At 66.6% G+C, this 111,516-nt stretch carries 107 protein-coding genes and 4 tRNA genes; 56 read left to right on the top strand and 55 right to left on the bottom strand.

The genetic code is table 11. The features are described 5' to 3' along the window. Nucleotides 1-1,108 precede the first annotated feature (1,108 nt). Nucleotides 1,109-1,999, top strand: a complete 891-nt coding sequence (locus SOM39_RS02200; protein ID WP_320457336.1) for a hypothetical protein — start codon at nt 1,109-1,111, stop codon at nt 1,997-1,999. A gap of 178 nt (nt 2,000-2,177) precedes the next feature. Next, nucleotides 2,178-2,474 (top strand): hypothetical protein, encoded by a 297-nt coding sequence (locus tag SOM39_RS02195; RefSeq protein ID WP_307106671.1) that lies wholly within the window; start codon nt 2,178-2,180, stop codon nt 2,472-2,474. A gap of 303 nt (nt 2,475-2,777) precedes the next feature. Here the strand turns inward: SOM39_RS02195 and SOM39_RS02190 are convergent, their stop codons facing one another. Next, nucleotides 2,778-3,251 (bottom strand): hypothetical protein, encoded by a 474-nt coding sequence (locus tag SOM39_RS02190; protein WP_320457335.1) that lies wholly within the window; start codon nt 3,249-3,251, stop codon nt 2,778-2,780. 236 nt (nt 3,252-3,487) lie between these two features. On the opposite strand from SOM39_RS02190, the gene SOM39_RS02185 reads away from it, so the two are divergent. From SOM39_RS02185 to SOM39_RS02175, 3 genes are all read left to right on the top strand, one after another. Continuing rightward, entirely contained in the window at nt 3,488-4,030 is a 543-nt protein-coding gene (locus SOM39_RS02185) for a GNAT family N-acetyltransferase (RefSeq protein ID WP_320457334.1), read from the top strand. A 127-nt stretch (nt 4,031-4,157) separates the two neighbouring features. Further along, nucleotides 4,158-5,162 (top strand): HWE histidine kinase domain-containing protein, encoded by a 1,005-nt coding sequence (locus tag SOM39_RS02180; RefSeq protein WP_320457655.1) that lies wholly within the window; start codon nt 4,158-4,160, stop codon nt 5,160-5,162. After that, nucleotides 5,159-5,554 carry a response regulator gene (locus SOM39_RS02175; protein ID WP_068853346.1) on the top strand — a complete coding sequence of 132 codons (396 nt, stop codon included), beginning with the start codon at nt 5,159-5,161 and terminating at the stop codon, nt 5,552-5,554. The genes SOM39_RS02180 and SOM39_RS02175 overlap by 4 nt, the downstream gene beginning before the upstream one ends. A 16-nt stretch (nt 5,555-5,570) precedes the next feature. On the opposite strand, the gene SOM39_RS02170 is transcribed toward SOM39_RS02175, so the two are convergent. After that, nucleotides 5,571-5,702, bottom strand: a complete 132-nt coding sequence (locus SOM39_RS02170; protein WP_255220457.1) for a hypothetical protein — start codon at nt 5,700-5,702, stop codon at nt 5,571-5,573. 283 nt (nt 5,703-5,985) lie between these two features. On the opposite strand from SOM39_RS02170, the gene SOM39_RS02165 reads away from it, so the two are divergent. Next, nucleotides 5,986-6,159, top strand: a complete 174-nt coding sequence (locus SOM39_RS02165) for a DUF1328 domain-containing protein (protein WP_068853344.1) — start codon at nt 5,986-5,988, stop codon at nt 6,157-6,159. Nucleotides 6,160-6,225: 66 nt separating this feature from the next. Here the strand turns inward: SOM39_RS02165 and SOM39_RS02160 are convergent, their stop codons facing one another. The 5 genes from SOM39_RS02160 to SOM39_RS02140 all read right to left on the bottom strand — a co-directional run bounded on the left by SOM39_RS02160 (nt 6,226) and on the right by SOM39_RS02140 (nt 9,076). Further along, nucleotides 6,226-6,996, bottom strand: coding sequence for a transporter (locus SOM39_RS02160; protein WP_320457333.1), 771 nt, complete (start codon nt 6,994-6,996; stop codon nt 6,226-6,228). Between the two features lie 74 nt (nt 6,997-7,070). Further along, on the bottom strand, nt 7,071-7,553 hold the full coding sequence (locus tag SOM39_RS02155) for a hypothetical protein (protein ID WP_320457332.1): 483 nt from the start codon (nt 7,551-7,553) through the stop codon (nt 7,071-7,073). A gap of 97 nt (nt 7,554-7,650) precedes the next feature. Next, nucleotides 7,651-8,073, bottom strand: coding sequence for a hypothetical protein (locus tag SOM39_RS02150; RefSeq protein WP_141236189.1), 423 nt, complete (start codon nt 8,071-8,073; stop codon nt 7,651-7,653). Beyond that, complete coding sequence (locus tag SOM39_RS02145) at nt 8,070-8,297, bottom strand: hypothetical protein (RefSeq protein WP_320457331.1); 228 nt, start codon at nt 8,295-8,297, stop codon at nt 8,070-8,072. The genes SOM39_RS02150 and SOM39_RS02145 overlap by 4 nt, the downstream gene beginning before the upstream one ends. A 2-nt stretch (nt 8,298-8,299) precedes the next feature. Next, nucleotides 8,300-9,076: a MipA/OmpV family protein gene (locus SOM39_RS02140; RefSeq protein ID WP_320457330.1), complete on the bottom strand. Its 777-nt coding sequence runs from the start codon at nt 9,074-9,076 to the stop codon at nt 8,300-8,302. A gap of 116 nt (nt 9,077-9,192) precedes the next feature. Between SOM39_RS02140 and SOM39_RS02135 the strand changes: the two genes are divergently transcribed. From SOM39_RS02135 to SOM39_RS02120, 4 genes are all read left to right on the top strand, one after another. Further along, on the top strand, nt 9,193-9,867 hold the full coding sequence (locus SOM39_RS02135; protein WP_068853332.1) for a response regulator transcription factor: 675 nt from the start codon (nt 9,193-9,195) through the stop codon (nt 9,865-9,867). Then, entirely contained in the window at nt 9,864-11,198 is a 1,335-nt protein-coding gene (locus SOM39_RS02130; protein ID WP_320457329.1) for a HAMP domain-containing sensor histidine kinase, read from the top strand. The genes SOM39_RS02135 and SOM39_RS02130 overlap by 4 nt, the downstream gene beginning before the upstream one ends. A gap of 110 nt (nt 11,199-11,308) precedes the next feature. Beyond that, a complete protein-coding gene (locus tag SOM39_RS02125) occupies nt 11,309-11,512 on the top strand; it encodes a hypothetical protein (RefSeq protein WP_068853328.1) in 204 nt (67 codons plus the stop codon). Nucleotides 11,513-11,641: 129 nt separating this feature from the next. Continuing rightward, a complete protein-coding gene (locus SOM39_RS02120; protein ID WP_320457328.1) occupies nt 11,642-12,202 on the top strand; it encodes a DUF3011 domain-containing protein in 561 nt (186 codons plus the stop codon). Nucleotides 12,203-12,232: 30 nt separating this feature from the next. Here the strand turns inward: SOM39_RS02120 and dxs are convergent, their stop codons facing one another. From dxs to SOM39_RS02080, 8 genes are all read right to left on the bottom strand, one after another. Further along, nucleotides 12,233-14,131 (bottom strand): 1-deoxy-D-xylulose-5-phosphate synthase, encoded by a 1,899-nt coding sequence (gene dxs / locus SOM39_RS02115; RefSeq protein ID WP_068853324.1) that lies wholly within the window; start codon nt 14,129-14,131, stop codon nt 12,233-12,235. Nucleotides 14,132-14,246: 115 nt separating this feature from the next. Continuing rightward, nucleotides 14,247-14,906, bottom strand: coding sequence for an HNH endonuclease (locus SOM39_RS02110; RefSeq protein ID WP_068853322.1), 660 nt, complete (start codon nt 14,904-14,906; stop codon nt 14,247-14,249). A gap of 211 nt (nt 14,907-15,117) precedes the next feature. After that, on the bottom strand, nt 15,118-16,908 hold the full coding sequence (locus SOM39_RS02105; protein WP_320457327.1) for an acyl-CoA dehydrogenase C-terminal domain-containing protein: 1,791 nt from the start codon (nt 16,906-16,908) through the stop codon (nt 15,118-15,120). A gap of 49 nt (nt 16,909-16,957) precedes the next feature. Next, nucleotides 16,958-17,443: an LEA type 2 family protein gene (locus SOM39_RS02100; protein WP_320457326.1), complete on the bottom strand. Its 486-nt coding sequence runs from the start codon at nt 17,441-17,443 to the stop codon at nt 16,958-16,960. Between the two features lie 182 nt (nt 17,444-17,625). After that, nucleotides 17,626-18,165 carry a lipocalin family protein gene (locus SOM39_RS02095; RefSeq protein WP_320457325.1) on the bottom strand — a complete coding sequence of 180 codons (540 nt, stop codon included), beginning with the start codon at nt 18,163-18,165 and terminating at the stop codon, nt 17,626-17,628. Between the two features lie 77 nt (nt 18,166-18,242). Continuing rightward, on the bottom strand, nt 18,243-18,710 hold the full coding sequence (locus tag SOM39_RS02090) for a hypothetical protein (protein ID WP_320457324.1): 468 nt from the start codon (nt 18,708-18,710) through the stop codon (nt 18,243-18,245). 110 nt (nt 18,711-18,820) lie between these two features. Next, nucleotides 18,821-18,896, bottom strand: a tRNA-Phe gene (locus tag SOM39_RS02085). A 162-nt stretch (nt 18,897-19,058) separates the two neighbouring features. Further along, nucleotides 19,059-20,246, bottom strand: a complete 1,188-nt coding sequence (locus SOM39_RS02080; protein WP_320457323.1) for a YbfB/YjiJ family MFS transporter — start codon at nt 20,244-20,246, stop codon at nt 19,059-19,061. A 134-nt stretch (nt 20,247-20,380) separates the two neighbouring features. On the opposite strand from SOM39_RS02080, the gene SOM39_RS02075 reads away from it, so the two are divergent. Continuing rightward, entirely contained in the window at nt 20,381-21,142 is a 762-nt protein-coding gene (locus SOM39_RS02075; protein ID WP_320457322.1) for a helix-turn-helix transcriptional regulator, read from the top strand. A gap of 78 nt (nt 21,143-21,220) precedes the next feature. Here the strand turns inward: SOM39_RS02075 and SOM39_RS02070 are convergent, their stop codons facing one another. The 3 genes from SOM39_RS02070 to SOM39_RS02060 are packed head-to-tail and all read right to left on the bottom strand — an operon-like array spanning nt 21,221 to nt 22,786. Next, complete coding sequence (locus SOM39_RS02070; RefSeq protein WP_068853308.1) at nt 21,221-21,739, bottom strand: DsbA family protein; 519 nt, start codon at nt 21,737-21,739, stop codon at nt 21,221-21,223. Further along, nucleotides 21,736-22,233, bottom strand: coding sequence for a peroxiredoxin (locus SOM39_RS02065; RefSeq protein WP_320457321.1), 498 nt, complete (start codon nt 22,231-22,233; stop codon nt 21,736-21,738). Before SOM39_RS02065 ends, SOM39_RS02070 begins: the two co-directional genes overlap by 4 nt. 34 nt (nt 22,234-22,267) lie before the next feature. After that, nucleotides 22,268-22,786, bottom strand: coding sequence for a Dps family protein (locus SOM39_RS02060; protein WP_068853304.1), 519 nt, complete (start codon nt 22,784-22,786; stop codon nt 22,268-22,270). Nucleotides 22,787-23,028: 242 nt separating this feature from the next. Here SOM39_RS02060 and SOM39_RS02055 point away from each other — a divergent pair, with 242 nt between their 5' ends. The 6 genes from SOM39_RS02055 to SOM39_RS02030 all read left to right on the top strand — a co-directional run bounded on the left by SOM39_RS02055 (nt 23,029) and on the right by SOM39_RS02030 (nt 27,350). Further along, nucleotides 23,029-24,486, top strand: a complete 1,458-nt coding sequence (locus tag SOM39_RS02055) for a sensor histidine kinase (protein ID WP_320457320.1) — start codon at nt 23,029-23,031, stop codon at nt 24,484-24,486. Next, on the top strand, nt 24,486-25,115 hold the full coding sequence (locus SOM39_RS02050) for a response regulator transcription factor (protein WP_320457319.1): 630 nt from the start codon (nt 24,486-24,488) through the stop codon (nt 25,113-25,115). The genes SOM39_RS02055 and SOM39_RS02050 overlap by 1 nt, the downstream gene beginning before the upstream one ends. Nucleotides 25,116-25,176: 61 nt before the next feature. Beyond that, the gene (locus tag SOM39_RS02045) at nt 25,177-25,542 is read left to right on the top strand and encodes a response regulator transcription factor (protein WP_093536337.1); all 366 of its coding nucleotides are present in this window, start codon (nt 25,177-25,179) and stop codon (nt 25,540-25,542) included. Nucleotides 25,543-25,611: 69 nt separating this feature from the next. Beyond that, on the top strand, nt 25,612-25,773 hold the full coding sequence (locus tag SOM39_RS02040; protein WP_167693303.1) for a hypothetical protein: 162 nt from the start codon (nt 25,612-25,614) through the stop codon (nt 25,771-25,773). A gap of 39 nt (nt 25,774-25,812) precedes the next feature. Then, nucleotides 25,813-26,952 (top strand): alpha/beta hydrolase, encoded by a 1,140-nt coding sequence (locus SOM39_RS02035; RefSeq protein ID WP_320457318.1) that lies wholly within the window; start codon nt 25,813-25,815, stop codon nt 26,950-26,952. A gap of 86 nt (nt 26,953-27,038) precedes the next feature. Beyond that, on the top strand, nt 27,039-27,350 hold the full coding sequence (locus SOM39_RS02030) for a helix-turn-helix domain-containing protein (RefSeq protein WP_320457317.1): 312 nt from the start codon (nt 27,039-27,041) through the stop codon (nt 27,348-27,350). A 272-nt stretch (nt 27,351-27,622) separates the two neighbouring features. Here SOM39_RS02030 and SOM39_RS02025 read toward each other — a convergent pair whose 3' ends face one another. Then, a complete protein-coding gene (locus SOM39_RS02025; protein WP_320457654.1) occupies nt 27,623-27,745 on the bottom strand; it encodes a helix-turn-helix transcriptional regulator in 123 nt (40 codons plus the stop codon). 346 nt (nt 27,746-28,091) lie between these two features. Between SOM39_RS02025 and SOM39_RS02020 the strand changes: the two genes are divergently transcribed. Further along, nucleotides 28,092-28,742: a hypothetical protein gene (locus SOM39_RS02020; protein ID WP_320457316.1), complete on the top strand. Its 651-nt coding sequence runs from the start codon at nt 28,092-28,094 to the stop codon at nt 28,740-28,742. A gap of 17 nt (nt 28,743-28,759) precedes the next feature. Here the strand turns inward: SOM39_RS02020 and SOM39_RS02015 are convergent, their stop codons facing one another. Next, nucleotides 28,760-28,897, bottom strand: a complete 138-nt coding sequence (locus SOM39_RS02015; RefSeq protein WP_320457315.1) for a hypothetical protein — start codon at nt 28,895-28,897, stop codon at nt 28,760-28,762. Then, nucleotides 28,897-29,037, bottom strand: a complete 141-nt coding sequence (locus SOM39_RS02010; protein ID WP_320457314.1) for a hypothetical protein — start codon at nt 29,035-29,037, stop codon at nt 28,897-28,899. Before SOM39_RS02010 ends, SOM39_RS02015 begins: the two co-directional genes overlap by 1 nt. Nucleotides 29,038-29,232: 195 nt before the next feature. Here SOM39_RS02010 and SOM39_RS02005 point away from each other — a divergent pair, with 195 nt between their 5' ends. Further along, entirely contained in the window at nt 29,233-29,733 is a 501-nt protein-coding gene (locus SOM39_RS02005; RefSeq protein ID WP_320457313.1) for a hypothetical protein, read from the top strand. Nucleotides 29,734-30,107: 374 nt separating this feature from the next. Here the strand turns inward: SOM39_RS02005 and SOM39_RS02000 are convergent. Continuing rightward, a tRNA-Ala gene (locus SOM39_RS02000) sits at nt 30,108-30,183 on the bottom strand. A 412-nt stretch (nt 30,184-30,595) separates the two neighbouring features. On the opposite strand from SOM39_RS02000, the gene SOM39_RS01995 reads away from it, so the two are divergent. Continuing rightward, the gene (locus tag SOM39_RS01995) at nt 30,596-33,148 is read left to right on the top strand and encodes a Cache 3/Cache 2 fusion domain-containing protein (RefSeq protein WP_320457312.1); all 2,553 of its coding nucleotides are present in this window, start codon (nt 30,596-30,598) and stop codon (nt 33,146-33,148) included. Between the two features lie 288 nt (nt 33,149-33,436). Next, nucleotides 33,437-35,764: a TonB-dependent receptor gene (locus tag SOM39_RS01990; protein ID WP_320457311.1), complete on the top strand. Its 2,328-nt coding sequence runs from the start codon at nt 33,437-33,439 to the stop codon at nt 35,762-35,764. 47 nt (nt 35,765-35,811) lie between these two features. Here the strand turns inward: SOM39_RS01990 and rnd are convergent, their stop codons facing one another. After that, the gene (gene rnd / locus SOM39_RS01985; protein ID WP_217536420.1) at nt 35,812-36,894 is read right to left on the bottom strand and encodes a ribonuclease D; all 1,083 of its coding nucleotides are present in this window, start codon (nt 36,892-36,894) and stop codon (nt 35,812-35,814) included. 112 nt (nt 36,895-37,006) lie between these two features. Between rnd and SOM39_RS01980 the strand changes: the two genes are divergently transcribed. Continuing rightward, a complete protein-coding gene (locus SOM39_RS01980) occupies nt 37,007-38,845 on the top strand; it encodes a formylglycine-generating enzyme family protein (RefSeq protein WP_414715853.1) in 1,839 nt (612 codons plus the stop codon). A gap of 71 nt (nt 38,846-38,916) precedes the next feature. After that, nucleotides 38,917-39,828, top strand: a complete 912-nt coding sequence (locus SOM39_RS01975) for a M48 family metallopeptidase (protein ID WP_068853288.1) — start codon at nt 38,917-38,919, stop codon at nt 39,826-39,828. A gap of 57 nt (nt 39,829-39,885) precedes the next feature. On the opposite strand, the gene xseA is transcribed toward SOM39_RS01975, so the two are convergent. Together xseA and queG are read right to left on the bottom strand one after the other, a co-directional pair. Continuing rightward, nucleotides 39,886-41,226, bottom strand: coding sequence for an exodeoxyribonuclease VII large subunit (gene xseA / locus SOM39_RS01970; RefSeq protein WP_320457310.1), 1,341 nt, complete (start codon nt 41,224-41,226; stop codon nt 39,886-39,888). A 67-nt stretch (nt 41,227-41,293) separates the two neighbouring features. After that, entirely contained in the window at nt 41,294-42,382 is a 1,089-nt protein-coding gene (queG, locus tag SOM39_RS01965; protein WP_320457309.1) for a tRNA epoxyqueuosine(34) reductase QueG, read from the bottom strand. 22 nt (nt 42,383-42,404) lie between these two features. Between queG and SOM39_RS01960 the strand changes: the two genes are divergently transcribed. The 6 genes from SOM39_RS01960 to SOM39_RS01935 all read left to right on the top strand — a co-directional run bounded on the left by SOM39_RS01960 (nt 42,405) and on the right by SOM39_RS01935 (nt 50,277). Next, a complete protein-coding gene (locus SOM39_RS01960) occupies nt 42,405-43,883 on the top strand; it encodes an NAD(P)H-hydrate dehydratase (RefSeq protein ID WP_320457308.1) in 1,479 nt (492 codons plus the stop codon). Between the two features lie 5 nt (nt 43,884-43,888). Continuing rightward, nucleotides 43,889-44,371, top strand: coding sequence for a tRNA (adenosine(37)-N6)-threonylcarbamoyltransferase complex ATPase subunit type 1 TsaE (gene tsaE / locus SOM39_RS01955; RefSeq protein ID WP_093536353.1), 483 nt, complete (start codon nt 43,889-43,891; stop codon nt 44,369-44,371). A gap of 82 nt (nt 44,372-44,453) precedes the next feature. Continuing rightward, a complete protein-coding gene (locus SOM39_RS01950; protein ID WP_414715836.1) occupies nt 44,454-46,076 on the top strand; it encodes an N-acetylmuramoyl-L-alanine amidase in 1,623 nt (540 codons plus the stop codon). Between the two features lie 450 nt (nt 46,077-46,526). Then, nucleotides 46,527-48,383 carry a DNA mismatch repair endonuclease MutL gene (mutL, locus tag SOM39_RS01945; RefSeq protein WP_093536357.1) on the top strand — a complete coding sequence of 619 codons (1,857 nt, stop codon included), beginning with the start codon at nt 46,527-46,529 and terminating at the stop codon, nt 48,381-48,383. Between the two features lie 11 nt (nt 48,384-48,394). Continuing rightward, nucleotides 48,395-49,330: a DUF1684 domain-containing protein gene (locus tag SOM39_RS01940; protein ID WP_068853274.1), complete on the top strand. Its 936-nt coding sequence runs from the start codon at nt 48,395-48,397 to the stop codon at nt 49,328-49,330. 2 nt (nt 49,331-49,332) lie between these two features. Then, nucleotides 49,333-50,277, top strand: a complete 945-nt coding sequence (locus SOM39_RS01935; RefSeq protein WP_414715835.1) for a TraB/GumN family protein — start codon at nt 49,333-49,335, stop codon at nt 50,275-50,277. A gap of 82 nt (nt 50,278-50,359) precedes the next feature. On the opposite strand, the gene phaR is transcribed toward SOM39_RS01935, so the two are convergent. From phaR to gluQRS, 3 genes are all read right to left on the bottom strand, one after another. Then, a complete protein-coding gene (phaR, locus tag SOM39_RS01930) occupies nt 50,360-50,884 on the bottom strand; it encodes a polyhydroxyalkanoate synthesis repressor PhaR (RefSeq protein ID WP_068853272.1) in 525 nt (174 codons plus the stop codon). 348 nt (nt 50,885-51,232) lie between these two features. Further along, complete coding sequence (locus SOM39_RS01925; protein ID WP_068853270.1) at nt 51,233-51,973, bottom strand: beta-ketoacyl-ACP reductase; 741 nt, start codon at nt 51,971-51,973, stop codon at nt 51,233-51,235. Between the two features lie 70 nt (nt 51,974-52,043). Beyond that, on the bottom strand, nt 52,044-52,928 hold the full coding sequence (gene gluQRS / locus SOM39_RS01920) for a tRNA glutamyl-Q(34) synthetase GluQRS (RefSeq protein WP_320457306.1): 885 nt from the start codon (nt 52,926-52,928) through the stop codon (nt 52,044-52,046). Between the two features lie 92 nt (nt 52,929-53,020). Between gluQRS and htpX the strand changes: the two genes are divergently transcribed. Beyond that, a complete protein-coding gene (gene htpX, locus SOM39_RS01915) occupies nt 53,021-53,893 on the top strand; it encodes a protease HtpX (RefSeq protein ID WP_068853266.1) in 873 nt (290 codons plus the stop codon). A gap of 607 nt (nt 53,894-54,500) precedes the next feature. On the opposite strand, the gene SOM39_RS01910 is transcribed toward htpX, so the two are convergent. Then, complete coding sequence (locus SOM39_RS01910; RefSeq protein WP_068853263.1) at nt 54,501-55,328, bottom strand: inositol monophosphatase family protein; 828 nt, start codon at nt 55,326-55,328, stop codon at nt 54,501-54,503. A 122-nt stretch (nt 55,329-55,450) separates the two neighbouring features. Between SOM39_RS01910 and SOM39_RS01905 the strand changes: the two genes are divergently transcribed. From SOM39_RS01905 to SOM39_RS01895, 3 genes are read left to right on the top strand one after another with little or no spacing between them, the layout of a single operon-like run. Then, nucleotides 55,451-56,221: an RNA methyltransferase gene (locus tag SOM39_RS01905; RefSeq protein WP_217536386.1), complete on the top strand. Its 771-nt coding sequence runs from the start codon at nt 55,451-55,453 to the stop codon at nt 56,219-56,221. Nucleotides 56,222-56,277: 56 nt separating this feature from the next. Further along, nucleotides 56,278-57,237 (top strand): phosphate/phosphite/phosphonate ABC transporter substrate-binding protein, encoded by a 960-nt coding sequence (locus SOM39_RS01900; RefSeq protein ID WP_320457305.1) that lies wholly within the window; start codon nt 56,278-56,280, stop codon nt 57,235-57,237. Continuing rightward, nucleotides 57,234-59,360: a putative bifunctional diguanylate cyclase/phosphodiesterase gene (locus SOM39_RS01895; RefSeq protein WP_217536380.1), complete on the top strand. Its 2,127-nt coding sequence runs from the start codon at nt 57,234-57,236 to the stop codon at nt 59,358-59,360. The genes SOM39_RS01900 and SOM39_RS01895 overlap by 4 nt, the downstream gene beginning before the upstream one ends. A gap of 272 nt (nt 59,361-59,632) precedes the next feature. Here SOM39_RS01895 and epmB read toward each other — a convergent pair whose 3' ends face one another. Next, on the bottom strand, nt 59,633-60,637 hold the full coding sequence (epmB, locus tag SOM39_RS01890) for an EF-P beta-lysylation protein EpmB (RefSeq protein ID WP_184126582.1): 1,005 nt from the start codon (nt 60,635-60,637) through the stop codon (nt 59,633-59,635). 93 nt (nt 60,638-60,730) lie between these two features. On the opposite strand from epmB, the gene efp reads away from it, so the two are divergent. From efp to SOM39_RS01865, 5 genes are all read left to right on the top strand, one after another. Next, nucleotides 60,731-61,300, top strand: coding sequence for an elongation factor P (efp, locus tag SOM39_RS01885; protein WP_068853252.1), 570 nt, complete (start codon nt 60,731-60,733; stop codon nt 61,298-61,300). 174 nt (nt 61,301-61,474) lie between these two features. Then, the gene (locus SOM39_RS01880) at nt 61,475-62,818 is read left to right on the top strand and encodes a TRZ/ATZ family hydrolase (protein ID WP_320457304.1); all 1,344 of its coding nucleotides are present in this window, start codon (nt 61,475-61,477) and stop codon (nt 62,816-62,818) included. A 33-nt stretch (nt 62,819-62,851) separates the two neighbouring features. After that, the gene (gene ubiG / locus SOM39_RS01875; protein ID WP_068853241.1) at nt 62,852-63,583 is read left to right on the top strand and encodes a bifunctional 2-polyprenyl-6-hydroxyphenol methylase/3-demethylubiquinol 3-O-methyltransferase UbiG; all 732 of its coding nucleotides are present in this window, start codon (nt 62,852-62,854) and stop codon (nt 63,581-63,583) included. Then, nucleotides 63,567-64,256: a phosphoglycolate phosphatase gene (locus SOM39_RS01870; protein WP_414715852.1), complete on the top strand. Its 690-nt coding sequence runs from the start codon at nt 63,567-63,569 to the stop codon at nt 64,254-64,256. The genes ubiG and SOM39_RS01870 overlap by 17 nt, the downstream gene beginning before the upstream one ends. A gap of 150 nt (nt 64,257-64,406) precedes the next feature. Further along, entirely contained in the window at nt 64,407-65,114 is a 708-nt protein-coding gene (locus SOM39_RS01865; RefSeq protein WP_093532454.1) for a squalene/phytoene synthase family protein, read from the top strand. Nucleotides 65,115-65,316: 202 nt separating this feature from the next. Here the strand turns inward: SOM39_RS01865 and SOM39_RS01860 are convergent, their stop codons facing one another. Genes SOM39_RS01860 through yidD form a run of 3 tightly spaced genes read right to left on the bottom strand, consistent with a single transcriptional unit; the run spans nt 65,317 to nt 67,764 of the window. After that, complete coding sequence (locus tag SOM39_RS01860) at nt 65,317-66,162, bottom strand: M23 family metallopeptidase (protein ID WP_176472583.1); 846 nt, start codon at nt 66,160-66,162, stop codon at nt 65,317-65,319. Then, entirely contained in the window at nt 66,162-67,508 is a 1,347-nt protein-coding gene (locus SOM39_RS01855; RefSeq protein ID WP_184126587.1) for a dihydroorotase, read from the bottom strand. The genes SOM39_RS01860 and SOM39_RS01855 overlap by 1 nt, the downstream gene beginning before the upstream one ends. 1 nt (nt 67,509) lies before the next feature. Then, entirely contained in the window at nt 67,510-67,764 is a 255-nt protein-coding gene (gene yidD / locus SOM39_RS01850) for a membrane protein insertion efficiency factor YidD (RefSeq protein WP_184126588.1), read from the bottom strand. A 271-nt stretch (nt 67,765-68,035) separates the two neighbouring features. Here yidD and dksA point away from each other — a divergent pair, with 271 nt between their 5' ends. Then, entirely contained in the window at nt 68,036-69,271 is a 1,236-nt protein-coding gene (dksA, locus tag SOM39_RS01845; RefSeq protein WP_320457302.1) for an RNA polymerase-binding protein DksA, read from the top strand. A 63-nt stretch (nt 69,272-69,334) separates the two neighbouring features. On the opposite strand, the gene SOM39_RS01840 is transcribed toward dksA, so the two are convergent. From SOM39_RS01840 to cysS, 3 genes are all read right to left on the bottom strand, one after another. Continuing rightward, nucleotides 69,335-70,588: an MFS transporter gene (locus SOM39_RS01840; RefSeq protein ID WP_320457301.1), complete on the bottom strand. Its 1,254-nt coding sequence runs from the start codon at nt 70,586-70,588 to the stop codon at nt 69,335-69,337. Next, nucleotides 70,585-71,028 (bottom strand): SufE family protein, encoded by a 444-nt coding sequence (locus tag SOM39_RS01835; RefSeq protein WP_093532579.1) that lies wholly within the window; start codon nt 71,026-71,028, stop codon nt 70,585-70,587. Before SOM39_RS01835 ends, SOM39_RS01840 begins: the two co-directional genes overlap by 4 nt. 73 nt (nt 71,029-71,101) lie before the next feature. After that, nucleotides 71,102-72,472: a cysteine--tRNA ligase gene (cysS, locus tag SOM39_RS01830; protein ID WP_249832814.1), complete on the bottom strand. Its 1,371-nt coding sequence runs from the start codon at nt 72,470-72,472 to the stop codon at nt 71,102-71,104. Between the two features lie 208 nt (nt 72,473-72,680). Between cysS and SOM39_RS01825 the strand changes: the two genes are divergently transcribed. The 11 genes from SOM39_RS01825 (at nt 72,681) to SOM39_RS01775 (ending at nt 84,031) form a co-directional block, all read left to right on the top strand. Further along, nucleotides 72,681-73,241, top strand: a complete 561-nt coding sequence (locus SOM39_RS01825) for a hypothetical protein (RefSeq protein WP_184126593.1) — start codon at nt 72,681-72,683, stop codon at nt 73,239-73,241. Between the two features lie 278 nt (nt 73,242-73,519). Further along, a complete protein-coding gene (locus tag SOM39_RS01820; protein ID WP_093532459.1) occupies nt 73,520-74,530 on the top strand; it encodes an N-acetylornithine carbamoyltransferase in 1,011 nt (336 codons plus the stop codon). A gap of 52 nt (nt 74,531-74,582) precedes the next feature. After that, complete coding sequence (locus tag SOM39_RS01815; RefSeq protein ID WP_093532460.1) at nt 74,583-75,776, top strand: argininosuccinate synthase; 1,194 nt, start codon at nt 74,583-74,585, stop codon at nt 75,774-75,776. Between the two features lie 9 nt (nt 75,777-75,785). Continuing rightward, nucleotides 75,786-76,874: an acetylornithine deacetylase gene (locus SOM39_RS01810; protein ID WP_320457300.1), complete on the top strand. Its 1,089-nt coding sequence runs from the start codon at nt 75,786-75,788 to the stop codon at nt 76,872-76,874. A 73-nt stretch (nt 76,875-76,947) separates the two neighbouring features. Beyond that, the gene (locus SOM39_RS01805) at nt 76,948-78,276 is read left to right on the top strand and encodes an acetylglutamate kinase (protein ID WP_093532462.1); all 1,329 of its coding nucleotides are present in this window, start codon (nt 76,948-76,950) and stop codon (nt 78,274-78,276) included. 5 nt (nt 78,277-78,281) lie between these two features. Then, nucleotides 78,282-78,881 carry a GNAT family protein gene (locus SOM39_RS01800; protein WP_320457299.1) on the top strand — a complete coding sequence of 200 codons (600 nt, stop codon included), beginning with the start codon at nt 78,282-78,284 and terminating at the stop codon, nt 78,879-78,881. Continuing rightward, on the top strand, nt 78,878-79,837 hold the full coding sequence (argC, locus tag SOM39_RS01795) for an N-acetyl-gamma-glutamyl-phosphate reductase (protein ID WP_320457298.1): 960 nt from the start codon (nt 78,878-78,880) through the stop codon (nt 79,835-79,837). Before SOM39_RS01800 ends, argC begins: the two co-directional genes overlap by 4 nt. A gap of 12 nt (nt 79,838-79,849) precedes the next feature. Then, nucleotides 79,850-81,145 carry an argininosuccinate lyase gene (gene argH, locus SOM39_RS01790; protein ID WP_068853201.1) on the top strand — a complete coding sequence of 432 codons (1,296 nt, stop codon included), beginning with the start codon at nt 79,850-79,852 and terminating at the stop codon, nt 81,143-81,145. Between the two features lie 59 nt (nt 81,146-81,204). Further along, nucleotides 81,205-81,465 carry a YciI family protein gene (locus SOM39_RS01785; RefSeq protein WP_068853199.1) on the top strand — a complete coding sequence of 87 codons (261 nt, stop codon included), beginning with the start codon at nt 81,205-81,207 and terminating at the stop codon, nt 81,463-81,465. A 13-nt stretch (nt 81,466-81,478) separates the two neighbouring features. Next, the gene (gene proB, locus SOM39_RS01780; protein ID WP_320457297.1) at nt 81,479-82,630 is read left to right on the top strand and encodes a glutamate 5-kinase; all 1,152 of its coding nucleotides are present in this window, start codon (nt 81,479-81,481) and stop codon (nt 82,628-82,630) included. Between the two features lie 153 nt (nt 82,631-82,783). Beyond that, nucleotides 82,784-84,031: a glutamate-5-semialdehyde dehydrogenase gene (locus SOM39_RS01775; protein ID WP_320457296.1), complete on the top strand. Its 1,248-nt coding sequence runs from the start codon at nt 82,784-82,786 to the stop codon at nt 84,029-84,031. 37 nt (nt 84,032-84,068) lie between these two features. Here the strand turns inward: SOM39_RS01775 and SOM39_RS01770 are convergent, their stop codons facing one another. From SOM39_RS01770 to SOM39_RS01720, 11 genes are all read right to left on the bottom strand, one after another. After that, on the bottom strand, nt 84,069-85,352 hold the full coding sequence (locus SOM39_RS01770) for an OmpA family protein (protein ID WP_320457295.1): 1,284 nt from the start codon (nt 85,350-85,352) through the stop codon (nt 84,069-84,071). Nucleotides 85,353-85,473: 121 nt separating this feature from the next. Next, the gene (gene pgaD, locus SOM39_RS01765) at nt 85,474-85,953 is read right to left on the bottom strand and encodes a poly-beta-1,6-N-acetyl-D-glucosamine biosynthesis protein PgaD (protein WP_320457294.1); all 480 of its coding nucleotides are present in this window, start codon (nt 85,951-85,953) and stop codon (nt 85,474-85,476) included. Then, nucleotides 85,950-87,197, bottom strand: a complete 1,248-nt coding sequence (gene pgaC / locus SOM39_RS01760) for a poly-beta-1,6-N-acetyl-D-glucosamine synthase (RefSeq protein ID WP_320457293.1) — start codon at nt 87,195-87,197, stop codon at nt 85,950-85,952. The genes pgaD and pgaC overlap by 4 nt, the downstream gene beginning before the upstream one ends. Nucleotides 87,198-87,204: 7 nt before the next feature. Continuing rightward, on the bottom strand, nt 87,205-89,088 hold the full coding sequence (pgaB, locus tag SOM39_RS01755) for a poly-beta-1,6-N-acetyl-D-glucosamine N-deacetylase PgaB (RefSeq protein WP_414715851.1): 1,884 nt from the start codon (nt 89,086-89,088) through the stop codon (nt 87,205-87,207). A gap of 16 nt (nt 89,089-89,104) precedes the next feature. Next, nucleotides 89,105-91,141, bottom strand: coding sequence for a poly-beta-1,6 N-acetyl-D-glucosamine export porin PgaA (pgaA, locus tag SOM39_RS01750; protein ID WP_068853179.1), 2,037 nt, complete (start codon nt 91,139-91,141; stop codon nt 89,105-89,107). Between the two features lie 381 nt (nt 91,142-91,522). Beyond that, entirely contained in the window at nt 91,523-92,734 is a 1,212-nt protein-coding gene (locus SOM39_RS01745) for an MFS transporter (protein WP_320457291.1), read from the bottom strand. 194 nt (nt 92,735-92,928) lie between these two features. Further along, a tRNA-Pro gene (locus SOM39_RS01740) sits at nt 92,929-93,005 on the bottom strand. Nucleotides 93,006-93,143: 138 nt separating this feature from the next. Continuing rightward, nucleotides 93,144-93,220: transfer RNA gene (locus SOM39_RS01735), tRNA-Pro, on the bottom strand. Between the two features lie 78 nt (nt 93,221-93,298). Beyond that, complete coding sequence (gene cydX / locus SOM39_RS01730) at nt 93,299-93,412, bottom strand: cytochrome bd-I oxidase subunit CydX (RefSeq protein ID WP_093532473.1); 114 nt, start codon at nt 93,410-93,412, stop codon at nt 93,299-93,301. A 92-nt stretch (nt 93,413-93,504) separates the two neighbouring features. Next, the gene (gene cydB / locus SOM39_RS01725; RefSeq protein ID WP_320457290.1) at nt 93,505-94,659 is read right to left on the bottom strand and encodes a cytochrome d ubiquinol oxidase subunit II; all 1,155 of its coding nucleotides are present in this window, start codon (nt 94,657-94,659) and stop codon (nt 93,505-93,507) included. A gap of 15 nt (nt 94,660-94,674) precedes the next feature. Then, nucleotides 94,675-96,264 carry a cytochrome ubiquinol oxidase subunit I gene (locus SOM39_RS01720; RefSeq protein WP_068853169.1) on the bottom strand — a complete coding sequence of 530 codons (1,590 nt, stop codon included), beginning with the start codon at nt 96,262-96,264 and terminating at the stop codon, nt 94,675-94,677. Nucleotides 96,265-96,489: 225 nt separating this feature from the next. Between SOM39_RS01720 and cydD the strand changes: the two genes are divergently transcribed. From cydD to SOM39_RS01705, 3 genes are all read left to right on the top strand, one after another. Beyond that, nucleotides 96,490-98,217, top strand: coding sequence for a thiol reductant ABC exporter subunit CydD (cydD, locus tag SOM39_RS01715; RefSeq protein ID WP_320457289.1), 1,728 nt, complete (start codon nt 96,490-96,492; stop codon nt 98,215-98,217). Further along, nucleotides 98,214-99,884, top strand: a complete 1,671-nt coding sequence (cydC, locus tag SOM39_RS01710; protein WP_320457288.1) for a thiol reductant ABC exporter subunit CydC — start codon at nt 98,214-98,216, stop codon at nt 99,882-99,884. Before cydD ends, cydC begins: the two co-directional genes overlap by 4 nt. Nucleotides 99,885-100,503: 619 nt before the next feature. Next, nucleotides 100,504-100,836 carry a hypothetical protein gene (locus SOM39_RS01705; RefSeq protein ID WP_320457287.1) on the top strand — a complete coding sequence of 111 codons (333 nt, stop codon included), beginning with the start codon at nt 100,504-100,506 and terminating at the stop codon, nt 100,834-100,836. Nucleotides 100,837-101,248: 412 nt separating this feature from the next. Here the strand turns inward: SOM39_RS01705 and SOM39_RS01700 are convergent, their stop codons facing one another. The 3 genes from SOM39_RS01700 to SOM39_RS01690 all read right to left on the bottom strand — a co-directional run bounded on the left by SOM39_RS01700 (nt 101,249) and on the right by SOM39_RS01690 (nt 103,035). Then, nucleotides 101,249-101,527 carry a hypothetical protein gene (locus SOM39_RS01700; RefSeq protein WP_093532477.1) on the bottom strand — a complete coding sequence of 93 codons (279 nt, stop codon included), beginning with the start codon at nt 101,525-101,527 and terminating at the stop codon, nt 101,249-101,251. A gap of 262 nt (nt 101,528-101,789) precedes the next feature. Next, the gene (locus SOM39_RS01695; RefSeq protein ID WP_093532478.1) at nt 101,790-102,428 is read right to left on the bottom strand and encodes a DUF6766 family protein; all 639 of its coding nucleotides are present in this window, start codon (nt 102,426-102,428) and stop codon (nt 101,790-101,792) included. 109 nt (nt 102,429-102,537) lie between these two features. Next, nucleotides 102,538-103,035: a ferritin-like domain-containing protein gene (locus tag SOM39_RS01690; protein ID WP_320457286.1), complete on the bottom strand. Its 498-nt coding sequence runs from the start codon at nt 103,033-103,035 to the stop codon at nt 102,538-102,540. A 191-nt stretch (nt 103,036-103,226) separates the two neighbouring features. Between SOM39_RS01690 and SOM39_RS01685 the strand changes: the two genes are divergently transcribed. From SOM39_RS01685 to SOM39_RS01675, 3 genes are all read left to right on the top strand, one after another. Continuing rightward, on the top strand, nt 103,227-104,015 hold the full coding sequence (locus tag SOM39_RS01685; RefSeq protein WP_320457285.1) for an OBAP family protein: 789 nt from the start codon (nt 103,227-103,229) through the stop codon (nt 104,013-104,015). A 194-nt stretch (nt 104,016-104,209) separates the two neighbouring features. Beyond that, complete coding sequence (locus SOM39_RS01680; protein ID WP_256947639.1) at nt 104,210-105,382, top strand: outer membrane protein assembly factor; 1,173 nt, start codon at nt 104,210-104,212, stop codon at nt 105,380-105,382. Nucleotides 105,383-105,657: 275 nt separating this feature from the next. Next, nucleotides 105,658-107,208: an arylsulfatase gene (locus SOM39_RS01675; protein WP_320457284.1), complete on the top strand. Its 1,551-nt coding sequence runs from the start codon at nt 105,658-105,660 to the stop codon at nt 107,206-107,208. A gap of 58 nt (nt 107,209-107,266) precedes the next feature. Here the strand turns inward: SOM39_RS01675 and SOM39_RS01670 are convergent, their stop codons facing one another. The 5 genes from SOM39_RS01670 to SOM39_RS01650 form a co-directional block, all read right to left on the bottom strand. Beyond that, nucleotides 107,267-107,881 (bottom strand): DUF1294 domain-containing protein, encoded by a 615-nt coding sequence (locus tag SOM39_RS01670; protein WP_320457283.1) that lies wholly within the window; start codon nt 107,879-107,881, stop codon nt 107,267-107,269. A gap of 3 nt (nt 107,882-107,884) precedes the next feature. Continuing rightward, nucleotides 107,885-108,997, bottom strand: a complete 1,113-nt coding sequence (gene metX, locus SOM39_RS01665; RefSeq protein WP_320457282.1) for a homoserine O-acetyltransferase MetX — start codon at nt 108,995-108,997, stop codon at nt 107,885-107,887. A 125-nt stretch (nt 108,998-109,122) separates the two neighbouring features. Further along, entirely contained in the window at nt 109,123-110,115 is a 993-nt protein-coding gene (locus SOM39_RS01660; protein ID WP_320457651.1) for a c-type cytochrome biogenesis protein CcmI/CycH, read from the bottom strand. Beyond that, the gene (locus tag SOM39_RS01655; RefSeq protein ID WP_414715834.1) at nt 110,109-110,516 is read right to left on the bottom strand and encodes a cytochrome c-type biogenesis protein; all 408 of its coding nucleotides are present in this window, start codon (nt 110,514-110,516) and stop codon (nt 110,109-110,111) included. Before SOM39_RS01655 ends, SOM39_RS01660 begins: the two co-directional genes overlap by 7 nt. A gap of 388 nt (nt 110,517-110,904) precedes the next feature. Continuing rightward, nucleotides 110,905-111,486, bottom strand: a complete 582-nt coding sequence (locus SOM39_RS01650) for a DsbE family thiol:disulfide interchange protein (RefSeq protein ID WP_281066577.1) — start codon at nt 111,484-111,486, stop codon at nt 110,905-110,907. Nucleotides 111,487-111,516: the final 30 nt, after the last annotated feature.

The following is a 111,516-nucleotide window of genomic DNA, read 5'->3' as shown; positions in this document are numbered from 1 at the left end:
CGAAACGCGCATTGCTGATGGCCTGGCGAGCCCCGCAACCTGCACAGGCCAAGATGGTGCCGCCCTCGATACTCTCCAGCTCCGGCGGGCTTGTTGCATGCATGGTCCTCCTGCATTTCTGGCAGGTAGCGCGAACGGCAGTGATGGACGTGAAATGCTCGGGGGTCCCCTCCGTGGTCCCCAGAACCTCGTGCAGATGGAAGGAGCCGGTGTTAGGCATGGCATGGAAAAGCTTCTGACGACCCTGAACACTAGCAAGCGCGGCCGTCAAACATCTGTGAGTGCACCGTAGCGGGTCTGCGATGGCTACTGGGTGCTGCGCGTATCCGAGAGGCGAACGCTGAAACGTTCTCATCCCCTGAGCCGACCCCGTCATACCGTAGGCGTATGGACATTCCCAACACCCTACCGCCCGCCGAACGCCCGGACCCCACGCAGCTTCAGCCCGCTCTCGGGCACCTACTGTTGCACGACACCCGCAGCCCGGAAGAGCAACAGGCTGCCTCTCTTAAGGAATCGGCTAGGCGGAAGGGCAGGGGGCGCAGCAAGTGGTGGGAGGCGGTCAAGTGACGCCCGTTCTTCGTCACCCTATCGCCAGCTAAGCTATTGATCTGTATGTGCACGTTTTGCCGTGTTTCGTCGGCGCCGGACGGGGGCGGAACCTTTCCGGATCAGAGACATAGGTCAGTGTTGGTCGCTGCCTGGGGGGCAGAGGGTCGTCGGTTCAAATCCGGCCGTCCCGACCATTGTTGGTGACACGATCAAGGGTTCGCACTTCTGGTGCGAACCCTTTTTTGTTTTGGCGGTGTCAACGACCAGAACTAGCAAGCGGTTGGGTCTTAGGAAAGGTTGGATTCCGACAAGTTGGTCGCTGGCGTGAGGTGGGCAGGGTAGACCCTATCTACTAACTCGTCTGAAATATGCCGGCTGAGCTGCTGGAGATGTCAGTTTGGGCACGTTCTTCGCGCTTGGTTTTGATAACGCGATCAAGGTTTGAAGTTTCCGTGCCCGGTGCACTAGTTCCAAGTAAAACACTGGGACAGGGCGCACCTTTCTGACTATTGCGCGGTGGTACGGTTGCGCCCCCCTGATTTCCAGACGCGCTTTCATGTCTAACAGCGCCACTCCCGACACCATATTCAACAACACATTAGGCGAGGCGTTTGAGGCACTCAAGTTGGGTGCCAATGACCTGGTTACGGTACGCAGAGTTCAAAGGCGCGCGGACGAGCTTGCGTCGATAGATGCAGCTGGGGCTTGGGAGCTGCGTGCGTACGCATCGGCCATCAAGAATGCCTTTGATGCTGCGGACGAAATGTTCGCCTGTGCACTTCGCCTTCAGCCGGGAAATCTAAATATCCGGGTTCGTTGGCTGGCGATGCTCTGTGTCACAGGACAGGTTGGGAAGGTAAAGGAGAAATTCATCGCGTTTCGGCCTGGCTTGGATGGCAACTTCGCTGCCATGGGCGCGGTGATCAGCCTGCTTGGATATGTCGGCCTGCTGCATGATGCCTTCCAACTTCGACAGCGCGTAGCCGCTTTAGGTGGAAATCCGGGCGGACATGCTTTCGACGGCGATTTCGGCATTGCCTCCGCTCCTGAGATGGTCCGCGAAAAAATGCTTGCCACGGAGGACTTCCCGGAGCCATTGCCTTCCAGCGTATATACGTTCTCGGCGGAGGATGCGGAGCAGGTGCTTGCAGACCAAGGCTTGAGTGTCGACGCGTGGTCGGAGCCGATTGGCTGTGCCATCCGGTTCCTCCGCCAGAAGAGGCTGAAGGTCGTCGCGGTGAAGTCGTCCTTCATTCCCCACGATGATCGCGCGACCGCAATGCACTTCCAGCTGCTGATCGTCGCCACACCCGATATCTGCTGGGAGGCAGAGTGGGAGTTCTGTGGGGTCCTCGTGGATCGTGATTTCCCAATCATCAACTCCGGCACTGCAACCATTGCCTTCATCCCCACGTTGAGGGAGGCGCCCCGTGCCAATCACTCCTGAGCACCTTCGTGATTTTGGGAAGCGGCATGCATGCGACCATTCCGACGAAGTTACGCTTCGCGCTGCATCGAGCAGATCGTACTACGCAGCCTTCCATGCTCTTCACCCTATTGTCGACAGGCTTCCAGCGTCCAGGCGCTGCGTCGCGGCAAGGGTTGGACGACTTTCCCACACAGAGATGGTCGAGCGTCTTAAGGAGTGGCGTACGGATCGGCTTGGTGTCGATCTTAGTAGCCTCGTTCCGCTGAAGAAGCGGATGGTGCAGTCGTTGGAAGTGGCGAGGGCCGCTCGAGTCCAGGCGGACTACAGACTCAATGAGCATGTGAGTCTTCCAGAACTTGAAGAGCAGATTCGTCGCGTCCGCTGCATCATCGATGCGGCGCTGAAAATCTCCAACGAAATATCCAGGCGGAGCAAGCCCACATTGCGACCCGATGAAATGCGCGATCAGTTGCCTCAGGAGCGCCATCCGTGACGGGGGTAGAAGTCGAGGCGTGTTGAGTGGGGTGAAGCGTGTTCGCGCGGGCGTAGTAACTTCACATGGTTGTAGAAGGCAAAGAGCTGGCGGTGAATGCATGGTCGATGTTTCAGGCTACATCCGCTGAGGGCCTGGCTGCTAAACGACAAGCAGCTTTTGCAATGATTTCCCAGCATGGCTGGGGATGCTCCGAACCCCCTTCCGTGGTGACATGGAGGGCCTGCTAAGGAGATTGCTGCGTCATTGCGCTGTGGTAACAAAAAAGGCCCGGTTCGGGCCTTTTTCGTTGGTGTGTTGGCTTCAGTGCGTGGTTGAAGGCGGACGGCTGTCTTCTTCTAGTGGAGCAGGGGGTTCTTCGTCAATGTCGACGATGGCGATCAGTGCGAGGAGGTTCTTGATCGGCATGTCCTCAACCGTGCCAGGGCAGCGTTCGAGCACATCGATCAGCTCCAGCAGTTCGATGATTCGCAGATCGTAGATACGAAACAGCTTGCGTATGACGCGAAACAGGTCGTGTCGAGAGAGGTCGTGCTGGCCGATCATGCGTTTGACGAAGTTGCCCGCAGCAGGGGAGCTTCCGCAGCGGGTCTCCGCGAGGGCCTGCATGATCTCGCCGATGGTCAGCGAATCGAGCGGTCGCGCGGTGGCAGCCAGGCGCTTCTCGAGGTCGACCCATGCCGAACTGTTCCATTCCAGCGAGTCGGAAATATCACCGAAGTAGTGAGCGAGGTGGACGGCGACGCGGGTCGGGGCTGCGAGGGAGTCATTGGACATTGCGGAATTCCTCAGTAGAAGTGAGATCCACCGCCCTGCGGAATGCCGATGGGCGCTGGTGCGCCTTTGGCTTCGGAACGCCAATTCCGGCCGCCGGATGTGCGGCGACGGACGGATGCTGCGCGTGATCAGGCAGGCCGTCAATGGCTGGGGCGACGAACTGTGCGGTAGGAACCCTTTCCTTGATCAAACTGTGTCTCAGGACGCGCTTGGGTTGTGCGCCGGGTGCATTCTGTGTGGGCGCGCTGCACTGGCTGCGTCGCGCCAGCTACCATCCAGATGTCAGTTTGAAACCGGTTTTCATGGAGGGCACCCCAATGGCGGTACGGCGACTAAGGGCCACAGATCTGGAGCAGGCCAGTGCGGTGTGCATGGCGTCCTTCATGGAGGCGGTGGCGCCGTCGCTGTCTCCGCTGGGGATTGAGACCTTTACCGGCATCGTGTCGATGAACGGGTTCGCCGACCGCATGTCCGACGACAACGACATGTTTGTCTTTGAGACCGCCGGGCGGGTTGTCGGGGTGGCCGAGCTGATGGGCGGCCAGCACGCGGCGACGCTGTTCGTGGCGCCGGGGTGGCAGGGGCAGGGCGTTGGGCGGGCGCTGATGGCGGCGCTGCTGGAGTGCGCGCGGGGCGAGGTTGTTACAGTGCGGGCCTCGTTGAGCTCGGTGCCGGCTTATGAGCGGTTTGGGTTCCGGATTGCGGGGGAGGTGGGGGAGTATCTGGGGCTGGTGTATCAGCCGATGGAATGTGTGCTTGCTGAGGGGCTAGCGGACTAACAGTCCGCTCTACCAGTCCGCTCTGCCAGGGCGGGTCTGCAGCCTCCGCTCACAAAGCGCTAACGTGATCCCACTTTCACGCTGCCGCCCCTATGCTTCCCCTAAATGAACAGGGCTCTATCCCGTGCTGCAGGAACAGGAAGACAACAGCGCCAAGTGGCGGATCTACGAAGCCCTTCTGCAGGCAACTCCGGATCTGTCCTACGTCTTTGACCTGGAGCACCGCTTCATCTACGCCAACAAGGCGCTGCTGAACATGTGGGGCATGACCTGGGATGAGGCGATGGGCAAGACCTGCCTGGAGATCGGCTACGAGCCCTGGCATGCGGCGATGCACGATGCGGAGATCGATCGGGTGATCGCCACCAAGCAGCCCATCCGCGGTGATGTGCCGTTTCCGCACGCCACCGAGGGCGTGCGCATCTATGACTACATCTTTACCCCGGTCATTGGTCCCGATGGCGAAGTGGAGGCCATTGCCGGCAGCACCCGCGATGTGACCGAGCGCAAGCGCCACGAGCAGCACCTGCAGCTGCTCATCAACGAGCTCAACCACCGGGTAAAGAACTCGCTGGCCATGGTGCAGTCCATCACCCGCCAGACCTTCCGCAACGCACAGAACATCATCGACGCTGGCGAGAAGATCGAAGAGCGCCTGCTGGCCCTGGCCGGAGCGCACGATGTGCTGACCCGGGAAAACTGGCACAGCGCCGATATCCACGATCTGGTCCAGGCCACGGCCGACCTGCACGGCGAAGGCGGGCAGCGCTTCGATATCAAGGGCGAACCCTGCCGGCTCGATCCCCGCCGTGCCCTGGCGCTGGCCATGGCGCTGCATGAGCTGGGCACCAACGCGGTCAAGCACGGTGCGCTGTCCGGGCCCGATGGCCGTGTGCGGGTGGAGTGGGGGCAGCGTCAGGTCGATGGGGAGGACGTGATCGAACTGGAGTGGCAGGAGCGCGATGGCCCCCCGGTGCAGCCGCCGGCGCAGCGCGGGTTCGGCTCGCGGTTGCTCGAGCGCGGCCTCAAGCATGATCTGGGCGGTGATGTGGAGCTCACGTTCGAGCCCGAAGGCCTGCGTTATCGGGTATCGATACCGCACGGCGATGACGCGGTCCAGGTGCACCTGTGAGCCCGCGCGTCCTGGTAGTCGAAGACGAATCGCTCATCGCGATGCTTGTCGAGGACGGGCTGGAGACGCTGGGCTACGAAGTGGTGGGCCCGGTGGGTACCGTCGATGCGGCGCTGCGGATCGTGGAGCAGACGCCCTTTGACCTGGCGCTGCTGGACATCAATCTGGGCGGGAAGCAGTCGTTCCCGATCGCCGAGGCGCTGGAGTCGCGCGGCATTCCGTACGTGTTCCTGACCGGCTATGACAGGTCCAGCCTTCCGCTGGCATTCCAACATCGGTTCGGGTTGCAGAAGCCGTTCCGGATGTCAGCCTTGCAGCAGGCGCTGGAAAAACTGCAGGGAAGCAAGCGTGGCGGCAACGCGCCTGCCCATCGCCCCACACTGGGCCAGTGATGACGGCGCGGCGCAATCAGCCGACGGCGCGAATCACTTCTTCAATCAGCACGACGTAGCAGGCCACGAAGTAGACCTTGAGCAGGGCGGGATGCTGCTTGGTGACGAATGCGCGCATGGCATTGATGACGTAGTGGGACGTCAGCATTGTGACCAGCCGGTGAAATTGAGGCAACGGTCACACATTCAGTGCGGTGATGAGAGGCTGCGTGAGCGAGCTTAAAAATCAATAACTTGCGATGGCAGGGTCCGAAAAGCTCTTTACCGTTCGTCGGAAAATTCCTACAAGTGCAGCTGAATACGTAGCGGGCGTCTTCACCTGCGAGGTAGCGATTTCACGCCGTTCACGCGCCCCATTCACTATCGCGGCACGCGCCAATCGCTAGCGTGGAGTCCTGTCAGTCAACCCGCATTCCGGGCAAAGGAACAACATGATCAAGTGGGCCATCATCTTCGCCATCATCGGCCTCATCGCCGGCGCACTCGGCTTTGCCGGCATCGGCGGCGCCGCCATTGGCGTGGCCAAGTTCCTGTTCTGGGCCGGCATCATCATCGCCGTCATCCTGTTCCTGCTGGGCATGACGGTCGCCAAGAAGGTGACCTGACCCCCAGGGTCGTAACGTGTAACACCGCCGAAGAAGCCTGCGCAGCGATGCGCAGGCTTTTTTGGTTCACTCGAAATAGAACGAAACGCCCAGCTCCGCCTGTACATCGGGGCTGTTGCTGTCCAGACCGAGGTCGAAGGACGCGTCCAGCTGCACGCGTCGGGCCGCCATCCACGTCACGCCTGCACCGGCCACCGAGGTCGAGGATTCGCCCTGGGTGTGTGTGAAACCGGCCTCGATGTAGGTGCTCACGGTGTCGCTTATGGCCAGGCTGAGGCTGGGCGACCAGGTGAACTCGTCCTCGCCCGCGCCGCGCGTGGCATTGGCATACAGCGCGCCGCTCCACTGGTCGTTGAAGGTGTATTCGTAGCTCGCGCCGAGGTTGTACTGGGTGCCGCCTTCGCTGAAGTCGCGTGAGCCGGTATCGAAGCTGGTGCTGGCCAGCAGTGCGACAGCGTGGGTGTCCGAATCGAGGGGAAGGGCGAACTTCAGCGCCAGGCCGCTGTCGCCTGCGCCACGCGTCGTGGTGGAGGGCGCATTGCGCGGGGCTTCGCGCAGGCGGTTCCAGGGGCTCCCGAACGCCTGCAGTTCCAGGTTGGCGCCCAGGCCCGCGCGCAGCAGCAGGTCGGTGCCGTATTGCGTGGTGCGCGTGCCGTCGTCATCGCGGTCGCGTTCGTAGCTGGGCAGCCCCAGTTCCAGTGCGGCGCCGCCGCGCGGGAGCACCGAGGCGGAGAATCCCAACCCCGGGCGGTCGAACGCTGGTGTTTCCGCCTCGTCCTGCTGCGCCCACGCGGGCGCGGCCAGCGCCAGCAACATCACCGCCATCACACCACGCATCGCCACACCTGCGGTTGGGAAACAGCTGCAGCCTAGCGAGGCGCCGGCAACGCGCCGTGAGGATGTCGCGGCGGTCAGTCGGTAGCGCGGCCGTCATCCTGGCCTGCGTCTTTCTCACGGCGAGCATCGTCATCGCTGTCATCCAGGCCTTGCCGCATGTGGCGCTGGCCGGGCAGGTCCGCCGACAGGACGCGTGAGGGTTCGGCGACCAATGGGCTGCGGCTCTGTGCATGCACGCGCGGCAGGAGCGTGCGCGGATCGGGCAGCACCCAGAAACCATTGCTCAGTTCCGGCCGGCGTGCCACCTCGTGGTCCAACGGCGGGGTGGTCTCTTCCTCTTCCGGATCAAACCACTGCAGGTCCTGTCGCCTGCCGCCTTCTTCATGCTCATGGTCGTGCGCGCTGTCGCGGTCGTCCGCGGACGAGGGCGTCATCGCATCCAACGCGTCGGCCGCTTCCTGCCAGCCCGGCGCATCGGCGCAGACCGCCTCGGCGAGCGGGGTGGGCGATTCAATGCGCGGTGGGAGGGGCGGTGGGATATCGGAAGGAACTCGCATGGGCAGTGCGTCCGCTGCGCTGGAAGGGAAACCGGACAGTGATCCCGCCCACGCCGGTTTTCAACGCAACAAGTCGCAAACTGCCCCACCGTGCGGACTACGCCGGGCGGGTCAGTGCCAGCAGGCCTTCCAGCAACCTGGCGGCACGCGGCTGCCCGTCATCGTCGATCGGGCAGGCCATGGACTGCAGCCAGAAGCCGTGCGCGGCGCGACGCGCGGCGGTGAGGCGGTGGTCGTCGCCTTCGCCGGGGTGGCGCAGCAACTGCTCCTGGATCCACCGCTTCAGGGCCTGGGCGATTTCCGGATCCGGCCGTCCGCGCGGCACACCCGCACCCGGTTCGGGCGGCAGCAGGCACGCACGGAAAATGGCGGTGACATAGGCGCGGGAAAAGCGTCCATGGCGATCCGGATCCTGTTCGATCAGCGCCTGTACGGCCTGGTCGAACGAGACCAGCGCGGCAACCAGCGCCGGTGCATCTGCAGGGTCTTCAGTGCTCAGCATCGGGAAAGGTCGGCTCATGTGGGTGCCTGCGGTAGTTGCGGCGGCGTGGTGCCCGCCCGCGCGAGCACCCCATGCAGCAGTTCAATCACCCGTTCGCCCTGGCCGTTGCAGGCCAGTTCGAAGGTGGTGTGGCCGCCCAGGGCGGCCAGTGGGGCATGCAGGATCCATTGCAGTACCTGGGTGCGGTCCGGCTCGATCTGCAGCGCTACGTTGGCGACACGGCGTACGATGCCTTCGCGCATGGTCAGAATCCGTAAGTGAGCGCCAGCAGCGCGGTATCCATGTGGTCGCCCCGGGTCATCGGGCTGTCCTTCACCGCGCTGGAAAGCAGGGTGCGGCGCAAAGATGCGGTGGCGGTCCAGTGCGCGCCCAGCGGCATCAGCGCGGTGACATCCATGTACGGCGCCACGCCGCTGCCGGCCCTGTAACGCGCCAGGCCGCTGCGCTGCGCTTCCTCGGCACTGATGCCGAAGTAGTAATCGTTGAGCGCGCTGCTGGCGTAGTTCACGCCCACGCCGGGAATCAGCACGACCTTGCCGGTTGGAATCGGGTAGGCGTACTTTGCATCGGCCGCGATGCCGCCGCCGTGGCCGCTCACTTCGGCCAGCACGTTGGCCTGCAGCACGCCCCACGGTGCGGTATGGCGCACGGCGACACCGGCCATCGCCGAGAGGTTGCGGTTGTCGAGCTGGCGCAGCTGCAGGTCATCGGTGTCCTTGCGCTTGAAGCGCATCACGTGCGGCTGGGCCAGCAGCGAGACTTCGGTTTTCTCGTTGTCGAACAGGGTGTAGCCGATGCTGCCGCCACGGAAATGGAACTTCCTGCCTTCGTAATTGATGACCGGTACGGGCAGCACGTCGGTGTCATAGCCGGCGTAGGGAGATTTCTGCGCTACCACGGCCAATCCCAGGCTGCTGCGGGGTCTTTCGCCGGGGGCGGCCTGGGCCAGCACGCTGCCGCTGGCCAGCAGGCCCAGCAGGGTGATGCCTGCCGTTGCTGCCTTCCGTGAACCGATCTGCATGGGTACTGCTCCTGGGGGACGATCAAACCCCCATGATGTCCCCCGGACATTGTGGGAACGTTGCGCCGGCCAGCGCGGTACCATCGGCGCCCATCACCCCTGTTGCCCGTATTGCCATGCGCATCCTGCTGCTCGAAGACGACCCCGAACTGGCAGGCGCCATCCAGGCCAGCCTGGGCCGGCATGGCATGGTGGTGGACCTGGTGGTGTCGATGGCGCAGGCCGCCGAAGCGCTGAAATCGGGCGTGCACCAGGTGCTGCTGCTGGACCGGCAGCTGCCCGATGGCGATGGCGCCAATTTCGTGCGGGTGGCACGCAGCCACATTCCCAACCTGCCGGTGATCATGCTCACCGCGCGCGATTCGGTGGCCGACCGCGTGGTCGGGCTGGATGTGGGCGCCGACGACTACCTGACCAAACCGTTCGCGGTGGAAGAGCTGCTGGCGCGGATCCGCGCGATTTCGCGGCGGCCGGCGCAGATCACCCTGCCGGTGCTGGCGCTGGGGCGGCTGCAGTTTGATTTCGTGGCACGCCAGGCCAGCGTGGCCGGTGCGCTGCTGGCACTGCCGCGCCGCCAGTTGCTGGTGCTGGAAGCACTTGCGCTGCGCCAGGGCCGCACGGTGGCGCGCGCGGCGCTGCAGGAAGCGGTGTATGGCTTCGATGATGAGATCCAGTCCAACGCGCTCGATGCACACGTTTCCAAGCTGCGCCGCGCGCTGGCCGATGCCGATGCGCAGGTGGAGATCCACGTGATGCGCGGCATTGGCTACCTGCTCAAGGAAACGGCATGAAATTCCTCAAACCCGGCTCGCTGTCCTTCAGCCTGGCCTGGAAGATCTGCCTGATCCAGATGACCATGGTGGCGGTGGGCCTGACCGGCATGGTGTTGATGTACGGCGACCGTGGCGCGGCGTATATCGACTGGAAAACCAGCCAATCGGTGGCCGAGGCGATCCATGTGGAGGGCGATGCGCTGCGCGTGGATTGGGATGCGGTCAACGAAGCGGTACCTGACCGCCCGGCCACGTTCTGGTTCGCCGCCGCCGATGAGCAGGGCCGGACGCTGGAGCAGGGCACCGTACCGGCCGCGTTCCGCCCACTCGTGCAGCAGCTGCAGCACGTGGAGCCCACCGATGTGCGCACGCGCACGCACGGGGTGGAGCTGGCGATGCGGGTATGGGTGACCGAGCCCGATGGCGGCCGCATCCACGTGATGCTGGGCGGCATTCCGCATCGCGGCCTGTGGCGGCAGATGCTGGTGGTGATCGGCTACCTGGGCGGCTGGATCACCCTGCCGCTGATCGTGATCACGCTGGTGGTGGCGCCGTGGGCAATTCATCGCTCGCTGCGCGGGGTGAACCGGGTCGCGGCGCAGGCCGCGGCGATCCAGATCACCGAACGCGGGCGCGGCCTGGATACCCACGCCGTACCGCGCGAGATCGTGCCGCTGGTGGATGCATTCAATGCAGCCGTGCGGCGCATTGGCGAGAGCTACGATGCGCAGGATCGCTTCCTGGTGGGCGCGGCGCATGAGCTGCGCATGCCCATTGCGATCTTGGCCACGCGCATTGCCGACCTGCCGCCGGGGCAGGTGCGTTCGCGCCTGCAGCGAGACCTGGGCCGGCTGAGCAACATCGCCGAACAGCTGCTGGACCTGCAGCGGCTGGATCACCACCGCAGCCAGCACCAGCGCATCGACCTGACCGCGTTGACCGGGGAGGTGGCCGCCGATGTGGCGCCACTTCTGATCGATGCCGGCTACGAATTCGCGGTGGAGGCACCGGAGGCGTCGGTGTGGGTGCTGGGCGATCCCGATGCGCTGCACCGGGTGATCAGCGGGCTGCTGCAGAACGCCATCGCCCACGGCGGCGGGCGTGGCCTGGTGGTGGTGGAGCTGCAGGCCGGCGGGGTGCTGTCGGTGAGTGACGAGGGCGATGGCGTGCCCGAGCAGGCCCGGCAATCGATCTTCGAACCGTTCCACCGGCTGCGCCCCAGTGGCAGCGGCAGCGGGCTGGGGCTGTACCTGGCGCGCGAGATCATGCTGCGCCACGGCGGCAGCATCGTGGCCGAAGAGGCGGCCAGCGGCGGTGCACGGTTTGTGATGACCTTGCCGGTGGTATAGGGAAAGTGCGGTGCCGGGTATAGGGCGGATACCAATATCAGACTAATCCGATAGTTCGGTATCGGCTTCAGCCGTATGGTGCGGGTCAGGGACAACCCCCGGAGTGCACCATGAACATTACCGTGAAGCACGCTGACCACCGCTGGTGCGTTCTTGACCCCAGCCGCAATGAAGCTGCCGCCTTCGCCGAAGGCGCGGTGGCCTTCGATTTCGCCGACAACCTGGCCCGTGAGCAACACGCGGAAACCGGGCGCAGCGTTGGCGTGCGGGTGGAAGTGGAAGACGCGTTTGTCGATGTGGTCCGCTACGGCTGAGCCCGCCGGAACCGGTCAGCTGCGCGTTGGCTAGTTGAATCGACCCTGAAATGAGCGACCTTCGGCCTATAGGCGGAGGGCCTCGCTTGCCTGATCCTGTGCCTATTCACAAAACGGATCGAGGCAGGCATGAGGAACAACGCGATGGCCAATGGAACGCACAAGTGGGTGTGGGCGCTGCTGCCGGCGCTGCTGGCTGCAGGCGCTGCTGCCCAAGCGCAGCAGTACGACCGTTACCGTGACGATGGCTACAACGATGGCCCGGTGCGCTGCGAATCGATCAAGGGCCGCACCCAGCAGTGCCCGATCGAGGGCCGCGCGCGGCTGGTGCGCCAGCTGTCGGGAACCCAGTGCATCGAGGGCGACAACTGGGGCCAGGCACGCAACGGCGTGTGGGTCACCCGGGGGTGCCGCGCGGAGTTCGTGGCCGAAGGCCGGCGGCCCTCGCATGGCAATGGCAACGGCTGGGGCAACAACGGCGGTGGCTGGGGCAATGGTGGGCGCGGGCAGGTGATCAGCTGCGATTCCAACGACAACCGCATGCGCCGTTGCAACGTCAACATCCGCCGCGAGGCCCGGCTGATCCGCCAGACCTCACGCAGTGCCTGCGTGGAAGGCCGCACCTGGGGCTGGAACCGCGATGGCGTCTGGGTCAACGGCGGTTGCCGCGCGGAATTCGAAATCCGGTAAGGGCGTAACGCTTCCGCGCGGGATTCGGGGTCAGGCGCTCAGCGCCTGACTGCCGAGATTCGGCCAACGCTTCAACACGGCGGCACGGATACCCGCAGCATCAATCCCCGCTTCGGCCAGCAGGTCTTCGCGGCTGGCATGGTGCTGGAAGCTGTCGGGCAGGCCCAGGTGCAGGAACGGGCGCAGCACGTCTTCTGCATTGAGCAGCTCGGCCACGCCGGACCCGGCGCCACCGGCCACCACGTTGTCTTCGATGGTCACGAAGCCCTGATGGGTCTTGGCCAGCTCCAGCAGCAGCGCACGGTCCAGCGGCTTGATGAAGCGCATGTTGACCACGCTCAGGCCCAGCTCGCGGCCCACCGCTTCGGCCGCCGGCACGGTGCTGCCAAACGCCAGCAGCGCGATGCGGCTGCCCTGCACGCGCAGGTCGGCCTTGCCGATCTCCAGCGTGGACAGGTCGTTGCCGGCGTCCACGCCGGTGCCGCTGCCACGCGGGTAGCGCACGGCGGCCGGGCCGTCGTACTGCAGCCCGGTGCTGAGCATCTGCCGGCATTCGGCCTCGTCGGCCGGGGCCATGACCACCATGTGGGGCACGCAGCGCAGGAAGCTCAGGTCCAGGTTGCCCGCATGTGTGGCGCCGTCCGGGCCAACCACGCCGGCGCGGTCGATGGCGAACAGCACATCCAGCTTCTGAACAGCCACGTCATGCACGAGCTGATCGTAGGCGCGCTGCAGGAACGTGGAGTAGATCGCCACCACCGGCTTGGCGCCCTGGGTGGCCATGCCCGCGGCCAGCGTGACTGCGTGCTGCTCGGCAATGGCCACGTCGTGGTAGCGCTCCGGGTATTCCTTGCTGAAACGCACCAGGCCAGAGCCTTCGCGCATGGCCGGGGTGATGCCCAGCAGGCGCGGTTCGGCGGCGGCGGCATCGCACAGCCAGTCGCTGAACACATCGGTGTAGGTGGGCTTCTTGGCGCCGCCCTTGGCGATCAGGCCCTTGTCCGGGTCGAACGGGCCCACCGCGTGGTAACCGATCTGGTCGCCCTCGGCGCGCTCGTAGCCCTTGCCCTTGGTGGTCATCACGTGCAGCAGCTTCAGGCCCTTCAGGCCCTTGAGCGTCTTCAGCGTGGCCACCAGCGCAGGCACGTCGTGGCCATCGATGGGGCCGGTGTAATGGAAGCCCATTTCCTCGAAGAAGGTGGACGGCACGAACATGCCCTTCCAGTGTTCTTCCCAGCGCTTGACGAAGCGCGCCGACGGGGATTTTTTCTTGTCGCCCAGGATCCGCTTGCCGCCTTCGCGCAGCGCATTGAGCGTGCGGCTGCCGGTGGCCCGGCCGAGCATCTTGGTCAGCCCGCCCACGGCTTCGGAGATCGACATGTTGTTGTCGTTGAGGATCACCAGCAGGTTCGGTTCCTGCTCCATGCCACCGGCATGGTTGAGTGCCTCATAGGCCATGCCGGCGGTCATCGCGCCATCGCCGATCACCGCCACCACCTTGCGGTCGTCGCCTTCAAGCTGGCGCGCGATCGCCATGCCCAGCGCGGCCGAGATGGAGGTGGAGGAATGGCCGACCCCGAAGGTGTCGTACTCGCTTTCCTCGCGCTTGGGGAACGGCGCCACGCCGTCCTTCTGCTTGACGGTGTGGATCTCGTCGCGGCGGCCGGTCAGGATCTTGTGCGGGTAGGTCTGGTGGCCCACGTCCCACACCAGCTGGTCGACCGGGGTCTGGTACAGGTAGTGCAGGGCCACGGTGAGTTCGATCACGCCCAGGCCGGCGCCGAAATGGCCGCCACTCTTGCCTACCGATTCGATCAGGTAGGCACGCAGTTCATCCGCGATGGCGGGCAGTTCGGATTCTTCGAACCTGCGCAGGTCATCCGGGTTCTGGATGCGCGACAGGCGGGGATAGCGTGCGGAATCGATCATGTTTATCGCGCTTCTTCTCAAGCGCCTATTTTCGCCCCCAAACCGGGGTGGGGCAAGCAAACCGCTCCGCCGGTGAGCAAAGGGTGAGGGTTTCCTGCGACAACGTGTCGCAGGTTCAGGCGGCGAGCTTGGAGCGTTTGGGCAGCTGCGCCTTCAGGAACGCCATCTGGTCGGCCAGGATGTTGCGGTTGGAGAGGATCATGTGTTCGATCCAGCTGGGCCGGTAAGGCACGGCCAGCAAGGGCATGCCGGCCTGCTGCGGGGTGCGGTCGCTCTTGCGCGAGTTGCAGTGGAAGCAGGCGCTGACCACGTTTTCCCACACGTCCAGGCCGCCCTTGGACAGCGGCATGACGTGGTCGCGGGTCAGCTGCGGGCGGTGGAACTGTTGGCCGCAGTACAGGCACAGGTGCGCATCGCGCGCGAACAGCGCCTGGTTGGACAGGTTCGGGGTGGGATCGATGGCACGGGAACGGGCGTGGCCGCGCGCGGCGATGATCGGGTGCAGGTCAACCCCGCTCTGCAGGCCGGTCAGGCGGTTGATGCCACCGTGGATGTGCAGGCAGGGATCGCCCAGGGTCCAGGCAACGGCATCGCGCGAGTAGAGGCAGGCGGCGTCCTGCCAGTTGATCCAGTCCAGTACGCGTCCATGGGCGTCCAGGGACAATAACCGGACGCTGCCGGGCCGATGCAGGGAAACGATCGGCGATACCTCGGCGACCGGGGCGGACGAGGCTCCGGTATCGATCAGACCTAAGCTCGTAGTGTCTGTCTCCATCGGGAAAACAGCTTATACCGGATTGGTTACGGTTTGGGTATAGGCGCGGGCGCCTACACCCAAACCGTAACCAATCCGGGACCCGGGGCATACCTCCTATACCCCGCGCCTGTCGGCGCGCCCCCTTTAACAAAAGGGGGCTCCTGGTCTGTGGGATGCAGCGCCGGCCGCGCGTGATGCGGTAGGTACCGACCGTTGGTCGGTACGGCTCTTAGTCGCCGAAACGGGCGTCTTCCATGGCCATGAGCGATTCCGCGCCGGCCTGGATTGCTGCTGCATGGCTGAGCGTGCGCGGCAGCATGCGGGCGAAGTAGAAGCGGGCGGTTTCGCGCTTGGCCTGCTTGAAGGCCTCGCTCTGCGCGGACGCATCAGCGGCGGCCACGCTGCGGGCCCACCAGTACGCCAGCACCACGTAGCCGGAATAGAACAGGTAATCGAAGCTGGCCGCGCCCAGTTCGTCCGGGTTGGTGGTCGCGCGCTGCAGCGTCGCCATGGTCAACTGGCCCCATTCCTGGGCCTTGGCGCGCAGCGGGGCGATGAACTCGGCCAGCGCTTCGTTGCCTTCGTTGGCCTTGGCGAAGGCCTCGATCTCGGCCAGCATCAGCTTCAGCCCGGCGCCCTGGCTGGCGGCGGTCTTGCGGCCGATCAGGTCCAGCGCCTGGATGCCGGTGGTGCCTTCATACAGCGTGGTGATGCGTGCATCGCGGGCCAGCTGCTCCATGCCGTGCTCGTGGATGTAGCCGTGGCCACCGAAACACTGCAGGGCGTTGTAGGTGTTCTCGATGCCCCATTCGGTCTGGCAGGCCTTGGAGATCGGGGTGAGGAAGCTCACCAGGGTCTCGGCGCGCTCGCGTTCGCCGGCATCGTCGGCGTGGTGGGCCACGTCGATCAGGGTGGCCGCGTGCAGCGCGAGCAGGCGGCTGCCTTCGACCAGCGACTTGATCGAGAGCAGCATGCGGCGCACGTCCGGGTGGACCAGGATCGGGTCGGCCGGCTTGTCCGGGTTCTTCGGGCCGCTCAGCGAACGCGACTGCAGGCGTTCACGCGCGTACTTCAGTGCATTCTGGTAGGCGCGCTCGGACAGGCCGATGCCCTGCAGGCCCACGCCCAGGCGCGCGGTGTTCATCATGGTAAACATCGCCTGCAGGCCCTTGTGCGGCTGGCCGACCAGGTAGCCTTCGGCGCCATCGAAGTTCATCACGCAGGTGACCGAACCCTTGATGCCCATCTTGTGTTCGATCGAGCCGCAGCGCAGCGCGTTGCGCTCGCCGACGTTGCCGTCACGGTCGACCTTGAACTTCGGGGTGACGAACAGCGAAATGCCCTTGGCACCGGCCGGCGCGTCGGGCAGCTTGGCCAGCACCAGGTGCACGATGTTGTCGGTCAGGTCGTGCTCGCCGGCGGTGATGAAGATCTTGGTGCCGGTGATGGCATAGCTGCCATCGGCATTGGGTTCGGCCTTGGTCTTGAGCAGGCCCAGGTCGGTGCCGCAATGCGGTTCGGTCAGGCACATGGTGCCGGTCCAGCGGCCTTCGATCAGCGGCTTGAGGAACGCATCCTGCTGCCAGGCTTCGCCGTGCTGCTTGAGCGCTTCAATGGCGCCATGCGAGAGCAGCGGGAAGTTGCCCCACGCCAGGTTGGCGGCGTTGATCATTTCGTTGAGCGGCACGCCCAGCGTGTGCGGCAGGCCCTGGCCGCCCAGTTCGGGGGCAGCGGTGAGGCCGGTCCAGCCGCCATCGACGAACTGCGCGTAAGCCTGCTTGAAGCCGGGCGGGGTGGTTACTTCGCCGCTGGCCTGGTCGAGCACGCAGCCGATTTCATCGCCCACGCTGTTGAGCGGCGCCAGCACGCTGGTGCTGAAGCGGCCGGCTTCCTCCAGCACCGCATCGACCACGTCGGTGGTGGCATCGGCGAAACCCAGGCGGGCAAACAGCGGCTCCACCTTCAACACGTCATGCAGGGCGAAGCGGATATCGGAAAGCGGGGCGGTGTAGCTGCTCATCGTCAGGTCTCGATCAGATGCGGGGATCAGGTAGGAGCGGTGTTGGGGGTCAGCGCAGCACGCCGGGCAGGCCGGGGGCCTGGTTGAGGGTGCTGCGGTTGTCGATCTCGAAGCTGCGCTGCTTCTTTTCCTGCGGGGTGGCGGCCACGGTGCCCTTGAGCGAATAACCCAGGGTGCGGTTGCCGGCCAGGGCGTCGGCCACCACGATGCGCGCGGCCGAGGAGGGCTGCAGTTCCACGTTGATGACATCGGCCGAGACGCCGCCGATGGAGATGGCCGGGCGTACGCTCACCTTGCCGGCATCCTGGTCGCCCACCTGCATCTGCAGCTCCACGCTGTCGAAGGTCATGGGCATGGAGCTGAAGTTCTGCAGGCGCAGGGCCAGGGTCCAGTTGCCGTTGGCGCCCACGGTCAGCTGCTGCACGCTGGCAGCCGGCGGCGAGACGCGCTTGACGTTGGTGTTGCAGGCGGTCAGCGCAACGGCGGTGCCGGTCAGCAGGGCAACGGTAAGAACAGTACGGAGGCGGTGGAACATGGGCGCAAATCCTCGTGCAGGTGCCGCGTAGGTAAGAGCATACTACGGCGTATGGTAGTTGTGCGGGTGTAGGGGGTGCGGCGGCTGCCGGCCGTGGGACACAGGCCGGTAGGCATCGACCGTTGGTCGATACGCATCCTAAGACAAGCGAAGGTGCATTCAGGTTTCAGGCGCGCCGGCGATCAATCCACCGGGGCCATCACCTTCAGGGGCGCCAGGTCATACCCCATCGCTTCGGCTTTGGCCTTCAGGCTGGCGAACAGCGCGGCATCCATCGTCGGCGAGCGCGACAGGATCCACAGGTACTTGCGGTCCGGGTCGCCCACCACCGCCCACTGGTAGTCCGGGTCCAGCGCGATCACCCAGTAGTCGGCCCATACCAGCGGCACCCAGGCCAGCCAGTCCGGCACGAAGCGCACCTGCAGCTGGCCCGGTTCGCCTTCCACCGGCCGCGCCACGCCCTCGGCTGCGATGCGCTCGCCATCGCCGGTGCGGCAGGCGTTGTGCACGCTGATGCGACCATCGGCGCGCAGCGCGTAGGTAGCGGTGATGTCGCCCACGCATTTCTTCTGGAACGACACCGGCAGGTGCGCGATTTCATGCCACTGGCCCGCGTAGCGGCCCATATCCAACGCAGGCACTGAACGCACCGGTTCCACCGCGTGGGTGGTGACGGAGGTCAACAACAGTGCAGCAGCAAACAGGGCAGGGCGAAGGCGCATGGGTGTCTCCCGGCAGGAGGCCCGAGCTTAGGGGGGAGGACGTTGGCGGGTGTAAAGGTTTTGTCAGCCGGTGCTGATCAGGGGGCGAAACGAACGTGGCGCGGGTCGCTTACCTGGAGCTGGGTCTGGAAGTAGTACTTGCCGGAGGGCTTGCCGTCGTGGGTGAACGCGATGGTGGTGCGGCGGGCCGTGCCCTGTACCAGCAGGCGACGGTTGACCAGGTATTCCAGCGGCATGCCCAGCTGCTTCTGCAGTGCTTCGCGCTGCGCGGCATCCAGCGACACGTTCAACGCGAGCTGATGACGGTAGTCGCGTTCGCTGTTGAGGTAGATGCGGTCTTCGGTGACGTCGGTGTTCTTGACGGTGAACACGAAGGTGCCACTGATGCCGCGCTGCGGATCTTCGTTGGCGGCAAACACGGCTTCGGCGGGAGTGATCCAGCCTGGCGTGACCGTCGGCATCGGCGCGTTGGGTGCGGTCATCGCACTCTGGTGCGCACAACCAGCACTGAGCAGCAGGAACGGCAGAAGCAAAGCGACACGCATGGGACATCCTTGTTCAATGACGGTGTCCGCATTGTGCATGTGCCTGCCTGCAATGCCACTACAGCAATGCAAAAAAAAAGACCTGCATTTCTGCAGGTCTTTTAGATTTGTGGTGGCCGAGGACGGAATCGAACCGCCGACACGGGGATTTTCAATCCCCTGCTCTACCAACTGAGCTACTCGGCCACTTCATCGCTGCGTTGCCGCTGGCGAGGACGCGAATAATACGGAGGTCTACGGGGTTCGGCAAGCGTTTCGACAAAAAAATTTCACATTCGTTGCTGCGGCCTTGGTGTGGCGCGTTAAGTGCTTGATCGCAGGTGTGGGCCGCGCATGAATTGCTGTTCATCAGCGCGCGTGGTCGTGCGCGTCACCGGGCATGGCGGCCAGCAGCACGATGCCCACGGCCATGAAGATGGCCGCCAGCAGCAACGACGCCTGGTAGCTGCCGCTGCTGCGGGCCAGGGTGCCGGCAAGCGCCGGTGCCAGGATCTGCGCTACCCCATAGCTGAGGGTGAGGTTGGCCATGGCCTTGGCCGGGTTGTGCGGGTAGTGGCGGCCGACCACGGTGAGGGTGAGGCTGACGATGCCGGCGAAGGTGAGCCCGAACAGCAGCGCGCTGCCGAGTCCGGCGACCAGGCCGCTGTCCAGCAGCGGAAGTAAGAATGAGGCGGCCTGCAGGGCGAAGGCCAGCATCAGGGCGCGGATCAGGCCGATGCGCGCGGCGATGCGGTCCCAGGCGAACGTGGATGGCACCGCCGCCAGTCCCACCAGCACCCACACCGCGCTGCCGTGGCCACGGAAGGCGGGGGTCTGTTCGAGAATGGCCACGATGAAGGTGGCGCTGACCACGAAGCCGACGCCGGCGCAGAAATAGGCCGCCACCAGCAGTTGGCGCCAGCGCCGGCTGGGCGGGGGCGGCGCTTGTGCGGCCTGTGCGGCGGAGGTCGGGGTGGGTGCCGGCATCCAGCACCAGGCGGGAAACAGGAAGAGCAGGCCAAGCAGGCCCAGCCAGCGCCATTGCGCACTGGAGTCGGCGTGCCCGGCGAGCAGGCCGGTGGCCAGCCCGGAGACCACGATGCCCAGGCCCAGCCCCGCGAAGTGCAGGCCCAGGCGCGGGCGTTGCCGGTTGCCCAGCAGCCAGTTCAGCACCAGCCCGGAGGCCAGCAGCAGGCCGGCGGTGCTGGACAGACCCGCCACGAAGCGCAGCAGGCTCCACAGCCAGGGCTGCGTAGTGGTCCCCATCAGCGTTGTGGCGGCAACCGCCAGCACCAGCCCAATCCGGTAGAAGCGGAATTTCTGCTGCATGTCGCCCACGCGCGCCGCCAGCAGGGTGCCGAGCAGGTAGCCCAGGTAGTTGAAGGTGGCCAGCCAGCCGCCCTGCGCCGCGCTGAGGCCGGCATCGACCCGCATCAGGGGCAGCAGCGGGGTGTAGGCGAAGCGGGCCAGCCCGACGGTGAGCACCAGCGCGCAGATGCCGGCGGCGATGACCTGCCAGGGCTTCCGTGCAGTGGAGGGGGCGAGGGAAGTGGACATGCGTGGAACCGGAAAGGGACGCGTCCATGGTCGATCAGGTGCGCGGCGGCTGTCTTTCGATAGAATGTCGAATCATGTCGATAAACCGCCAAGAAGGGCCCTCCACGCTTTCCGGGCCCTGGAAGGAAGTCCCGGTGCCGCCGCTGCGCGCGCTGCCTTGGCCGGTGATGGCGCGCAGCCAGGAGCTGGCCGCCGGCGAGCGTTTCCCGCCGCATGCGCATGACTGGAACCAGGTGGTGTTCGCCACCCACGGTGTGCTGCAGGTGACTGCGCGCAATGCGCGGCACGTGATCACCCCGCAGCAGGCGCTGTGGGTGCCTACCGGCATGGTCCATCACACCGGTGCTTTGAGTGCGGCTGCGTTCCGCAACCTCTACGTGGCCGATGATCCGGCGCTGGGCATGCCCGACCGGTGCGCGGTGCTGGATGTGTCGCCGCTGCTGCGCGAATTGATCGTGGAACTGGGGCAGGTGCGGCCGGAAGACGATGCGGGTTACTACGCGCATCTGAGCGCGCTGGTCACCACGCAGCTGCGCCGCCAGCGCCAGCATGTGCGCCACCTGCCGTGGCCGCAGGATGCGCGGCTGCAGCGCTGGTGCCAGGCACTGCACGACCAGCCCGGTGATGCGCGCGGCGTGGACGAGTGGGCACGGCTGTTGGGCGCGTCGCCGCGCACGCTGGCGCGGCATTTCGAGCGCGAGACCGGCATGAGCCTGCGCACGTGGCGCACGCGGCTGCGCCTGCTGCGCGCGATCGAGTGGCTGGCGCAGGGGCGTTCGCCGACGGCGATCGCGCATGAGCTGGGCTATGCCTCGGCATCCGCGTTCAACTACATGTTCCGCGTCGAGACGGGCATGAGCCCGTTGCAATGGCGAAGGGCACGGCAACCGGGCTGAGCGCAGCGGTCGGTCCCCGGCAGGTGCCGGCGCGCCCGGGGTGGGGGAGGGGAGACCCCGGCGCGCCGGCGGAACGGATCACGCGCGTTCGGTCAATACGTCAACCAGGCTGTCCACATCGCGGGCGCCGTCGTAGCGCACCCCATTGATGAAAAGGCACGGGGTGCCGTTGACGCCGCTGCGCACGCCGCCCATGAAGTCGCGTTCGATGCGGTCATCGAACGCGCCGTTGTCGGCGGCCTGCAGCAACGCGGGGTCCACTCCAAGCTGCTTGGCGTAGGCCTGCAGGTCGCGCGCGCTCAATGCATCCTGGCGCTGGTAGAGCAGGTCATGCGCTTCCCAGAACAACCCCGCGTCTGCGGCCGCTTCGGCAAAACGCGCAGCCGGCAGCGCGTTCGGGTGGATTTCGGAAATGGGGAAGTTGCGGAACACAAAGCGCATCCGGTCGCCCAATGCCTGCTGCACCGCTTTGAGCATGGGATACGCCTCGCCGCAGTACGGGCATTGATAGTCGCCGTACTCGACCAGGGTGATGGGCGCATCGGCCGGACCCTGGCTGTGGTCCTGCGCGCTGACGGGAATCGACAGACCTTTCATGACGCTGCTCCTGCGGTGGAGGGAAGTTGCGCCAGCGCTTCCAGGATGCCGTCGGCGCCGGGATTGATGCCCAGGGGGGAGATGTAGCTCCAGCGCACCATGCCCTCGGCATCGATCACGAACAACGCGCGCTCGCAGACGCCGTCCTGTTCGCGGTACACGCCGTAGCGGCGGGCCACTTCGCCTTTTGGCTCGAAATCGGCCAGCAAGGGAAAGTGCAGGTGGCGTTGTTCGGCGAACGCGGCGTGGCACCACACCCCATCCACGGAGATGCCCACCAGCTGCGCGCCGCTGCGGTGGAACTCGGGCAGCAGCTGGTTGTACAGCGCCAGCTGGTCGCCGCAGACCGGGCTCCAGTCGGCGGGGTAGAACGCCAGGATCACCGGGTGGCCGCGCAGCTCGTCCAGGCTGACGCGCTGGTCCGGGGTGGCGGGCAACTGGAACGCGGGCGCGGGCGCGCCCAGGGGCAACGAAACGCGGGGTGCAGCGGACATGACAGCCTCCTGCTGGAACGAAACAGCGCGTGGATCAGCGGATGGGGCGGGTGCTTTCGAACAGGAACCAGCTGCGGCGCTCGGCCTCGTCGATCCAGTTCTCGATCAGGCTGGTGGTGGCCACGTCGTTGTGGGTGGTGCACACCCCATGGGTGGCCCGCAGGAAGCGGGTGAGCTGGCGGTTGTCGTCGGCCAGCTCGGCAAGCATGTCCTCGGGGGTCACGTAGTCCGCGTCGTTGTCGAGCAGGCGCTGGATGCGGTGGATCTGCCCGATCGAGCGCAGCGTGGTGCCGCCGACCTTGCGCGCCCGTTCGGCGATGGCATCGGTGGTGGCGAAGATCTGCTCGCCCTGCTCATCCAGCATCAGGTGGTAGTCGCGGAAGTGCGGGCCGGACAGGTGCCAGTGGAAGTTCTTGGTCTTCAGGTACAGCGCGAACACATCGGCCAGCAGTACGGTCAGGGCACCGGCGATGTCCTTGCCGGCCTGCAGGCTGAGGTCGGACGGCGTGCGCAGCGGGGCGGTCTGGCGGGATGGGGCGACAACATCGTGCATGACGGCTCTCCGGTAGCGGGGGAAGGCGGCCCGGGCCGCAGGTGCTGCGGGGGAGCCGATGGATCCAGACTAGGCAGCGGGGGCCGGCGGGAACATTGCGCCATCGTTTCCCCGGCTCATACCTTGGTTTGGGCCACCTGCCAGCGCATCCCTCTTTGGGGGGATCTGCCGCCCCCGGGTGCGGGGGATACTGGGCTCACCCCGGCGCAGGTGACTGCGCCCCGCCAGGAGGCCAGACCGTGGTGCCCAGCTCGACTCCCACGCGCCCGCGCGCCGCCGCGGCGTCCACGTTGCGCGGCCGCACCGTGTTCCGCGCCGTTGCCGCGCTGCTCACGCTGGGGATCTTCCTGGTCGATGTGCTCACCACGCTGGAAGGTGCGGTAGCAGTGCTGTACGTGGTGGCGGTGCTGCTGGTGGCGCGCACCGGGCGCCGCGCCGACATCGTCATCACTGCCGTGGCCGGCATCGGGTTGACCCTCATCGCCTACCTGGATTCGCACGGGGTGAACCATGTGGGCGCGCAGACCTTCCGCGCGCTGGTCAGCCTCGCGGCGATCGTCATCACCGCGCTGCTGGCACTGCAGTACCAGGGCGCGATGCAGCGCCTGCGGGGGCAGGCAACGCTGCTGGATCTGTCGCACGACATGATCTTCGTGCGTGACCGCAGCGGGGTGATCACGTTCTGGAACCGCACGGCCGCGCAGGTGTACGGTTGGTCGGCCGAGGACGCCATCGGCCGCGTGGCCGATGTCCTGCTGTCCACCCGCTACCCGCAGGCACGCGAGGCAGTGGAGGCCACCCTGCTGCAACTGGGCAGCTGGGAAGGCACGCTGGAGCAGCGCACCCGCGACGGCGCCTGGCGCGTGCTGGAAAGCCGCTGGGTGATCCAGCGCGATGGCCTGGGGCGCGCAACCGGCGTGATGGAAACCCACACCGACGTCACCGAGCGCCGCCGGGCCGAGGATGCCGCGCTGCGCGCGCAGGCCGAACTGGCGCACGCCACGCGCGTGGCCACGCTCGGTGAGCTGACGGCTTCGCTGGCGCACGAGGTCAACCAGCCGCTGATGGCGGTGGTGACCAACGGCGAGGCCGGGCTGCGCTGGCTGCACCGCGACCCGCCGGACCTGCACGAAGTGGAGGCCGCCATCACCCGCACGGTGAGGGAAGCGCGCCGTGCCAGTGAGATCGTCAAACGCGTCCGCGCGTTCCTGGCCAAACGCAGCACGCCGCGCGAGCCGCTCGATGCCTCCCTGCTGATCGAAGACGCGGTGCGGCTGGTGCAGCACGAACTCAACCGTGAGGCAGTGCAGCTGCACGTGGCAGTGACCGCCGACCTTCCCGCCGTGCACGGTGATGCGGTGCAGCTTCAGCAGGTGCTGGTGAACCTGCTGATCAACGCCAGCCAGGCCATGGCCGGGCAGGCCAACGCGCGGCAGCTGGTGGTGGAGGCGCAGCCCGGCGCACCCGGTGAAGTGGCCATCAGCATTGCCGACAGCGGCCCGGGCATCGACAGCGCGCACCTGGACACCCTGTTCCAACCCTTCTTCACCACCAAGCCGGACGGCATGGGCATGGGCCTGGCGATCTGCCGGTCCACCGCCGAAGCCCATGGTGGGCGGCTGTCGGTGGAGAGCGAACCCGGCCATGGCGCCACCTTCCGGCTGGTGCTGGCCACCCATCCCACAGGAGCACGCGCCTGATGAGCCTACCCACACCGCCACTGGTCGTGGTGGTCGATGACGATGCCGCCGTGCGCGACGCGCTGGACAGCCTGCTGCGGTCGGTGGGGCTGCAGACCCGCGTGCTGGGCGCGCCTTCGGAGCTGCTGCAGGCGGTGCTGCCGGACGTGCCTGGCTGCATCGTGCTGGACGTGCGCCTGCCGGGCATCAGCGGGTTGGATCTGCAGGGCCAGTTGGCCGCGCAGGGCATCCACCTGCCCATCGTGTTCATGACCGGGCACGGCGACATTCCCATGACCGTGCGCGCGATGAAGGCCGGGGCGGTGGATTTCCTGGCCAAGCCGTTCCGCGACCAGGACATGCTGGATGCGGTCAGCGCCGCGATCGAGCGCGACACCCGCCGCCGCCAGGACATGGCCGCGCGCGGTTCGCTGGAAACGCGCTACGCCACCCTGACCCCGCGCGAGCGCGAGGTAATGGCGCACGTAGTGGCCGGGTTGATGAACAAACAGGTGGCCGGCGTGCTGCACCTGAGCGAGATCACCGTGAAGATCCATCGCGGCAACGTAATGCGCAAGATGGGCGTGCGCTCGCTGGCCGACCTGGTACGGCACGCAGAGGCACTAGGCGTGGGTATCGGCACCGCCTGAACCGACCAGCACAAACCTGTGTATGGTTCCGGCGCGCGGCCGGATCGGGCATAAAGGCTCCATGAAGCCGAGTTACCGCATTGCGATCGTCGATGACGACGACGGGGTCCGCCAGTCGTTGTCCAGCCTGGTGCGCTCGCTGGGCCACGAAGCGCGCACCTATGCCTCGGCGGCGGCGTTCCTGGCCGACGAAGGCGACGCACCCGACTGCCTGCTCACCGACATGCAGATGCCGCAGATGAGTGGCGACCAGCTGCAGGCCGAACTGCTGGCGCGCGGGTGCGCGTTTCCAATGATCTTCATGACCGCGTTTCCCACCGATGCGCTGCGCGCGCGGGTGATGGAGCGGGGCGGTCGCGCGTTCCTGGTCAAGCCGGTGGACGGCGAGGCGATGCTGCGCTGTATCGAGGAGGCGATCACCTCATGACCACTGCATCACGCGACCGCCGCTAGGGTGCAGGCATGCCCAAGGGGGCAGGCCACCACGAGCACGCACATGAACACCGAAAAGCAGCCCGGCAAGCAGCAGGGCGTTGACGAAGCCAAGCAGGACCGGAAGCAGGAAGATGCGGCCAAGGCCCGCCCGGGCCAGACCGATGAGAGCGTCCGTCAGTCCGAAAGCCGGCGCCCGCCGATCAAGGACAATCCGGACGCATGACACAATCGGCGTTCCGCTCCTGCAAAGGTGTCTACGCCGATGAAATGTTGGGTTGCCGGCTTGTTCTGGCTTGCTGTAACAGGGTTCAGCGTCCCGGCACAGGCGGCTGAACCGCCGGGCCCCGCGCCCCACGACCGCGCCGAGGCAGTGAAGGTCATTGCCGACCTGCGCAAGGTCGTGGCTGACAACGGCATCGAGCGGCTGCAGAAGGTCCGCATCGGCGGCATCGACCAGTGGGTCTCCATCCGTGGCAACGACCGCCGCAACCCGGTGCTGCTGATGCTGCACGGAGGGCCCGGTTGGGTGGCCATGCCCACCAGCTGGTATTTCCAGCGTGGTTGGGAGGAGTACTTCACTGTCGTGCAGTGGGACCAGCGCGGTGCAGGCAAGACCTACGCGGCCAATGACCCTGCGGTGGTCGCTCCGACCATGACCCGCGAACGGATGATCGCCGACAGCGAGGAAATGGTGGCCTGGCTGCGCAGCGAGTTCGGCAAGGAGCGGATCTTCGTGCTGGGCCAATCGTGGGGAAGCTACCTGGGTCTGGAGCTGGCCCAGCGCCGGCCCGGGTGGCTGCATGCCTACATCGGCATCGGGCAGATCTCCAATGCGCCGGAAAGCGAGCGCCGTGGTTTTGCGTGGACCCTGCAGCAGGCGCGGGAGGAGGGCAACGCCGAAGCGGTGGCCGAGCTGGAAGCATTGGCGCCCTACGCACAGGGAAACCAACCCGTGCCGCTCGAGAAGCTGTTCAAGCAGCGGAAGTGGCTCAACCACTACGGCGGCATGGTGCACAACCGCAGGGGCGGCGATGCCGAAGCGGCCGCAATCAGGCTTTCGCCGGAGTACACCGACCATGACGTGGCCGAGGTGTGGAAGGGCAACGACTTCTCGATGCAGCACCTGCTCAGCGAGGTGCTGACCCTGGATATGACCACGGTTCGGGAACTGAAGGTTCCGGTGTTCCTGTTCGAAGGCCGGCACGACCACAACGTCTCGTCCGAGCTCGCGGCGGAGTGGCTCCAGGGCGTAAAGGCGCCGGCCAAGCAGCTGGTCTGGTTCGAGCAGTCCGCGCACGAAGTAATGATGGAAGAACCGGGCAAGACCCTGCTCAGCCTCGTACAGCAGGTACGCCCGATTGCCGAGCGGGCAGGAGACGTCCCCAGGAACGGGGGAAACTGAAGGGCAGGTAGTTGGATATATACGGCAATGCCGTATAGTTCAATTGCGCGCCATTTACCCTTGCGCCTTGCCAGAGGAGCTCGGTCATGCCGAAGAATGACAAACTACTTGAAGCCCGCGACGCGAGGCGTGACATCGGTGCCGAGCTGCTGGCGTCGGTTCGTGCCATCAAGGAGGGCAAGGTCGGCAGGGTGAACATGGTTCCGGTATCGATCGCTGCCGAAGCACGTCAGCGACTGGGCCTGTCCCAGGCGCAGTTCGCAGGGATGCTGGGCGTATCGGTACGCACCTTCCAGGATTGGGAGCAGGGCCGCCGCGAACCTTCAGGTGCGGCCAGGACGCTGTTGAGGATTGCGGCCATTCGACCCGACGCGGTTCACGAGGCGATGGCGATCTGAATCCTGGCGGCGGGGCCTGCCGCCCCATCGCAACAAAAAAAGCCACCTGTCGGGTGGCTTTTTTTGTTGCGCTGTCGTCCGGGGACGACGGCTGGAATGTGGTGAAGGGGAACCGCTGAAGTGCCAGAAAGCCTTGCGGCACAATGGGCTGACGCGTGCTTGTGGTGCAGATGCGCCCACATGTGCCCCCGCTCTCAAGCTGCTTTCGGCAGCTCCTCCGAACTCCCGTCCCGGGCCGCCAATTTGGCCGCAATCCAGGCGTCGATTTCGTCCTAAGACCAGTCGACACAGTTGCCCCCGAGGTCGATTTGCGAAGGAAACTCCTTCCGGCGGATCCGGTCGTAGATGGTGTTCTTGGCCAGGCCCGTCCGGGCGGTGACGTCCTTGAGGCGCAGCAGGTTGGGGACGCGGCGCGGTGTGGGGGTGTATTCATCGGGTCTCCTTCGCCGCGGTGCGCGGCTGATTGGGGTTCTGCTTTCGGGTGCGCGGGCAACTGCCCCGGGCGGCTGCCATGACCTTCAGCGCTTCGTCCATGTCGCCGGCGGCGAGTGATGGAGGGCCAGGCCCCGGGCCTCCAAGAGGCGGACGGGGGTAGGGCCTGCCTCGGCCAGATCTAGACCCGACATGCCGGCCAGGTCGTGGGCCGCGCGCTCTACGACGTCGCTAAACGCTAGTCCCGCCCCTTTGGCCATCCGACACCGCCATGTCAAAATTGCCTCCATTCAAGGGGGGAGCAGCGCCATGAGCTTTTGGAATGCCTTCAGCACTTGCTGGCCGCCAGGTCAAGGAGGTTGCGTGGTTTGGTGGGATGCCTGGGCAGCCGTAGGAACGATTGGCGCCGCTGTGATCGCACTGTGGCTTGGTCTTCAACCAGTATTCGGGCGAAGACGCCACGCGAAGGCTGTGGCCAGAATTGCGGGGATTCGGTTGGGTATCCAGATACTCCACCTTGGGGCGAGCTGCCATCTGGCGAAGAGCATCACAACTGCTAGCCACTACAACGCAACTCGGATTAACGCCGAGCATTGTGATTCCAAGCCTCTTGCGCTGCTGATCCCTTACTTCGACGTTTTGCCAAGGAGCCTGATCAACCTCCTCGCGGAGTGCATCTCCGATATAGACACTCTCCATGCGCTGCTTGATAAAGGGAGTTACTGGCCCCCGAAGAGTCCACCACCGACAGTTAAGCTCTCAGGGCTGCTCGATGGACTTTTCAGCAAGATGACAGCAACCCACGCTGCTCTCTGCAAGTACGTCGGGGTTCCTTTGCCGGACCTGCATCAGCCAACCGCCTCGATGGGGAAGGGCCTTTCTGACTTGGCCGATCTCGCTGAGCTTGCAGGATGGGAAGAATCTGTAACGCGGCAACACATTCTGGGTCGACGCACCTGACGTTGCTTTCTGGTTGATCACGACCGCTTCTCCGGATGGATGCGGCGGTGGCCGTCGATCAGCTCCTGCACCTGGCCTTGCAGCCTCGCGGCCATGTCGCAGAAGTTGGGAGCGACGGTGGTGGCCACGACGTGCAGCTGGTTGCGGATGTCCATCAGGTCCACCAGCGGGAAGGCTGCTGCCCGGCGCGGATGGCGTCGGCGATGGCCGCCTGCAGCTGGGCCCGGCCCAGGGCGTCGCCGTCTTCGGTGAAGCGCCGGGCTACGTCGAGGGCAACTTGGTCGATGTCAGACATTGCTACGCTCCGTGGCAGAATGCGAGCTCAGGGGAATTGGTGAAACACGGATGGGGATTCCAACAGGGGTGGTTGAGTGCGCGTTGAATTGCCGAGCAGTGTCGCGGGAGCCTTACTTTGCGGCAGTATCGATACGAGCTCGTCCGTAGCCTAGACTTGCTGCGCGGCAGGATCGCCGCGTAGAGGAGCTGAGCAATGGAGTTCTTTCAGTGGCTTTGGGAAGATGCCGACAAGCTTTCGGGGATTGCCGCAGTCTTGGCGTTTGTTATTGCTGTACTGGCGCTTCGTGCGCAGCGCGAGCACAACAGGCTCTCCGTCAGGCCGCTTCCAGAAATAAAGTTCAAAGACTTAGAAGGCCACCAAGTAGTTACCTTGGCGAATCACGGTACTGGGCCTTTGATAATCAAGGCCCTCGGCATCTCGAAGGGCGGCGATATCGTTGCAGATGCCCTTATCGACCTCATGCCTGCCCATATCAAGTCTTGGGATTGGTTCGTCGGATCTCTAAATGGACGGTCAGTACCCGTCGGTGGATCCATCGACCTGATCGAATACAAGACGATTTCCAAATCGAACCAGCAGGCGGTCCGCGGAGCTCTGAAAGACCTCTCCGTGCACGTGATCTATTGCGACATCTACAATGGAGACCATCCGGTGTATCGGAAGTCGCTGGAGTGGTTTGGCCGGCACGATTGACAGTGACGTCAAGAAATGGACTGATTCTGCCACTATCAAGAATTGTCCCTGAAGCCCTGGCCAAAAGCCGGGGCTTCCGCGTTCTTGGCCCCCGACACCGATTGTCCACCGAGCGACTAGGCCTGACCACCTCGCCGCGGGGCGATACGGGCCGGCAGCAACTACATCCCTCCGGGCGGACGGGAGCGCCGAATCGCGAGATCGGAGAGTGGGGGCATCGGTTTTGGAGGCGGAGGGCAGGTGCCCCAAAATATGCCCCCACTGTCTCACCAGCTGCAACGGTACGGACCGGTCCGGACCGGCCAATGAAAAAGGCCGGTAGCCCTGTTTTTGCAGGAATTCCGGCCTCCTTTGTGCCCGTTCGGGCAGTTGTTTGGTGGAGCCAAGGAGGATCGAACTCCTGACCTCGTCATTGCGAACGACGCGCTCTCCCAGCTGAGCTATGGCCCCGGTGTACTGCAACACGGCTTGGGAACCGCGATGCGATCAAGTGTAGCGCTGCGCACCCCGGGCTGCCAAGGCCCCGCGCTGCATCTACCCACCTGCGTTACTCAACTCAGTACCGCCAGCCGATCTGCTCAACCTTCGCCATGTTCAAGAAGCGAGGGTTTCCGGCCTAAGGCCCGGCAGGAGAGTGCCGTTGGCGGCAGCACCCCTCCGAACTTGAGGAAATTGACCCCTTATCTGAACGGCGATCCGGCTTTGTGAAGATGCGCCCGGGAGACATAGCTTGGAAATCAATCGCTTAGGGAAAACGAAAGGTCCAATGTTTTTGTCTTCTTTTACGTAAAGAGGACCACTTCGGTGCCGATAAGAAATGTGACGTAACTCTCAATCCATCCTCCCCCCTCGAGTACCAACGATGACGACCCGTGCCGCCACCGTTTTCTCTACCTCCATCGGCGCGCGCCTGGCGCTGTTGATGGGCCTGATCACCACCGTTGCCTTCGTGGCGCTGGCGGTGCTGATCTACCGCCAGGCCGCAACCAGCTACCAGCAGCGTGTTGAGGCTGGCCTGCAGTCATCCACCGAGTTGATGCGCGACTCGGTGGAACTGTACGACCGCAGCCTGAGCGACAGCACCCAGCGCATGGCCGGGATCTTCCGCGGCATGCTGCCCGCCGGCGATGTCAGCGTAGACGCGGTCAAGACCGTGACCGTGGGCGAACGGCAGACCCCGACCCTGCAGTTCGGCACCGAGGTGCTCAACCTGCAGGAGGCCACGGTGGACCGCTTTGCCGAAGCCACTGGCGGCGGCGTCGCCACGGTGTTCGTGCGCGATGGCGACGATTTCGTGCGCGTGTCCACCTCGGTGCGCAACGCCGAAGGCGCACGCGCCATGGGCACGGTGCTCGACCACGCCAGCCCGGCCTATGCCAAGGTCATCGCAGGTGAGGGGTACACCGGTCCGGTGCGGCTGTTCGGGGTGGATTACATGACCCACTACATGCCGATCAAGGATGCCGCCGGTGAGGTTGCCGCGATCGCCTTCGTCGGCCAGAACTACACCGAAGGCCTGGCGGCGCTGAAGGCGCGCCTGCGCGAATCCAAGCTGGGCAAGGAAGGTCACTTCCTGGCAGTCAACACCAAGGCCGGCGACCAGTTCGGTACGGTGATGGCGTCGTTCGCCGGCGAAGGCGAGCTCCTGTCCTCCCTGGTGGACCCGGCCGACCAGGCCACGCTGGAGGCACTGCTGGCCGGCAAGGCCAGCCAGGCAACGCTGCACCTGCGTACCGCCAAGGACGCCGCGCCGCAGACCTATTTCGTCAGCGCCCAGGCCTACGGCCCGTGGCAGTGGACGGTACTCGGCCTGGAACCGACCTCGGTGCTGCAGGCCGTGCTGCACAAGTTGATGCTGCAGATCGGCGTGGTGTCCGGCCTGGGCCTGCTCGCGGTGATCGTGGCGCTCATCGTCGTGGTACGTCGTGTCATCAGCGCCCCCCTTGCGCAGGCCGGGCAGGTCGCGCGCGACGTCGCGGCGGGCCGCCTGGACCAGCGCATCGTGGTGCACAGCCAGGACGAGGTCGGCCGCCTGATGGGCGCGCTGCAACAGATGCAGGCCAAGCTGCGCGAGATCATCCAGGCGCAGAACGAAATGAGCCAGCGGCATGCCGAAGGGGCGATCAGCCACCGCATCGATGCCAGCCGCTTCGAGGGCGAGTTCGGCACCATGGTGACCGGGACCAATGAACTGGTCGCCGCGCATATCGGGGTCAAGATGCGCATGGTGGACCTGGTGCGCCGCTACGCCGATGGCGACCTGTCCCAGTCGATGGAGCAGCTGCCGGGCGAAAAGGCGCGCATCACCGAGGCGGTGAATGGCGTGCGCGACCGCCTGCAGGCGATCAATGGCGAGATCAAGCACCTGGTGGCGGCCGCCGCCGCCGGCGACTTCAGCGTGCGTGGCAATGCCGAGGCCTACCAGTACGACTTCCGCGTGATGGTCGAAGGGCTCAATACCCTGATGGTCACGGCCGACCGCAACCTCAGCGCGCTGTCCGGGCTGCTGCGTGCGCTGGCCGAAGGCGACCTGCGCGGCCGTATCGAGGGTCAGTTCCAGGGCGTGTTCGCGACCATGCGCGACGATGCCAATGCCACCGTGGCGCAGCTGACCCGTATCGTTGGTGGGATCCAGCAGGCGGCCGTGTCGGTCGCCACGGCGTCGGCGGAAATCGCCGCCGGCAACGACGACCTGTCCAAGCGCACCGAGCAGCAGGCCGCGAGCCTGGAAGAATCGGCCGCGTCGCTGGAAGAGCTGACCGCTGCCGTGAAGCAGAACGCCGACCATGCACGTCGCGCCGACCGCCTGGCGGCGGAGGCGGCCGAGGTGGCGGTGCAGGGCGGCAACGCGGTGGCGCAGGTGGTGGAGACCATGGGCGGCATCGAAGCGTCCTCGCGCCGCATCGCCGACATCACCACCGTCATCGATGGCATCGCGTTCCAGACCAACATCCTGGCGCTCAACGCCGCGGTGGAAGCGGCGCGCGCGGGTGAGGAAGGCCGTGGGTTTGCCGTGGTGGCCTCGGAAGTGCGCGCGCTGGCGCAGCGCTCGGCCAGTGCGGCCAAGGAGATCAAGGCGCTGATCGACGCGTCGGCGACCCAGGTGGCCGACGGCAGCGCATTGGCCAGCGAGGCGGGGCAGACCCTGCAGCGCGTGGTGGCATCGGTTGGGGAGCTGGGCGGGCTGATCGAAGAGATCGCCAACGCCAGCCAGGAACAGGCGGCAGGGATCGAGCAGGTCAACCAGAGCATCGTGCAGATGGATGGTGTGACCCAGCAGAACGCTGCCCTCGTCGAGGAGGCTTCGGCCGCTGCGCGTGCATTGAACGCGCAGTCGTCCGAGCTGCAGCAATCGGTCGGGCAGTTCCGCCTGGCCGACGCGCAGCCCGCGCGCAGGGAGCGCGTTGCGGCCTGATCGGGTGCGGTGGCGTCTGCGATGGGGAGTCGCAGACGCCACCGCCGGATCAAATGGAACAGGTATGGCCGGGTCTGCAACGGATCCGGCATAATCCGCCGCACGAACTCCGGCGGCTCAGCCAGCACACCAGGGTAGGGAACGGAAGGCCGTCCCCCGCAGCGCCCTGAAACTCCTTTGCAACACGAACGCAATACCTTGCCGCATCGCCGCGCAAACGGCGGTGCCGTGGGTGTTCATCCGCGCGCCGCGTGCGCCACCTTGATCCGTAACACCTGAGACCCCTGAATGTCCGCCCATCGCACCACCTCCGCTTCGGCCGCAACCGCTTCCTCCCGCACCGCCCGGCAGCCGCGCCCCCACGCGCTGGCGCTGGCCTGCATTTCGCTGCTCGGGCTGAGCGGCGCCGCCCTGGCGCAGGACGCCAGCCCGACCTCGCTGGATGCCATCACCGTCACCGCCGACCACCGCGAGCGCAACCTGCAGGAAGTGCCGGTCTCGGTCGGCGTGGTCCAGGGCGAGCGCCTGCGCGACTACACCGCCGGCGGCGATGACACCCTGCTGGCCCTGAGTGGCCGGGTGCCGAGCTTCTACGCCGAGACCACCACCGGCCGCATCTTCCCGCGCTTCTACATCCGCGGCCTGGGCAACATCGACTTCTACCTGGGTGCGTCGCAGCCGGTGTCGATCATCCAGGATGACGTGGTGCTTGAGCACGTGGTGCTGAAGTCCAACCCGGTGTATGACGTGGACCAGATCGAAGTGCTGCGTGGCCCGCAGGGCACGTTGTTCGGCCGCAACACCACCGCCGGCATCGTCAAGTTCGACAGCATCAAGCCCAGCCAGGATTACAGCGGCCGCGTGCAGGCCAGCTACGGCAGCTACGGCAGCGTGTCGGTGGACGGCGGCTTCGGCGGCCCGATCAACGACATCGCCTCGTTCCGCGTGTCGGCGCTGTACCAGCACCGCGACGACTACGTGGACAACACCTACACCGGCCCCAGCGCCGATGGCACGGTGTCCCCGAAGAAGAACGCCATGGGCGGCTTCGACGACCGCAACGTGCGTGCCCAGCTGCTGCTGCAGCCCAGCGATGCGTTCTCGGTGCTGGCCTCGGCGCACGCCCGTGACTACGAAGGCACCTCGACCCTGTTCCTGCGCAACGCGATCACCAAGGGTTCCAACACCACCGATACGCCGCGCGACCAGGTGGCCTACGACGAAGCCGACAACAACCCGCAGGCGTACAAGACCTACGGCGGCTCGGTCAAGGCCGTGTACGACTTCGGCAACATTTCGCTGACCTCGATCACCGCCTACGAGACCACCTCCGGCTACAGCCGCGGTGACACCGACGGTGGCGCGGCGGCCAACTTCCCGGTCAACGGCGTGCCCAACGGGTATGGCCAGTCGATGGGGCAGATCCGCGACCTGGACCAGTGGACCCAGGAAGTGCGCCTGGCCAATGCCGATGACAACCGCCTGAAGTGGCAGGTGGGCGCGTTCTACTTCGATGGCCGCGACACCACCGATTTCTACCAGCGCGCCTGGTTCCTGCAGGGCGCTGCGCGTAACCCGAACAACTGGGTGCGTCTGCGCAACACCAATACCTCGTGGGCCGGCTTCGGCCAGGTCAGCTATGACGTGACCGACAAGTTCACCCTGACCGCCGGCCTGCGCCAGACCCGCGACGAGAAGCGTACCCGGCTGCTGAAGACCGCTGATACGGCCGCCGGGGTGGTCACCTACCGTGGCCGTACCGACGTGGAAATGGCCGACACCACCCCGAGCTGGGACGTGAGCGCGATGTACGCGTTCAACCCGCAGGTGAGCGTGTACGCCAAGGTGGCGCGTGGCTTCCGCGGCCCGACCATCCAAGGCCGTTCGGCGGTGTTCAACGCGGACTTCACCACCGCCGATTCGGAAACCATCCTGTCCTGGGAAGCGGGCGTGAAGAGCAGCCTGTGGGACAACCGCCTGCGCATGAATGCCACCGCGTTCACCTACGTGGTCAACGACATCCAGCTCAACGGCAACGATTCCAACGGCAATGGCGTGCTGTTCAATGCCGACAAGGCCAAGGCCTACGGCCTGGAAGCGGACATGGAGCTGCGCCCGATCCCGAACCTGAGCCTGAGCGCCGGCGTGAGCCTGCTGCACAGCGAAATCCAGGATGACCGCGTGTATGCGCAGGTCTGCGCGCTGAACGGCGCGGTGGTGTGCACCGTGAATGACCCGACCATCAAGGTAGGCGCCAACACGTTCGCCCAGATCAACGGCAACCCGCTGCCGAACGCGCCGAAGTACAACCTGAACTTCGCTGCGCGCTACGACTTCCCGGTCAACGACAGCGACGTGTTCTTCGTGTCCACCGATTGGAACAAGCAGGGCCATACCAGCTTCGTGCTGTATGACTCGGCCGAGTTCAACTCCAAGGGCAGCTTCGAAGGTGGCCTGAAGCTGGGTTACTCGGGCAACTACGGGGCATGGGAAGCGGCGCTGTTCGCGCGCAACATCACCAACGAGAAGAACCTCAAGGGCGTGATCGAGAACTACATGGCGGCGGTGTACAACGAACCGCGCGTTGTGGGCGTCTCGTTGAATCTCAACTGGTAAGCGGTTGAAAAAAGGCCCCGCGCAAGCGGGGCCTTTTCATTGCGGTATCAGCCTGCGGCGGGCAACAAGGGCGCCAGCACCGGTTCCAGCACCGCCTGCCGCCATCCCGCCAGGGCCTGCGGCCACGTGCGGCTTTCCAGGTAACTTTCCAGGTGCTTGCGCGAAGCCAGCACGCCATCGGGCAGGCCGAGCTCGGCGGTACGTGCGCTCACCGCGTCCTGCAGCCGCTTCAACGCCTGCTTGTTGGCATCGTTGGCCGGCAGCGCCAGCGGCGCCTCGGCCTCATCGTGCAGCGGCGTTTCCAGGGCTTCCCAGACCTGCGCGGCGAGCTTGCGCGGGGCTTTGGGGAAGCCTTCCATCAGCTTGCCCAGTGCGCCGGCATCGGCCGGTGGCGTACGTGCCAGCAGCGCGGCCAGTTCGTTGTCCAGGATCCAGCTGCGCGGCTTGTCGCTGGCCCGTGCCTGCACGTCACGCCAGCGCAGCAGGCGCAACAGACGGCGCTGCGCGGGCGCATCCATGAACTGCGCCGAGCGCATCGCCACGTGCGGCCAGCGCTCTTCGTCCTGCTCGACACTGGCCAGCAGGCGCTCGGCATCGTCCTGCAGCCACTGGCGGCGGTCCAGCTCGCCCAGCCTCGCATCCACCGCATCGTGGATCGCGAACAGGTACTCCACGTCGTCGGCGGCGTACTCCAGCTGCGAATCCGTGAGCGGGCGGCGCATCCAGTCCGAGCGGGTCTCGCCCTTGGCCAGGGTCACCCCGGTGATGGCGGTGACCAGCTTCTGGTAGCCCATCCCACCGCCGATGCCGGCCAGCGACGCGCCGATCTGGGTGTCGAACAGCGGCCGCGGCAGCACGCCGCAGGCCACCTTGAAGGTGACCAGGTCTTCGCTGGCGCTGTGCATCACCTTCAGGATCGACGTATCGGCCAGCCACGGCGCCAGCGCCTCGGTCATGCCCGGAATCAACGGGTCGATGATCAGGATTTCATCGCCGACCGCCATCTGCACCAGCGCCAGCTGCGGCCAGTAGGTGCGTTCACGGATGAATTCGGTGTCCAGCCCGATGCGGGTGGGGCGCTGGCGGTAGCGCTCGTCCAGTTCCGCCGGGGTTTTGATCCAATAGGCCACGTAGGGATTCCATCTACTGCAGGTTTGCTCAGGTGAGGGAGAATAGCCTAACGTCGAGGCCGTCCCGCCGAAGGAACCCGAATTGCGTACTCCAGGCCCTGTCCCGCTGTTGCTGGCCGTGCTGCTGCTGGCCACGACCGCCTGCTCGCCCGACGCGCCACCACCACGCCCGGCGGCGGCGCGCGCGCCCGAGCCGGCCAAACGGGTCGAGCCTTTACCGGGGCAGGTGACCATTGGCGGCGAGGATGAAGCGGAGACCGAACAGCGCTGGCAGCCGCCGGCGGTGGTCATTGCCGACGACGGCGTGGCACAGGCGCGCCGCGACGCGGCCAAGGCCTTCGACGAGGGGCGGTTGTACGCCACCGCCGCCGATGCCATTCCGATCTGGCTGGCGTTGCGCCAGCGCGACGCCAACGACCGCCAAGCCCAGGCCGGACTCACCCGTGCCCGCCAGCAGCTGCTGAAGGACGCTGCGGAGCTGCTGCAGCGGCCGCTGCAGCAGCGCGAGGCACTGGCGCAGGCCGGCGAGATTGCCTTGGTGCTGCTGGCCCTGGCCCCGGATGACCCGAAGGTGCGTCAGCTGCAGTCGCGCGTGGAGCTGGCCCAGCGGGTGGTGGCGTACAACCGCGCCGGCGAGGAGGACCTGCGCGCCGACCGCATTGGTGAAGACGGCGACGGTGCCATTCCCAACTTCCGTGAGGCGCTGGCGCTGCAGCCGGACGAGCCTCGGGCCCGGCAGGGCCTGGCCGCCGCCGAAAGCGCGCTGATCCGCCGCGCCGAAGCCGCTGCCCGCAGCGCCGATTTCGCTGCCGCCGGCACCTGGCTGGCCGAAGCGGCCAAGGTGCGCGATTCGGCACCCACCATTGCCGATGCGTTCGAACGGATCGAGGCGATCCGCGCCGCCACGCTGGTGCGCCTGCGCGACGACGGCCTGCGCGACCTGGCCAGCCCGCAGGGGCTCAAGGCAGCGCGGCAGAAGCTGGAAGACGCGCTGCGCATCGCGATGCCCGGCGACCCGGTGGTGGGCCAGCTGCGCGAACGCATCGAACTGGCCACCCACTACGGCAGTTTCCGCCCGCGCCAGGTGTTCAGCGATGCGCTGCGCGATGGCGGGCGTGGCCCGCAGATGATCGTGGTGCCGCATGGCGGCTTCCAGATGGGCGCCGGCGATGCGGAACCGGGCGCCAGCGATGCGGAAAAGCCCTCGCACTACGTGCGCTTCGACCGCGGCTTCGCCATGGCGATCACCGAAGTGACCGTGGCCGATTACCGCCGCTACGTGCAGGCCAGCAACGCCCGGCCGCGCGCCACCCGGCGCGGCCATTCGATCATCTACGACGAGCGCAGTGGCAACTTCACCCGCAGCAGCGGGGTGGACTGGCGCTCGGGCTACGACGGCACCCCGGCCATCGCCAATTCGCCGGTGATGCACGTGAGCGTGCGTGATGCCGAGCACTACGCGATGTGGCTGTCCGAACAGACCGGGCGTTCCTACCGGCTGCCCAGCGAGGCCGAATTCGAGTACGCGCTGCGTGCCGGCACCAGTGGCCGCTACCCGTGGGGCAACGAGGGCACGCCGCCGCCGCTGTCGGGCAACTTCACCGGCGGCGAAGACGTATCGCCCTCCGGCCGGCGCTGGTTCAACGCCTTCGTCGGCTATGGCGATGGCTGGTGGGGCCCGGCCCCGGTGGCCACCTTCGAACCCAATGCCTGGGGCCTGCACGACATGGCCGGCAACCTCAGCGAATGGGTGGCCGACTGCTGGCACGCCAGTTACCGCCGGGCCCCGGCCGATGGCGTGGCCTGGTTCAACCCGGGCTGCCGGCAGCGGGTGATCCGTGGCGGCAACTGGGCCAATGCCCCCGAACAGACCCGCGCGGCCTGGCGGCAATCACAGGATTCGGACACGACCAGCGCCAGGATCGGGTTCCGCCTGGTTCGAGGTATCTGATACGTCGGCTTGGCGCTAGGATTGCCCCCAATGCCGGCACGGCGTGCCGGCCCCCATCAGGAACCAGGACGATGAGCAGCAATCCCTATGGCGGTCAGCAGCAACGAGCACGCCGCCCCGGGCTGTTCGGCAACATCCGCTGGTGGGTGCTGCTGGCGTTCGCCGGCTATGCCGCCTTCTACTGGTTCTCCAACCGCAGCGTCGACCCGTACACCGGCGAAAACGTGCTGATCGACAGTTCGCTCGATGCCGACCAGGAAAAGGCGCTCGGCCTGCAGGCCTACCAGCAGATCCTGGCCGAGGAGCGCCCGCTGGATCCCAACGCGCAGATATCGCGCGACGTGCGCGCGATCGCCGAACGGTTGATCCGCAAAGTGGACGTGGTGGAAACCGCGCTGGCCGAAGAGCACGGCCTGAAGCCGGCGCACTTCTCGCGCGACTTCGAATGGGAAGTCAATGTGATCCAGTCCGACCAGGCCAATGCGTTCTGCCTGCCGGGCGGCAAGATGGCGGTCTACACCGGGCTGGTGCCGGTGGCACAGACCCAGGATGCGATGGCAGTGGTGATGGGCCATGAAATCGCCCACGCACTGCTCCGCCATGGCGCCCAGCGCATGGCCCAGCAGAAGCTCACCCAGATCGGCCAGATGGCCGGTGCCGCCAGCGGCATGGATCCGCAGCAGCAACAGATGGTGATGTCGGCGATGGGCTACGGCTACCTGCTGCCGTACGCGCGCAGCCACGAAACCCAGGCCGATGAAGTGGGCCTGATGCTGGCGGCGGCGGCGTGCTTCGACCCGCGCGAAGCGGTGCCGCTGTGGGAGCGCATGGGCCAGGCCAGCGGCGGCCAGGCGCCGCCGGAATTCTCGTCCACGCATCCCAACCCGGGCACCCGCATCCAGAACCTGCAGGCGCTGATGCCCAAGGCCATGGAATACCGCCAACGCTACTGCGAATCTGCAGGCGCCCCGGCAACGCAATAACGTGGGCGAAACGCGTGTGCGGCCTGCTTGGACACGCATGGCGTGTCCCTACAGGGCTTACCCTCGGGTGTCTTTTACCACCACATCGATTACCCCGTCCTGCACCTGGGCCTTCAATGTATCGCCGGGTGAAACATCCAACGGCGACCGCACCAGGCGTCCATCCTGCTCACGGGTCAGGATGGCGTAGCCGCGCGCGACCGTGGCCAACGGGCTCACCGCTTCCATCGAACGCGCCAACGCGCGCAGGCGCAAGGTATCGCGCTGCAGCTGCCGCGCCATCGCCGCCTCCGCGCGTGGCTGCACCCGCAGCAGGCGCTGTTTCAGTGCATCCAGCTGGCGTTGCGGGTGGCCATTGCGCAGCACCACCGCCGCATGCCGCAGCCGCGCCAGGCGGCGCTCATGCTGCTGCTGCCACGCGCCGGCCAACCGTCGCGCCAGATCCTGCTGCCGACGCTGCAGCAGCTGCAGCCGGTTCTGCGGGCTCTGTGCGTTCAGCCGCAGCAGGGCGCGGTCGGCACGCTGCATGGCCTGGCCCAACCCATGCCGCTGCAGCTGCACCAGCCGCGCGGCGAACCGGCGTAGGCGCAGTTGCAGGTCGCGCTGGTCCGGTACCAGCAGTTCGGCGGCCACCGATGGCGTGGGCGCGCGCAGGTCGGCGGCAAAATCGGCCAGGCTGAAGTCGGTTTCGTGGCCCACCGCCGACACCACCGGGGTATGGCTCGCCGCGATGGCACGCGCCAGTTGTTCGTCGTTGAAGGCCCACAGGTCTTCCATCGAGCCGCCGCCGCGGGTGAGCAGGATCACGTCATAACGGCCGCTGGCGTCGGCGCTGCGCAGCAGCGCGGTGATCTGCGCAGCGGCACTGTCACCCTGCACCAGGCTGGGCAGCAGGTCCACTTCCAGCAGCGGGAAGCGGCGCTCCAGCACGCTGAGCACATCGCGCACGGCTGCGCCGGTGGGCGAGGTGATCACCGCCAGCCGGCGCACATGGGCGGGCAGGGCACGCTTGCGTTCGGCGGCGAACAGGCCTTCCGCTTCCAGCCGTGCCTTGAGCTGTTCGTAGGCGCGGCGCAGTGCGCCTTCGCCGGCTTCTTCCATGTGGTCGAGCACCATCTGGTACTCACCGCGCGCCTCGTACAGGGTCAGCCGGCCGCGCGCGAGCACGCGCATGCCTTCGCGCGGCACGAATTTCAGCCACTGGCTCTTGGGCTTGAACAACGCCGCGCGGATCTGCGCACGAGCGTCCTTCAGGGTGAAGTACATGTGGCCCGAGGCCGGGCGGGTCACGCTGCCCAGCTCGGCTTCCACCCACACCATCGGGAACGTGCCTTCCAGCAGGTCGCGGGCCAGGATGTTGAGCTGGCTGGGCGTGAGGATCTGCGCGCTACGGTCCATGGACGGTCAAACAGTACGAACGGGTGCCCATGGTCGCATGCCGGGGCGAGGTGCGTGTGTGAGGCGCTCAGCCGCCGTTGTCGAGCCGGGCGTGCTGCTGCAGTGCCCACTGCACGTGTTCGCGTACCAGCGCGGAGTCATGTCCGACGCGGGCGTGCAGCGCGGCCAGCGTGTCCGGATGGCCTGGCGCATTGCCCAGTGCCACCGCGATGTTGCGCAGCCAGCGCTCATGCCCGCTGCGGCGGATCGGGCTGCCTTCGGTGCGGCGCAGGAATTCGTCTTCCTCCCACGCGAACAGTTCGGCCAGCGTGGCGGTATCGAGCGCGTTGCGGGCGCGGAAATCCGGCTCGTCGGTGCGCCGCGCGAACTTGTTCCAGGGGCACACCAGCTGGCAGTCGTCACAGCCGTAGATGCGGTTGCCCATCAGCGGGCGCATGTCTTCGAGAATGGCGCCATCGTGTTCGATGGTGAGGTAGGAAATGCAGCGCCGCGCATCCAGCCGCTGCGGGCCGATGATGGCCTGGGTGGGGCAGACATCGATGCAGCGGGTGCAGGTGCCGCAGTGCGCGCTGGCCGGCGCATCCACCGGCAACGGCAGGTCGATGTAGATCTCGCCCAGGAAAAACCACGAGCCGCCCTGGCGGTCGATCAGGCAGGTGTGCTTGCCGATCCAGCCCAGCCCGGCGTTGCGTGCCAGCGCACGCTCCAGCACCGGGGCCGAATCGACGAACACCCGGTACCCGAACGTGCCGATCTCCGCGGCCAGCGCATCGGCGAATTTCTGCAGGCGGTTGCGCATCAGCTTGTGGTAATCGCGGCCCAACGCATACCGCGCCACGTAGGCGCGGTTGCCGTCATGCAGCGTGTTCCAGGCCTCGGTGTCGTCCTTGTGGCCGTAATCCATGCCCACTGAAATCACCCGCACGGTGCCGGGCAGCAGTTCGGCCGGGCGCGCGCGGAGCGTGGCGTGGCGTGCCATCCAATCCATGGTGCCGTACAGACCCTGGCCCAGCCAGTCGGCCAGGTGCGCTTCGTCGTCGGCCAGGTCGATGCCGGACACGCCGCAGCGCTGGAAGCCATGCTGCCGCGCAAGCGCGCGCACCCGTTCGGCGGCACGGGCCAGGTCGAGCGGGGCGGGCAGGGGAACAGCGGACATGCAGCAAGTATAGAATCCCGGCATGCACGAACTCGATGAACTGTTCGATGTCGCCGCCGCGCGCCGTCTCGATGCCCAGGCCAGCGCGCTGCTGGGCGATGGCGGCGCCGGGCTGATGGAGCAGGCCGGCACGGCCGCCTGGCAGTGCCTGCTGGAGCGCTGGCCGCAGGCGCAGCGGCTTTGCGTGGCGGCAGGCGCAGGCAACAACGGCGGCGATGGCTACGTGCTGGCGCGGCTGGCCCGGCAGGCCGGGCGGCAGGTGCAGGTGCTGCGGCTGGCCGATGCCGGCGCGCGGACGGAGCTGGCTGAACGGGCCCGCGCGGCGTATCTGGCGGTGGGTGGGCAGGAAACCGTCTTCGCAGGGGAATTGCCTGCCGCTGACCTCGTGGTCGATGCACTGTTCGGCATCGGGCTGAACCGCGCGCCGAACGGCGATGCGGCGCGCCTGATCGCGGCGATCTTCGACAGCGGGCTGCCAGTGCTTTCGCTGGATGTGCCCAGTGGCGTGGACGCGCGTACCGGCGCGGTGCCCGGGGCTGCGGTGCGCGCCACGATCACCCTGCAGTTCATCGTCCGTCACCAAGGGCTGTACACCGCAGAGGCGCTGGAATACATCGGTGGCCGCCGGCTGGCACCGCTGTCGCTGCCCGACGGTTCGCAGCGAGGCATCGCGCCGGCAGCGTGTCTGTGGTTGCCTTCCCGGCTGTCCACGCAGCTGGCGCCGCGCCGTGCCAACACGCACAAAGGCGAATCCGGCCATGTGCTGTGCGTGGGCGGCAACGCCGGCAGTGGAGGCTCGGTGATGCTGGCCGCAGAATCGGCGCTGCGCGCCGGCGCCGGGCTGGTCAGCGTGGCCACCCAGGCACAGCACATCGCGCCGCTGCTGGCGCGCCTGCCCGAAGCCATGGCCCACCCGGTGCAGGAGGCGCAGGACCTGCAGGCGCTGCTGCCGCGCGCGAAAGTGATCGCGATCGGCCCCGGGCTGGGCCAGGACGACTGGGCCCACGAGCTGTGGCGGCAGGTGCTGGCCAGCGGCAAGCCGCTGGTGATCGATGCCGATGCGTTGAACCTGCTGGCGGCCACGCCGCAGACGCTGCACGACGCGATTCTCACCCCGCACCCGGGCGAGGCGGCGCGGCTGCTGGGTACCGACACCGCCCAGGTACAGGCCGACCGTTTCGCCGCCGCTGCGGCACTGGCCGCGCGTTTCAATGCCGTGGTGGTGCTCAAAGGCGCCGGCACGATCGTGGCCGCACCGCATCAACGCCCCCGGGTGATCGCCGCCGGCAACCCGGGCATGGCGGTGGGTGGCATGGGCGACCTGCTCACCGGCATCATTGCCGCACTGCGCGCGCAGGGGCTGGACGCGTTCGACGCGGCCAGCAGCGGTGCGCTGCTGCACAGCCTGGCCGGCGATGACGCGGCCAGCGAAGGCCAGCGTGGCCTGCTCCCCACCGACCTGCTGGTGCCGCTGCGCCGGCGGGTGAACCCGGAACCGTGACGCCCATGATTGAGTTCTTCCTGGCACAACCGCAGGACACCGACCTGCTCGGCCAATGGCTGGCGGCCACACGCCCCCCGCACGCGGTGGTTGAGTTGAGAGGTGACCTGGGTGCCGGCAAGTCCACCCTGGCGCGGGCGCTGCTGCGCGCGCTGGGCGTGCAGGGCAACGTCCGCAGCCCCACCTACACGCTGGTCGAGCGCTATCCGCTGAGCGACGGTCACGAAGCCTGGCACCTGGACCTGTATCGGATCGGGCAGGCGGAAGAACTGGATTTCCTCGGCCTGGACGAGGGCAGTGCCTCGCTGTGGCTGGTGGAATGGCCCGAGCGCGGGGCCGGCGCGCTGCCGCCCACCGACCTGATCGTGGCGCTGGAGATCGAGGGGCAGGGCCGTCGCGCGCGGCTGGGCGCGGCCAGTGCGGCAGGACATGAATGGCTGGAACGGCTCCCGCAAGGGGGCGACTTGCAGGCCCTTTCTGTCGGCTGACAGTAGGAAACACCCCCAGGCTACGGATTATTAAGGGAAAAGGTGTTGCTTTTCATTCAGCGCAGTGATTGAATCCGTACCCATGCCAATGGGGAAGCCACTCACTGCCATCTGCGCCGCCGTCGGACTCTGTCTGGCGAGCGCGATGTCGTGGGCGGGCGAAGTCCGCCAGGTGGCCCTGGAGACCGGTTCGACCGGCACCCGCGCCGAGATCGCGCTGTCCGGCAGCGGCGGCTACAAGACCCTGACCCTGGCCGGCCCGAACCGGTTGGTGGTCGATTTCCCCGATTCCGGCGCGGTGCGCAACCTCAAGCTGCCTGCGCCCAAGGGCGTGGTCACGGCGGTGCGCACCGGGCAGCCGGTGCCCGGCACGTTCCGCGTGGTGTTTGACCTTGCCGAATCGGTGGCGCCGTTCAAGCCGCAGCTGGTCAAGCAGGGCGAGGATTCGCGGCTGGTGATCGAGTGGCCGGGTGATGCGCCGGCCAGCGTGGCCCGCGCGCCCGTGCCCGCTACCCCGGCACCGGTCACTGCAGCCAACAGCACGGTGCCAGGCACCGTGCCTTCGACTGCATCGATGGCGACGCAGGCCAGCACCACGCCCGTTCCTGCAACCACCCAGACCCTGCCGCCGACGCCGGCCGAAGCGGCGCAGGCGCGCAATGACGCTGCCCGCGCCACGGCGCTGTTGACCGCGTCGGTGCGGCAACAGGCCAGCGTCAGCGCCGCCACGCCGGTGCCGACCCCGGCCGCGCCGACCGCGACCACGGTCAACGTGGCGGCGGCCGGCACCGCCAACGCTGCCAGCAATTCCGCGTCGCCTGCTGCCATCCTGGCCGGCCAGCCGACGCCGGCCAACGTGCCGGTGCCGACCACCGTGGTGCCGGCGCAGCCGCCGCGCCCGGTGATGCCCAGCGATGCGTCGCGGGTCAAGATGCAGTCGGGCATGCGCCCGCTGGTGGTGGCGATCGATCCCGGCCACGGCGGCCAGGATCCGGGCGCGGTTGGGCCGACCGGCAAGCGCGAAAAAGACATCACGCTGGCAGTGGCGCGTGAGCTGGCACGCCAGGTCAATGCGACGCCGGGCCTGAAGGCGTTCCTGACCCGCGATACCGACGTGTTCATTCCGCTGCCGATGCGCGCGCAGAAGGCACGTTCGGCCAAGGCTGACATCTTCATCTCGATCCACGCCGATGCTGCGGAAAACCGCGCGGCGACGGGTTCGTCGGTTTACGTGCTGTCGACCAAGGGCGCGTCGTCGCAGCGCGCCCGTTGGCTGGCGGACAAGGAAAACGCGGCTGATCTGGTCGGTGGCGTGCGCCTGCAGCAGACCGAGGGCACGCTGGCCAATGTGCTGCTGGACCTGGCCCAGAGCGGTTACATGAAGGCCTCCGAAGACGCGGCCGGGCACGTGCTGGGCGGGCTGAAGCGGATCGGCAAGAACCACAAGCCGGCGATTGAACGGGCCAACTTCGCGGTGCTGCGCACCTCGGACATGCCGGCGATGCTGGTGGAAACCGCCTTCATCTCCAACCCGGACGAAGAGCGCCGCCTGATGGACCCGGCCTACCAGCGCCAGATCGCCGGTGCGGTGTTGGATGGCGTGCATACGTTCTTCAGCCGCCAGCCGCCACCGGGTACGCTGTACGCGGCCCGCGCCCAAGCCGAGATAGACGCCGCCAGTACGGTCGCCGGCGGTAGCAAATAAAAACCCGCTTCGGCGGGTTTTTTTGTGGCGTCTGCCCGGCCCCAACGTACCCACTGGGGCCCATGGTTGATTGATCCGGGTATCCGGACGTTACGTAACGGTTCGTAGCCCCGGCCGTTGGCCGGACACCGCGCGCAGCGCGGCCCAAGCGTCCGGAGCTCGACCTGCTCTCGATGGCGGCCATGCATCCGGGTGTAAACCCGAAACGAAACCGCGTATCAGGCGTCATGAACGCCTGACGGGCGTCTTCGGAACGCATAAGCGCCGGTGGGAAGGCCGCAACCGATGAATCGTCGGCTCCGGACGCTTGGGCCGCGCTGCGCGCGGTGTCCGGCCAACGGCCGGGGCTACGAATTTTTACGGGCCCATGGGGATCGGGATCAATCGACCATGGGCCCATTGGCCAATCGATATCGGAATCCATCCCCACGATCCGGATATCATTCCCGCATGACCATCCGCCAGCTTCCCGAAATCCTCATCAATCAGATCGCTGCAGGCGAGGTCGTTGAACGCCCGGCGTCGGTGGTCAAGGAACTGGTGGAAAACGCGCTCGACGCCGGTGCCACCCGCGTGGATATCGACCTGGAAGAGGGTGGGGTGCGGTTGATCCGCATCCGTGACGACGGTGGTGGCATCGCGCCGGAAGAACTGCCGCTGGCGGTGTCGCGGCATGCCACCAGCAAGATCGCCAGTCTGGATGACCTGGAAGCGGTGGCCACGCTGGGCTTCCGTGGTGAGGCGCTGCCGTCGATCGCGTCGGTGAGCCGCTTTACCCTGGCCTCGCGCCGGCGCGGTGACGAGCATGGCTCGGCGCTGCAGATCGAAGGCGGCAAGCTGGGCGAAGTCACCCCGCGCGCGCATGCACCGGGCACCACGGTGGAAGTGCGCGAGCTGTTCTACAACGTGCCGGCTCGCCGCAAATTCCTGCGCGCCGAGCGGACGGAACTGGGCCATATCGAAGAATGGCTGCGTTCGCTGGCGCTGGCGCGGCCGGACGTGGAGCTGCGGGTGTCGCACAACGGCAAGCCGTCGCGGCGCTACAAGCCGGGTGATCTGTATTCCGATGCGCGGCTGGGCGAAACGCTGGGCGAAGACTTCGCCACCCAGGCCATGCGCGTGGACCACAGCGGTGCCGGGCTGCGCCTGCATGGCTGGATCGCGCAGCCGCATTATTCTCGCGCCAGCACCGACCAGCAGTACCTGTACGTCAACGGTCGTTCGGTGCGCGACCGCAGCGTGGCCCATGCGGTGAAGATGGCCTACGGCGATGTGCTGTTTCATGGCCGCCAGCCCGCGTACGTGCTGTTCCTGGAGCTGGACCCGACCCGGGTGGACGTCAATGTGCACCCGGCCAAACATGAAGTGCGTTTCCGCGATTCGAGGTTGATCCATGACTTCGTCTACCGCACGTTGAAGGAAGCGCTGGCTGAAACCCGTGCGGGCATGACCGCGACGGGGGCGGGCAGCGAGGGCGTCGCCGAGGCTGCCGCGCCTGCCTATGCCAGTGCAGCGGCCGGCACGGGCTACGCGTTGGCGGGCGGTGGCGGTGGTGGCATGGGCAACACGGCCTGGCGCCCGCAGCAGTCGCCTTTGGGCCTGCGCGTGGCCGATGCCCCGTCGGCCTATGCAGCGCTGTACGCGCGCCCGGCCGGCAGCGATGCCGCGCTGCCGCCGATGCCCAGCGAGCAGGGCCTGCCGGTCACCGCGGCCGACAGTGGCGTGCCGCCGCTGGGCTATGCGGTGGCGCAGCTGCACGGCATCTACATCCTGGCCGAGAATGCCGAAGGCCTGATCGTGGTGGACATGCATGCCGCCCACGAGCGGATCGGCTATGAGCGGCTGAAGACCGCGCACGATGCCACCGGCCTGCATGCGCAGCCGCTGCTGGTGCCGATCACCCTGGCAGTGGGCGAGCGCGATGCCGATACCGCCGAGCGCGAAGCCGATACGCTGACCGCGCTGGGGTTCGAGATCACCCGGTCCGGTCCCGGTTCGCTGCATGTGCGCAGCATTCCCGCGCTGCTGGCCAACGCCGAGCCGGAAGGGCTGCTGCGCGATGTGCTCACCGACCTGCGCGAACACGGCCAGAGCCGGCGCATCGCCAGTGCGCGCGACGAACTGTTGTCGACCATGGCCTGCCACGGCGCGGTGCGCGCCAACCGGCGGCTGACCCTGCCGGAAATGAACGCGCTGCTGCGCGACATGGAAATTACCGAGCGGTCCGGCCAATGCAACCACGGCCGGCCCACCTGGGCCCGTTTTTCACTGGCGGAAATCGACCGCTGGTTCCTGCGCGGACGTTGAAGGGGGACACGATGCGTACTTGGGGATGGGGACTCGGCGCGGCAGTGCTGGCGCTGGGCCTGGCAGGGTGTGGCGATAAAGAAGCCGCGCCGGCGCCGGCGGCGGTGGATCCGGCATTCGCCGCCGAACAGCAGCAATGGCGACAGCAGCGCTACACCGAGCTGCACGCGCCCGATGGCTGGACCAGCCTGGTCGGCCTGCATTGGCTGGAGCACAAGGCGCACTACATCGGCAGCGGCCCCGGCAGCGGCATCCGCCTGGCCGTGGGCCCGGCCAAGCTGGGCATGGTGGCGCACCGTGGCGACATACTCACCTTCACCCCCGAGCGCGGCACGGCACTGACCGTGGACGGCAAGCCGCTCACCGGGCCGATCCGTTTCCAGAGCGACCGCGATCCGGCGCCTACGCTTATCGGCTTCGATGATGGCAAGGGCCAGCTCAGCCTGATCCACCGTGGTGAGCGCTACGCGCTGCGGGTCAAGCATGCCGACGCCTATTCGCGCACCGGCTTCACTGGCCTGAACTACTGGCCGGGTGGTCCGGACTGGCGCATCAGCGCGCGGTTTGTTCCGCACCCGGCCGGCAAGACCCTGCCGATCGTGGACATCACCGGCCTCACCACCGAGATGCCGAATTCGGGTGCACTGGAATTCGAGCGCGATGGAAAGACCTGGCGGCTGGAAGCGCTGGGTGAGCCGGGGCGCGAGCTGTTCGTGATCTTCGGCGACCGCACCAGCGGCCATGGCAGTTACCCGGCTGGCCGCTACCTGGACCTGCCCGCACCGGATGCGAGCGGCAAGGTGGTGATTGATTTCAACCACGCCTACAACCCGCCGTGTGCGTTCACGCCGTTCGCCACGTGCCCACTGACCCCGCCGGAAAACCGTCTGGACCTGAAGGTCGAAGCCGGTGAGCAGGCCTACCACACACCCCAGGGAGGGGTTTGAGCATGACGATGCTGAAGCGACTGGCGGCCCCGCTGCTGCTGGCTACCAGCCTGCTGCTGGCCAGCGCAGCCACGATGGCCGCCGCCCCGGCGGCGAAATCCACCGCGCCGGTGCCGCTGCTGTGGAAGGTGACCGGCCCGGGCGACAGCCGGGTGTACCTGCTGGGCTCGTTCCATCTGCTGCGTGCCGACGATTATCCGCTGGCGGCCGACGTGGACCAGGCCTTCGCGGCGTCCAAGCGCGTGGTGTTCGAACTCTCGCCGCAGGACATGCAGTCGCCGGACCTGACCCGCAAGATGCTGCAGGCGGCGATGCGCACCGATGGCAGCGAACTCAGGCGTGACCTGGACGACGCCACCTGGACCAAGCTGCAGGCCTACGCGCGCGACAACAACCTGCCGCTGGCACAGCTGCAGGGCATGAAGCCCTGGTTCGTCGGGCTGACCATCACGCTGTCGCAGTTCGCCAAGATGGGCCTGGACCCGGCGCTGGGGCTGGACCGGCATTTCATGACGCGCGCCGCCGATGCGGGCAAGCCGACCAGCGGCCTGGAAGACATCGATACGCAGGTGGCGGTGCTCTCGGGCATGTCCGCGCAGGAGCAGCAGCAGATGGTGGCCGAGGCGCTGGACCAGGCCAGCGAGGCCGATGCGATGGGTCGCAAGCTGCACGATGCCTGGCGCCGTGGCGACGACAAGCTGCTGTGGACCTCGATGGCCGCGGAAATGCGCGGCGAGTACCCGCAGCTGTACAAGCGCATCAATACCGACCGCAACAATGCGTGGGTACCCAAGCTGGAGCAGCAGCTCAAGGCCGGGCAGGGCGGCACGCTGGTGGTGGTGGGCTCGCTGCACCTGCTGGGCGAAGATGGCGTCGTCGAAAAGCTGCGCGCCAAGGGCTACCAGGTGGAGCGGATCTGCACCGGCTGCGCCAAACCCAAGCGCTGATTTCCACGGTGCGCAAATGAAAAAGGCGCGGCCGTGAGGCTGCGCCTTTTTTCATGCGGCCCGGCGCTGCCGGGCGAAGCAGTCAACGGCGGGTCTTGCCGGCCGTGGGGGCTTCGGGCTTGCCGGTGCCCGTACCGGTGCCGGTCTGGGTACCCGGCGGACGCGGGCCGAAGCCGCCGCCCATGTTGCGCTGGAAGTCCTGCCAAAGTTCCAGGTTGCGTTCGGTGAGCTGGTTCATCATCGCCCACGGGGTCTGGCCGAGCAGGTTGCCCATCTGCTGACGGAACTGCTGCTGCTGGTCCAGGAAGACCTGCATGCTGCGCTCCAGGTAGTTGCCCATGAAGCCCTGCAGCGAATCGCCATAGAACCGGATCAGCTGGCTGAGCAGCTGGGTGGAGAGCATGGGCTCACCGTCCTGTTCCTGGTCGGCGATGATCTGCAGCAACACTGAACGGGTCAGGTCGTCGCCGCTCTTGGCGTCGCGGACTTCGAAGTCCTCGCCGTCCAGGATCAGCTGGCGCACGTCCTCGATGGTGATGTAGCTGGAAATCTCGGTGTCGTAGAGACGGCGGTTGGGATACTTCTTGATGATGCGGTTCGCAGCCATGAAGCAATCACTCGTCAGCGTAGGGGCGAAGCATGGCGCAGCGCAGCAGGCGTTGCAACCTCCTTTGGTCATTTGCTGGCGTTCTTCATGCTGCGCAGCATGGGTGCAGCATTTCGGGGTATCCGCAACGCCTGCTGCGCTTGCCCACGCTTTGCTGCGCAAAACGTGGGCCCCTGCGGCATGCCGCCTTAACCCCGCGCCTTCGGCGCGCCCCCTTCAACAAGAAGGGGGCTCCTCCTGCGGTGGGCGGGCGGGTGAAGTGCAGCATTTTTTCGCGGCATGCTGCCATGCCGGTTGCGTCGGCCGTTGGGCGGTCTTGGAACCTGCGGTGGGGTAACGGTGTAAGCGTTACCAGCCCATGTGGTGGCCGCCGTTGATGTCGAGGTTGGAGCCGGTGATCCAGGCGGCTTCTTCGGCGACCAGGAAGGCGACGGCGTAGGCGATTTCCTCGGGCTTGCCGAGGCGGCCGGTGGGGATGTCGGCGATGATCTTGGCGCGCACTTCGTCGGGCACGGCCATCACCATGTCGGTGGCGACGTAGCCGGGCGAGATGGTGTTGACGGTGATGCCGAAGCCGGCATTCTCGCGCGCCAGCGAGATGGTGAAGCCGTGCATGCCGGCCTTGGCGGCGGCGTAGTTGGCCTGGCCGTACTGGCCCTTCAGGCCGTTGATCGAGCTGATCTGGATCACCCGGCCCCAGCCGCGGCGGCGCATGCCTTCAATGACCGGGCGGGTGACGTTGAACACCGAATTGAGGTTGGTGTTGATCACGTCGTGCCACTGGTCGGCGCGCATGCGGTGGAAGGTGGTGTCGCGGGTGATGCCGGCGTTGTTGACCAGGATCTCGACCGGGCCCAGTGCGGCTTCCACCGCGTGCACCATCTGTTCGGCGGTATCCGGATCGGAGACGTCGCCGGGGAAGATCGCCACGTCGCAGCCGCGCGCCAGCATCTTCTCGCGCCAGGCCAGGGCCTTGGCCTCGTCACGGTAGTTGGTGGCAACCCGATGGCCCTGGTCGGCCAGACGTTGGCAGATGGCGGAACCGATACCGCCGGTACCACCGGTGACCAGTGCGACGCGAGATGTCATGAGCAGCTACTCCGGGGCCAACAGGGGGGGGGACAGCGATTCTGCAACATCGCGGCGGAAAATGGGCGGCTCAGCAGGCGTCGGCGTCAAGGCGGATGTCACCCGGTGGCAATCGCGCCGGGTCGAAGCCGGCAACGGCCCGTTCAAGGAGCTCGGCAACGCTGCGGCAGCCCTGCAGGCATGCGGGATCCTGGCCAAGCTGCGCCCAGGCCTGCTGCAGGGCGGGCAGCGGATGATAGGCATCGACCGGGCGCGCGGCGGCGGATTTGGACAGTTTGAGCCCGTCCGGCTCCAGCAGCAGTGGCAGGTGCAGGTAGCGCGGGGTGGGCAGCCCCAGTGCCTGCTGCAGCAGGATCTGGCGCGGCGTGGAATCGAGCAGGTCAGCGCCGCGGACCACGTCGGTGATGGCCTGGTCACCGTCGTCGACCACCACGGCCAACTGGTAGGCCCAGTAGCCGTCCGCCCGGCGCAGCACGAAGTCGCCGACCATGGCATGCACGTCCTGGCGAACCCGGCCGCGCAGGCCGTCGTCGAACGCGACCACGCTGCCCGGCGGCACGCGCAGGCGGATGGCCGGTCGGGCGCGTTCAGTACGTGCCACGCAGTAATGATGAATACCCTGCTGGTCGGCCAGTTCGGTACGGCTGCAGTGGCAGGCAAAGGCCTTGTCCTCGGCCAGCAGGCGGTCCAGCGCGGCCTGGTAGAGGGCGTCGCGCTGGCTCTGGTGGACGATGGCGTCATCGCTGCCCAGGCCGAAGGCGGCCAGGGCGGCCAGTTGCTGGTCGATGGCGCCAGGCACGGTGCGGGGCGGGTCGACGTCTTCGACCCGGACCAGCCACTGGCCACGGGCGTGCCGGGCCAGCAGCCAGCTGCCCAAGGCGGCGAGCAGCGAGCCGGCGTGGAGGGGGCCGGTGGGCGAGGGGGCGAAGCGCCCGCGGTAGGCAGTCATGGACATGAACTATGAATCGTCGGTCAGGTTGCGACTTGAATTCAACATGAAGTCCCCGCAGATTTGCACCAACACCCACCTGAAAGCGTCCTTTTCCCATGTTCAGTCGTATTGCCCTGTTCCTCGCGACCAACTTCGCCGTGTTGATCCTGGCAGGCTTCGTAATGCGCCTGGCCGGTATCGATCCGGCAAGCATGAGCGGCCTGCTGGTGGTTGCGGCCATCTTCGGCTTCGGCGGGTCGCTGATCTCGCTGCTGCTGTCGAAGTGGATGGCCAAGCGTTCCACCGGCGCGGTGGTGATCACCGAGCCGCGCAACCAGACCGAGCGCTGGCTGCTGGCCACGGTGGAGCGCCAGGCGCGCGAAGCCGGTATCGGCATGCCGGAAGTGGCGGTCTATGACGGCCCGGAAATCAACGCGTTCGCGACCGGTGCCAACCGCAACAACGCGCTGGTGGCGGTCTCCACGGGCCTGCTGCAGAACATGAGCGAGGACGAGGCCGAGGCGGTACTGGGCCACGAAATCGCGCACGTGGCCAACGGTGACATGATCACCATGGCGCTGCTGCAGGGCGTGCTCAACACGTTCGTGATCGTGCTGGCGCGCGTGGTCGGCGGCATCATCGACAGTGCACTGTCGGGCAACCGCGAAGGCGGCGGCCGCGGCTTTGCCTACTTCATCATCGTGTTCGTGCTGGAAATGGTGTTCGGCCTGTTCGCGACCATGATTGCCATGTGGTTCTCGCGCCATCGCGAGTTCCGCGCCGACGCGGGCGGTGCGCACCTGGCCGGCCGCCAGAAGATGATCGCCGCACTGGAGCGCCTGAAGCTCAATCACGGCCAGAGCACCCTGCCGACCCAGATCGCCGCGTTCGGCATCGCCGGTGCCACTGCCAAGAAGCTGTTCCTCAGCCACCCGCCGCTGGAAGAGCGCATTGCCGCGCTGAAGGCTGCGAGCAACACCGTGGCCTGATGCAGTAGTGGTTGGTTTGAATCAAGCGCCCGGCCTATTGGTCGGGCTTTTTCTTTTTCCGGCATTGGTAGGTACCGACCGTTGGTCGATGCGCAATGCAGAAAGCCTTCGCCTGCCGGGCTTCCCGCGCTGGGGGCACTAGCGTTTTCATTCTCTGCGCGCGGGGGCGCGGGGTGGGAGGGGGTAGCGGGGCACGCGTGAACCCATCCATGGGGCTTATCGCAGCATCCATGCTGCTCAAAGCCCCGCTACCCCCTCCCACCCCGCGCCCCCAGACAGATCGCGCCGGCGGTGACGAAGTCCACGGCAGGTGGCGAGCCACGCCATGCGTGGCTGAGCAGCCAAGAATGCGGGGGCTCGCGCGATGCTTTTGATCTTGTATCCGGTCGTCGCAGAGAACTGAGGGGGCGAGGGCGGGGGTGCCCTGGCCGGACTTTGAGCAGCATGGATGCTGCGATAAGCCCCATGGATGGGTTCACGCGTGTCCGGCCAGGGCACCCCCGCCCTCGCACCGCGCGGTGGAAACCGAACAGCCAGCGCTCTACGCGCGGAGGCAAAAAAAAACGGCGCCCGAAGGCGCCGTCGCTTGAATCTCACATCAATCCGATCAGAACTTCGCGTCGAACTCAGCAGCGTAGCCGGTGTTGACCAGCACCTTCTGCAGGATGTCGGTGTTCTTCACGTTGCCGGCCACGATCTGCTGGGTTTCCGGGCCACGGCTGTCCATGCGGCCCGGGGTGGCGCCCTTGAAGTCGCAGACGCGGCCGCCGGCCTCGCGGACCAGCAGTACGCCGGCGGCGATGTCCCAGGCTTTCACGCCCGCTTCGAAGTAGGCGTCGGCGCGGCCACAGGCCACGTAGGCCAGGTCCAGCGCGGCCGAACCGGTGCGGCGCACGTCTTCGGCGTGGACCAGCAGTGCGTCCACCGCCTTCAGCTGGGCGCTGGTGCGGTTGCGCTCGCGCGGGGCGAAACCGGTGTGGATCATCGCGCCCGCCAGGTCCTTGCGGTCGGCGACGCGGATGCGGCGGTCGTTCAGCACCGCACCGGCGCCACGGCTGGCGGTGAACAGTTCATTGCGGAGCGGATCGAAGATCACCGCGTCGATCGGCTCGCCGTTTTCGACCAGGGCAATGGAGACGCAGTAGTGCGGGAAGCCGCGGAGGTAGTTGCTGGTGCCGTCGAGCGGGTCGATGACCCACATGTAGCGGTTGACGGCCTGCACGCCGCCTTCCTCGCCCATGATCCCGTACTCGGGATAGGCGCGCTTGAGTTCCTTGACGATCACCTTTTCCGCATCCGCATCGACTTCACTGGCATAGTCCATGCGCCCCTTCTGCACGACGTTCAACGCCTCCAGCTTGTTGATGTTGCGCAACAGGACGTTGCCGGCGAGGCGGGCGGCCTTGACCATGACGGTGACGGCGGGTTTCTGCATGGCGAAAAGCTCCCGGAAAGGCAGAGTAGGGGGGTACTGGCGGGGGAAAAGAGCGGTCCCGGCGCAGAGGCCGGTCACACAGTTTACCATTTGTGACTGTCCTGCTCGCGTTTGGCCTGTTCATGTCCACTGAATCCGCTTCCTCCCGTATCCGTTTCGTCCTCGTGGGCACCCAGCACCCCGGCAACATGGGCGCCGCCGCGCGTGCCATGAAGACCATGGGGCTGGGTCGGCTGGTGCTGGTCGCCCCCGAAAAGCCGCTGGATGAAGAAGCCTTCCGCCGCTCGGCCGGCGCCGAGGACGTGCTGGGCGACGCCCCGGTCGTGGCCACCCTGGCCGAAGCCGTGGCCGACTGCCGGCTGGTGCTGGGCTGTACCGCCCGCGCCCGCCGCGTCCAACTCGAAGAACTGCTGCCCGGCGTGGCCGCCCAGCGCGCCCTGGCCAAGGCCGCCGAGATCGATGGCGAGGTCGCCTTCGTATTCGGTCGCGAGCGTACCGGCCTGACCAATGAAGAGCTGCAGCTCTGTCACCTGGCCGTGCACATTCCTTCCAACCCGGAGTTCAGCTCGCTGAACCTCGCCGCCGCCGTGCAGGTGCTGGCCTACGAGCTGCGCATGGCCAGCCTGGGTGGAGTGGAAGCGGCCGCGCCGGCCGATCCTGAACATCGTGAACAGCCGGCCAGCCACGCCCAGGTCGAAGGCCTGTTCGGCCAGCTCGGCCAGACCCTGGACGAGATCGACTTCCACAAGGGCCGCGCCCCGGATTCGGCCATGCGCAAACTGCGCCGGCTGTTCCTGCGCACCGAACTGAGCGAACAGGAAGTGCGGCTGCTGCGCGGCATTCTGGCCGACGCCCAGCGGATGGCACGCCTGGCGAACGCTAAACCCGATTGACCCGACGCACGTCTCACTTTTTCGGGTAGGCTGTCTCGATTCCTTGGGGGGAGCGGATGGGATTGCCGGTACTGCGATGGCTGCTGCAGGGAGGGGTGCTGTGTCTGGCCATCGTCATGACGGCTGGCACCGCAGCGGCCCCCCCTGATGACACCCATTCAGGCCACGCCGACCCGGGCCATGTCCTGGTGCTGGGTCGGATCAGCGACAACCCCAAGTCACACTATGCGCAACTGCAACCCCTGCTCGACTATGTTGTTCCACGCATGCGCGATGTCGGCATCACCGAAGGCCGCATCCTGATGGCGCCCGATGCGCAGCAGATGGCCAGCTACCTGCGCCGTGGCCGGGTCGACTGGGTCACCGAAACCTCCGGCACCGCCGTCAACCTGGGCCTGCGCAGCGGCGCCCAGCCGCTGCTGCTGACCGAACGCAGCGGCGTGCGCGACTACCAGACCGTGTTTTTCGTGCGCCGCGACAGCCCCATCACCTCGCTGGCCGACCTCAAGGGCCACACCCTGGCCCTGCAGAACGTGGCCTCCACCAGCGCCTACCTGGTGCCGGTGATGACCCTGTTGCAGAACGGCCTGACCCCGGAGATCCTGTTGTCCGCGCGCGACGCGGCCGCGCCCGATACGGTGGGCTATGTGTTCGCGCGGTCGGAGGCCAACATCGCCACCTTCGTGCACAAGGGCATGGTCGATGCCGGCGCGGTCAGCAGCGTGGACTGGGCCGATCCGCACCGGATTCCGGCCGCGTTCCGCCGCGACTTCCGTGCCATCCATCGCACCGAGCCGTACCCGCGTGCGGTGGAAGTGGTGCGCGCGGGGCTGGACCCGAAAGTGCGTGACAGGTTGCAGCAGGTACTGCTGGATGCCGCCTCGGATCCGCAGGCGCAGGATGCGCTCGAGAAGTTTTTTGGTACGTCCGGGTTCCATCGGGTCGATGCGCAGATGCAGCACCGTTTGGATGAATTGAAACAGGGTCTTACACGCGTGCGGATGGAAGTGGAATGAGGCCGTTGGGTTCCGGAATGCAGTCCCGTTTCGTGTTGGCGATGGGCGGGGCGATGGTGGTGGTGGTGGCGATCGTGGCCGTGGTGCTTGGGCGCCAGGCGGCGATGCAGGAGGAGGTCAAGCACCTCAGCGGCAGCGTCATCCACGAACTGTTCGACCGCAGCGTGCGCAGCCGGGGCGAGGCCCTGGCGCGCGAGCTGTCCGACGCGCTGGCCAACCCGCTGTACTACAACGACCTGGCCCAGGTAGGTGCGCTGGTGCGCAATACCTCGCGGCAGCAGGTGGTGCGCTACGTGCTGGTGTTCGACGAGGACGGCAAGCTGATCCACGACGGTTCGACCGAAGTGGTCGATTTCGGCCGGCCCATGGAAGATCCGCTGGCCGCCGGGGCAGTGGGCGCGCGCAAGCTGGTGGTGCAGCAATCGCCCAAGGTGCTCGACAACGCGATGCCGATCATGATCGGCAACCAGCGCATCGGCGGGGTCCGCGTCGGCATGGCGCTGGATGACGTGCAGGCCATGGAGCAGCGGGCCAACCTGACCCTGGGCGAGCGCCTGCAGCAGGTGGGCAAGCGCCACCTGGGCTGGCTGCTGCTGATGCTGGGCCTGCTGCTGGCCATCGGCGCGGGGGTCATCGTGTATGTGCAGCGCACCCTGGTCGGTCCGATCCGCGGGTTGGCCGCCGCCGCGCGCCAGATCGAGGCGGGTGACTACCGGCCGCAGCTGAGCAACAGCAACCGCCAGGACGAAGTGGGCGAGCTGGTGCGTGCGTTCGGCCGGATGAGCGAGGCCATTGCGCGGCACGATCGCGAAGTGCGCCACATGGCCTACACCGATGCCCTGACCGGGCTGACCAACCGGCTGGCGTTCCGCGAGGCGCTGGACCACCGGCTGATGGCCGCGCGCGCGTCCAACCATCGCTTGGGCCTGTTGTTCGCCGACATGGACGACTTCAAGCGCGTCAACGACACCCTCGGCCACGAGGCCGGCGATGAAGCGCTGCTGCAGTTCGCCCAGCGCATCAGTGCGGCCGTGGCCCAGGCCGGCGGCGATGAAGCGCTGCTGGCCCGCTTTGGCGGCGACGAGTTCGTGATCCTGATCGGCGATGGCGACGTGGCGGCGAGCGCGCGCCAGCTGGCTGAACTGCTGGTCCGCGAACTGAGCAAGCCGCTGGTGGTGCAGGGCCGCGAGCTGTTCCTCGGCACCTCCATCGGCGTGACCCTGTTCCCCGACGATGCCGCCGATGCGACCACCCTGCTCAAGAATGGCGACATCGCCATGTACCAGGCCAAGGTCGCCGGCAAGAACTGCTACCGCTATTACAGCCGGGCCATGGACCATGCGGTGGAACGCCGCGTGCACATGGAGCAGGAACTGCGCGGCGCCTGGGAGCGCGGCGAGCTGCGCCTGGTCTACCAGCCCATCTTCCGTACCCGCGACCGCCGCATGGTCGGGGTCGAAGTGCTGCTGCGCTGGCAGCACCCGACCCTGGGCACTATTCCGCCCTCGGTGTTCATCGAAGTGGCCGAACAGAGTGGCCTGATCGAAGTGATCGGCCCGAAGGTGCTGCGCGCGGCCTGCATGGAAGCGGTGCAGTGGCCGCATTCGTCCGATGGCGAAGGCATGTTCGTCTCCGTCAACGTATCTCCGCGCCAGCTGCGCGGCGGCGAGCTGCCCCAGCTGGTGGCCGACTGCCTGCGTGACACAGGCCTGCCGGCCTCGCGCCTGCACCTGGAGCTGACTGAAACGGCGGTGATCGGCGATGAGATGCTGGCCGCGGCCCTGCTGGACAAGCTGCACCGCACCGGCGTGAAGGTCTGGCTGGACGATTTCGGCACCGGCTTCTCGGGGCTGAGCCACTTGCGCCAGGTGCCGGTGGACGGGGTCAAGATCGACAAGAGCTTCGTCGCCGACATGCAGCGCGACCCGGACGACCTGGCCCTGACCACGGCGATCATCGCCATGGCCCACGCGCTGGGCATCACCGTGGTAGCCGAGGGCATCGAACAGGAAGTGCAGTTCGACCTGCTGAGCCAGCGCGGTTGCGACCTGGCGCAGGGCTATTGGCTGAGCGTGCCGATCACGGCCACCGATGTCGTGGAAATGATTGAATCGGGCAGATAAAAAGGCGCCGGAAATGTTCCGGGCCCCTGGTTGATTGATCCCGATCCCAATGGGCCCGTAACAATTCGTAGCCCCGGCCGTTGGCCGGCTGCTTTCGTTCGGGCGTCATGAACGCCTGACGCGCGGCTTCGGAACGCCCAAACGCCGGGGTGTTGGCCGCAACCGTTGCGCGACCGTCTCCGGACGCTTGGGCCGCGCTGCGCGCGGTGTCCGGCCAACGGCCGGGGCTACGAATTGTTACGTAACGTTCAGAGGTCCGGATACGTCAGGCGTCACACGGGCCGTTTGCTGGAATCACCCGAAATTTCCCGCACCAGCTTCGGTACCAGGTACCCGGACAACCGCGCCGTCAGCTGCGCGTGCAGCGATTTGGCCGTTGCATCGTCCACCTCGAAATGCGCCACGCCCTGTACCCGGTCCACCTGGTACAGGTAATACGGCAGCACGCCTGCAGCAAAACTGCGCTCGCTCAGGTCCTGCAGCGCCTGCAGCGAATCGTTCACCCCGCGCAGCAGCACTGCCTGGTTGAGCAGGGTGGCGCCGGCGCCGCGCAAACGCGCCATGGCCGCATCCACCGATGCATCGAATTCATTGGCGTGGTTGGCGTGGATCACGAACGCCACCGGCCAGGGCAGGGCGGCGATCCACTGCACCAGCTCCTCGTCCACCCGTTCGGGCAGCACCACCGGCAGGCGGCTGTGGATGCGCAGGCGGCGCAGGTGCGGAATCTGCTTCAGCGCCTGGGTCAACTCCACCAGCTTGTGGGTGGCCAGCGACAGCGGGTCGCCGCCGGACAGGATCACCTCGTCGATGCCCGGGTCCTGCGCAATGGCGTCCACGGCCTCGCGCCAGCCCTCGCGGGCCGCGTTCTCGGTGCCGTAATCGAAATGCCGGCGGAAGCAGTAACGGCAGTTGATCGCGCAGCTGCCGGTGGTCACCAGCAGGGCACGACCCTGGTACTTCTGGATCACCCCGGTGGCCTTGCGGGCGAGGCCATCGCCGACCGCATCCAGGGTGAAGCCCGGCGCGTGCTGCAGCTCGTCGGTCACCGGCAGTACCTGGCGCAGCAGCGGGTCATGGCGGTCGCCCTGGCGCATGCGGGCGATGAAGCCTTGCGGCACCCGCAGCGCGAACTGCCCGGCCGCCTCGGCCGATACCGGCAGCGCGTCCGGATCCAGCCCCAGCTGTTCCAGCAGGGTCCGCGGGTCGCGGACCGCCTCGCGCCACAGCTGCTGCCAGCGGACGGGGGTGGGCAGGGGCGTGGCGGAAAGCTGCATGGAATGGGGGCCTGCGGTTATCATAGGGAAAGCCTTTCCATTCTATCCGGCTCGCCGCGCCTGCGCGGCGTTTGCCCATTCAGGAGTTTCAGCATGGCCACTGTTGGCATGAACGACGTCAAGAACGGGATGAAGATCCTGGTCAACAATGAACCGGCGGTCATCACCGAGACCGAGTACGTCAAGCCGGGCAAGGGCCAGGCCTTCACCCGCATGAAGTACCGCTTCATCAAGTCCGGCCGCGTGGTCGAAATGACCATGAAGGCCACCGACGACGTGGAGAAGGCCGACGTCGTGGATACCAACATGAACTTCATGTACAGCGATGGCGAGTACTGGCACTTCATGGACCCGGAATCCTTCGAGCAGGTCCAGGCGACCAAGTCGGGCATGGGCGGCGCCGAGAAGTGGCTGAAGGGCGAAGAGTCCTGCATCGTGACCCTGTGGAACGGTGAGCCGATCTTCGTGCAGCCGCCGAACTTCGTCGAACTGAAGATCACCGAAACCGATCCGGGCGTCCGTGGCGACACCTCCGGCGGTGGCGGCAAGCCGGCCACCCTGGAAACCGGCGCCGTGGTCCGCGTGCCGCTGTTCGTCAACCAGGATGAAATCATCAAGGTCGACACCCGCTCGGGCGAGTACTCCGCACGCGCCGGCAAGTAATTCGACGACGTCGAATTACGGTAGAGCCGACGTAGAGCCGACTGTTAGTCGGCTGCTTCAGGCGGGGTCTGAACGCGCGTCGCGAACGGCAGCCGACTGACAGTCGGCTCTACCCCACCCGCACATCGCGGTGATCCCGCAGCGTCGGATCACCGCTCCCCAAAGCGAGACCGCATGACCGACACCACCCGCATTCCCGAACCCTGTGACCTGTTGATCGAAGCCGGTTACGTGGTCCCGATCGAACCGCATGCGGTGGTGCTGGAAGACCATGCCGTGGCCGTGCGCGGCAGCGAAATCGTGGCGATCCTGCCGCGCGCCGAAGCGCGCGCGCGCTTCAGTGCCCGCCAGGTGGTCTCGCGCCCCGATGCAGCGCTGATGCCGGGCCTGGTCAACGCCCACACGCACAACCCGATGACGCTGCTGCGCGGCGTGGCCGACGACCTGCCGCTGATGGTGTGGCTGCAGCAGCACATCTGGCCGGTGGAAGCGGCGGTGATCGGCCCGGAATTCGTCGCCGATGGCACCACCCTGGCCATCGCTGAAATGCTGCGCGGTGGCACCACCTGCGCCAACGAAAACTACTTCTTCGCCGACGTCCAGGCGGCGGTCTACAAGCAGCACGGCTTCCGTGCGCTGGTCGGCGCGGTGATCATCGATTTTCCCACCGCCTGGGCCAAGACCGACGACGAGTACTTCGCCAAGGCCGGCGAGCTGCACGACCAGTGGCGCAACGACCCGCTGATCGGCACTTCGTTCGCCCCGCACGCGCCGTACACCGTCAACGACGCCAACTTCGAACGCGTGCGCATGCTGTCCGACCAGCTGGACATGCAGGTGCACCTGCACACGCATGAAACCGCCCAGGAAATCAGCGATTCGCTCAAGCTGCACGGCCAGCGCCCGCTGGCGCGGCTGGACCGCCTTGGGCTGGTCAACGACCGCCTGATCGCGGTGCACATGACCCAGCTGACGGAGGCGGAAATCCACCTTTGCGCCGAACGCGGCGTGAGCGTGGTGCATTGCCCCGAATCCAACCTCAAGCTGGCCTCCGGGTTCTGCCCGGCCTGCGCCCTGCAGCGCGCCGGGGTCAACCTGGCGATCGGCACCGATGGCTGCGCCAGCAACAACGACCTGGACATGTTCAGCGAAAACCGCACCGCGGCGATCCTGGCCAAGGCCGTGGCCAACGATGCCACCGCGCTGGATGCGGCCACCACGCTGCGTGCGGCCACCCTGGGTGGCGCACGCGCGCTGGGCTTCGGCGACCGCATCGGCTCGATCGAAGTGGGCAAGCAGGCCGACCTGATCTGCGTGGACCTGTCGGCGCTGGAAACCCAGCCGCTGCACCACGTGCTTTCGCAGCTGGTGTATGCCGCCGGCCGCCACCAGGTCAGCGATGTCTGGATTGCCGGGCAGCCCAAGCTGGTCCAGCGCGAGCTGGTCGGCATGGACACCGCCGCCATCGTCGCCAACGCCCGCCAGTGGCGCGAGCGCATTCGTCACGCTCGTCATTGATATGCACGCGCCTGAGGCGCGAAAAGGACAGCCATGAACGCCCCCCACGCTTCCACCAATTTCGACCAGGCCGAGCTGGACAAGTTCGCCGCGCTCGCCAACCGCTGGTGGGACGCTGACGGTCCGCAGAAGCCGTTGCACGCGCTGAATCCGGTGCGCCTGAAGTACGTTGCGGACCGGGTCACGCTGCGCGGTGCGCGCGTGCTCGACATCGGCTGCGGCGGCGGCCTGCTCAGCGAAGCGCTGGCCCAGGCCGGCGCCGACGTGACCGCCATCGACCTGGCCCCGGAGCTGGTCAAGGTCGCCCGCCTGCACGGGCTGGAGTCGGGCGTCACGGTGGACTACCGCGTGCAGGCCGCCGAAGACCTCGCCGCCGAACAGCCGGGCAGCTTCGACGTGGTCACCTGCATGGAAATGCTGGAACACGTGCCAGACCCGGGCGCGATCATCGCCGCCTGCCACCGCCTGCTCAAGCCGGGCGGCCAGCTGTTCCTGTCGACCGTCAACCGCACCCCGGCTGCGTTCGCCGTGGCCATCGTCGGGGCCGAATACATCGCGCGCCTGCTGCCCAAGGGCACGCATCATTACCAGGATTTCATCAAGCCGGCCGAGCTGGGCAAGTGGCTGCGCGAAGCGGATTTCAACCTGCGCGATGTCAGCGGCATGGCCTACGAGCCGTGGCGCAACCGCGCGCGGTTGAGCTCGCGCACCGACATCAACTACCTGGCCCACGCGGTCAAGCCCGACGCTGACGGCCGTGGCTGAGTCCGGTTTTCCGCAGGCGGTGCTGTTCGACCTGGACGGCACGCTGCTCGACAGTGCGCCGGACATGCTGGCCACCGCCAACGCGATGCTGGCCGCACGCGAACGCGCCCCGATCACGCTGGAGGCGTTGCGCCCGGTGGTGTCCAAGGGGTCGCGGGCGATGGTGGCCGTGGCGTTTCCGGAACTGGGGCAGGAGGCGCGTGATGCGCTGGTGCCCGAGTTCCTGGATCGCTACGAAGCGCTGATCGGCCAGCATGCGGTGCTGTTCGATGGCGTGGCCGGCATGCTCGACGCGCTGGAGGCCGCAGGCTGTGCCTGGGGCATCGTCACCAACAAGCCCGAATACCTGGCACGGCTGATCCTGCCGCAGCTGGGCTGGGAAACCCGCTGCGCGGTGCTGATCGGCGGCGACACCCTGGCCCAGCGCAAGCCGCACCCGCTGCCGCTGCTGGCCGCCGCCGAGCGGATGGGCATCGACCCGGGCACCTGCATCTACGTGGGCGACGACGAGCGCGACATCGTCGCCGCCAACGCCGCCGGCATGGCCTCGGTCGCCGCCCTGTGGGGCTACCGCCTGGAAGCCGACGACCCGTTGTCCTGGGGCGCGGAGGTCATGATCGAGCAGCCGGAAGCGCTGCAGCACGCCGACGCCTGGCCAGACGCCCGCCGGTAGCGCCGGCCGTTGGCCGGCCCACGGGTCGCCGGAAGCCCCCTGACGCCGGTCGCCCATTGGGTCAAACAACGCTGGCGGGCATCCTGTCGTTCAAACAACACTGGTAGGTATCGACCGTTGGTCGATACGCGCTCCCCAAGGAATCCCCTGATGACCACCTCCACCGCCCTCGACAGCTTCCTCGACAAATGGCGGACCCGCTGGCCGGAATGGCAGGTGGCCGAACCGTTCATCGCCGAATCCCAGCGCACCCTGGTGGTGGCATGGTTCGCGCTGCTCCAGGAATTCGACGACATCCTCAACATCGCCGGCGACCCGATGCCGGCGGACGCCAAGCTGGCGTGGTGGGGCGAGGAGCTGCGCAGCTGGGCCGGGCAGCGTTCGCGCCATCCGCTGGGCCGCGTGCTGGAGCCCGTGCGCGCACCGTGGGGTGAACTGGCGCAGGCCCTGCCGGACCTGATCGAAGCGCGCGCCGTTCCGGTGGACCCGGCGCACGCGCAGCGCGCCCTGCAGGCCTATGGCGCCGCCGTGGCCGCAGTGGAAGCGGTGATGTTCGCTACCCCGGCGCGCGGCGACGTGGCTACCCCGGTAGTACTGCAGACCCTGGCCCAGCGCCTGCACGAAGCGGGTGTGGCTGCAGTGCCACGTTCGCTGCTGGCGCAGGCCGATGGCGATGCCACGCAGCGCTGGGCCCAGCAGCTGGTGCGGCAGTGGCCGGCCCGCGTGGCGGGCCCGCGCCCGCGCCGCCTGTATGCCTCACTCGCGCGTGCGCGCCAGCAGGCGTGGTCGCAGGGCCGCGAGCTCAAGGCCACCCCGGTGCGCACGCTGCTGCGCACCTGGTGGGCCGCGCGCGGGTGACGTGCCTCCGGCGGGCGGCGCGGGGCGTGATGCGCCGTCGGTAGAGTCGGTTCCCAAACGACTGCCGACCATGATGGTCGGCGCTGGGACGCATGACCTTTGCCGGAGAGGCGCCTTCGTTTCAGGTCATGCGTTACCGGATGTTGCTTCGTCTCGCATCATCAGGTCACCGGCCATCAGCCGGTCACTCCCGCGTTTCAGGTTACTTCCCGCGTTCCAGCACCAGCAGCGGGTCGATCCGCGTGTCGAACCAGTTCATGCCCCAATGCAGGTGCGGGCCGGTTGCACGGCCGGTCGCGCCGACTGCGGCAATCACCTGGCCCTGCTCGACGCGGTCGCCGACCTTTACGTCGATCCGCGACAGGTGCAGAAAATTCGAGCTGATCCCGAACCCGTGATCCAGCAGCAACGTGCCGCCGGTGAGGTACAGATCCGGTCCGGCAAACGTCACCACGCCGGCGGCCGGCGCCTTCACCGGGGTGCCGGTCGGCACCGCGATATCCATTCCCGAATGCCCGGAACCGGGCTGCCCGTTGTACACCCGCGCATTGCCGAAGCGGCCGCTGATGCGACCCTGCACCGGCCAGATGAAGGCCTGCGCGAAATCGGCGCGGTTGTCATCGCGCGCCCGCGCTGCGGTCACCTGCGCCTGCTCGCGCTTGATCCGCTCGGCAATCGCCGGCGGCGGGTTCACGGTCTTGGGCGGCACGCCGTTGACGCGCTCCACCGGCCAATCACGCGGGGTCACCGCGATGCTCACCGTTTCGCTGCCGCCATCGGGGCGCTGCACCTGGACCTGCAACGGCCCTTTCTCATCGCGCCCGATCCCGAACACCACGCTGCCGTAACCGCTCACCCGCAGCGTGCGGCCGGCGTACTGCACCACGCTGCCGGCCGGCACCTTGCCGATCACCATCGCACCCTGCGACGCGCTGGCCGGGAACACCACGCGCGCGTCGGCCTGGGCCTGGGCGGGCGAGGGCAGCAGGCCGATCACGGCCGCCGGGGCCAGGGCCAGCAGGCCCAGGCCCAACACGGTTGCCCGCATCAGCGGTCGTAGCTCATGCGCTGGCCATTCGGCGCTCCCACCAGCTGGGTGCCATCCCAGGCCAGCTGGCCGTTGACCCAGGTCGAGGCCACGCGCGAACGGAAGGTCATGCCCTCGAACGGCGACCACGCGCACTTGGACAGCACGTCTTCGCGCTTCACGGTGAACGGCACGTCTTCCACCAGCACCAGGTCGGCCCAGTAGCCTTCGCGCAGGTAGCCGCGCTGGCTCACATCGAACAGCTGTGCCGGCGCGTGCGCGAACTTCTGCACCACCTGGGTGATCTCCAGCTTCCCTTCGTGTACCAGCTCCAGCGCAGCCACCAGCGCGTACTGCACCAGCGGCAGGCCGGACGGCGCCTGCGCATAAGGCTTCTGCTTTTCTTCCCAGGTGTGCGGGGCGTGGTCGGTGGCCAGCACGTCGATCACGTTGTCGGCCACGGCCTGCGTCAGCGCCTCGCGGTCGCTCACTTCCTTGATCGCCGGGTTGCACTTGATCAGGTTGCCCAAGCGTGCGTAATCAGTGCGGTCAAAGCGCAGGAAGTGGATGCAGGTTTCGGCGGTGATCTGCTTGCGGCTGCCATCGGCACGGATCAGCGGGCCCTTCTCGAACAGCTTCAGCTCATCGGCGGTGGAAATGTGCAGCACGTGCAGGCGGGTGCCGTGCTTCTTCGCCAGCGCCACCGCCAGCTCCGACGACTTCAGGCAGGCCTCGCGCGAGCGGATGTCCGGGTGCTGTTCCGCGCTCAGCGCATCCCCGTACTTTTCGGCGTATTCCTTCGCCTTGGCGTCGATCATCGGGGTGTCTTCGCAGTGCGTGATGATCGGCGTGGGCGCGTACTTGAAGATCGCGTCCAAAGTTTCCGGGTTGTCCACCAGCATGTTGCCGGTGGAGGCGCCCATGAACACCTTGATGCCGGGCGAGGTTTTCGGATCCACCACCTTGATGTCGGCCAGGTTGTCGTTGCTGGCGCCCATGTAGAAGCCGTAGTTGGCGCGCGCGCGACCGGCGGCACTGTCGTACTTGGCCTGCAGGGCCGCCGCGTTGAGCGTCGGCGGATTGGTGTTGGGCATGTCCATGAAGCTGGTCAGGCCACCGGCCACCGCGGCCGCCGATTCGGTGGCGATGTCGCCCTTGTGGGTCAGGCCGGGTTCGCGGAAGTGCACCTGGTCGTCGATCATCCCGGGCAGCAGCCAGCGGCCGGCGGCATCGACCACCGTATCGCCGTCCTGCGGCTGCAGGCCGGTGCCGATCTGCGCGATGCGGCCGTTGTCGATGCGCAGGTCGCCGTCGAAGATGCGGCCTTCGTTGACCATGCGGGCGTTGACGATGAGCGTGGAGGGCATTTCAGTGTTTTCCTGTGCAGCGGCAATCGGCGTGGCCGGTGCGCGGCGGCACCTCGTCCACGCCACCGGGATGGAAGGGGTGGCAGCGCCCCAGCCGGCGCGCGGCCAGCCAGCTGCCACGCGCGGGGCCATGCGTGGCGATGGCTTGCATGGCGTATTCAGAACAGCTCGGCATGAACCGGCAGCGCGGCCCAAGCAGGGGGCTGATGAAGCGCTTGTAGAAGCGCAACAGGGCAATGAGCAGGTGGGAGATCACCCCCCAATCTTAGAGCAGTTGGCATGAAGGCCGCATTTGTCGCAGGATGGGGTGTTGGACCCGTCCGCGCTGGTGCGCGGCGGGGCCGCCCCGGCGCCATCGCCGGGTCAGGTTCCGAACTGCGCAGGTCGTTCCGCCCCGGCGGGGGAACGGCCACACACCGCTGTGTTCTCCAACTGAACGGAGTAGGCGGAGTGGTTGCTGCTGCTGGTCGGGTAGGCTATAAAGGCCCGCTTTCCCGGGCCCCGGGGAAACCAAGGAAGAGCGTTTCGTGGCTGCTAAAAAAACTGCAAAGAAGGCCGTCCAGGCCGCCAAGAAAACCGCCAAGCCTGTTGCTAAGAAGTTGGCGGCCAAGACCGTTGCCAAGAAACCGGCCGCAAAGCCGGCGGGCAAGCCTGCATCCAAACAACCGGCGGCCAGGACGGCACCCGTGAAGAAGGCGGCGGCCAAGAAAGCCCCCGCCAAGAAGGTGGTCGCCAAGGCGCCGGTGAAAGCGCCGGTAAAAAAGGCGGCAACCAAGCCGCTGGCCAAGAAGGCCGTGGTCAAGAAGCCCGTCGCTAAAGCTGCACAGCAGCCGAAGGCTGCCCAGGCGCCGGTGAAGAGAGCCGCGCCCGCCAGCAAGCCCGTGGGCAAGAAATCCGTAACGCCGGCGGCCAAGACCGCGCCGGCGAAAAAAGCGGTTGCCAAGCCTGCACCGGCCAAGCCGGCAAAGGCCGCCAAGCCGGCAACCAAGCCGGCAGCAACCAAGCCGGCTGCCAAGCCGGTTGCAGCACCCGTAGTGAAGTCCGCACCGAAGCCGGCACCGCCGGCACCGGCCAAGTCTGTCCCGGCCAAGGCCGCGGCCAAGCCTGCTCCAGCTCCGGCGCCCGCGCCGAAGCCGGTGGCGGCAGCCCCCGCGCCAAAAGCCCCGCAAAACAAGAATCCCGTGCCCGTTTCGAAATCGCCTGCAAAAACTCCCGTGAAATCCGAATCCGCCCCCAAGCCCGTGTCGCGTCCGGTTGGCAAGGTCGCCGTTGCCGTGGCAGCGCGTTCGTCCGCCCCGGCCCCGCGCACCAAGGTCAAGGTGGTCGAGTACAAGACTGACGAAGCCACCGGTCGTCCGATCCTGCCCGACGGCTACAAGCCGAGCGCGGAAGAGGAGTACATGAGCCCGCTGCAGCTGGAGTATTTCCGCCAGCGCCTGCAGCACTGGCGCAATGAACTGGTCGAGGAATCCAAGCAGACCATCGCCAACCTGCAGGAAGAAGTGCGTGACATCGGCGACGAAGCCGAGCGCGCCACCCGCGAGACCGAGAACTCGCTGGAACTGCGTACCCGCGACCGCTACCGCAAGCTGATCGGCAAGATCAACAGCACGCTCAAGCGTTTGGAAGACGGTGACTACGGCTTCTGCGTGGACACCGGCGAAGAAATCGGCCTGGACCGCCTCGAAGCGCGCCTGACCGCCGAACGCACCATCGACGCCCAGGAGCGTTGGGAGCACCTGCAGAAGCAGCAGGGCGACTGATCGCAAGTCGTCGATCCAATCAAAAAACCCGGCCAAGGCCGGGTTTTTTGTTGCCGTTTGCTATTACTGCAGATCGCGCAGATTCAACCGGCGCAGGGTCGGGTTCTTCCAGGCGGTGATCCCGGCAACGCTCAACACCGCGAACCCGCCCAGCACCACTGCCGGCACCAGGCCCAGCAGCCTGGCCATCGTGCCCGCGTAGAACGCGCCGAGCTCGTTGGACGAGCTGATGAAAATGCCGTTGATCGATGACACCCGCCCGCGCATTTCTTCCGGCGTGGCCAGCTGCAGGATGGTCGAACGGATCACCACCGACACCCCGTCGAAAGCCCCGTAGAACAGCAGGATCACCGCCGACAGCCAGAAACTGTGCGACAGCCCGAAGCCGATCACGCACAACCCGAATCCGGCCACCGCGAACAGCAGCACCCGCCCCGCATGCCGCTGCAGCGGCCGGCGCGCCAGCCACAGGCCCACGCATACCGAGCCCAGTGCCGGTGCCGCGCGCAGGATGCCCAGCCCTTCCGGCCCGTGGTGCAGGATCTCGTGCAGGAACGCCGGCAGCATCGCCACCACCCCGCCCAGCAGCACCGAAAACATGTCCAGCGCCATCGCGCCGACCATGATGCGGTTGCCCAGCACGAAGCGGCCGCCCTCGGCGATGCTCTTGAAGATCGGTGCCGCCGGCCCGGTGTGCACCGGCTCGGAGACCCGCAGCATGGCCAGGCAGCCCAGCGCGCCCAGCGCCGCCGCCACCGCCACCCCGTAGGACAGGCTCTTGCCGCCCCAGGCCACCAGCGCCCCGCCCAGTGCCGGGCCGACCACCATGCCCGCCTGGAACACCACCGACCCCAGCCCCGCGCCACGCGCGAACTGATGGCGTTCCAGCACACGCGCGAACAGGGCGTTGTAGATCGGCGACAGGAACGCCCTCACCATGCCGGTCATCGCCACGGCCGCATAGATCGGCCACACCCCGTGGAACGGCAGCCAGCCCTCCGCCACTGCCGTCAGCACCACCGCCGTCAGCACCAGCCCGCTGCACGCCACCATGCCCAGCCGGCGGCGCGGCAGGTGGTCCACCAGGTAGCCAGCGAACGGCGCCACGCAGAAGAACGGCAGCACCTCGGCCAGCCCGACCAGTCCCAGCGAGAACGGGTTGCGGGTGACTTCGTAGATATGCCAGCCCACCGTGACCGCCACGATCTGGTAGGACAGCATCGCCAGGATGCGGTACGCCAGCAGCAGCGAAAAACCCGGCCGCGTGAGCAGGCCCAGCGCGCTCTCGGCGGCTTCGGAAGGGGCCGGTGAACTCACGGCGCCGACTGCGCCTGCGCGGTCTCACGGATGAAGGCCAGCATCGCCGCCACCCCGTTGCTGCGGGTCGGCGACAGGTGCCGCGACAGCCCGATGTCCTGGATGTAGGTCGGCTCGGTGGCCAGGATCTCGGCCGCCGAACGCCCCGAATACACCCGCAGCGCCAGGTAGATCAGGCCCGAGACGATGGCCGAATCGCTGATCGCATGGAAGCGCAGCGTATCGGCGTTGCCCTCCGGCACGATCCACACCATCGACTGGCAACCCAGCAGGCGGTGTTCCTCGGTTTTCCATGCGTCCGGGAACACCGGCAGCTTGCGGCCCAGGTCGATCAGGTACTGGTAACGCTCGGACCAGTCGCCGAAGAACGCGAATTCCTCGGCAATGGCGGCCTGCGCGTCGGCAGCGGTGGGTTCAATCGGGAACGGGGAATCGATCACAGCCATCTCTACAGTTGTTACGGAACGTCGGGCCAACCCGACGGTAGCGCCCGACCGTTGGTCGGGCGGCCTTTCAACGCTTGCGTGACCAGCGCACGCCCTGCGCGGTGTCTTCCAGCACAATGCCCGCTGCGGCCAGCTGGTCACGGATCGCATCGGAACGGGCGAAATCGCGGGCCTGCTTGGCCGCGGCGCGCTCGTCGATCAGCGCCTGGATGCGCGCGTCATCATCGGCGTCGCCGCCGCTGGTGCCGAACCACGCAGCCGGGTCCTGCTGCAGCAGCCCCAGCGCCTGCCCGGCGCCCAGCAGGGCCGATTTCCAGCCGGCCTTGTCGGCCGGTTCGGCGCGGCGCGCTTCCGCGCCCAGCCGGGCCAGCTCGGCCAGCGCCTGCGGGGTGTTCAGGTCATCGTCCAGCGCCGCCTCGATCTCGGCCGGGATGGCCGGGGTCGCGGCCACGTCGGCCAGGTCGCGCAGGGTGCCGTACAGGCGGTCCAGGGTACGCACCGACTGCTCGATCAGCGCATCGGACCAGTCCAGCGGCTGCCGGTAATGGGCCGACAGCAGGGCCAGCCGCAGCGCCTCCGGGGCGTGCTGGCGGACCAGGTCGTGGACCCGCTCGATGTTGCCGATCGACTTGCTCATCTTGGCACCGCCGAAATTGAGCATGCCGTTGTGCAGCCAGAACCGGGCGAAGGTCTGCCCGCCGTGGGCGCACTCGCTCTGCGCGATCTCGTTTTCGTGGTGCGGGAACTGCAGGTCCACGCCACCGGCATGGATGTCGATGGTCGGCCCCAGGTGCGCGGCGGCCATCGCCGAGCACTCGATGTGCCAGCCCGGACGGCCCCGGCCCCAGGGCGATTCCCAGCCCGGCAGGTCGTCGCTGGAGGGCTTCCACAGCACGAAGTCGCCCGGGTCGCGCTTGTACGGGGCCACGTCCACCCGCGCCCCGGCCAGCATCTCGTCCGGGTCGCGGCGCGACAGCTTGCCGTAGTCGGCGTAGGAGGGCACCGAGAACAGCACGTGGCCCTCGGCCGCGTAGGCGTGGCCGGCCGCGATCAGCTGCTCGATCATGGTGATGATGTGCGGGATGTGCGCGGTGGCTTCCGGCTCGATGTCCGGCGGCACCACGCCCAGCGCGGCCATGTCTTCACGGTAGGCGGCGGCGAAGCGGTCGGTGATGGCCGAAATCGGCACGCCCTGCTCGCGCGCGGCCGTGTTGATCTTGTCGTCCACGTCGGTGATGTTGCGGGCGTAGCGCAGCCCGCCGAAGCGGCGCCGCAGCAGGTCGGCCAGCACCCCGAACACCACCGGGCCCCGGGCGTTGCCGATATGGACGTAGTTGTAGACCGTGGGGCCGCACACATACAGGGTCGGACAGGTCGGATCGAGCGGGGTGAACGGTTCGAGCTGGCGTGTCAGGTTGTTGTGCAGGCGCAGGGTCATGGGGGCGTAGGGCCGGGCGGAGTAGGGGCAAGCCTTCGATTTTAGATCACAACGGCCCCCAGCGCCGGCCCCGGGGCGCCGCCCGTTGCCCCCTGATTTCGCAAACGACACGGTTCGGTATGGGCAGAAGCGTCGCGGAAGGGTAATGTTCAGCCCCTTGTGCCACGCACTGCCTACACTATCCGCCTTGTCCTCTTTCCTGTTGCCAATGAAATCCGCTTCGTTGCTGACGCTGACCTGCCTGCTGGGGAGCGCCGCTTTCATGGCGTGCGCCCAGGACGCCGAGGTCCGTAACCGGGTGGTGATCGTGGAGAACGTGAAGTTCGACTACGCGCAGGTGCTCAACGTGGAGCCGGTGTTCCAGACCCTGCGGGCCACCCGCACCGAGGAACATTGCGAACCGGTATCCACCCGGACCCTGGCCCCGGTCAACGTCACCGGCGAAGAGCCGCAGGAAGAGAAGGGCCGGTTCGGCCGTTTCATGGATTCGGTCCGCTCCATCTTCAAGCGTGAAGACGGCAGCACCGAAGACATGGCCCCCGTCGTGGAAGCCCCGGCCGCCAACAACGGCCCGCTGCTGACCCGCGATTGCCGCATCATCCCGGTCGGCCGGGAGTTCCGCCGGCCCATCGCCTATGACGTGGATTACGTCTACAAGGGCACCAAGTACCGCTCGCGCCTGCCCGAAGACCCCGGCAACCGGCTCAAGATCCGCGTCTCCATCACCCCGTGGGTGGGAGCGGAGCAGGGCAGCGCGGCAAATCCCTGAACCGTCTGTTCAGGCCTTGCGCCGTGCCCGATCACATGCAAAGATGGGCGGCCATGAAACCCACCGACTTCCAGCACGACACCAGCGCCGCCCGTATGGCTACGGGCATGACGTCGCGTGCCCGCCGACCGGAACCCCACATTTTCGCTGGGTAACCGGAGCTTCGTGCTGTCTGTTCGGAAAACCCAGCCCCCGCGCTGGGTTTTTTCGTTTCTACGATCTGAAAAGTTGCATTTGTACCCTTTCTTCCATTGAAACCCGCCTCAAAGGATCGATCGATGTCCCTGAAGCACTTCCTGAACACCCAGGATTGGAGCCGTACCGAGCTGGATGCCCTGCTGACCCAGGCCGCGTTGTTCAAGCGCAACAAGCTGGGCGACGAGCTCAAGGGCAAATCGATTGCCCTGGTGTTCTTCAACCCGTCCATGCGCACCCGCACCAGCTTCGAACTGGGCGCCTTCCAGCTGGGTGGGCACGCGATCGTGCTGCAGCCGGGCAAGGATGCATGGCCGATCGAGTTCAACCTCGGCACGGTGATGGACGGCGACACCGAAGAGCACATCGCCGAAGTGGCCAAGGTGCTGGGCCGCTATGTCGACCTGATCGGCGTGCGCGCATTCCCGAAGTTCATCGACTGGGCGCAGGACCGTGAGGACATCGTGCTCAAGGCGTTCGCGAAGTACTCGCCGGTACCGGTGATCAACATGGAAACCATCACCCACCCGTGCCAGGAACTGGCCCACGTGATGGCGCTGCAGGAACACTTCGGCACCCAGGACCTGCGCGGCAAGAAGTACGTGCTGACCTGGACCTACCACCCCAAGCCGCTCAACACCGCCGTGGCCAACTCGGCACTGACCATCGCCACCCGCATGGGCATGGACGTGACCCTGCTGTGCCCGACCGCCGATTACATCCTCGATGACCGCTACATGGGCTGGGCCGAGCAGAACGTGGCCGAGAACGGCGGTTCGCTGAAGATCAGCCACGACATCGCCAGCGCCTACAGTGGCGCCGACGTGGTGTACGCCAAGAGCTGGGGCGCGCTGCCGTTCTTCGGCAACTGGGAACCGGAAAAGCCCATCCGCGACCAGTACAAGCACTTCATCGTCGACGAAGCCAAGATGGCCATGACCAACAACGGCGTGTTCAGTCATTGCCTGCCGCTGCGCCGCAACGTCAAGGCCACCGACGGCGTGATGGATTCGGCGCAGTGCATCGCCATCAACGAAGCGGAAAACCGCCTGCACGTGCAGAAGGCCATCATGTCGGCGCTGGCCGGCCGGTAATCGCGCGTTTCACCCCATTTTTCCTATGACCCCCACTTCGGACCCGACCCCCATGAGCAAGAAAGACATCGTCCTGGCCTTCTCCGGCGGACTCGACACCAGCTTCTGCGTGCCCTACCTGCAGGAGCGCGGCTACAACGTGCACACCGTGTTCGCCGACACCGGCGGCGTGGATGACGAAGAGCGTGATTTCATCGAAAAGCGTGCCGCCGAACTGGGCGTCACCAGCCACGTCACCGTCGACGGTGGCCCTGCCATCTGGAAGGGGTTCGTCAAGCCGTTCGTGTGGGCCGGCGAAGGCTACCAGGGCCAGTACCCGCTGCTGGTGTCGGACCGCTACCTGATTGTCGATGCCGCGCTCAAGCGCGCCGCCGAACTGGGCACCAACATCATCGCCCACGGCTGCACCGGCATGGGCAACGACCAGGTCCGCTTCGACCTGGCCGTGAAGGCACTGGGCGATTACCAGATCGTCGCGCCGATCCGTGAAATCCAGAAGGAACACACCCAGACCCGCGCCTACGAGCAGAAGTACCTGGAAGAACGCGGCTTCGGCGTGCGCGCCAAGCAGCAGGCCTACACCATCAACGAAAACCTGCTGGGCCTGACCATGTCCGGCGGCGAGATCGACCGTTGGGAAGCCCCGGGCGAAGGTGCCCGCGGCTGGTGCGCACCGCGCAGCGAATGGCCGGCAGAAGCGCTGACCGTGACCCTGAAGTTCGTCGAAGGCGAAGCCGTTGAACTCAACGGCAAGGCGCTGCCGGGCGAGCAGATCCTGGCCCAGCTCAACAAGCTGTTCGCGCCGTATGGCGTGGGCCGTGGCGTGTACACCGGCGACACCGTGATCGGCCTGAAGGGCCGCATCGTGTTCGAAGCCCCGGGCCTGGTCTCGCTGCTGGCCGCGCACCGCGCGCTGGAAGATGCGGTGCTGACCAAGCAGCAGAACCGCTTCAAGCCGGACGTGGCGCGCAAGTGGGTGGAGCTGGTGTACGAAGGCTTCTACCACGACCCGCTCAAGACCGACATCGAAGCGTTCCTGAAGTCCTCGCAGGCCAAGGTCAACGGCGAAGTGGTGCTGGAAACCCGTGGCGGCCGCGTCGATGCGGTAGCGGTGAAGTCGCCGCACCTGCTCAACACCAAGGGCGCGACCTACGCGCAGTCGGCCGACTGGGGCGTGGAGGAGGCCGAAGGCTTCATCAAGCTGTTCGGCATGAGCAGCACCCTGTACGCGCAAGTAAACCGCTGAGGCCCGGGCATGTTGGAACAGACGCTCCATCACCTGCAGGCGCTGGTGTCTTTTGACACCCGCAACCCGCCGCGTGCGATCACCACCGGTGGCATCTTCGATTACCTGCGCGCGAACCTGCCCGGGTTCAACGTGGAGGTGATCGACCATGGCGACGGCGCGGTCAGCCTGTATGCGGTGCGCGGTACGCCGCGCTATCTGTTCAACGTGCACCTGGACACCGTGCCCGATTCCCCGCACTGGAGCGCCGATCCGCATGTGATGCGGCGCGCCGATGACCGGGTGATCGGGCTCGGCGTGTGCGACATCAAGGGCGCGGCCGCCGCACTGGTGGCCGCGGCCAATGCCAGCGATGGCGATGCCGCGTTCCTGTTCTCCAGCGATGAAGAAGCCAACGATCCGCGCTGCATCGCCGCGTTCCTGGCCCGTGGCATTCCGTATGAAGCGGTGCTGGTGGCCGAACCGACCATGAGCGAAGCGGTGCTGGCGCACCGGGGCATCAGCTCGGTGCTGATGCAGTTCGCCGGCCGCGCCGGGCATGCCTCGGGCAAGCAGGATGCAGCCGCCAGCGCGTTGCACCAGGCCATGCGCTGGGGAAACCGCGCGCTGGACCATGTGGATTCGCTGGCGCATGCCCGTTTCGGCGGGCTGACGGGGCTGCGCTTCAACATCGGGCGCGTGGAAGGCGGCATCAAGGCCAACATGATCGCGCCGGCCGCCGAACTGCGCTTCGGCTTCCGCCCGCTGCCGTCGATGGACATCGACGCGCTGCTGGCCACCTTCGCCGGTTTTGCCGAACCGGAAGCGGCGCTGTTCACCGAAACCTTCCGCGGTCCCAGCCTGCCGGCCGGCGACATTGCCGAAGCGGAGAACCGCCGCCTGGCCGCGCGTGACGTGGCCGATGCGCTGGACCTGCCGATCGGCAACGCCGTGGACTTCTGGACCGAAGCCTCGCTGTTCTCGGCCGGTGGCTACACCACCCTGGTGTACGGCCCGGGCGACATCGCCCAGGCCCACACCGCCGACGAGTTCGTGACGCTGGAGCAGCTGCAGCGCTACACCGACGCCGTGCACCGCATCATCAGCGCCGGCGCCTGACTGAATGACGCCGTCGTGGCCCCCCACTGACGGATCTCCCACCGCGGCCACGGCCGCCCGTGACGATACTGAAATGCCTTCTTCCCTCCAGCCCCACCGCCAGACCCGCCAGACCATCGTGCGCCTGCTTTCCAGCATGGCCAGCGCGAAGGAGATCAGCCAGTACCTCAAGCGCTTTTCGCAGGTGGATGCCAAGCGCTTCGCCGTGGTCAAGGTCGGCGGCGCCGTGCTGCGCGATGACCTCGACGCGCTGACCTCTTCGCTGTCGTTCCTGCAGGAAGTCGGGCTCACCCCGATCGTGCTGCACGGTGCCGGCCCGCAGCTGGACGCGGAACTGTCGGCGGCCGGCATCGTCAAGCAGACCGTCAACGGCCTGCGCGTGACCTCGCCCGAAGGCCTGGCCATCGTGCGCCGCGTGTTCCAGGCGTCGAACCTGCAGCTGGTGGAAGCACTGCAGCAGAACGGTGCACGCGCCACCTCGATCACCGGTGGCGTGTTCGAAGCCGAGTACCTGGACCAGGACACCTACGGCCTGGTCGGCGAAGTGAAGAAGGTCAACCTGGCCCCGATCGAAGCCAGCCTGCGCGCCGGTTCCATTCCGGTGATCACCAGCCTGGGCGAAACCCGCTGCGGCCAGATCCTCAACGTCAACGCCGATTTCGCCGCCAACGAACTGGTGCAGGAACTGCAGCCGTACAAGATCATCTTCCTCACCGGCACCGGCGGCCTGCTCGATGAAGAGGGCAGGGTGATCGACTCGATCAACCTGTCCACCGAGTACGACCAGCTGATGCAGCAGCCGTGGATCCACGGCGGCATGCGGGTCAAGATCGAACAGATCAAGGACCTGCTGGACCGGCTGCCGCTGGAGTCGTCGGTGTCGATCACCCGGCCGGCCGACCTGGCCAAGGAACTGTTCACCCACAAGGGCTCGGGCACGCTGGTGCGCAAGGGCGAAAAAGTGCTGCGCGCCACCGCCTGGAGCGAACTGGACCTGCCGCGCCTGAAGGGCCTGATCGAATCCAGCTTCGGCCGCACCCTGGTGCCCGATTATTTCGACAAGACCCGCCTGCTGCGCGCCTATGTCAGCGAGAACTACCGCGCTGCGGTGATCCTCACCGACGAAGCCGAAGGCGTGTACCTGGACAAGTTCGCCGTGCTCGATGACGCGCAGGGCGAAGGCCTGGGCCGTGCGGTATGGAACGTGATGCTGGAGGAAACCCCGCAGCTGTTCTGGCGCTCGCGCCACGGCAACCCGATCAATCATTTCTACTACGCCGAATCCGATGGCTGCTACAAGCAGGACCACTGGAAGGTGTTCTGGTTCGGCGCCGACGGCTTCGACCGCATCCGCACCTACGTGGACCATTGCGCCAAGCGCACCCCGAGCCTGGAGGGCTGACCCCGATGAATCATGGCGACTGGACCAAGGTCCCCACGCTGGACGGCCGGCATGCACGGCTGGAACCGCTGCAGATGGCGCATATCGACGGCCTGCGCGGTGCGCTGGGCGACGGTTCGCTCTCCGCGCTGTGGTACGCGCACGTGCCCAGCGCCAAGACCATGACCGCCTACGTACAGGCTGCCCTGCAGGACCAGGCCGCCGGCAAGGTGCTGCCGTTCGCCGTGCTCGATGCCGACGGCAACGTGGTAGGCAGCACCCGCTACTACGCGCTGGAAGAAGAGGTGCCGCGCCTGAGCATCGGCTACACCTGGTACGGCCCGCATGCGCAGCGTACCGGGGTGAACACCGAAGCCAAGCTGATGCTGCTCACCCATGCCTTCGAGCGGTTGAAGTGCATCAGCGTGGCCTTTGAAACCAGCTCGCACAACGCCGCCTCGCGCGCGGCCATCGCCCGCCTGGGGGCCACCCAGGAAGGCGTGCTGCGCAACCACAAGCGCCACCCCGATGGCAGCCCGCGCGACACGGTTGTCTTCTCCATCATCGATTCGGAATGGCAGGACGTGAAGCGCACCCTGCAGGACCGCCTGGACGCACACGCATGAGTACTTCCAACACAACATTCACCATCGGCATCGTCGGTGCCCGCGGCCATACCGGCGCCGAGCTGGTCAAGCTGATCGCCGCGCACCCGCAGCTGGCCCTGGGCTTCGTGTCCTCGCGCGAGCTGGCCGGGCAGCGCGTGGCCGATACCTATCCCGAGGTTGCCGGCGAGCTGGCGTTCGAAAACCTCGATGCCGACGCCGTGGCCGCCAAAGGCGTGGATGCGGTGATCCTGGCGCTGCCCAACAACCTGTCGGCCCCGTTCGTGGCCGCGCTGGATGCCGCGCGCCCGGAGACGGTGATCGTGGATCTCTCCGCCGACCACCGCTTCGAAGGCAGCTGGTACTACGGCCTGCCCGAACTGACCCGGGGCGATTACACCGGCCAGACGCACATCAGCAACCCGGGCTGCTACGCCACCGCCATGCAGCTGGCGATCAGCCCGCTGCTGGACCAGCTGGCCGGGCCGCCGCAGTGCTTCGGCGTATCCGGTTACTCCGGCGCCGGCACCAGCCCGTCGGATAAGAACAACCCCGAACTGCTGCGCGACAACCTGATGCCGTACGCGCTCACCAACCACGTGCACGAGCGCGAAGTCACCGCGCACCTGCGCGTGCCGGTGGAGTTCATGCCGCACGTGGCCCCGCATTTCCGTGGCATCACCATGACCGTGAACCTGTGGCTGCAGCAGCCGGTGACCCGCGATCAGGTCGTGGAGAGCTACCGCCGCTTCTACGCCGATGAGCCGCTGGTCGAGATCCTCGACGAAGCACCGTGGGTGAGCCGCATCGCCGGCCGCCATGGCGTGCAGATCGGCGGCTTCGACGTGGCCCCGGGCGGCAAGCGCGTGGTGGTCGTAGCGACCCTGGACAACCTGCTCAAGGGCGCGGCCACCCAGGCCATGCAGAACCTCAACCTGGCCCTGGGCCTGGATGAACTGACCTCGATTCCGCATTGATTGGAGCAAGACATGGCAGACCTTCTCTGGCAGAAGCCCGGCGTAGCGGTGGATGCGAAAATCCAGACCTTCCTCGCCGGCGATGACGTCATCCTCGACCGCGAGTTCTTCCTGTACGACGTGCAGGCCAGCAAGGCGCACGCGCAGGGCCTGGAAAACATCGGCATCCTCACCGCCACCGAGCGCAGCGACCTGCAGCGCGAGCTGGACGTGCTGGCCGACGATTTCCGCAGCGGCGCGTTCGTGCTCGATGAGCGCTTCGAGGATTGCCACTCGGCGATCGAAGCGCGCCTGACCGAACGCCTGGGCGATGCCGGCCGCAAGATCCACACCGGCCGCAGCCGCAACGACCAGATCCTGGTCGCCACCCGGCTGTGGCTGAAGGACAAGCTGCTGCAGGTGTCCGCGCTGAGCCGCGAAGTGGCCAAGGTCGCATTGGACCGCGCAGAAGCCGAGAAAGACCTGCCGGTGCCGGGCTACACCCACATCCAGCGCGCCGTGGTGTCCTCGGCGGGCATGTGGTGGGCCGGCTGGGCCGAAGCCTTCATCGACAACGCGGTGCGCGCGCACGACACCTTCGCGCTGGTCGATGCCAATCCGCTGGGCACGGCGGCCGGTTATGGCGTGAACCTGCCGCTGGACCGCGCCCACACCACCCAGGCACTGGGCTTTGCGCGCATGCAGATCTCGCCGATCTACGCGCAGCTGTCGCGCGGCAAGTTCGAGCTGGCCGCACTGGAAGCGCTCGGCGGTGCCACCCTGGACCTGCGCCGCCTGGCGTGGGACCTGTCGCTGTTCACCAGCGGTGAGTACGGCTTCGTCGCGCTGCCGGCGCAGTACACCACCGGCAGCTCGATCATGCCCAACAAGCGCAACCCGGACGTGATCGAACTGATGCGTGCCACCCACGCCAGCGTGGCTGCGGCGCGTACCGAGATCGAGCAGCTGCTGTCGCTGCCGTCCGGTTACCACCGTGACCTGCAGGGCAGCAAGGGCGCCATCTTCCACGGCTTCGGTCGTGGCCTGGCCGCGCTGGAACTGCTGCCGGCCCTGCTGGCCAACCTGGAATGGCGCGAAGACAAGCTGCGCGTTGCCATCGATTCGGGCATGTACGCCACCGACGTCGCCGTGGAAGCGGCCGTGGCCGGCGTCCCCTTCCGCGAGGCCTACAAGGCGGCCGCGGCGGCATCCGACACCGCCGGGCAGGGGCGTACCCCCGAAGGCAGCCTGGCCGCGCGCGTGTCGCCCGGTGCGGCCGCGGACCTGCGGCTCGACGAGCTGCGCGCCCGCTGGGCGGCACTGGCGTAACGCAGGACGGCGGCCACTGGCCGCCGTTCCTGTATTGGCATGAATCCACGGAGTTCCGCATGAAGATCTGCTACCTGGTACTCGTTACCCGCACGCCTGAGTTCCGCGATGAAGCGGGTGCCGAACACGCACGTTTTCTCGATGAGGTGCGCGCCCGCGACCAGCTGCTCATTACCGGCGGCTTCACCGACAAGACCGGCGGCGCCTACGTGCTGCACAACGTGGCCGACCGCGCCGCCGCGCAGGCCATCGTCGATGCCGATCCCCTGATGACGCTCGGCAGCGCCACCGCCACCGTCCACGAATGGTCCACCCGCTGAGGCAGCCCCCGCGATGACCCCCACGCCCGTGCAGTCCCCGTTCCCCGAACAGCTGCTCCCCGGCTGGAAGCGTGCCGTGCTCAAGGTCGGCAGCAGCCTGTTGGCCGCCGATGGGGGCGGGCTGTCGCCGCGCCATGCGCTGGGCCTGGCGCAGTTTGTTTCAGCCAACCTGCTGGCGGGGCGTGAGGTGGTGATCGTGTCCTCCGGCGCGGTGGCTGCGGGCCGGGCGATCGTGCCACGTGCGATCGAAGCCGGCGCAGCCATGGCCGCGCGCCAGGCACTGGCCGCGCTCGGCCAGGCGCAGCTGATCGGGCTGTGGCAGCGCTTCTTCGAACGCCCGGTGGCGCAGGTGCTGCTCACCCACGACGACCTGCGCAACCGCCGCCGTTACCTCAATGCCCGCGCCACGCTCAACGAGCTGCTGCGGCTGGGCGCGCTGCCGGTGGTGAACGAGAACGACACCGTGTCGGTGGACGAGCTCAAGCTGGGCGACAACGACAACCTGGCCGCCACCGTGGCCGCGTTGATCGACGCCGACATCCTGTTCATCGCCACCGACATCGACGGCCTGTACAGCGCCGACCCGCGCCGCGATCCGCAGGCGCGGCCGATCCACGACGTGCCGGAGCTGAGCCTGGAGGTGCTGGCCATGGCCGGGGGCGCCGGCAGTGGCGCGGGTACTGGTGGCATGCACACCAAGCTGGAAGCGGCGGCCAAGGCCGGCCGCGTCGGCATCGATACCTGCCTGTTCAACGGCCGCGATGGCGATGTGGTGCGCGCGCTGGCGCAGGGCCGGTTGTTCGGCACCCGCATCCATGCCGGGCAGACCCGTGAAGCCGCGCGCAAGTACTGGCTGCGGCATGCGCCGCTGGAGGCCGGTGCGATCATCGTGGATCAAGGTGCCGCTGCAGCATTGCGCGACAAGGGCGCCTCGCTGCTGCCGGGCGGGGTGACCGCTGCCGAAGGCGACTTCCGCCGTGGCGACATGGTGCAGGTGCGGCTGCGTACCGACAGCGGTGAAGTGACCTTGGCGCGGGGGGTCAGCCAGTATTCGGCCAGCGACATCCGCCGCGTTGCCGGGCGGCATTCGCGCGACATTGAAAGCGTGTTGGGCTACAACTACGGTGGCAATGTGATCCACCGGGATGATCTCGTACTGATCTAAACGGGCGTCGGCCGGTTTACGTGGGACACGCATGGCGTGTCTCTACGCGTAGCGACACGCCATGCGTGTCCCACGTGGACCTCGAAGCCAGATATGACGTCGGCCCCGAAGATTTTTTGAAACGCGCCAAAACCCTTCGTGATGAGAGATCCCATGGACATCCGTGATCAAGCCCTCCAATGCCGCGACGCCGCCCAGGTACTGGCGCAGCTTTCGTCCGAGGCCAAGGCGGCGCTGCTGGATGCCATGGCAGACGCGCTGGACAGCGACGCGGCCACCATCCTGGCCGCCAACGCGCTGGATCTCGCCGCCGCCGAAGCCAAAGGCACCGGCAGCGCGATGCTCGACCGCCTCGCCCTCAATCCGGCGCGCCTGTCCGGCATCAGCGCTGCACTCCGCGAAGTGGCCGCGCTGCCCGATCCGGTCGGCAGCATCACCCGCGACGACGTCCGCCCCAACGGCATCCGCGTGCAGAAGGTGCGCGTGCCGCTCGGCGTGATCGCGATGATCTACGAAGCGCGACCGAACGTCACCGCCGACGCCGCAGCGCTGTGCATCAAGGCCGGCAACGGCGTGATCCTGCGCGGCGGCTCCGAAGCCATCCATTCCAACACCGCCATCGCCGCCTCGCTCAAGCGCGCCCTGCGCGCGGCCGGCGTGCCCGATTCGGCGCTGACCCTGGTCGAAGACCTGCGTCGCGAGACCATGCTCACCCTGCTGCAGCTCAACGACCTGATCGACCTGGCCATCCCGCGCGGCGGGGAAGGGCTGATCCGCTTCGTTGCCGAACATGCGCGCGTGCCGGTGATCAAGCACTACAAAGGCGTGTGCCATCTGTACGTGGACCGTGCCGCCGACCCGGCCAAGGCGCTGGCGCTGCTGGTGGATGGCAAATGCAGCCGCCCTTCGGCCTGCAATTCACTCGAAACCCTGCTGGTCCACGCCGAGGTCGCTGCGACGTTCCTGCCGCAGGCTGAAGCCGCATTGCGCGAACGCGGGGTGGAGGTGCGCGCTGACGCGCGTGCCCGGCAGTGGCTGCCGCAGGCCACGCCGGCCACGGAGGACGATTTCGCGGCCGAATACCTCGACCTGATCATCGCCGTGCGCGTCGTTGATGACCTCGAACAGGCGTTGTCCCACATCCAGCAGTACAGCTCCGACCACACCGAAGTCATCGTCACCGAAGACCCGGCCGCCGCCCAGCGTTTCATCAGCGCGCTGCGCGCCGCCGTGGTGATGGTCAACGCCTCGTCCCGCTTCTCCGATGGCGGCGAACTCGGCCTAGGCGCGGAGATCGGCATCTCCACCACGCGCCTGCACGCCTACGGCCCGATGGGCCTCGAAGCGCTCACCGTGGAACGCTTCGTGGTCCAGGGCAGCGGCCAGACCCGCGCGCCATGACCGGCACGCGGGTGCGTCAGGTAACGATGGTGGGTCGTTACAACGCCTTGTAGGCAATCCGCCGGTTCGCCGCGCGCCCTGCCTCGGTGGTGTTGTCGCCCACCGGGCGGTTTGCGCCGAACCCGCGTGCCAGCAACCGGTCTGCAGGTACGCCACGGGCAGCCAAGGCTGCCGCTACGGCCTTCGCACGCTGCTCGCTGAGCGTCTGGTTGGTCTCGGCGTTGCCCACGTTGTCGGTGTGTCCTTCCACTTCAACGCGCGCCCCTGGCGGCGCCGCCTGGATTGCTTTTGCTGCACCGTCCAGGATCGACGCACTGCTGCGGGTAATCACCGCCGACCCGGTTTCGAAGGTGATCGTGGTCTGGTTCAACGCCTGGGTCAGGTCGTCACTGCTGAAGCCTGGCGGCAGCGCACCCAGTGCCGCAGCGCCCTTGTCGAACAGGCCCTCCACCTCCAGATTGCCCAGCTCCTTCTGGAACAGCTGGCTGACCGCCGTGCGTTCGGCCTCGGGCAGCCTGGACGTATCCAGTTTGAGCGAGTCACCGTTCAATGCGAACTGCAGCCCGTTCTGTTTCAGGCTGGGGATCAGGTCGGCCAACCGGCTCAGCCAGCTGGCTTGCTTGACGCTGGTATCCACCTGGATGTTGGAGCTGACGTTGGTCTGTCCATAGGCGCCCGCAAAGGCCCCCAGCAGCTTCGCCTTGTCGGCCACCGATCCCAATGTGCCGTTCAACGTCACCTTGCCGTCGGTGTTCTGGAACGACAGGGTGGGGTTGGTGGACACGGCCGCGACGTTGGCGGCAGGCGCGGTAACCGCTGGCGCCTTGGCCACGTGGCGCGATTGCCAGCCGCACCACGCAAGCGCGAGCAATGCCAGCAAGGGCAGCAGCCAACGCCAGAGGCGGAAGGGGGTCCGCTTCTTCCCCTTCGTGCCCAGTAGACCCGTGAATGCAGCGGGAAGCGCGGTCGGCATCACCCCGCCGGCGGTCACCGCCCGGACGATCGCCGGCAGGGCGGTTGCCAGCAGCGCGGGGGCCACGGCGGGCGTTACTCCGGCCTTGCCGGCGATTTCGTCGATGCTCTGCCCGCCCAGCGCGCTGCGGATCTGCCCGGCATCGACAGCGCGCATGTTGGGTTGGCCTGAGAACCAGGACTTGAAGACATCGCCAAGCCCGGCGGCAGAGAATCTGTCGGCCAGGCCGGCGAGTCCGCCGGGCTGTTTGAAGATGTACTCGATGACGACGCCGATGAATTTCTGGGCGTTCGGTCCAAGGCCGGTGGCCCGGGCCACTTCAGTGACCAAAGTCTCGATAGACGACATGATGTATCCCCTCACAATGAAGTGCGGGATGTCTCCGAGGCGGAGCGTACGCCTGGGCTGGGTCAGGGATGTGAAGGGTTCTACACATCCGGGGCAGCCACGCAGGGCGTGGCTCCACCCGTCATCTCACCTGGATGTTCTGGTTGGTCAGGCCGATCGGCCTGGCGTGGTCATCCATGTGCAGGGTCACCGCTTTGCCGTTGGCCAGCTGCGCGGCCAACGCCGGGCTGGCGCCCAGGTTGCGCGCGATTTCTTCCAGCGACACATCCGCGCGCGCATTGCGCCGGTCCTTGCCGGCGAAACGCATGCGGTTGTATTCCGCCCAGGCGATCAGCAGCACCGAACAGCACACCAGCATCACCGGCAGCGCGATGACGATGAACGGGTCCACGCTCTGCTTGTACTCGTACAGCTGCAGCCACGCCAGCTGCCCACCCAGCAGCCAGGAAAGGGCGGTGATCAGCGGCGCCCAGAGGTAGAAATAGAACCCCCAGAACGCGATGGTGACAAACCCCCACGCGGTGCGCTGCAGCCGTGGCTGCTGGCGCGTCTTGCGGATCAGGCGGGAGTCGTAGCGGCGGGTCGGCTTGGAAGCGTTCATCGTATACCCCGGTCAGGACTGACCCAGATCGCGCGCTTGCCACGACGCTTCAACAGCGTCTTGGGCAGTGCCACCAGGGTCGTGAACAGACTGATGAGCCAGTACGCCATCGGGTACCAGATCACCCAGAAGTAATTACGTCCAATATGGGTTTCGTAACGGCGGTCGATGATCAGGCTGCTCGCGAACTGCAGCAGGCACACCAGCGCCAGGATCACGCCGTGCCATTGCGGCAGCAGCGTGGCGATGTACAGGTCCTGCGGCAGCGGGATGAACTTGCCCAGCGCCCACAGCACGATGATCGCCAGCATCGTGTACGCCCACAGCACGCTGAACATGTATTCCAGCAGCACCCCCCACATGCGCCGCTTGCGCCAGTCGAACAGCGAACGGCCATGCCGCAGCAGCACTTCCACGCCGCCCTGGGCCCAGCGCAGGCGCTGCCGCCACAGCCCCTTGAGCGTTTCCGGCATCAGGATGAAGCACAGCGCGTTCGGCTCGTAGCGGATGTCCCAGTGGTCGATCTGCAGCCGCCAGCTGATGTCGATGTCCTCGGTGATCATGTCATCAGCCCAGTAGCCGATGCGGTGCAGCGCGGTGCGGCGGAACCCGGCGATCACCCCGGAAATGGTGAAGATGCGCCCGTACACGCGCTGCGCACGCTTGATCATGCCGATGATCGAGGAGAACTCGGCCACCTGCAGCCGCCCCAGCAGGGTGGAGCGGTTGCGGATGCGCGGGTTGCCGGTGACGGCGCCGACGCGCGGGCCCGAGGTCAGGTGCCAGACCATCCAGTGGGTGGCGTGTTCTTCCAGCATCGCATCGCCATCGATGCACACCAGGTACTCCGAACGTGCCGCCAGTGCGCCCATGCGCAGTGCATTGGCCTTGCCCAGGTTGCGGTCCAGGTGCACCACGCGCAGGCGCGGGTGTTCGGCGGCCATCGCATCCAGGCGGGCCCCGGTATCGTCGCGGCTGCCGTCGTTGATGGCGATCACCTCGAAATCCGGGTACTCCTGCGCCAGGGCCGCGCCCAGCGTATCGGCCAGGTTGTCGGCCTCGTTGTGGCAGGGGATCAGGATCGACGCGAACGGGTAGCTGTCCATCGGCGGCGGATCGTCGCGCAGCCGCGCCTTCCGCTCGCGGCGGAAGAAGTAATACAACCCCCCGGACATCCAGAAGAACGCCATCACCATCGGATAGAAGAAGGCGAACTGGAACAGCAGGTAGAGGAGCGGATGCATGGCGGCCTCACTTTTCCTCGTACGGGAAGGTGCGTGCCGACATGGCCGCGCGCGCATCGTAGGTGGACGGCTTCCCGGCAATGAAGTCGTCCGGGTACCAGGCGAAATGACGCACGCCCTGCGCCTGCAGGCGCCGGATCTGGGCGCGCAGCACGGTGCCGGAAATCGGCTTCTGCGTGCGCCAGTCCACCGTCTGCAGCTCGAACATCGTCTGTGACAGCTGTGGATCGTGCTCACGCACGGCCTGCACCAGCCGGTCCAGCCATTTCTGCGGGTCGCGGCTGCCTTCCATCCACGGCATCGCCATCAGCGCGGTGTGGTCGTAGGCCTTGTTGAACAGGTCCAGGCGCTGCGCGAACCAGCTGGCACTCTGCGGCTGCAGCACCGGCTGCGCGTACAGGTTGCGCACCGTGGCCAGCTTCGGGCGCCAGCGCTGTGCGGCGCCGCGCAGTTCCAGGGTGAAGTCGATCAGCGCCTGGGTGCGCGCGCCGTCGTCGCCTTCCTGCGGCAGGTTGGCCAGTTCGGTGTCGCGCAGGTAGGCATCGTCGTGGAACAGCAGGCCCTCGAAATACGAGTTGATCGCCAGGTCTTCGTAGATGTCGTCGATGATGTGACGCACCTTCGGGTTGGTGAAATCGAGCCGGAAGATGCCATCGCTTTCCGGGCTCTCGATCGCCAGCGCCTTGCGGATCGCCGGGTCCTTCAGCTCATAGCCCAGCACCGGCAGCCACGCGTACACCTTCACCCCGGCGCGGGTCTTGAGCTGCCAGGCCACGCGGTTGAACAGGTCCGCGCGCATCGGCAGGTGCCGGTTGGGGAAGTACAGCGCATCGGCCGAGCCGTTGCCGTCCGGGTCGGCGAAGGCCTGCAGGAACACGTGGGTGGGGCCGATCTTCTTGACCCGTTCGAGCAGCGCATCCAGGTTCTTCGCCTGCTGGGCCGGGTTGCTGTCGTACACCGCGTCCAGGTCGATCTGCAGGGCGCGCATGCCGTCGCGTTCGACGTCGCGGCGCAGCTCATAGGCCAGCTGGGTCACCGGCGGGTTGCCGGTCACCAGCAGGCGGGCCAGGCCGTGCAGGTCGCGCGTGACCGGCGTGCTGCGGCCTTCCAGGTCGAACGACACCGGCATGCCCAGTTCTTCGGCGATGCGGTTGCTCATCGCGTTGTAGGCCGCATACGGCCACACGATCGCTTTCGGACTCACGCCTACGTTGTCCTGGATGCGCTTCACGCTCAGGCCCAGGTCGGCACGCAGCCGTGCCTGGTACTCGGCTTCGGTTTCGTAGCGCTGCGTGGCCGGGTTGTAGGTGCGGGTAATCACCGCCGGGGTCGAATTGCCCTGCGGGTTGGACTGCACGCCGTGGTGCAGGTTGTCGGTGTGGCTGGCCAGTTCAACCAGGCCGCTGCGCTGCATCTCGCGCAGCTGTTCCCAGGTGAGGAAGTCGTCGCGGGTGAACGGGCGGTAGCCGTAATCGATCTGGCGACCGGCGGGCATGTCCACGTAATCGGTGATCACCGCCACCAGCGCCGGGTAGTTGTAGGCGCGCAGCAGCGGGAACACCTTGCTGTACACGCTGCGCAGGCCGTCATCGAAGGTCAGCAGCACCGGCTTCGGGGGCAGCGGCGCGCCGCCCTGCGAGGCGGTGATCAGCTGCGACAGCGACACCGGGTGGTAGCCGTGCGCCGAGAGCCAGTCCAGGTGCGCGGCGAAGTTCTGCGTGCTCACCGAGTACGCGTCCGGGTCGCCCTTGGTGGCCACGTCGTCGCGGATGTCGTGGTAGCTGAGCACCAGCAGCCCGTTGTCGGCCGAATCCAGCACCGGCGGGGCGGCGTGCGCACTGCCGCACACGGCCAGCACGGCCAGCAGCAGCCAGGAGGTAAAGCGCTTCAAGTCCATGTGTCGCATCTCATTGTCCCCAGCGCAGGCCGGCATCAAGGCCGATGTGTCGTTCACGGTTGCCGTCGTAGACCGGCCGCGACCAGCTGATCCCGTATTCGAAGATCCGGCCATCGGCCAGCTGCCACTCGTGGCGATACTCGGCCGACGGCACCAGCGCACTGCCAAAACCCTGCTGCCAGTAATTGCCCAGCGACACGGTCAGGCGGTGGCGGAAATGCCGCTCGTAGTGGCGCCACAACTGCTGGTCCACGCGCAGGCCGATTTCCGCCGAACGGTCTTCGGACGGATTGAAGTAGGGCACGTCGTCGCGGCTGCCGCGGCTGGCGTACAGGCTGCCCAGGCCATCCAGCAACAGGGTGGGGCGGGTGAGCAGGCGCTGTTCGATGCTGGTGCTGAGCGTGTCGCGGCGGTTGCCGTCGTCGTAGCGGAACTGGCTGGCGCCTGCGCTCCAGTGGGTGAGCTCGTTGCGGCGGTAATCCACCGCCAGTGCCACGCTGTCGGCGGTGATGCCGGAAATGCGCGCCTGCAGCGAGGCATCGGCGGCGTTGCGTGCCGCCGTCACGCCGGCGTGCCAGGTATCGCTGAACTGCCAGCCGAACCCGGCGCTCAGGCCGGTATCGCCGATGTGGTCATTGGCGCGGTTGACGAACAGTTCGGCGTCGGCGCGGCCGAAGCGGTAGCGCGTGCCCAGCCCGAACCACAGTGGGCGGATGGTCTGGTCCTGGAAATCCACGCTGCGGCGGTCGGCGAAGGTCACCACGCGCCAGCGGTCGTCGATCACCGGCGACTGCAGTTCCACGCCGTAACGCGCATCGTCATTGCCCAGCGGCGAGGTGCCACCGCCGCCTTCGCTGCGGCCGCCTTCGGCGTACGCATGCAGCTGCCAGCCGCGGTGGGCCTTCCAGCTGCGGTCCATGCGCTGCACCGAGGACTGGTTCGGGTAGCGTTCCAGCAGGGAATCGTGGATCGGCCGCGCCAGGTCATCGCGCTGCAGCTGCACATAGGCGTCGTACTGGCCCAGGCGCGCCGAGACGTCGCGCGGGTCCAGCGTATTGGCCATGCTGTAGCGCTCCAGCGCCCGCCGCGGCCAGCCGCGCATCATGTAGACGTTGCCCAGCGACGACTGGGTGCCGCCGTTGGCCGGGGCCAGTTCCACCATCTTTTCCAGATCGTGCTGGGCGGTGGGCAGGTCACCGCTGTAGGCGCGGATCATCGACAGGTTGAGATCGGCCTCATAGCGCGGCCAGTTGGCGTAGGGCGCGCGTGCGCCCTTGGCCCAGCGCCACGCCGGCTCCTGCGCCTGCCACTGGGTGAGCACGTTGATCGCGGTATCGGCGCGCTCGCTTTCCAGGTGCGCATAGGCCAGTTCCGAATGCACTTCGGAGCGGCCCGGATCGGCCTTGAGCGCCGCTTCCAGGACCGGGATGGCTTCGTCGGGATGCTGGCTGGCCATCAGCGAATCGCCTACGGCCGCCATCAGGTAGTTCGGCACCTCATGGCCTTCGGCGAGCAGGGCGCGGTATTCGTCGCGCAGCTGCTCGTGGCGGCCCAGCCGGTTGAGCAGGATCAGCCGGTCATAGCGGATGCGCAGCGGTGCGGTCTGCACGGTGAGGCCGTCGCGCTGCAGGTAGCGCTCCATCTGCGCGAGCGCGTCTTCGGCTTCGTCCAGGCGGGTGTCTTCGCTGGCGCCGTAGGCCAGGCTCCAGCCGACCCGCTTGGCCAGGTAGTTGGCTTCGAAGCGCTGCTTCTGCGCCTCGTCGAACAGGTCGGGGCGCGCCTGGTACAGCTGCCACGCACGGTGCGCATTGCCGATGTCGGACAGGGTGAGCACCTGCAGGCGATACAGCAGGTCATCGTTGGGCGCATCCGCCCGGGCGCGCTCGATCGCGCCCAGCGCGTCAAGCCAGCGCGCCTGGTCACGGTAGGTGCTGATTTCCGCCAGGTGATCTTCCCGCGAGGTGGCCGCCGAAGCAGGCAGAGCGGTCAGACAGAGTGTGGCGCATACCAAACCGACGCAGAGCGCCAGCGGCCGATGCTTGTACATGGAACCCCCGGGAGCATCCCTTCAGAGAATCTACTTGTGCGTGGAAATGTGACGCACATCACATGCCAATCGTGCACGACTTCGTCAATGTAGACAAATTGTTAAGGCGCAACACGACCTCCGCAGCTGTGAAAACAGGCGTGATGGGGACTGCAAGTTGTTGAAAAACAAGACCATCCGGCCGCCGCCACGGCGCTGTTCCCGGGGTCTGCACACCCTGAAACCATTCATCGGCCCCGGGGCCATGACACCCCGGGGTTACTGCCATGCCTGCTGACCCGCAACGCAGGTCAGTTTCCGACACGCTACGTCACTAGGTGCGCACAATCCGTGATGCATTCACCGAAACAGGGCGCCACGCCCCGCGTGTCCGCGCCGACGTCACCACACGTCTTCCAGCTTCTGCGGCTTGCACGCCACCCACGACGCGCACAGCAACACCACCGCGCACACCAGCAGGAACCCGAACGGCAGGTACCAGGCGCCGCTGATGGCATGCAGCCAGCCGAACAGGAACGGGCCCAGGCAGCTGAAGGCATAGCCCACGCCCTGCATGAAGCCGGACAACGCTGCCGAACCAGCCGGCGTGCGGGTGCGCAGGTTGATCAGGGTCAGCGCCAGCGGGAAGGTCGAGGGGCCGATGCCCAGCAGCACCGCCCACAGCCACGGCGCCTTCATCGGCGCGAACAGCAGCCCGGCGAACGCGATCAGGAACGCGCTGAACCCGACAATCACCAGCGGGAACGGATTGCGCAACCGCACCGCCAACGCCGGCATGGTCAGCGACGGCACCAGGCCCAGGGCCGCAAAGATGGCCACCATGATCCCGCCGAACGCCGGCGTCGCCCCCGCTTCCACCACGATGCGCGGCAGCCAGGTGAACATCGAATAGGTCATCAGCGAGGTCATGCCGAACATCAACGCCATGCCCCACGCCAGCGGCGTGCGCCAGACCTTGCCGTGTGGCTGCGCGGCCGGGTCGGCGGCGGTATCCAGCGGGTCCGGGTGCGGGCGGCGGCGGGCCAGCGCGATCCAGGGCAGGGCAGCGGCCACCGCGAAGATGGACCAGATGCCCAGGGACACCCGCCAGCCGGCCTGTTCGGCCAGTGGTACCGCCATCAGCGCCGGCACCATCGTGCCCAGCTGCAGCACCGTTATATAAAGCGTGCTCACCGTGCCCACGCGGTTGGCGAAGTAGCGCTTCACCAGCGGCGGTACCACCACGTTGCCGATGCCCATGCCGGCCAGCGCCACCACCGAGCCGAACAGCAGGCTGCCCACGCCGCCGGCCATCGAGCGCAGCAGCAGGCCCACCGCCGCCAGCACCATCGCCAACAGGGCGGTGCGCTCCAGCCCGATCCGGCGGGCCACCATCGGCGTGGTCACCCCGAACAGCGCGAACGAGGCCGTGGGCAGCATGCCCAGCACGCCGGTCATGGTGGTGCCGAATCCAAAGGTCTGGCCCAGCTGGTCCAGCAGCGGGGTGATCGAGGTCACCGCCGTGCGCAGGTTCAGGGCGGCCAGCAGGATGGCGGAAAACGCCAGCACGCGTCCGCGCAGCAGGGACGTGGAATGGGGGTCGGCAGGGGTCATGGCAGGAATCTCTTGCAGGTGGCGCGGCACGTGGGGGTGCAGCGGAGTGCGGGCGCTCGGCGCAGGCCGTGAAGGACAAACGCTGCCGCATTGTACGCGCGGTAGCGCCACGCGCTGCGTGGCTGCTTGCGGACGACAGATACAAAAAAGCCCGGAGGACATGTGTCTTCCAGGCTTCAATGTGACCACTTGTATGGTCGGGGAGACAGGATTCGAACCTGCGACCTCTACGTCCCGAACGTAGCGCTCTACCAGACTGAGCTACACCCCGTAAGGAGCCGCCTATTGTATCGATCCCACCCTTCGGCGGCAAGGGGGGCCGTTTGTTCACCTTCGGATGCCGTGTTGCCACGACCTTGACAAAAAAGCCTGGAAATCACGTTTCCAGGCTTCAATGCGACCACCGGAGTGGTCGGGGAGACAGGATTCGAACCTGCGACCTCTACGTCCCGAACGTAGCGCTCTACCAGACTGAGCTACACCCCGAAGGAGCCGACAAGGATACGGTGTGAAGGGATTATCGGCAACCTTTTTTTGAAAGGTCACACGACCAACGGTCGTGTGCTACCGGGCGTCGCGGTCGGTGGCGCCGACCTCGCGTGCTTCGAACCACATGCCGTTGAGGATGGCGGCGGCCGAGGCCAGGCCGGTGCCGAGGATCCAGGCGAAATACCACATGGCAAAACCTCCAATGTCACTTCGGTAGGTGCCGACCGTGGGTCGGCGGATTTTCGGTAAGTGCCGACCGTTGGTCGGCACGCTCGGCAATATCAATACGCGTTCGGGTTGTCGGCCATGTCTTCAGCCGTGGTCTTGCCCTTCATCACCCGGTAGACCCAGCTGGTGTAGGCAATGATGATCGGCAGGAAGATCACCGTGGCCACCAGCATGATGAACAGCGTGAGCTGGCTGGACGAGGCATCCCACACCGTCAGGCTGCCGCTGGGCTGGCTGGACGAGGGCAGCAGGAACGGGAAGATCGCAAAGCCCACGGTGAGGATGATGCCGGCAATCGAAGCGCCCGAAGCCAGGAATGCGGCCATGCCGCGGCGGGCCCGCAGCAGCACGGCGCTGGCCAGCGCACCGGCCAGGCCCAGCAGCGGGAACACCAGGGTCAGCGGCATGCTGCTGTAGTTGCGCAGCCAGCCACCGGCCGCCGTGCCCACCGCAGCGGTCTTCAACAGCGGGTTGGTCGAGCCGTCGGTGACCACCTGCGAGGTGATCTCGTAGCCCGGCAGGCCGAAGGCCACCCAGGCACCGCCCGCAGCGAACAGCACGAAGCTGAGCAGCGCGGCAATACTGCCGTAACGCGCCGAACGCTCGGCCACCGGGCCGTCGGTCTTCAGCACCAGCATGGCCGCACCGTGCGACACCATCATCGCCACGCCGACCAGCCCGGCCAGCAGCGCGAACGGGGTGAGCAGGCCGAAGAACGAACCGGTGTAGAAGATGCGCATGCTGTCATCGAAGTGGTACGGCACGCCCAGCAGCACGTTGCCCACCGCCACGCTGGCAATCAGCGCCGGCAGCAGCCCACCCACGAACAGCACCCAGTCCCACGTGTCGCGCCAGCGCTTGCTCGGCATCTTGCTGCGGTACTTGAAGCCCACCGGGCGCAGGATCAGCCCGAACAGCATCGCGAAGATCGCAAGATAGAAGCCGGAGAAGCTCACCGCATACAGCGGCGGCCACGCGGCGAAGATCGCACCGCCACCGAGCACCAGCCATACCTGGTTGCCTTCCCAAACCGGGCCCACGGTGTTGATCACCGTGCGCCGTTCTTCATCGGTTTTGGCCACGAACGGGAGCAGGGTGCCCACGCCCAGGTCGAAGCCGTCCATCACCGCCCAGCCCACCAGCAGGATGCCCAGCAGCAGCCACCAGATCACGCGCAGCGTGGTGTAATCAAGTCCAAGAATGTCCATCTGGAATCTCCTGCCTTATGCCTGGCCGGGGGCCGGCGTGGCGGCATGGTGGGGAAGCGGCGTGCGTGAAGGCTGCAGCGACGGAAGAATGTCGGCCGGCCCGGTGCGGATCGTCTTGAGCATCAGCTTCACCTCGATGATCAGCAGCACCGTATAGGTCAGCGTGAACACCGCCAGCGTGGTCAGGATTTCATGCAGGGCCAGACCGGACGCGGCGTAGAAGGTCGGCAGCACGCCGTCCACCGCCCACGGCTGGCGGCCGTATTCGGCCACGAACCAGCCACACTCGATCGCAATCCACGGCGCCGGAATCGACCACACCGCCAAACGCAGGAACCAGCGCTTCTCGTGGAAGGTGTTGCGGCAGGAGAAGTAGAAGGCCACCGCGAAGAACGCGATCAGGTAGAAGCCCAGCCCGGCCATGATGCGGAAGGTCCAGAACAGTGGTGCAACGCGCGGCACGGTGTCCATCGCCGCCTTGGAAATCTCCTCCGGCGTGGCATTGAGGATGTCGTCGCGGTAGCGCTTCAGCAGCAGGCCATGGCCCAGGTCCTGCCAGTGGCGGTCGAACATCTCGCGCGCCTCGACATCGTTCTTGTCCTTGCGCACGCGCTCCAGCGCGCCGTACGCCAGCTGGCCGCCCTTGATGCGGTGCTCGGCACGTTCCACCAGTTCCAGGATGCCCGGAATGGGCTGGTTGAACGAACGCGTGGCGATCAGGCCCATCAGGTACGGAATCTTGATGGCGAAATCGTTCTGCTGGGTCGTCTGGTTGGGAATGCCGAAGGCGGTGAAATCGGCCGGGGCGCGCTCGGTTTCCCACATCGCCTCGATCGCGGCCAGCTTCATCTTCTGGTGTTCGCTGGCGGCATAACCGCTTTCGTCACCCAGCACCACCACCGACAGCGACGACAGCAGGCCGAACGCCGCGGCCACCGCGAACGAACGGCGCGCCATGTCCTTGTGCTTGTCGCGCAGCAGGTAGAACGCGCTGATGCCCATCACGAAGATCGCGCCGGTCACGTAGCCTGCGCTGACCGTATGCACGAACTTGGCCTGGGCCACCGGGTTGAACAGCACCGCGGCGAAATCCACCACTTCCATGCGCATCGTGTCCGGGTTGAACACCGCGCCGGTGGGGTTCTGCATCCAGCCGTTCGCGATCAGGATCCACACCGCCGACAGGTTGGTGCCCAGCGCCATGAACCAGGTCACCGCCAGGTGCTTGACCGGGGTCAGCCGCTTCCAGCCGAAGAAGAACAGGCCCACCAGCGTGGCTTCCAGGAAGAATGCCATCAGCCCTTCGATCGCCAGCGGCGCACCGAAGATATCGCCCACGTAGTGGCTGTAGTACGACCAGTTCATGCCGAACTGGAACTCCATCACCAGGCCCGTGGCCACGCCGATGGCGAAGTTGATGCCGAACAGCGTGCCCCAGAACAGGGTCATCTGGCGCCAGACCGGTTTACGGGTCATGACGTACACGCTTTCCATGATGGCCACCAGGAACGAGAGGCCAAGCGTGAGGGGAACAAAGAGGAAGTGGTACATCGCGGTCAAAGCGAACTGCAGCCGCGACAGTTCTACGACTGTCGAATCGATCATGGCCTGGCTACCTCGTGGGGTTTTGCCGTTTCAGGTGGCGGGAAGGGGGTCTACGGAGTGAATTCTGTGACCAGCAACTTCTATTAGCCTTGATTCAGATCAATGTACGAACGGGCAGGGAGGGGGATCGTAGGCATCCGACCTGCGACCGCGCGCCGCACCGGGAGGGTAGGCCGGCGCCCCTTACAATGGTCGGTACCTCCCTGTGGCCGCCAGTGATCCGCTTTGAGCATACCCCCCGACGCGTCCGCCATCGAGACCACCGCCCTGCGCCGGCAGCGCCTGCAATGGCTGAATGGGCTGGCCGCCAGCGCCCGCAGCCGCCAGCGCCTGGCCGCGCTATGCATATGCATGTCCGGCGCACTGCTGATCGGGCAGGCCGCGGCCATCGCCTGGTTGATCCAGGCGGTGCTGGTCGAGCACCGTCCCGTGGCCGCCGCCATCCCGGTGATGCTGGGCCTGCTGGCGGTATTGGCGGTGCGGGCCCTGCTGGGCAGCGCCACCCAGGCCGCCGCCGGCGATGTGGCCGATGCGGCCCGGCTGACCCTGCGCGAGCGGGTGTACCGCCGGCTGTTGGGGTTGGGGCCGCTGTGGCTGCGCCAGCAACGTACCGGCGAGCTCGGCGAACTGATGCTGGCCCATGCCGACGCGGTGGAGAGCTATTACGCCGGCTACCAGCCGGTGCGGATCGAAGTGGTGGTCGTGCCGCTGCTGATCCTGCTGGCCGTGGCGTACGTGGACTGGGTGGTGGCCCTGATCCTGCTGTTCACCGCACCGCTGGTGCCGTTCTTCATGATGCTGGTGGGCTGGGGCGCGGAGGCTGCCGGCCGTGCCCAGCTCGGTGAGTTGGCGCGCATGAGCGGCCACTTCGCCGACCGCATCAAGGGCCTGGGCCTGCTGCGCCTGTACGGCCGTGGCGAGGCCGAACTGGACGGCGTGGCCGCCGCCGCCGAAGGCGTGCGCGAGCGCACCCTGAAAGTGCTGCGCATCGCGTTCCTGTCCTCCACCGTGCTGGAGTTCTTCGCCTCGGTCAGCGTGGCCATGGTCGCGCTGTACCTGGGCCTGAGCTATCTGGGCCTGATGTCGCTGCATGCCGCCGTGCCCACCCTGGGTGCCGGCATGTTCTGCCTGCTGCTGGCCCCGGAGTTCTACGCACCGCTGCGGCGGCTGGCCGCGCATTACCACGACCGCGCCAACGCACTGGCCGCCGCTGCGGAAGTGGAGCGCCTGCTGGGCGAGCTGCCGGCCGCTGCGGCCGTCGAAGACGCGGCGCCAGCCGCACGCGCGCCGGAGCTGCTGGAACAGCATGCACCGCCAGTGGTGGTGCGCAACCTGGTGCTGCGCCCGCTGGGCGCCTCGCACGATGTGGTGCAGCAGCTGTCTTTCCAGATCGAGGCGGGCCAGCGCCTGGCCCTGGTGGGGCCCAGCGGCAGCGGCAAGAGCACGCTGCTGGAAGCGCTGGCCGGCTGGTTGCCGCCCCGCGAGGGCAGCATCGTGCTGCGCCCAGGGCTGGAGGTCGGTTACGCCGGGCAGCGCCCGTACCTGTTCCACGGCAGCATCGCCGACAATCTGCGCCTGGCCGACCCCGGCGTGAGCGACGCACGCCTGCACGCAGTAGCCGAAGCGGCGCAGGTGATGCGCTTCGCGGCGCACCTGCCCGATGGCCTGGACACCGTGATTGGCGAACGCGGCTTCGGCCTGTCCGGTGGCGAAGCACGGCGCATCGGCCTGGCGCGGCTGCTGCTGCGCGACCCGCAGCTGTTGCTGCTGGATGAACCCACCGCCTTCCTCGATCCGGATACCGAAGCTGCGCTGCTGCAGACCCTGGCCGCGTTCGCCCGCGACCGCGCCGTGGTCATCGCCACCCACAGCGACACCGCCATGCGCTGGGCCGACACGCGGCTGGTGCTCACCGCCAGTGGGCGCGCGCAGACCACGGAGGAGCCGGCATGAGCCCGCACCGCGACGATTCGCTGAAGCAGGTGTTCACCCGCCATCGCGGCCGCCTGCTGCTCACCGTGCTGCTGCTGTGGACCACGATGCTGGCCGGCACCGCGCTGCTCGGGCTGTCCGGTGGCTTCCTTACCGCCGCCGCGCTGGCCGGTGCAGCCGGGCTGGGCAGCGGTTTCAATTTCTTCTCGCCCTCGGCCGGCATCCGCGGCCTGACCATGGCGCGCATCGTCTCGCGCTATTTCGAAAAACTGGTCGGGCACGACGTCACCCTGCGCATCGCCCGCGACCTGCGCGTGTGGTTCTTCCGCCGCGCGCTGCCGCTGGCTCCGGCGCGGCTGGCCGGCATCCGCACCGGCGAGTTGCTGGCACGGCTGATGTCGGACATCGGCGAAGTGGACGGCCTGCTGGTGCGCGCCATCGGCCCACTGCTGGCCTTGGGCGGCGTCTCGCTGGTGGCCGTGTTCTCCGCCGGCCTGATCTACCCGCCGGCCGCATTGTTGCTGGCCGTGCTGGCGCTGGCCATCGGCGTGGGCGTGCCGTGGCTTACCGTGCGCGGCGCCGGCGGGCAGGAGCGCGACCGCGCGCTGCACCGTGCACAGCTGCGCACGCAGGCATTCGAAGGACTGGAAGGCGCGGCCGACCTCACCGCACTGCACGCTCGCGAAGACTGGAACCTGCGCGTGCTGGTCGCGGCCAAGCAGCTGCGCTCGCGCGACCGCCGGCGCCGCTGGCGGCTGGTGGGCGGCAACGCGCTGCACGGGCTGTGCGCCTCGGTCGGCCTGGTCGGCATGCTGTGGGTGGCGCTGCGCGGATTCGAGCGCGGCGCGATCGATGCGGCGCTGGCGGCGGCGTTGGTGTTTCTCACCGTGGCGCTGATTGAGCTGTGGGCCGGTATCGGGCTTGCCTGGCAGTCGTGGTTGTCCGGCCGCGTGGCGGCGGGACGCCTGGAAAGCATCGTGGACCAGCCGCCCGGCGTGCAGGATGCGGGGGCACCGGTAGCGCTGCCTGCCCAGGCAGCCACGCTGCAGCTGGAACAGGTGGCGTTCCGGTGGCCGGGGCAGGCGAGGGCGCTGCTGGAGGGCGTGCAGCTCACCGTGGCGCCGAGCGATCGCATTGCCATCCGCGGTGACAGCGGCAGCGGCAAGACCACCTTGTCCGCGCTGCTGCTGCGCCTGTGGGACCCCGACGAAGGTCGCGTGCTGTACGGCGGGCAGGACATCCGCAATGTCGCCCAGGACGCGTGGCACAAACAGATCGCGTGGTTGCCGCAGAGCGCGCCGGTGTTTGCCGGCAGCATTGCCGACAACCTGCGGCTGGGCGATGCGCAGGCTACTGATGAACGGTTGTGGCAAGTACTTGCCGACGTGCGGCTGCAGACTTGGGCGGCGCAGATCGGCGGGCTCAATGCCTGGGTGGGCGAGAACGGCGCCACGATGTCGGCCGGGCAGGCGCGCCGCTTGGCACTGGCGCGCGCCTTGCTGCGCGGCTCACCCATCCTGCTGCTGGATGAGCCAACGGAAGGGCTGGATGTGGATACCGCGCATGCCCTGCTGCATGACATGGTGGCGGCGCTGCACGGCAGAAGCCTGGTGATGATCACCCACGACGAGCTGCCGGAAGGCATCGTCCACCGCAGCTACCACCTGCGCGAAGGCAGGCTGTCGTAACGCCGGCTCCGAGATGGTCGGCAATTGATGCATGGACGCCAAACGCAACCGCCGTTGCTCCAAACGTCATGCCCCATCGCGCGATGACCCGTCATCGGCGGTCGATAGGGATGCGACCCTACCACCACACCCGTCCGGCCGACGAATCGGTAGGGTCGGTCGCAAGACGACCGCCGATAACAACGATCGGCCCATTAACGCATGGACACCAGATCAACCGCGCACTCCATGCCAGATGTGACATCCCATTCCGGCGCCAACATTCCCACGACGCCACTCATTGCTCAATGCGCAACGTAATGCGGTTCCATCCGGAACGCGACGTGCCGCAAGCAAATGGCGGCGATCAGGCGCATCACGGCATCACAGTAGACAGGCTCAATTGAAGCAAGCCGAACTCAAGAGAGAAACAATTGGAGCTAAGCTTCGCTCCAACGCATGGTGTGCGCTCGGAGCCTGAGAAACTCCTAACAAGTGCAACACGCTCGACGTCCTGCGTCGGGAGGGTGACGGAATAAAATACCCTTGTGGGAATACGTCATGCCCGGATCTTGTTACGGTTCTCAGCCTCCCGACTCCCTCGCCATCCGGCGAGGGAGCTTCTTGTTGGAGGTCCACCATGCACAGTTCCCGGCCTGACACCCCGTCTTCCGAACTCCGCAAGCGCAAGCTTCACGTGACCCAGCCCGCCCGCGTCCGCGTCGAAGCCCTGTACCACCCCGGCGGCAACGACGAGAACGATGACATCCCCATCCCCTGCGTAAAACTGCGTGGCCTCTGGATGCGCAGGGCAGGATTGGACGTAGGCGCCCGCCTGAAGCTGGAACTTATCCCCGGCGGAATCCAGCTCACCGTAGAACCCGAACCCGACCCGGCCATCCCCAAAGTCCGCCAAATGGGCCGCCTGCAAAAAGCCCGCCTCGAGAGACAGCGCCAGCAACCCAGCCAGTAATACCGGGCCCTTTTTGCAAAAATCCGTCCACCAATCCGACGTACGCACCACACCGTCGCCCACCCCAGCTAAGCTGGGGTGGTCACCAAGACCGGGCCACCCAGTGCGCAACTGTGTATGACCGCGTACGTGACACCGAATCCGACTCGGCCAAGCTGGACTATCATGAACAACGCTCGCAGCAGCTGCTGGGCAGGCTGCTCCCTCTCTTGAGAGCGCGCTGGAGGACCCGACAATTCAGCACGCTGATGGCTACAAAGGCGGCTCCGGGATGAGCCGGATCCAGCGCTCGGCGATGGAAGAGAAGATGGCGAAGTAGTTCTAAGCTGGGAATCCGTCGTGCCGGCGTGGGTGTTGGCCGCGACTGGGCGTGGTCGACTCGCCTGCTAGCTGTGCAATTGCTGGCTTGCGGTTAGATGTCCGTCGAGAGCTTCCCCTGCCAAGCGTCGAACTGCTCACGAAGCAGTCCAAACACATTAGCGACACTATTTGCGGGTGCCTGCTGCTCGAACCCCAGGTCGCCGAATTGCGTTAAACGATATGCAGAAATGGCCTGGTATGCATTTCGAACCGCCCGTTGATCAGGGTGTGTTGCTATCAACGCGTCTAGAACAGCATCCTGCGCGATTTCCGCTGCTAGCCGTTCCATCAGGTTTTGTTCGAGAACTGCCAGCCTCGATTCGACGTCCATTTGTTCCCCCCGTTAGATGGTAGGTTGCCTCGACGTGTCAATCCTATGGCAGGAACCTCTTTGGACCCAAGTTGTATATGCGATTCGCATGCGCAAGGTCTGGCAGAGTCTCCGCTCGTGCGAACTGCCGGGACTCGTCGTTTAGAGCGTCTTTCGGGCTGGCCAACTGGTCCACGTTCACCCTCCCCAGGATTTCTCCGCCGTAAGGCCCATTGTAACGATCCGGCAAACCCTGGTTCGCGTGAGTGGGCTGGCCGGGGGTTCAGTCCCCCGTCTGGCTGTGCGGCGCAGCCAAGGGTTTGGACTGGGGCGAATCTTTCTGGCGCAGGAAGATCGTCAGCACTACCAGCGCGAGGACGGCCAGGAACTCGCTCTGCCAGTTCTGGAAGGATTCAAACCAGAAGCTGCTGCTCCACAGGTGCTCCCAGCAGGTAGGGGCGGGCAGCCCACGGGCGACCTGCTCATCCACCGCCGCGCGCCAGCTCCCGGCCAGGTGCAGGAAGAAGCTTGCCAGGAAAAGGATGGAAAAGACGATAGCCAAAGAGTGACCGTAGAGCAGCTTCCAGATACCGCCTTTCCGGACTGCCCAAGGGGTCGGGCCGGGCAGGATGCGTTCCTCCTCCTCCTCCCCCTTCAGCGGGCGCGATTCCGCAGAGCCTTTTTGCCGCAGTCTGACCGTGATCAGCACGTACATGCCCATCTGCAGGAACTCGCTTTCCCAGTTCTCGAAGGTGGCGCTGACGAAATGACCGCTGTGCAGGTATGCCCACAGGTCCAGTCCGGCCCGGTGGGCCTCGTGCAGTTCCTGGTTATGGCTGAGGAAGCCTGTCCATACCTGGCCCACAAGGAAGCAGGCAAGCAACAGGAACAGCACAATCGAGAGACCGTTTCTCCGCCACATGACTACACAGCCTCAAATCATCCGTATCGACGTTAGTCCTGCGTGTGAGGTGGGGAGGTGAAGGAGCGGCGTGCAGAGCCGCTCCTTCGATACCGCTGGAGCACTTTAGTCACGCAGCTTTGGCGGCCTTGGCATTCCCACCGGATTTGGCCAGCAGGGTCAGCTTCTCATCGGTCGCTTTCTCTTCTTCCAGCGTCGCCAGCAGGAGCGGGAGCGCGTCCTTGTACCCCAGCTGCTTGGCGAGGGCTGCGATGGTCCCGTAGGACGCGATTTCATAGTGCTCGACCTTCTGGGCCCCACCAATCAATGCAGCATCGCGGACCGGGCCTTCGTCGATGCTGTCGATCGCTTCCTTTCCTTCTTCAACGAGACCTTCCATCGCCGCGCACTTGATTCGCTTCAGGCGGATGCCCAGCAGCTCGACCACCTGGTCGATGCGCTCGATCTGGCCTTGGGTTTCTTCGAGGTGGGCCTCGAAGGCGGCGGCGAGGTCCGGATCGGACGCTGCGCGCGCGAGGCGGGGAAGGGACTTGGTGAGCTGCTTTTCCGCGCTGTAGATGTCAGAGAGCTCGTGGATGAACAGGTCTTCTGCCGTTTTGATCGCCATGGTGGTTCTCCAGAGGGAAGGATGGAGCGCAGAAAATAGGGTGTGATTCGTTAGTTCTCTGCGGAGAGCCGTGAAGAAGGTTTCCACGTTTTTATCTGGGTTTCACGCCGCCGTGCTCCGGGGGATACATCTCAGAGAACACGATGCAGGGGCGTCGATACAGGCGCTCCACGATGGCCGGAGGAACGTCCATGCGTCGATCCATCATTCGCGGCGTCATCTCGCTCGCCTTGGCCGGATGCGGGGGCGGTAATACCGAATCCAACGTCCAGGCGCCTGGCGCGGAAGAAACCGCCAAGACCAAGGTGCTCGAAACGGGTGCCGCGGTGTTGCAGGATCGGCCGCCGATCGAGGCCATCAACGCCTATCTGGATGGCTTCCATTTCTACAATGGCCAGATGAAGGTGCAGATGGAGGCGCACCACTACTGCTCCATCCTCAATGAGGATGTCATCCAGTGCACGATCTACGACGGCAACGTCAAAGACGCCAAGCTGATGGGGGTGGAGTACATCATCAGCGCCAAGCTGTTTGCCGCCTTGCCCGAACAGGAAAAGACGCTATGGCACAGCCACGTCCATGAAGTGAAATCGGGGCAGTTGGTTGCGCCCGGCATTCCGGAGGTGGCCGAGCATGCGTTGATGGAGAAGCTCATCCATACCTACGGAAAAACCTGGCACACCTGGCACACCGATCTGGACAAGGATCTGCCGCGCGGCATGCCGCAGCTGATGATGGGATTCACGGCGGATGGGCAGGCTGACCCTCAGATGGTTGCTGCACGGGACGACCGGCTGGGCGTGAGCAGCCAGGACAAGCGCGAGCGTCGGGCTGATATCGTTGCACCGCCGGTAGATGGCGGCGCGGATGCCTGGCAGAAGGGGCGGGTCATCCAGATCGAGGATCCGGCCGGTGGGCATGGGCACGCGCCACCCGAGGCGGATAAGAACGCGACGTCCGGGAATGGCCCGGGACGCTGAAAGGCACCCAAGAGGGCGGTACATCAGCCATCTACCGTGTTGCCGCCGACGCTGCGATGTTTGTTCTCGGTAGTTGTACTTAGGGCTGTTACGTAGAACGGCCGTGGCTGGAGGGTGGCCGGGTCTGTCAGTGTTGTCCGGGAACGGGATGAAGCGTCCGGGAGCACGATATGCGTGGATGGAAAGCAGGTTCGGTGGCCGCAGTGCTCCTTCATTGCGTGGTGGGTGCGCCCGCACTGGCGCAGCAGTCAGTGCCGCACACCACGGCGCCGGCCCCGGCCGTGCCCCGCCACGCCATGTTCAAGGACCCACAGGACGGCCATTTCGACATGTCGCGCTGGCTGCTCGACCGCAAGGGCTTCCTGCCAGTGCCGGTGATCATCAGCGACCCCGCCGTGGGCTACGGCGGCGGCGTGGCCCTGGCGTTCTTCCACCGGCCGGAGGGCGCAGCGCTGGAACGTACCGCTGCCGATGGGCGCAAGCAGATGATTCCGCCAAATATCTACGGCGTAGCCGGAATGAAGACCGAGAATGGCAGCACGGCCTACGGTGCCGGCGCCATGCTGCACTTCAAGGACGACCGCTGGCGCTACACCGGTGGCGTTGCCAAGTCTTCGTTCAACCTGGACTTCTACACGCCGGGCAACCTGCTGCCGGAAGTGGGCATCGGCTACAGTTCAGACGGCTACATGGCGTTCCAGAAGATTGCCCGGCGCCTGGGCGACCAGTCGCTGTTCCTGGGCCTGCAATGGGTCTACATGGACCTGGACATCGGCTTCGACGTCGATTCGGACCGGCAGTACTTCAAGCCGCACGAGCTGAACCGGAAAACCTCCGGCCTTGGGCTGTCGCTGCAGTACGACCAGCGCGACAATTCGTTCACCCCCAACAGCGGTTGGCTGGGCATGCTGGAGGGCAACTTCTACGACAACGCCATCGGCAGCGACAACGACTTCCAGAGCTACCGCGCGCATGCGTTCGGCTACCTTCCGCTGGCCGACAAGCGCCTGGTGCTGGGCGGGCGCGTGGACGTGCGCTGGGTGGGCGGCGACGTGCCGTTTTACCGGCTGCCGTACATCGACCTGCGCGGCATCGGCTCGGCCCGTTACCAGGACACGCGCGCTGCCACGGTGGAAACCGAACTGCGCTGGAACCTCACCCCGCGCTGGGCGGCCATTGGCTTCGTGGGGGCGGGGCGCACCTGGGGTGAGCACGGCAGCTTCTCCGGTGCCACCAGCCAGGTCGCCAAGGGCGTCGGCGGCCGCTACCTGATCGCGCGCCAACTAGGCCTCTACGTCGGCCTGGACTACGCCTTCGGCCCCGAGGACGACACTGTGTACGTACAGGTAGGCAGCGCGTGGCGTTGACGCCGTACGGACCAACGGTCCGTACCTACCGGCGGCGCCACGCCATGCATCCACGCCACGTACCAACCGTGGGCCGGCACACGGCCCCGGTAGGTACCGACCGTTGGTCGGCACAAGGCCCCGGTAGGTACCGACCGTTGGTCGGTACATGGCATCCGCAGCCGACAGACCGAAGGGACAGAATTACTTAGCCAACATAAGTAGAAACACGGTGGTCGCCCCCCAGCCCCGCAGGGATCATCCAAGGACCCGCCAAAGCGCTCCCGGAGAACCCGATGGCAACCGCCACCAAGAAGAAAAAGCCCAACATCCTGGTCATCTGGGGCGATGACATCGGCATCTCCAACCTGAGCTGCTACTCGCACGGGTTAATGGGCTACCAGACGCCAAACATCGACCGCATCGCCCGCGAAGGCATCATGTTCACCGACTCCTACGGTGAACAATCCTGCACGGCCGGCCGCTCCTCGTTCATCACCGGCCAGAGCGTGCTGCGCACCGGCCTGTCGAAGGTGGGCATTCCCGGCGCGCCGATCGGCATGAACGAGAAGATCGTCACCATCGCCGCGTTGCTGAAGAACGAGGGCTACACCACCGGCCAGTTCGGCAAGAACCACTTGGGCGACCTGAACCACATGCTGCCGACCAACCACGGCTTCGATGAGTTCTACGGCAACCTGTACCACCTCAACGCCGAAGAAGAGCCGGAGATGTACGACTACTTCCCGGAGGACGAGTTCGGTGACTTCATCGCCACGGTCAAGCCGCGCGGGGTGATCCACAGTTTTGCCACCGACAAGGACGACACTACCGAGCAGGCGCGCTGGGGCAAGGTGGGCAAGCAGAAGATCGAAGACACCGGCCCGCTCAACCGCGAACGCATGGTGACCTGCGACGACGACTTTGCCGAACGCGCAAAGGGCTTCATCAAGCAGGCCACCGACGACGACACACCGTTCTTCGCCTGGGTGAACTTCACCCACATGCACCTGATCACCCACACCAAGCCCGAAAGCCTGGGCCAGGCCGGTCGCTGGCAGTCGCCGTACCACGACACCATGATCGACCACGACAAGAACGTGGGTTCGCTTCTGGACTACCTGGACGAACTGGGCATCGCCGACGACACGCTGGTGGTGTACTCCACCGACAACGGCCCGCACCGCAATTCGTGGCCGGACGGCGGCATGACCCCGTTCCGCAGCGAGAAGGACACCAATTGGGAAGGCGCGTTCCGCATTCCACTGGTGGCGCGCTTCCCGGGGAAGATCAAGCCGGGCACCATTTCCACTGAAATCGTGCAGCACCACGACTGGCTGCCAACGTTCCTGGAAGTGGCGGGGAACAAGACCGTGGTGGACGACCTCAAGAAGGGCGTCAAGGCCATCGGGCGCACCTACAAGAACCACATCGACGGCGTGAGCCTGTGGCCCTACCTGACCGGCAAGGCCGACCATTCGCCACGCAAACTGTTCGTCTACATCTCAGACGACGGCGACACGCTGGGCATCCGCTACGACAACTGGAAGGTGACCTTCATCGAGCAGCGCTGCAAAGGGACCATGGCGGTCTGGGGCGAACCGTTCACCCCCATGCGCATCCCCAAGATCTACAACCTGCGCACCGATCCGTACGAGTTCGCCGATGTCACCTCGAACACCTACTGGGACTGGTACATCAACCACGTCTACATCGTATACGGCGCCATCGCGCTGCTGACCAAATTCAACGCGACCTTCGATGAGTTCCCCAAGATCCAGAAGCCCAACACCTTCACCGCCGACCAAGCGATCGAAAAGTTGAACGACGCCGTCGCAGGAAAGTAACCAGCCCGCGGTCGCAAGCCCTCCCGGTAGCGCCGACCGTTGGTCGGCCCCGACCATGTCACCCGGCGATGGACAACCCACCGCCGGCAATCCACGCCATCGCCACGATATTGACCACCACGGCCACCCAGAAGGTGGTCTGGAAAGAAGCCTTGCGGTTCTTGTGGCGCAGGACAGCCTGCGCCAGCAATGCTCCAGGCCACCCTCCGAGCAGTGCCATCGCCTGCAGTGTGCTCTCGGGCGTGCGCCGCCGATCATGCTGGGCGGCGCTCTTGTCATGCCAGTAAAACAGGAAGGTGAGGGCGCTCAGGCCCAGATACGCCACCACAATCCACGGTGGGCAGTAGCCCGCAAAGCTGGCAGCGGCCACGCCCGACAGGAACAGCAGTGCGATGGTGCGCCGGGGCAGCCTGTCGGGCCCGCCGTTGCCCTTGGTCGTGGTGCCGGCCCTGAGCCCATCACGCTGAAGCGCGAAACGTACATTGACCGCGTTGAGCCGGCCCTGCCCATCGCGCTGCACGTCGTAGGTGATCACATCATTCAGGGCAGGGCGCCGGTCGCGCGCGGCAAAGGCGCGGATATGCACGAAGCAGCGGTCGCCCCCACCATTGGGCTGCACGAAGCCGAAGCCGCGCGCGTCGTTCCATTCGCTGAGCCTGCCCTGTTGCCGCATGGCTCAAAGCGTATCCAAGAACGTACGCACCGCCGGCCCGAACCGCTCAAAATCCACCAAAAACGCATCATGCCCCTGCGGCGAGTCCAGTCCGATGAACTGCGCATCGGCACCGCCGGCGCGCAGGCCGTCGGCGATCTGCTGCTGTTGCTGCACCGGGAACAGGATGTCGGTGTTGGCGCCGATGGCCAAGGCCTTGTCCACTTTGATGCTGGCCAGGCCGGCCATGACATCGCCGTCGGCGTATTCGGCCAGGTCGAACCAGTCCATCGAACGGCTCAGGTAGAGATAGCAGTTCGGGTCGAAGAAGCGCACGAAGCGGCGCGCGTGGCCTTCGAGGTAGCTCTCCACCTGGAATTCCAGGCCAAACGGATCGTCATCGGCCTGGTCCGAGTCCAGCCGCACGCGGCCGAAGCGACCATCCCACTCGAGCGCGGAGCGGTAGGTGATCACCCCCAACTTGCGCGCCATGCGCATGCCCGATTCCGGGTAGTGCTGGTCGGTGTACTGGCCGCCGTTCCACTGCGGGTCGAGGCGGATCGCTTCACGCTGCAGCGAGCGGATGGCGATGGAGAACGGCAACGCCTGTGCGCTGCCGGAAATATTGATGTGGCTGCGCGCGATGCCCGGGTGCAGCAGCAGAACCGCAAGCGCGGTCATGCCGCCCATGGAATTGCCTACCACGCAGGCAAGCTGGGTGATGCCCAGCGCCTTCACCACGTCCACGGCGGCGCGCGCGCCATCTTCGATGGACAGCTCCGGGAAATTGAGCCGGTACAGTTCGCCGGTGGCGGGGTTGATGGTGGCCGGCCCCGTTGAGCCCTTGCAGCTGCCAAGCGAGTTCACGCACACCACGAACCAGCGGTCGGTATCGATCGCCTTGCCCGGGCCAAGCATGCCTTCCCACCAGCCGGCCGCAAGGTTGCCGTCGTTGGCGGCGGCATGCGCGTCGGGCGACAGGCCGGTGACGATCAGCACGGCATTGCTGGCATCGGCGTTGAGCGTGCCCCAGGTTTCATAGGCCACGTGCGCGCCGTGCAGCTGCCCCCCACGCTTGAACGCGAAGGGCGAGGGCAGGGCGTGGTAGCGGGTGCCGGGCGGGATGAATTCAGTCATGGGGCCATTCTAACCGGGCAGGTCAACGGCGCCGTGTCACGGCTGGGACGCTTCGTACCGGCGCAGAGCCACGCCCTGCGTGGCTTCCCGGCCCCCGACGAAGAGCATCCACGCAGGGCGTGGATCTACAGGACCAATCGGATCGTGCCCTTGTGCGGCAACGTCACCCGCACTGCCTCCGAATCCACATCGCCTTCCTGCCGGCTGGCGGTGCCTGAGGCCGAAAGGCGCGCGAACACCTCCACGTCCTTCAGCGAGGACAGCTTCGCCGTCGGCATCGGGCTGTCGGCGTCGTCCAGGCGGATCTTCAATGGCAGGGCCGTCGCCGGATGCTTCTCCACCGCCACCGGCATCGGCGGCCCACCGGGTACTCGCGCGATCACGAATACCTGCGTGCCGGCGGGCAAGGCCTTGCCCGCAGAAGCCGGACCCAGCGTCACCTCGATATCCAGCCCCACCGATGGCGCATCGGCACCCGCCGGCGCCGGCATGCCCGCCTTCTCCCGCGCAATCGCGATCTGCTCGCGCAGCGCTGCGGCCGCAGCCGGTTCCAGGCGGGGCAGCAGTGCTTCCCACGTAGCGGCCGCTTCCGCATCCTGCCCACGCTGGCGCTGCGCAATGCCGATCAGCCACCCGGCACGCTCGCTGGCCGGGTCCAGTTGTTGTGCATGCTTCAGCCACTGCAGCGCGGTGTCATCGAACTGCTTGCCCGCATCGCCCTGCGCACGCGCCTGCGCCGCTTCCACCAGCAGTGGCGTTTCATCGGGGGCGAGCGCAACAGCGCGGGCAAACGCCTGGTTCGCTTTTTCGGTATTGCCCAGCGCCAACTCGGAACGGCCCAGCAACGCCCAGCCATCCGCGCGCTGCGGTTCGCGTTCCAGCGCCTGCTCCAGCTCGCGCACGCCCTGCTGCAGCGTGGCCGGGCCTTCGTCGGCGACGACATCCACGGCCTTCGGCGTGCCCACCAGCAGGTACAGCGCCACGCCGGCCACGCCGATGGCGATCACCGCCGCCACGAACGGTGCGCGCTTCCCGCTGCTGCGCAGCGGCCACAGCACCACCATCGCCACCACGGCGGCACACAGCCCGGCAATTGCCTGCATCCATTCGCTCACCAGCGTTCCTCGCTGTCGCCCATGGGCTGCACTTGGCGGCTGCGCCGGCGTACCACCCACACCAGCACCCCGGCACCGCCGAGGACCAGCACCAGCGGGCCGAACCAGAGCAGGCTGTTGCGCGTGTCCATGGCCGGCCGGTACAGCACGAATTCGCCGTAGCGCTCCACCAGGAACTGCTTGATCTGCGCATCGCTGTTGCCCTGTTGCATCAGCGTGAGCACTTCGCGGCGCAGGTCATGGGCGATCTGTGCGTTGGAATCGGCCAGCGACTGGTTCTGGCACTGCACGCAGCGCAGTTCGGCGGCCAGCGCATGGAAACGGGCCTCTTCTTCCGCGCTGCGGTACTGCAGCGGGGTCGGGTCGGATACGGCCTGTGCCGGCGCGAGTGTCGGCACCAGCATCAGCGCTAACACCAGAGCAACCCACAGGCTGAAGAGCGCGGGCACGGCGCGCCCGCCCCGTGCCGGCGTTGCCGGGCGCACGACCAACGGTCGTGCGCTACCGGTCGGTAGCCATTGCCCACCGTCGGTCGGTAGCCATTGCCCACCGTCGGTAGGTAGCCATTGCCCACCGTCGGTAGGTAGCCATTGCCCACCGTCGGTCGGTAGCCATTGCCCACCGTCGGTAGGTAGCCATTGCCCACCGTCGGTAGGCAGCCATTGCCCACCGTCGGTAGGCAGCCATTGCCCGCCGTCGGTAGGCCGCCATTGCCCGCCGTCGGTAGGCCGCCATTGCCCGCCGTCGGCCGGTAGCGCACGACCGTTGGTCGTGCGGCCCTCAGCGCCCGAATCACTCCGCAGGCGGCAACGCATTACGCGGCTGGGCATTCGCACCTTCCAGTTTCTCCAGTTCCGGCAACAACTTCGTATCGATCACGCGCTGGGTGAGCGCGCCGCTGTACTTCCAGCGCACCACGCCGCTGGCGTCGACCAGGAAGGTTTCCGGCGCGGCGGTCACGCCCCAGTCGATGGCGGTGCGGCCTTCGATGTCGCTCAGTACCAGCACGAATGGGTTGCCCAGCTGTTCCAGCCAGCGCAGCGCATCGGCCGGCTCGTCCTTCCAGTTGTAGCCGATCACGCGCACGCGCTTGGTTTCGGCAAACCGGGTCAGGATGGGGTGTTCCTCGCGGCAGGCCGCGCACCAGCTGCCCCACACGTTCAGCACATACGGCGCGCCGCGCAGTTCGCTGCTGTGCACGGTGATGGACGGGTCGTGCAGGACCGGCAGCGCGAACGCAGGCGCGGGCTTGCCGATCAGCGCCGAGGGCAGGATGTCGCGGTCGGGCGCGCCGGACTTCATCACCCCGTACACCATCAACCCGAGCAGCCCGAAGAAGAACAGCACCCCGATGACGATGGCGACCGGAGGCAGCGGGCGGGAGGCGGGGCGGGGATCGGACAC

Origin of the sequence: Stenotrophomonas sp. CFBP8994, assembly GCF_034044835.1 — a bacterium.
In the GTDB taxonomy this organism is placed as follows: Bacteria; Pseudomonadota; Gammaproteobacteria; order Xanthomonadales; family Xanthomonadaceae; genus Stenotrophomonas; species Stenotrophomonas rhizophila_A.
The sequence above is the reverse complement of the archived record's forward strand: the minus strand, read 5'-3'. Positions and strand labels throughout refer to the sequence as shown.

Excerpts from the sequence above, each read along its gene's own strand:
- epmB (WP_184126582.1), bottom strand. The coding sequence starts at position 60,637 with ATGCAGCTTTCCGCCACGCCCCTGCCCACCCCCGTCCGCTGGCAGCAG.
- SOM39_RS02195 (WP_307106671.1), top strand. The coding sequence starts at position 2,178 with ATGGTCGAGCGTCTTAAGGAGTGGCGTACGGATCGGCTTGGTGTCGAT.
- metX (WP_320457282.1), bottom strand. The coding sequence starts at position 108,997 with ATGACTGAATTCATCCCGCCCGGCACCCGCTACCACGCCCTGCCCTCG.
- SOM39_RS01860 (WP_176472583.1), bottom strand. The coding sequence starts at position 66,162 with ATGCGGGCAACCGTGTTGGGCCTGGGCCTGCTGGCCCTGGCCCCGGCG.
- SOM39_RS02045 (WP_093536337.1), top strand. The coding sequence starts at position 25,177 with ATGAAGCCGAGTTACCGCATTGCGATCGTCGATGACGACGACGGGGTC.
- SOM39_RS01900 (WP_320457305.1), top strand. The coding sequence starts at position 56,278 with ATGGGATTGCCGGTACTGCGATGGCTGCTGCAGGGAGGGGTGCTGTGT.
- efp (WP_068853252.1), top strand. The coding sequence starts at position 60,731 with ATGGCCACTGTTGGCATGAACGACGTCAAGAACGGGATGAAGATCCTG.
- SOM39_RS02130 (WP_320457329.1), top strand. The coding sequence starts at position 9,864 with ATGAAATTCCTCAAACCCGGCTCGCTGTCCTTCAGCCTGGCCTGGAAG.
- argH (WP_068853201.1), top strand. The coding sequence starts at position 79,850 with ATGGCAGACCTTCTCTGGCAGAAGCCCGGCGTAGCGGTGGATGCGAAA.
- SOM39_RS02040 (WP_167693303.1), top strand. The coding sequence starts at position 25,612 with ATGAACACCGAAAAGCAGCCCGGCAAGCAGCAGGGCGTTGACGAAGCC.
- SOM39_RS02160 (WP_320457333.1), bottom strand. The coding sequence starts at position 6,996 with ATGCGTGGTGTGATGGCGGTGATGTTGCTGGCGCTGGCCGCGCCCGCG.
- SOM39_RS01910 (WP_068853263.1), bottom strand. The coding sequence starts at position 55,328 with ATGCAGAAACCCGCCGTCACCGTCATGGTCAAGGCCGCCCGCCTCGCC.
- SOM39_RS02015 (WP_320457315.1), bottom strand. The coding sequence starts at position 28,897 with ATGGACATCCGCAACCAGCTGCACGTCGTGGCCACCACCGTCGCTCCC.
- SOM39_RS02060 (WP_068853304.1), bottom strand. The coding sequence starts at position 22,786 with ATGCACGATGTTGTCGCCCCATCCCGCCAGACCGCCCCGCTGCGCACG.
- SOM39_RS02140 (WP_320457330.1), bottom strand. The coding sequence starts at position 9,076 with ATGCAGATCGGTTCACGGAAGGCAGCAACGGCAGGCATCACCCTGCTG.
- SOM39_RS01975 (WP_068853288.1), top strand. The coding sequence starts at position 38,917 with ATGAGCAGCAATCCCTATGGCGGTCAGCAGCAACGAGCACGCCGCCCC.
- phaR (WP_068853272.1), bottom strand. The coding sequence starts at position 50,884 with ATGGCTGCGAACCGCATCATCAAGAAGTATCCCAACCGCCGTCTCTAC.
- argC (WP_320457298.1), top strand. The coding sequence starts at position 78,878 with ATGAGTACTTCCAACACAACATTCACCATCGGCATCGTCGGTGCCCGC.
- proB (WP_320457297.1), top strand. The coding sequence starts at position 81,479 with ATGACCCCCACGCCCGTGCAGTCCCCGTTCCCCGAACAGCTGCTCCCC.
- SOM39_RS01720 (WP_068853169.1), bottom strand. The coding sequence starts at position 96,264 with ATGATCGATTCGACAGTCGTAGAACTGTCGCGGCTGCAGTTCGCTTTG.
- SOM39_RS01925 (WP_068853270.1), bottom strand. The coding sequence starts at position 51,973 with ATGACATCTCGCGTCGCACTGGTCACCGGTGGTACCGGCGGTATCGGT.
- SOM39_RS02150 (WP_141236189.1), bottom strand. The coding sequence starts at position 8,073 with ATGAGCCGACCTTTCCCGATGCTGAGCACTGAAGACCCTGCAGATGCA.
- cydX (WP_093532473.1), bottom strand. The coding sequence starts at position 93,412 with ATGTGGTATTTCGCCTGGATCCTCGGCACCGGCCTGGCCTCGGCCGCC.
- SOM39_RS01960 (WP_320457308.1), top strand. The coding sequence starts at position 42,405 with ATGCACGAACTCGATGAACTGTTCGATGTCGCCGCCGCGCGCCGTCTC.
- SOM39_RS01785 (WP_068853199.1), top strand. The coding sequence starts at position 81,205 with ATGAAGATCTGCTACCTGGTACTCGTTACCCGCACGCCTGAGTTCCGC.
- SOM39_RS01880 (WP_320457304.1), top strand. The coding sequence starts at position 61,475 with ATGACCGACACCACCCGCATTCCCGAACCCTGTGACCTGTTGATCGAA.
- SOM39_RS01700 (WP_093532477.1), bottom strand. The coding sequence starts at position 101,527 with ATGGACGTCGAATCGAGGCTGGCAGTTCTCGAACAAAACCTGATGGAA.
- SOM39_RS01825 (WP_184126593.1), top strand. The coding sequence starts at position 72,681 with ATGAAATCCGCTTCGTTGCTGACGCTGACCTGCCTGCTGGGGAGCGCC.
- SOM39_RS01990 (WP_320457311.1), top strand. The coding sequence starts at position 33,437 with ATGTCCGCCCATCGCACCACCTCCGCTTCGGCCGCAACCGCTTCCTCC.
- SOM39_RS01810 (WP_320457300.1), top strand. The coding sequence starts at position 75,786 with ATGTTGGAACAGACGCTCCATCACCTGCAGGCGCTGGTGTCTTTTGAC.
- SOM39_RS01675 (WP_320457284.1), top strand. The coding sequence starts at position 105,658 with ATGGCAACCGCCACCAAGAAGAAAAAGCCCAACATCCTGGTCATCTGG.
- SOM39_RS01905 (WP_217536386.1), top strand. The coding sequence starts at position 55,451 with ATGTCCACTGAATCCGCTTCCTCCCGTATCCGTTTCGTCCTCGTGGGC.
- SOM39_RS01950 (WP_414715836.1), top strand. The coding sequence starts at position 44,454 with ATGCCAATGGGGAAGCCACTCACTGCCATCTGCGCCGCCGTCGGACTC.
- xseA (WP_320457310.1), bottom strand. The coding sequence starts at position 41,226 with ATGGACCGTAGCGCGCAGATCCTCACGCCCAGCCAGCTCAACATCCTG.
- SOM39_RS01855 (WP_184126587.1), bottom strand. The coding sequence starts at position 67,508 with ATGCCCTCCACGCTCATCGTCAACGCCCGCATGGTCAACGAAGGCCGC.
- SOM39_RS01995 (WP_320457312.1), top strand. The coding sequence starts at position 30,596 with ATGACGACCCGTGCCGCCACCGTTTTCTCTACCTCCATCGGCGCGCGC.
- SOM39_RS02050 (WP_320457319.1), top strand. The coding sequence starts at position 24,486 with ATGAGCCTACCCACACCGCCACTGGTCGTGGTGGTCGATGACGATGCC.
- SOM39_RS02200 (WP_320457336.1), top strand. The coding sequence starts at position 1,109 with ATGTCTAACAGCGCCACTCCCGACACCATATTCAACAACACATTAGGC.
- SOM39_RS01775 (WP_320457296.1), top strand. The coding sequence starts at position 82,784 with ATGGACATCCGTGATCAAGCCCTCCAATGCCGCGACGCCGCCCAGGTA.
- SOM39_RS02105 (WP_320457327.1), bottom strand. The coding sequence starts at position 16,908 with ATGAGCAGCTACACCGCCCCGCTTTCCGATATCCGCTTCGCCCTGCAT.
- SOM39_RS02030 (WP_320457317.1), top strand. The coding sequence starts at position 27,039 with ATGCCGAAGAATGACAAACTACTTGAAGCCCGCGACGCGAGGCGTGAC.
- SOM39_RS01670 (WP_320457283.1), bottom strand. The coding sequence starts at position 107,881 with ATGCGGCAACAGGGCAGGCTCAGCGAATGGAACGACGCGCGCGGCTTC.
- SOM39_RS02120 (WP_320457328.1), top strand. The coding sequence starts at position 11,642 with ATGAGGAACAACGCGATGGCCAATGGAACGCACAAGTGGGTGTGGGCG.
- mutL (WP_093536357.1), top strand. The coding sequence starts at position 46,527 with ATGACCATCCGCCAGCTTCCCGAAATCCTCATCAATCAGATCGCTGCA.
- pgaC (WP_320457293.1), bottom strand. The coding sequence starts at position 87,197 with ATGCATCCGCTCCTCTACCTGCTGTTCCAGTTCGCCTTCTTCTATCCG.
- SOM39_RS02135 (WP_068853332.1), top strand. The coding sequence starts at position 9,193 with ATGCGCATCCTGCTGCTCGAAGACGACCCCGAACTGGCAGGCGCCATC.
- SOM39_RS02190 (WP_320457335.1), bottom strand. The coding sequence starts at position 3,251 with ATGTCCAATGACTCCCTCGCAGCCCCGACCCGCGTCGCCGTCCACCTC.
- cydC (WP_320457288.1), top strand. The coding sequence starts at position 98,214 with ATGAGCCCGCACCGCGACGATTCGCTGAAGCAGGTGTTCACCCGCCAT.
- pgaD (WP_320457294.1), bottom strand. The coding sequence starts at position 85,953 with ATGAACGCTTCCAAGCCGACCCGCCGCTACGACTCCCGCCTGATCCGC.
- tsaE (WP_093536353.1), top strand. The coding sequence starts at position 43,889 with ATGATTGAGTTCTTCCTGGCACAACCGCAGGACACCGACCTGCTCGGC.
- SOM39_RS01695 (WP_093532478.1), bottom strand. The coding sequence starts at position 102,428 with ATGTGGCGGAGAAACGGTCTCTCGATTGTGCTGTTCCTGTTGCTTGCC.
- SOM39_RS02005 (WP_320457313.1), top strand. The coding sequence starts at position 29,233 with ATGGAGTTCTTTCAGTGGCTTTGGGAAGATGCCGACAAGCTTTCGGGG.
- dxs (WP_068853324.1), bottom strand. The coding sequence starts at position 14,131 with ATGATCGATTCCGCACGCTATCCCCGCCTGTCGCGCATCCAGAACCCG.
- SOM39_RS01690 (WP_320457286.1), bottom strand. The coding sequence starts at position 103,035 with ATGGCGATCAAAACGGCAGAAGACCTGTTCATCCACGAGCTCTCTGAC.
- SOM39_RS02145 (WP_320457331.1), bottom strand. The coding sequence starts at position 8,297 with ATGCGCGAAGGCATCGTACGCCGTGTCGCCAACGTAGCGCTGCAGATC.
- SOM39_RS01805 (WP_093532462.1), top strand. The coding sequence starts at position 76,948 with ATGCCTTCTTCCCTCCAGCCCCACCGCCAGACCCGCCAGACCATCGTG.
- SOM39_RS02020 (WP_320457316.1), top strand. The coding sequence starts at position 28,092 with ATGAGCTTTTGGAATGCCTTCAGCACTTGCTGGCCGCCAGGTCAAGGA.
- SOM39_RS01865 (WP_093532454.1), top strand. The coding sequence starts at position 64,407 with ATGACCACCTCCACCGCCCTCGACAGCTTCCTCGACAAATGGCGGACC.
- SOM39_RS02070 (WP_068853308.1), bottom strand. The coding sequence starts at position 21,739 with ATGAAAGGTCTGTCGATTCCCGTCAGCGCGCAGGACCACAGCCAGGGT.
- SOM39_RS02100 (WP_320457326.1), bottom strand. The coding sequence starts at position 17,443 with ATGTTCCACCGCCTCCGTACTGTTCTTACCGTTGCCCTGCTGACCGGC.
- SOM39_RS02170 (WP_255220457.1), bottom strand. The coding sequence starts at position 5,702 with ATGCTGACGTCCCACTACGTCATCAATGCCATGCGCGCATTCGTCACC.
- SOM39_RS02035 (WP_320457318.1), top strand. The coding sequence starts at position 25,813 with ATGAAATGTTGGGTTGCCGGCTTGTTCTGGCTTGCTGTAACAGGGTTC.
- SOM39_RS01770 (WP_320457295.1), bottom strand. The coding sequence starts at position 85,352 with ATGTCGTCTATCGAGACTTTGGTCACTGAAGTGGCCCGGGCCACCGGC.
- htpX (WP_068853266.1), top strand. The coding sequence starts at position 53,021 with ATGTTCAGTCGTATTGCCCTGTTCCTCGCGACCAACTTCGCCGTGTTG.
- ubiG (WP_068853241.1), top strand. The coding sequence starts at position 62,852 with ATGAACGCCCCCCACGCTTCCACCAATTTCGACCAGGCCGAGCTGGAC.
- SOM39_RS02125 (WP_068853328.1), top strand. The coding sequence starts at position 11,309 with ATGAACATTACCGTGAAGCACGCTGACCACCGCTGGTGCGTTCTTGAC.
- SOM39_RS01895 (WP_217536380.1), top strand. The coding sequence starts at position 57,234 with ATGAGGCCGTTGGGTTCCGGAATGCAGTCCCGTTTCGTGTTGGCGATG.
- SOM39_RS02065 (WP_320457321.1), bottom strand. The coding sequence starts at position 22,233 with ATGTCCGCTGCACCCCGCGTTTCGTTGCCCCTGGGCGCGCCCGCGCCC.
- SOM39_RS02095 (WP_320457325.1), bottom strand. The coding sequence starts at position 18,165 with ATGCGCCTTCGCCCTGCCCTGTTTGCTGCTGCACTGTTGTTGACCTCC.
- pgaA (WP_068853179.1), bottom strand. The coding sequence starts at position 91,141 with ATGTACAAGCATCGGCCGCTGGCGCTCTGCGTCGGTTTGGTATGCGCC.
- queG (WP_320457309.1), bottom strand. The coding sequence starts at position 42,382 with ATGTCCGCTGTTCCCCTGCCCGCCCCGCTCGACCTGGCCCGTGCCGCC.
- SOM39_RS02090 (WP_320457324.1), bottom strand. The coding sequence starts at position 18,710 with ATGCGTGTCGCTTTGCTTCTGCCGTTCCTGCTGCTCAGTGCTGGTTGT.
- SOM39_RS02155 (WP_320457332.1), bottom strand. The coding sequence starts at position 7,553 with ATGCGAGTTCCTTCCGATATCCCACCGCCCCTCCCACCGCGCATTGAA.
- SOM39_RS01940 (WP_068853274.1), top strand. The coding sequence starts at position 48,395 with ATGCGTACTTGGGGATGGGGACTCGGCGCGGCAGTGCTGGCGCTGGGC.
- SOM39_RS02080 (WP_320457323.1), bottom strand. The coding sequence starts at position 20,246 with ATGTCCACTTCCCTCGCCCCCTCCACTGCACGGAAGCCCTGGCAGGTC.
- cysS (WP_249832814.1), bottom strand. The coding sequence starts at position 72,472 with ATGACCCTGCGCCTGCACAACAACCTGACACGCCAGCTCGAACCGTTC.
- SOM39_RS01685 (WP_320457285.1), top strand. The coding sequence starts at position 103,227 with ATGCGTCGATCCATCATTCGCGGCGTCATCTCGCTCGCCTTGGCCGGA.
- SOM39_RS02010 (WP_320457314.1), bottom strand. The coding sequence starts at position 29,037 with ATGTCTGACATCGACCAAGTTGCCCTCGACGTAGCCCGGCGCTTCACC.
- SOM39_RS01655 (WP_414715834.1), bottom strand. The coding sequence starts at position 110,516 with ATGCTGGTGCCGACACTCGCGCCGGCACAGGCCGTATCCGACCCGACC.
- SOM39_RS01800 (WP_320457299.1), top strand. The coding sequence starts at position 78,282 with ATGAATCATGGCGACTGGACCAAGGTCCCCACGCTGGACGGCCGGCAT.
- SOM39_RS02110 (WP_068853322.1), bottom strand. The coding sequence starts at position 14,906 with ATGGAGACAGACACTACGAGCTTAGGTCTGATCGATACCGGAGCCTCG.
- SOM39_RS02165 (WP_068853344.1), top strand. The coding sequence starts at position 5,986 with ATGATCAAGTGGGCCATCATCTTCGCCATCATCGGCCTCATCGCCGGC.
- gluQRS (WP_320457306.1), bottom strand. The coding sequence starts at position 52,928 with ATGTCCATGACTGCCTACCGCGGGCGCTTCGCCCCCTCGCCCACCGGC.
- SOM39_RS01935 (WP_414715835.1), top strand. The coding sequence starts at position 49,333 with ATGACGATGCTGAAGCGACTGGCGGCCCCGCTGCTGCTGGCTACCAGC.
- SOM39_RS01820 (WP_093532459.1), top strand. The coding sequence starts at position 73,520 with ATGTCCCTGAAGCACTTCCTGAACACCCAGGATTGGAGCCGTACCGAG.
- cydB (WP_320457290.1), bottom strand. The coding sequence starts at position 94,659 with ATGGACATTCTTGGACTTGATTACACCACGCTGCGCGTGATCTGGTGG.
- SOM39_RS01705 (WP_320457287.1), top strand. The coding sequence starts at position 100,504 with ATGCACAGTTCCCGGCCTGACACCCCGTCTTCCGAACTCCGCAAGCGC.
- SOM39_RS01745 (WP_320457291.1), bottom strand. The coding sequence starts at position 92,734 with ATGACCCCTGCCGACCCCCATTCCACGTCCCTGCTGCGCGGACGCGTG.
- SOM39_RS01815 (WP_093532460.1), top strand. The coding sequence starts at position 74,583 with ATGAGCAAGAAAGACATCGTCCTGGCCTTCTCCGGCGGACTCGACACC.